The organism is Vibrio sp. Vb1729 (assembly GCF_033338655.1).
Classification (GTDB): domain Bacteria; phylum Pseudomonadota; class Gammaproteobacteria; order Enterobacterales; family Vibrionaceae; genus Vibrio; species Vibrio alginolyticus.
In genome coordinates, this window is record NZ_JAWOTB010000022.1 from 346,029 (window position 1) to 434,801 (window position 88,773).

Here is an 88,773-nt window from a genome sequence, read left to right on the forward strand (position 1 = left end):
GGTTTGTACCTCAATCAACAAGGAGAGAGTGAGTGGTGGAGTGAAGCTGATAACCAGTTGCTGATTCGTGAGCTGGCTTGGCTAGGGGAGTGGCAAGTCGGTGATACCACTCTTGATGTGAGCTTAGGTAAGTTGCGCGTGGATTGGGGCGTGGGTTATGGCTACCGACCTTTGGATCTGTTTAAGCCTTATCGACAAAACCCGGTTGGCTTAGTCGCAGAAGAGGGCGCGGGCGTGTTTTCACTTTCACACTACGATATGGCCGGCGAGTGGACGGTGATTGCAACGGATTCAAGCTGGGGGCAACAAGACCAAAGTGCACTTGATCAAGCCGCAGAGCAACAAGGTGTTGGTATTCGTCGTTATGCGCTAGTGGGTGACACCGAGTATCAACTTATTGGTTATTACGATGATGTGCGCCGAGGTTTACTTGGCGCCAGTGCCATTGCTGTGTGGGATGAATCCATCGCCATGCACGGTTCCATGCTGTGGCAAAGACAAAGTGTCGGCTATCAGTTTCAGCTAGGTGATCTTTACCAACCTGTTTCGGTTGAGGAGCAGGGCAGCGCATTCCAAGCCTTAATTGGATTGAACTGGGCAAACCAAACCGGACACAACGTGATTGTTGAATATTGGTACGACAGCCGAGCATGGTCGAAAAGCGAATGGCAACAAGCAATAGGGCGTGGCGAATTACTTTCTCAGATCCCTGATCCCAATGTATCTCTACTTGCGACAAGCTACGCCCAAGGGTTTCAGCATGCCAATATCGTTCAGCATAACGTAATGCTGCACTGGAGTTGGGATGTGGAAGCGTGGGCTGCATGGAACGGCAAAGCAGATATGGGCTGGCTAATTGATGTAACCCCCACGTTGGATGTGATGTTGTCGCCACAAGATGGCGGTGTGATTGTCACGCAGTGGCTTAACTACCAATGGATTGATACCGGCGATCAAAGTGTAGAAGTGGAAGTTGCCGCACGCTTTTTAACCGGAGACGACCAATCTGCTTACGCACAAATCAATGATAAGCATATGATTGTATTTAATATCAAAGGGAAACTCTAAATGTGTTCAGCAAAATCAGTGGTAAAAAGTGGATGGCCGCGTAGCTTATTAGTGACCACGGCATTTTGTCTCTTTATCGCAGCAATGACGCTCTCGGTTTGGGGCGGTCCATTTTACATTCATGTGGCGGTTAGCTTTGGATTTGGCTATTCGGCTATCTTCTTCTCATGGTTGATTGACCGTTTGTTTCCAACCATCCCACGTATGATAGAAGTGGTGTGTTCGCTTGTTGCCTGTTTATTGTTTGGGGTGATTAATGCGCAATTTTGGCTCGGAGAGTATTTTGGTATCTCCGATATGATCCCTGTTGGCTTAATGGGATTACTGTTTAGCGGTATGTGTTATTTCTATTTTTACTCGCGTGAGAAAGAGGCGGTTGCTCAAAGAGAGTTAGAGGCCATCAAACGCGAGAAAGCAGAGCAAGATCGTGCGCTCTTGCTGAGTCAGCTTAAGCAGATGCAAAGCCAGATTGAGCCGCATTTTCTATTCAATACCTTGGCGAATATCAGCGCGCTCATGTCGCAAGATGTTGATAAAGCTAAGCTGATGCTAGAACAGTTAACCGCGCTGCTGCGTGCAACGCTCAAAAGCTCACGTGAAGAGCACACTACTATAGACAATGAAACGGCGTTAATTGAAGCTTACTTGGGTATTCAACAAACTCGTTTGGGTGAACGACTCAGTTACAAGATTGAGGTTGAAGAGGGACTAGGCAGAACCGAGTTACCGCCGATGATGCTACAACCCTTAATCGAAAACGCCATCATCCATGGTATTGAGCCGAAGCGAGAGGGTGGTGAAGTCAGCTTGCTCATCAAGCGCGAACAACAGAACTTGAAGATTGAAGTCAGAGACACGGGTGTTGGCTTGAATCACGTGAGTGGTCACATGGGCTCTGGTGTGGGTCTAAGTAATCTCAAGCAGCGAGTTGAAGCTTTGTTCGCAGGGCAAGGAGAGGTCTCTATCAGTGAGTCTGTTCAGGGTGGCGTTTGTGTTCGCCTGAGTTGGCCAATGGAATCGTAATCAAGGAAGAAAGGAATGAATACAGGGTTTACTGCCATTATTGCTGATGATGAACCGCTATTGAGGCGTCATCTTGATAAAAGCCTAGCTGAAGTGTGGCCAGAGTTAGAGGTGATAGCCAAAGTCGCCGATGGTGAACAAGCGTTGCAAGCCATTGAGCAAAGTCAACCTGACATTGCGTTTCTAGATATTCGTATGCCAGTTTTGGATGGCATGACATTAGCACAAAAGCTCAATCAACTCGCCAATCCACCTTTGATTGTGTTTGTCACCGCGTACGATGATTACGCCATCAAAGCTTTTGAGCAAAATGCTGCCGATTATTTGCTTAAGCCTATCTCGGATGAGCGCCTCCTGACGACGTGTGAAAGAGTGAAAGCACGCCTTGCTAAGCGAACACAAGAGAGCAGCAATGTGCAGATGAGCAGCCTGTTAGAGCAGTTGCAGCAATTATCCGCGCCACAAACGCCGCAGTATTTACAGTGGATTAAAGCGACGCAAGGGGAAGATATTCATCTGATCGCCACGTCTGATGTGTTGTATTTCAAAGCGGAAGAAAAATACGTTTCTGTGTATGCCCAACAAGGACAAGGCAAAGTGCAGGAGTATTTGATTCGTACATCGTTGAAAGAGTTGATAGGGCAGCTTAACCCAGAACAGTTCTGGCAAGTGCACCGTTCAAGCGTGGTGCAAGTGTGCAAAATTAACAAAGTAAACAAAGACTTTGCTGGAAGAATGTTTGTGCATGTTGGAGAAACTAAGCTCCCTGTGAGTCGTGCATCTCAAAGTTTGTTCAAAGGGATGTAATCGCTAGAACTGCTCACTCTTTACACTGTAAACTCGCTGCTCATTTGTTTCGGCAACGAAAACAAAAAGCGCCTAAGTCATCAGACGTTAGGCGCTTTTGTCGTTTTATAGCGACGACTTCTCCGAAGAGATGAATGGGCTTATTCGCTGATCGTCACTTTCTCGATAATGATTGGATCGCATGGCACATCATCGTGACCAAGCTTAGAGGTCGTTTTCACTTTCGCGATGCGGTTTACGACATCCATACCCGCGGTTACTTTACCAAACACGGCGTAGCCCCAGCCTAGGTTGGTAGTTGCGGTGTGGTCTAGGAAATCATTGTCTTCCAAGTTAATGAAGAACTGTGCTGTTGCAGAGTGCGGAGCATCGGTACGCGCCATTGCGATAGTGCCAACAAGGTTCTTTAGACCACGGTTTGCTTCGTTCGCGATAGGGGCGCGTGTTGGCTTTTCTGCCATGTCTTCGGTATGACCGCCACCTTGGATCATAAAGCCGTCGATAACGCGGTGGAAAATGGTGCCGTCGTAGAAGCCATCTTCACAGTATTTTTTGAAGTTCTTTGAGCTAACTGGCGCTCGTTCTAGGTTCAATTCAATTTCGATGTCACCGAAATTGGTGGTCATAATAATCATCTTGTTTGCCCTTGTGGGTGCTAAGTTGGCGGCATTATAGCTAAGTCGCATTATGATAGCAGAAATAAAAACAGCGACGTTTTGGCGTCGCTGTTTGCATAGTGAATGGGTCAGGAAAGCGTTAAACCGTAAAGCGACCGACCAAGTCGTACAGCTCGTTAGCCTTGTGGTTAAGGTTGCCACTGCCTGCTCGGTTTTGGTTGGCAAGGTGTGCCGACTGGCTGCTTTGTTGAGAGATCACTTCAATACGTTGTGAAATCTCTTGCCCAACTTGGCTTTGCTCTTCAGTTGCCGTTGCGATAAGCGTGTTCATGTCCATGATGTTAGCAATTGCGGCTTGGATTTCTTGCAGTGCGGCAGAGGCTGCTCGTGCTTCTTCAACCGTTGCTTCACCACGCGCTTGGCTTGAACCCATGGCTTTCACTGCCGCATCCGAACCAGACTTCAATTGCTCAATCATTTGGTGAATTTCGCCTGTGCTGTCTTGAGTGCGACTTGCCAGTTTACGAACCTCATCGGCAACGACTGCGAAGCCGCGACCTTGTTCGCCTGCACGGGCTGCTTCAATGGCTGCGTTCAGTGCCAATAGGTTGGTTTGTTCGGCGATGTCTTGAATCACTTCTAGCGAAGAAGAAATGTTTTGTACATCGCTCTCTAAGCGAGAGATCACCGTGCTGGCTTCCGACACCTCTAGCGCGAGCGCTTCGACGGAGTTCGCTGCCGAATCAACAATGTGTTTCGCTTGCTGTGAATTTTCATCGGCGTCTTTGGCGGATTGCGCCGCTTGGTTAGCGTTACTGGAAATCTCGTGCGCTGTTGCTGTCATCTCGGTCATTGCCGCTGCGACTTGTTCGGTCTCTTCACGCTGACCAGAAGCCAACTCGTCCACTTGCGATGCTCGCTGTGACATGTCGTTGGTCTCTGAAACGACTTCTTGCCCGACATGGCTAACACTCTTGATTATGCCTTGCAGGCTTTCAACGAAGATATTGAAGTTACGGCTCAACTGAGTGAACTCCGGCACGCTTGATTCTTCCATACGCGCGGTTAAGTCTGCATCGCCTTGCGCGAAAGAGTGGATTGAGGCATCAAACTGCTCGATAGGCTTCATGATGCTGCGGTTAACAAACACCGCGAAGACCGCTACGATAGCTGCAATCGAGACACAGAACAGAGCAATTGCCGTCAGTGTGGTGTTGAGGGCCTGATGCGCGGCTTCTTCCATGTTTGCCACAATGGCGTCGATATCGTCAGTGTAGAAGCCCGTACCTAACATCAAATCCCATTCAGGAATGAAGACCGAGTAGCTGAGTTTCGGTAGTGCTTCGCTCTGACCGAGTTTCGGGAAGTAATAAGTCGTGAACTCACCAGTTTTGGAATTTTTGATCAAATCCTGAATCAGGTAATTGCCTTTCTTGTCCTGCAAGTTATAGAAGTTCTCTCCGATGCCTTTGGTGTTTTTACCCACCACGACACGCACGCCTTTTGAATCGTAACCGAAGATGTAGCCGGATTGGCCAAACTCCAACTGTTTCAAGATAGGCAGTGCTGCTTCAAGTGGGGCATTTTGAGCGAGTAGTGGCTCGACGGCGGAGCGCGCCATTTGGACGTAGTTTTTGAGCTCGGCTTTTTTCATCTCCATCATTTGACTTCGAGTCTGCTCAATCTCGTGTTCGTTGTAGGCTGTGGTTTGTAGATAGGTGAACCACATCATGCCTATTGCCATGGTTAGAATTGGAATTATTGAAAGGATATATAGTCGTTTTCTGATCGTCAGATTCATAGAGACGTCCTTCTCTCGGCGCAGCGTTACAAGTGACAAGCTGAATAAGCTTGCCTGATAAAAGTGTTAATACTTATTGTTGTAATGCTTAGAGATTAACCGAGTTAATCAATCAGAAGTACTGGAAATTTGTAAATCTAGACGAAGGTCGTAGCATTTTTAAGCGGGATCACAATTAACGTGAACACGACCCACTATTGCAACGAGAAGTCCCTGTTAACCAATATGAGACGCGATACCTATTCTTTGCGAATTTGAGGTAAAGCCAGTCAGCAACAGGTTTAACGAGGCGCCAACGCAGTGGAGCGTAGAGCCAACCGCGACCAACTAATTGCCACGCACGATGAGTCACGTCCAACCCAAGCAGAAGCTCCCCCTTTTCGTTGAGGGCGTGCAAAATGGTGTTGGCTTGTTCAGGATCGATCTGAGGATAATCTGCGAATGCATCACTATAGATATCGACGGTTTTGATTTGCTGCTTGGCATCGCGTTGTTTTAGCGCTTTCATCTCTTTGGCACAAAGCGGGCAGGTTCCGTCATAAAATATGGTGAGTTTTGTCATTGCGTTTTTCTTGTTTGAGATTTTCTAATCGCTTTTACGTGGCGAATTTTCTTTTGGTTCATTGTTTTGCAAGTAATGCAGCCAATTGTCGCGAATGTTGCCGTAATTGAATTGGCAGAACTCTTTGCGATCACGCAGGTAGTCTTTTTCTACTTCATCGAGTAAGGCTTTGTATTGCTCAGGATCACTACCGTACACCAGACATAACGTTGAAAAGTAACGCTGCAAATCAAAGCTGTGTTCGTCAATGTACTCGCCAAAATCGTAGTAGTCCGGTCTGTCGTCGGATTCGAATGCGAACATGTCGGCGGCGCTAATGGCCATATCTGCGCCATCTTCTAGGAAGTCAATCATTAAAATAGTGGCAAAATTATCGACCGCATCTTCTTCTTTTCCGAGAACAGGGATGCTTTGATCTTCGATGTAAGCATGTCCAGCTTCATGAAGTAAAGTGTGCAATAACGTATCTAGCGCCCCTGTTTTTGGGGATTTTCCGAAGCGTTCTTCATACTGATTATTGGAGAAGTAATTGAGCGACTCCAAATAAAAAGTGTAAGGAACGTATATTGTGTGTGTATCAGGGTCATACATTGGACCATCTTCTCCGCCGTAAACCAGCGTGAGAGCTTTATCAAATGGAAAGTAGGCCTGAGACAGCTCAGCAAAGATGGTGTTTACATCGCTGCTTTGAATCGATTGTTGGGCGATTTTTTCATGAGTTGTCTCTACGGGAGAATATTGAATACGAATGTTTTCAGCTGCTGTAGCTGATGAGACGACGCTGAGTAATAGCGCAGCGCAAAGCGAATGAATGTTCATGTGGGACTCTTGTTATTGAATAACTTGTATAAAAAATTATACATGTTTTTGCCTGATGCATAGTTGGGGTTGTACTCATTAGTCAAAGTCGGGACGTCGGTCTCGAAAAGCAATCATGATAACATCGCATATTTCGGCTGCTTGGTTCTCTAGGGCGTTTATCAAGACCTCTTGGATAAGAACGGCGGTGAAGTTATTAGCTATGCATCGTTTTCTAAGAAGCTTACTGAGTAACTGTGCTTCGATTTTTATCTGTGAAAATGATAATAGGCAGTTAATCATTGCAAGGTTTAACCATGGGGTTGGTGAATGTCACTGAATTGAAGAAAATTATCAGCGATATGTTATAATCCTGCTCCGTTGTGACGAAAACGTTTGTTGCAGCCTGAGAGTTTCCTTGGATTCGGCTCGTTTATACACCATGAGCCAGAGTTGAAAAGCTACGACAGGAACAGGCAAACCCAATTGTTTTGAACGCGCTCTCGGCGTTTAGCGGTTACAACGGGAAGGAACTTTGTTTGATAGTAATTGACACATTCTGTTTAAGTAAGGGAGCCCGAAGTGGTTCAGAAAGTGTCACCCAGAATTTACTCACAACACGACACCCCAAGCGATAACGCACAGGTATTGCGAGGGGCCATTTGAAGGAGCTGTATCAGCTCCTTTCACATTTAAGGGCTTGCTAACAGCGTAAAAACTGACACATCGCTTAAGGAGCGCCCCTTAAACTAGCCTAAGGCGCATCTACACCAACTTTTTGAGTATTTTCGAAACAATAAAGCGAGAAAATTTGCTATTGAACGAAGGTTAAACTAACACTCATTCATTACGGAGAATGAAGAGAACAATAATAAGAGGCGATATGAATCATTTAATATCTGTAGGTGCACTGGAGTCCTTCTTGGTCGCAATCAGTGTGCTTTTCCTGGGGCATTTTATTAATGCTAAGCTACCGATTTTAAAGAAATTCAACATACCTGAGCCGATTGTAGGTGGTCTTATTGTAGCCTGCATGATTACTGCTCTTCATTTCAACGGCATCGATTTAGAGTTCGACTTGCCATTACAAAATACGTTTATGTTAATGTTTTTTGCGACAGTTGGTTTGGCCGCAAATTACACTCAGTTGATGAAAGGAGGTGCGAAGGTTTTTATCTTCTTAGCTGTCGCATCGTTTTACATCATCATACAAAACGGCGTTGGCGTTTCACTTGCGGCGGCGCTCGGTTTAGATCCTTTGATGGGGTTAATTGCTGGCTCGATTACTCTGTCAGGTGGTCATGGTACAGGTGCTGCGTGGTCACAAACCTTTCAAGACGTGTATGGATTGGATAACGTCTTAGAAATTGCAATGGCATCAGCGACTTTTGGTTTGATCATCGGCGGTATCATTGGTAGCCCTGTAGCGCAGCGTCTGGTGGAAAAGAACAGCATAGAGTCTGAGTATGGTCGTGGTGGTCGAGATGCCAAAACTCACGAGAAATTCCCGGAGTTGGTGACTTACAATGAATACGAAGAAGATAAAGTAACGGCGAAAAAAGTGGTGGAGAAACTCTTCTTCCTACTGATCTGTGTTACTGGGGCCAAGTATGTCGAGCAATGGGTAAGCACGTATGAAATCTCATGGCTGATGATTCCAGACTTCGTATATGCGCTATTCATTGGTGTGATCATTACGAATTTCTTGGAAGTGACCAAGATTCGTAAGTTAGATGCCGAAACGGTCGATATGTTAGGTACGGTATCGCTATCTCTGTTCTTAGCGATGGCTCTGATGAGCTTGAAGTTATGGAATATCTTCGATCTAGCGATTCCATTCTTGGTTATTTTAGCTGTGCAGTCTGTCGTCTTAGCAATCTTTACGTACTATGTTACGTTCAAAGTGATGGGAAGCAACTACGATGCTGCTGTTATTGCAGGGGGGCACTGCGGTTTTGGCTTGGGTGCAACCCCAACAGCCGTAATGAACATGGGTTCGATCGTTAACCGATTTGGCCCGTCGCCACAAGCATTTATGGTGGTGCCAATTGTGGGCGCTTTCTTTATCGACATCGTCAACTTAATTATCTTGCAAGGCTACATTTCATTCCTTGGTTAAAGTTAAGCTGATGAGCTCCTAGAGGCGAAATAAAAACGGTCACAACACTGGTTGTGACCGTTTTTTTATGGCTTGGCTTGGTCGTTTATTGAACGAAGAATTATTGGATAGTTCGGCTGAACTTGAGGCTAGCTGTCCAACCAAGAATACCAATGAAGGCGTAAATGCCAACGTTTAACCAACCCGCTTGAGGAATGGTATTGAATGGGTTTGGTGTAATAATGGCGTGCAGCGGAAGGTAAAGCACTTCGGAGAAAAAGTGATCTAGCCCGTAGTAACCAAAAAGTGCGATAGGCATCCAACGTAGCGCATAAATGGCGATAAACAAAATGACCAGTGGTGAGTTCACTTTTTGTGAAATAGCCATCGCAGTTAATGCCAGCGGTAACAGCAGAATACCGGCGAACAACATTCTGATTAAAAACTCTCCCCAATGCAGCAGCACGTAACCTAACGAGGCTTGGCGGTACAATAAAGCCAATTGGTGATCAGTAGAGATGTTCAGCAACCACAACATTAAATTTGCAGCGAGTACGAGCACCGAGCAGACGAGCGGAATCACCAATAAGCCAAACCCTAGCTTCACTAAATGGGTTTTTATGTCACTGACAGGCATACTGCGCCAAAACATAATGCTGCCTTCCGCCCGTTCTTTGCGTAGCGTTCTTGGGAAGTACTGAACGGCTAACAAGATAGACAGCAGCCCTGCTCCTCCGGTAATCAACATATTGACGTCATCACCAAGCTCTTTGTGAATGTCACTGACATCGCCACCAAAGCTCATTTGGAAAAACATATTGTGTTGTAGAGTGTCGTTACTCATTAAACTCACAAAGAGAATAACTCCACACGCCAACACAAACAGTGGAATACGTAAAACAAGAGGGTTTTCTAACCACTCTTTTTGCAATATCGCGACAACTGAACGCATTACGCTGCCTCCTTCTGCAATGCTAAAAATAAATCCGCTAATTTCACCCCATGGATGGAACCCATTGTTTCTGCTTGTTGGGCATACTGGGCTTTGAGTAACCATTTCGTTGAACCGAGGCCTTTTTGTGACGAGAGTGGGTTCATCGCTTCAATTTGTGTGCGGTGCTCGTCGTTGGCTTCAAGAATGAAATAGTCTTCACTGATACTGTCCATCGAGGTTTGCAGAACGGGGCGACCATGCTTAAGAATCAGAACATCTGTCAGCAAGTGCTCAATCTCTGATACTTCATGACTGGCGATGATCAACACGCGCTCGCCGTCGTGAAACCATTCCAATAAGTGACGATAAAACGTCTCGCGATACACGAGATCTAACCCGAGTGTCGGTTCATCCAATATGAGGATTTGGGTGTTGGTCGCGATCACAATCGCGAGGTGTAATTGCACCTTCATCCCTTTGGATAAAGATTTGATGCGCGCACGAGGTTTGATGTCCGTTTGACGAAGTAGCGTATCTGCTTGGGCGCGATTGAACCCTGGATGCACGCCCTCGGTATAGTTAAGCAGTTGAGCAACGGTCATCCAATCTGGCAGAACGTTGACATCCGAGATGTAGGATAAGCTCTGCATTATCTTGTCGCGTTGCATAATAGGTTCAAATCCGTTGATACGAATAGTGCCCTGATATTCATGTGCACCGAGTAGGGCATTAATAAGCGTTGATTTACCTGCGCCATTATGGCCGAGTAAGCCAAGTACTTGTCCTGCATGTAGGTCGAAACTCACTTCATGCAGTGCTTCTCCTTGTTGCTGATATTGCTTGGAGACGTTGTTTACACTGACTAATGCGCTCATTGGTCACCTTTCAAGTGTGGTTTTAGTTGTTGAATGAATTCGTCGAGTGACATATCCAGACGCTGTATTGTGTCGGCTATCTGCGGAATTTGTTGCTGAAGAAAACGTGCCTTCTCGTCTGCGAGTAATTTGAGCTTTGCTCCTGAAGCGACAAACATACCTTGACCGCGTTTTTTCTCCACTAGCCCGTCATCAACAAGCAATTGATAGCCTTTCATAACGGTGAGGTGGTTAATTTTCATATCTGCAGAGATGCTACGGACGGAGGGCAGAGCATCGCCTTCTTGCCAGACACCTTGCAGTATTTGCTGCGTGATCTGGTCTGCCAACTGTCGAAATATCGGTTGGCGATCATGCCAATTAGTCATGAGTGAATCTCTTGGTTGAGATGGTGTTATATATATGTATAACACCTAGTGCGTTAGAGAGAAAGTAATAATTTAAAACCTAGTGTATCCGCCTGTCTTATTCGCTCTAAATATCCACCTATGTGGTCGTTGTTTTGAGGTTTTGTTTTATATGGAAATTAATTGCTTCTCATAAGTTGAGAAGTGTTGTTTTTCTCTTCCCATCAATACACTTATCGCCTGTTCTAAATGAATATTCTCACTGAATGATAATTAGCATAATTTTAGGTCTGCCTATTTCTTACTTGATGAGAATCAATGGTCAAAGAGGCCTAGAAAACAAAAGTTTCGAGAGGCAATCTGACTGGCTTAGGCACCTATCTCACGTTGAGCGCGTGCTCAATGAATGAGAAAGAGTAGAGTAAAGAGGTCTCATGAATCAGGTAATATCTATCGGCCCACAGGAGTCGTTCCTCGTCGCAATTTGCGTGTTGTTTTTAGGGCAGTTCATCAATACCAAGTTACCAACCTTAAAAAAATTTAATATTCCAGAGCCAATTGTTGGTGGTCTAGTGGTCGCTTGCGTCATCACGACGATGCACTTAAACGGTGTGGATGTTTCCTTTGATTTACCACTGCAAAACGTCTTTATGCTGATGTTTTTTGCAACCGTTGGCTTAGCGGCAAATTACACCCAACTGATTAAAGGCGGTGCGAAGGTTTTCATCTTCCTAGTTGTGGCATCGGTCTACATTCTTATCCAAAATGCGGTCGGCGTGTCCTTAGCAACAGCGTTGGGGTTAGATCCACTCATGGGGTTGATCGCCGGATCCATTACGCTTTCTGGCGGACATGGAACTGGAGCTGCGTGGTCGCAAACTTTTCAAGAAATGTATGGTTTGCATAATGTTCTAGAGGTGGCAATGGCTTCTGCTACATTTGGCTTGGTGATGGGCGGGATTATTGGCAGCCCTGTTGCACAAAAGCTACTAAACAAACACAACTTGGAATCGGAATACGGACGCACCAATCAAAGTCATCAGAGTTTCCCTGAACTGGTGACGTACAACGAACATGAGGAAGATCGTGTCACAGCGAAAAGAGTCGTTGAAAGCTTGTCCATCATTCTACTTTGCGTGACAGGCGCGAAGTATCTCGAGAGTTGGGTAAGCAGTTTTGACATCAAGTGGCTAATGATTCCCGATTTTGTGTATGCGCTGTTTATTGGTGTTGTTATCACTAACATCATGGAAGTGACGAAGGCGCGCAAGGTTGATTTAGAAACCGTTGATATTCTTGGCACGGTTGCACTATCTCTATTTCTTGCCATGGCCTTGATGAGTTTGAAATTGTGGAATATTTTCGATCTTGCGATCCCATTCCTTATTATTCTTGCTATTCAGTCGGCAGTGTTGGCGATGTTCACTTACTACGTAACATTCCGCATGATGGGAGGCAACTACGATGCGGCGGTGATCGCTAGCGGACACTGCGGTTTTGGGTTAGGTGCTACACCGACTGCGGTCATGAATATGGGCTCCATCGTGAGTCGATATGGTCCATCACCACAAGCATTTATGGTGGTTCCAATTGTCGGTGCATTCTTCATCGACATTGTGAATTTAGTGATTTTGCAAGGGTGCATCGCTTTTATTCGATAACATTCGCTTTTTTACCGAAATAACAAAGCCAGCACCTATACGCTGGCTTTGCTATTTGTAACACGAAATCTTGTTTGCCTGACTTCAAGCCGTGAAATCAATGCGTTACTATGACGACATAGTGTTCAATTTTGCAGCAGCATGAGGTACCCACATGTCTGAAAAAATATCGACGTCGGCATTAGCGAAAATGCGCAAGGTAGAAGCTAAGCTGCTGTTTGCCGATCTCAAACGTGCAGGCTACATCGTTCGCCAAGATGAAAAGTGGATTTTGACCGAAGAAGGGGCAAAGTTTGGCGGTGAGTATGTGGATCACCCTAAATTTGGCCAGTTCATCGTCTGGCCGACCAACTTACATATTGAGCTGACTCCCAGCTCAGGGAAAACATTGAGCGCGACACAACTGGGTGAAAAGCTGAAATTGAATGCGAAGCGCATGAACCAGCTTTTGAGTGAACTGGGTTGGTTGACCAAATCCGAAGAGGGATGGAGTGTCACAGAAGCTGGTGTGCGCGCTGGTGGGCAGCAAAGAACCGATAAAGAAACACAAAATACCTTTGTCGTATGGCACGATGTGGTGCTGCGTAACAAGCGTCTTAAGCAGTCTGTCATTGAGTTTTTAGGGCAAGACGCGGAGTCACATTCTACGGATAAATCGTACTCAAGCTTTCGCCAAAAATTTGAAGCCAAGCACCGAACATTAGATGGGCATTACGTACGCTCTAAGGGTGAGTTGCTCATTGACAACTGGCTGTACTTGGCTGGTGTAGTGCACGCTTATGAGCGTCAGTTGCCGATTGACCAAGATGTCACTAGCGATTTTTACTTGCCAGGTGGCAAAGTCTATTTGCAATTTTGGGGAAGTGACGATGGGGAGATGGCTCAGGCCGACCGTGAGACCATTCGTACTGTTTATGAGCAGCATCATTTCAATCTTATCGAAGTCGAACCGAGTGAACTAGACAAGTTGGATGAAGTGCTTCCTAAGCGTCTTCGTCAGTTTGGTATTAAAGCTTATTGACGACTTAAGCCCGCTGTTCAGATAAGAAAAAACCCGTGTTCAACACGGGTTTTGTATTTTTAGTGTATTTCTAGGCTGCCATCCTATGGGTTAAAAGCCTTTGATGTTTTCTGCTTCTAGCTCAGAGAAGTACTTCACTGTCTTCACTTTCAGTTCTTGTTGAGCTGGTTCGTCGCATACGATCACCGCTTTAGGGTGAAGCTGAAGTGCAGAAACTGTCCATAGATGGTTTACACAACCTTCCACGGCTGCTTCAAGTGCCTGAGCTTTGTTATGGCCAGTGACCAAGATCATCACTTCCTCTGAGTCTAGAAGCGTACCAACACCGATAGTCAGCGCGTATTTAGGCACTTGGTTGATGTCGCCGTCAAAGAAGCGAGAGTTCGCAATGCGAGTGTCTTCAGTGAGGGTCTTGATGCGAGTACGAGAAGAAAGAGATGACGCTGGCTCGTTGAACGCGATGTGACCGTCGTTACCCACGCCGCCCATGAACAGGTTGATCTTGCCGTAAGACTTAATTTTGTCTTCGTAACGCTTACATTCTGCGTCGTGATCGTCTGTGTTACCGTTCAGTAGGTTGATATTTTCTTCTTGAATATCAATGTGATTAAAGAAGTTGTTGTACATGAACGAGCGGTAAGATTCTGGGTGATCCGCAGGGATGCCAATGTACTCATCCATGTTAAAAGTCACGACGTTTTTGAAGCTGACTTCGCCGGCTTGGTAAAGCTCGATTAGGGCTTTGTAGGTTGCTAGAGGAGTGCCACCAGTTGGTAGACCCAGAACGAATGGACGCTCAGCAGTAGGTTTAAAGTCGTTGATACGCTTAGCGATATGCGCAGCTGCCCACTTACCTACTTGTGCTGCTCGAGTTAACGGGATAAGTCTCATTTTGTGCCCCTAGTTATTGGAATTGACGATGTACTGAAACATTAATTCGCATTATAAAATAAGTAATGGCGAACTGCTATTGTTTTAGGTCAAAATTTTGCTTTTTCTTTAACCAATGTTGGTTTTGTCGACGATTTTTATATCTAAATGCTTTTATAAGACGATTTTTTACAAAGAAATTGCATTATGAAACTGACGAATCAATAGATAAAATTTATGATCTAAATTAAGTTCTGCCTTCGCACTTAACCTTGTTTTTTAACAACCTACAGAGTGCGAAATCGCATACGAACTTCAAATATTATGGGTTAGATATGGCATGGCGCTCATTCTTTAACCATAATTGAAATGTGTAAACCAGTGAGGAATTCGGTATGAAAAATGAGTTAGATCCGAGCAAAGTACTACAGGCTTACGAATGTGTGATGAACAACGGTACGCCAACCGAATTTGGTAAAATGTATGAAGGTGTAGAAGCGTTTTCTGACTACGATGGGTACAACGTTTTCTTGAGAGGGAATGGTGTTGAGCTAAAAATTGGCTTCCACAACACCTATCACTTGGAATATGACCAAGAGCATTTGAAAGAGAGCTTTCTGAAAAAGATTGCGACGCTCGCCAAGTAAACGGTCATCACCCAAATATTAAAAAAGCCCTTGGGAGAATGCCCCCTTGGGCTTTAGGAGAAGAAATGAGCTTGTCTTGCTCGCTCAGTAAAGTCAAACGAGCTTTCGCCTACTGCTAGAAAAAGGCGAGAACTAGGTTATTGGTTATTAATCGTCTTCAACCAAACTCTCTTCAATGTATTCTTCTGTGGCGTCAGGCTTGTTACGACCATTTAGCGTATGGAAGCGCTTGCGACCACGAGCAAGTTGGGTGTACTTTAGCCACGTACGCTCAAGTTTTGTTTTTGCTTTGCCCGGGTTTTCTAACACCTTGATGAAGTGTTTCTCTTCGCTGTTTTCAGGTGTTAATTCGCCTGACTCTAAGCCAAGCATTGTATCCCCATAAATTGTTAGGATTTCCTCTTCTGAAAGAGTAAAATCGCCAGACTTTGCAAAGCCGCGTGGGAATTTTACGTTATCGTAAAAACGTTTTTTGCCATGACGGAATTCAGTGTCAGACATGTCAACAGCCTCTGTAACCGTTATTGATGAATGTAGTGAACTTACGGCGAAAATTAGGCTTAAATCTAACAAAAGAAAAACAAAACTTTTTTGTCGTCATGATTTTAATTAGTTGTTAATCTGGTTTTATATTAACCAGGAGATGGTTTATGGATGTAAAAGTCTTTCGAACATTTTTAGAGCTGGCAAGAGTTCGTCACTTTGGACGTGCTGCTGAGAACCTTTATATTACCCAAGCCGCTGTGAGCGCACGTATCAAACAATTGGAAAGTTACTTCGATACGCAATTGTTTATTCGTGATCGAAATAACATAAAGTTGACCTCTGCAGGTGAGCGCTTAATCAGCTATGCCGAGGTAATGGTCACTACATTGCAACAAGCGAAGCTAGAATTATCGCTTGAAGATGGCAAAGCGCTGCAACTAACGTTAGGTGGCACGCCAAACATTTGGGACGCTTATTTACAGAATTGTTTAAGTGTCGTCACAGATTCGTTTGGTGGTTATGGCTTCATGGCAGAAGTGATGGGACGTGAGATGCTCAGTCGTAGCTTGCTAGAGCGCACGTTAGATATGGCATTTGCGTTCGATCAGATCAAAGCTGATGAGCTTAACTGTAAAAAAGTGGCAGATGTTGTTCTCGTTCTGGTATCAACTGAGAAAGATTCTTTAGACACCGTTTTCGAAAACAAATATGTGTACGTTGACTGGGGGACGCGTTTCTCCTCAGAGCATTCTGAACGTCACCCTAAGATTCCGGCTCCATATTTACGCACTTCAACAGCGCGTATCGCATTGGACTTTATTTTAGAGAAGGGTGGAGCCGCGTACTTACCAATCTCTCTCGTGGAGCCATTTATCGCTAATGGGCAGCTTCACAAGGTGTCTGGAGTAGAAGATTGGTGTCGCCCTATCTATTTGAGCTATCGTAAAGCTAGCTCGTCTGTAGACGCGATTAAGCAAGTGGAAGAAATTGTCAAAGAGATCGATCCACTGACCGCTTACAGTTTTCAGCAAATTGGTTCTGGCACTTCCGACGAATAGCGTTGAATGAAAAGTCAGAAAAACGAAAAAGCCGCCTTGAGAAATCAAGGCGGCTTTGTTTTTATCTCGATGAATCGATAGTTATGGTAAGTCAAACAACAGGGCTGTTGTGCTTTCGTTTGATGTATTGCGCAAAACAACCTTACTTTGGTGTTCAATCTTCGCGCCGTCGCCAGCCGTCAAAGTGGTATTGTCGACACTAAGGCTGCCTGTCACTTGATGGATGAATAGATTTCGGCCCGACTCAATCTCAAAGTTTAGTTCGCTACTTGGCTCAAGAATTAACTGATGCAAAGTCGCATCTTGCTTGATAAGTAGCGTGCCGTTTTCTCCAGTTGGAGTTGCGATAGTCGTTAACCCAGGATTGCGCCCAAAATCTTTTTGCTGATAACCTGGTTTGGTTCCAAATGCGTTTGGTTGAATCCAAATCTGTAGAAACCGCAGCGTATCTTGGTTCGACGCATTGTACTCACTGTGGTAAATCCCTTTCCCTGCCGACATGAGTTGGAATTCACCTGCAGGTAGTGTTTTGACGTTACCTTCACTGTCTTTGTGTGCGATAACACCTTCCAACACATAGCTGATGATCTCCATATCACGGTGGCCATGTGTATCAAAACCCGCGCCAGGCTTGACTACATCGTCATTAATGACTCTCAGCTCAGAAAAGCCCATATGTTGAGGATCGTAGTAGCTACCAAAAGAAAACGTATGTTTGCTATCAAGCCAGCCAAAGTTTGCTCGACCTCGGTCTGCTGCATGTCTTACCGTAATCATAAGGCCTCCTTAAGAGAGCTTTTTGTTTAAAAAGTTATCTAACGCTGCTTTACCTGCGCCAGAGAACGCCAGAGAAACGCTTGCTGCCAGTAATGCTAAGCCAAACTCGTAACCGTTGTTTGCCATGAACAGGCCATTTTCAAAGTGGACAGAGAATATCGCTACCACCATCGTGAACGCCAAAGCAACCGCTGCTGGTCGAGTTAGCAGACCAAGTAAAATGAACAAGCCGCCAAAGAACTCTGCGCTGCCCGCAAGTAACGCCATGAGCACGCCAGGACCTAAACCGATAGATGCCATCCACTGACCTGTGCCTTCTAGCCCGTAGCCACCAAACCAGCCAAATAGTTTTTGTGCGCCGTGCGCCATAAAGATAATGCCGATTGGAACGCGAAGTGATAGTGCGCTGTAACCTGCGTTTGATGTGGTAATTTTCTGTAATAGTGCTTTCATGATTCTGTCCTCTGACTCTTTTCAATGAGTGGGAAGCGTGTGCTCCCGTGCTGTTGAGAACAGTTTAGGTAGAGGCGAACATAAAAATAACGGGAGGATTTTGATAAACTCGTTCTAAAAAATTGAATAGTTGGTTTTTATTTATTTAAATCAATGTCTTGATTTTTATATTCGAGTGTTTATTTGCCGATTACTGTCTGTTTTAAATCAAGGTCTGTCATTATTTTCGATAAACATTTTTGCTGTTAAACAAAAAAAGAGCACATGTACTGTGCTCTATTGCTTTCGCTTTTAACAAGGGAGAAAGGTGCCTTAAAGAAAACCGTCAGAGGTTCATTAAGCTCTCTAATGACTCCTCTACATTGTTGTAGTGATAAGTTCGAATATTACGTCCATCCGTCGCATTAATCTGAATTTCTGAGATCTCGTTATCTGAGTCTCGTTCGATAATTCCAATAGAATGATCTACGGATTTACTGGTAATAACCTTTTGGTTTCTTAATACAATTACGCAAGTATGTAAGTCCATGCCAATTCCCTTTAGCCGACGTTGTTGTGATGTTCTGGATCTAACTTTAGTGTACAAAAGCGCTAATGCCAATAAATCTCAATATTGAGTTCCGAAAATGGCTAATTGTGGGCGCTTAAGCAAGCTACAATAACACTATATTGAACGATGCCTATGAACAATAAATGACAAAAGGCATGAGCAAGGAAAGCACTATGTTTATTCACCCCCATACCTCACTGACCTTCGAGCAGTGTCACAAGGCGCGAGTCGCGCGAGACAGTCGTTTTGATGGGCGATTTTATGTGGCGGTAAAAACAACGGGAATCTTTTGTCGTCCGATTTGCCCGGCAAATTTGCCTAAAGAAGAAAATGTTGAGTATTTCGCTGATAAGACGCAAGCCCTTCAAGCAGGGTACCGTCCGTGTTTACGTTGTCGACCTGACAGCGCGCCTGGATCTTGGGCATGGAAAGGTGTCGAGACGACCTTTCAACGAGCGATTTCGTTAATTGATAGAGGGGAGTTGCATCACCATTCGGTGTCTGAGTTGGCTGAGCGTGTTGGGATTTCTGACCGTTACTTACGTATGTTGTTTGAGCAGTATCTAGGTATGTCACCCAAGCAGTATGCGCAATATCAGCAACTAATGTTCGCCAAACAGTTGCTTCACTCCAGCTCTATGTCGGTCACCGACGTGGGGTTTGCATCAGGTTTTAACAGTACGCGCCGCTTTAACGATGCTTTTCAAAAGTTTCTCAAACTAACGCCTTCTCAAGTACGCCGTAAAGAGTTTGATGGTGCGGGTTGCAATCGAATTGCCTTACCTTATCGAGGTGAGTTGAATTGGTCGCACATGTTGGACTTCTATCGTTTGCGAGCGGTTGAGGGGGTTGAGCTGGTGAGTGATGAGAGTTATCAGCGCAACGTTTTTTTGGATAACAGCAAAGCCTGGTTTAAAGCGACAAAAGGTGAAGGATACTTAGAACTGGCGTTTGAAATTGAAGACGTAACGAAGCTGCAAAACTTGGTGTCTGACATTCGTCGTATGTTCGATCTTGACGCTGATATTTGTACTGTTGAGCAGCATTTGGAGTATGTTGCGCCTGGGCTCGTGTCGAGTAAAGGTATTCGTATTCCTGGTGTATGGAATGCATGGGAAGCAGGGGTTAGAGCGATTTTAGGCCAGCAAGTGTCGGTTAAAGCTGCGATTGGTCAACTTAACTTATTGGTGGCCACACTTAGTGGAGAGTCAGAAAAACGTTTTTTCCCGACTCCCAGTGATATTGCGAACGCCGACGTGAGCTTTTTGCGCATGCCGCAAAGCCGTAAAGAGACGCTAGTGCGCTTCGCCCAGTTTATGCAGGACAACTCAGAAGCTGACCCCCAGCAGTGGCTAGCTTTGAAAGGCATTGGACCTTGGACCGTCAGTTATGCTCAACTGCGAGGGCAATCTCAACCCGATTGCTTTCTAGATAAAGACTTAGTGGTGAAAAAGGCGATGCAGCGTTACCCATCACTGAATACGCACACTGCGGCCCCTTGGGGAAGCTACGCGACGTTTCACTTATGGAATCAATCATGAAAACATTTTATACCGAAATGCCGAGTCCACTAGGAACGGTGACTATCCAATCGAACGCTGAGGGCTTACTTGGCATTTGGTTTGAAACATGCACCACTAAGCCGAGTGAGCTGGGGGTGCGAGACGAGCAGCATCCGGTCTTGCGCCAAGCTGTCACCCAACTGGATGAATACTTTGCTGGTCTGCGCAACGAATTCGACTTGCCCCTTGCAGCGACAGGCACTGATTTTCAAAATCAAGTTTGGCAGGCACTAACGACCATTCCATATGGGGAAACGTGGAGCTATCAAGATCTCGCGAATGCGATAGGTAACCCTAAAGCTGTGCGTGCTGTTGGGTTAGCAAATGGGAAGAATCCGATTTCTATCGTGGTGCCTTGTCATCGCGTTATTGGCAAAAGCGGAAAACTGACTGGGTATGCAGGTGGAGTGGAGCGCAAGCAACGTTTGCTCGCGTTGGAGCAAGGCACACCGCTTTAAGTGAGGCGATTCTCATATAGGGATTAAGCGTGCTACACAGGGGTAACGATAGTGTAGAGTTTCATATTCGTTATACGAACAGAAAAAGGACAATAAGGACATGCCTTTCAAAACGGATTTTGATGCCTTCATGAGTGAGTGTTGGCAGCATCACGAGGAAAATCCCGAACAAATTTATGCTCAGCTAGAAACGGCTCTGAGCGAGGTGGAAGACGTTACCCAAATCGAGCGAATATTCGCATTGATGCTGCATACCGCTATTGGGCATCTCCAGAGCCCAGAACAGTTTCTTACTTGTTTAGATCACTTTGATGAACGCAAGGTTGCCGAGAGTTTGGCATTTCAACGCAGTATTGCCGTTGCGCGCTACTTCGTAGATGGCACTGACAATATGGAATTATTGGAAGAGCAAGAACAACGCCGAGTTTACGCTTTGATTTCGAATGAACTTTCTGCACTTGTTCAGCTTGAACTGGCGAGTCAATGGTTGGTGAAGGCAGCGTTAGGAATGACGCCGAACGATGCAGAAGGGCCATTAGCGCGCGCTATCGCGATCACTGCGAACAACTTAGCATGTCAGTACGAAGCGCTGGCTGAGCGCTGTGAGGTTATTTGTCAGCAAAATGGTAGCGACGCGTTTGAGCTGTTCCACGCACATGACTTGTTGATGCAAGTACACTTCCATCTTAGCCAGAAATATAAAGCTAAATTGGATGAAGAGATGCAGCAGCACTGCAAAACGAGCTCGTTGACGTGATCTTAGCGTTGAATGAAAAAAGCCCCGAGCGACTGGCTGGGGGCTTTAGGGTTGTTGACTATGCAGCGATGATTATGCTGCTTGCGCTTTTGCTTGGTATCGTCCTGGTTTATGGTTCATCGCCAAAATCAAGTTCGTTGCGATGGCACCTAGAACAGATAGAGCGATAAGGTGCACATCTACAATGAACAGTGACATCACCACGATGGCACAATCTAACGCCATTTGAACTTTACCCGCTCGAACTCCAAAACGTTCCTGAAGGTACAACGCTAGAATGTTAAAGCCACCCAAACTCATTTTGTGACGGAAAATTACCAACATACCGATTCCAATCAGCCCACCACCCAAAAGTGCCGCATAGAAAGGTTCGATTCGTGAAATCTCAATCACATGATGCAGATGATCGACCGCAAAAGAGACAATCGAAACCGCAATAAAGGTATTGATAGTGAAGCGCCAACCCATGCGCATCACAGATAAAATATAAAAAGGGAGGTTAAGAGCGAAAAATATCTGACCAAAACTGAAGTCACTCACTTTGGTTAGGAAGATCGCCAAACCAGCCGTACCGCCAGTGAGCAATCCTACTTTGCTAAAAAATATCACCCCAAGTGACACCAACGCACTGCCGAGCGTCAGAGCCAAGAGGTTCTCTCTTAGGCTATGATCTTTGTCCATAAATTAATTTCCTTGGTTTAAAAACCGCGCCGGAGATAACACGTCTCACGGACGCGATAGACAGTCGCCAAAATAGCAACTAACAAATCGGCCAATAAAATGTCGCGAAAAGTGATGGATGTCGAGTTTTTGGACGAAATTATGATGATATTAACCTGTTTAACATAATGTACACAGATAGAAAAACAACAAGGAAAAGTTATGATTAAGAAAGTTGGCAACACCCAAATCAACACATTACATCGACTGAGTTGTCACTGTGGAAAAGTTGAGCTGGAACTGGCGTTACCCAATGGTATTGAGAAGCCGAGACGGTGTGACTGTTCTATGTGTCGACGTCGTGGCGCGATTGTAGCATCTGTACCTTTGAACGGTATTCGTATTGTGCAAGGCGAAGACGTCTTGAAGCAGTATCAATTTAATACACACACTGCGAAGCACTTTTTCTGTGGCGAGTGCGGTATTTATACGCACCATCAGCGTCGTTCTGACCCGAGTGAGTATGGCTATAATGTCGGCTGCTTAGAGGGCGTCAACCCATATGATTTGGGAGCGATTGAAGTGATGGATGGCGTTAACCATCCATCCGACCGTTAGGTTACATTGCAAGTTAAGTGACTAATTCTAGGTGTTTTTAAGTAAATAAACCGCTATTCATCCACAAGTGTACCGCAATACTGGCGGCATAACCCAAGGCGATGACGGGAGCCCACTTTAAGTGGCCAAAGAAGGTGTATTGTCCACGCGCGGCTCCCATTAAAGCGACGCCTGCCGCGGAGCCAATGGAAAGCAAACTGCCACCGACACCTGCGGTTAATGTGACCAGTAGCCAGTTGCCCATCGACATGCTTGGTTCCATGGTCAGTACAGCAAACATAACCGGAATGTTATCGACGATTGCAGATAGGACACCAACCATTACGTTTGCCCAGACTGGGTTCCATTGCGTGTACATGACGTTTGAAACCAGTTCGAGGTAGCCAAGTAAACTTAAACCGCCAACACACATTACAACACCGTAGAAGAACAACAAGGTGTCCCATTCAGCTCGAGACACACGATGAAACACATCAAACGGAACCACTGAGCCTAAGCGCTTCAATGCCTGATCATCGCCATTGGCAATTGCCATAGCTGCTTTTTTTGCGAGTGAGTGTTTGAGAGTTTGGCGCAAAAAATATCCGAAAAACTGTAAGTACGCCAAGCCCATCATCATGCCCATAACGGGTGGGAAGTGCAGCACAGCATGGAAAGAGACTGCGGTGGCAATCGTCAAAATGAACAACGCGACAATACGCCTTGCCCCGCGTTTTAGCTCAACGTGTTGGTGAATCGTATTCGGTTTTGTGTTTGGAACAAAAAGTGACATCAAAAATGCGGGAACCAAGTAGTTCACCAATGACGGTACAAACAACGGAATGAACTCAGCAAAGCTGACATGACCGGCCTGCCACACCATCAGGGTTGTAATATCACCAAATGGGCTGAATGCACCGCCAGCGTTGGCTGCGATAACAATGTTGATACAAGCAAGATTGACGAACTTAGGATTATCACCAGAGACTTTCATCACTACAGCGCACATCAAAAGGGCCGTAGTTAAGTTATCGGCAATCGGTGAAATGACAAAAGCGAGAAACCCCGTCAGCCAGAACAACTTTTTGAATCCAAAACCTTTACCAACCATCCACGCCTGTAAGGCATCGAAGAGTTTGCGTTCTTCCATTGCGTTGATGTAAGTCATCGCCACGAGCAAAAACAGCAGCAACTCGGCATATTCCAACAAGTTGTGTTCTAGTGCGGATTTGGCGATTTCAGGCTGGTTGTGCTGAGCAAAGGTGTAGCCAATCAGAATCCAAATTAACCCTGCAGCGAGCAGCACAGGCTTGGATTTTCTCATTTTCAGATACTCTTCCAACATAACCAGTATGTAAGCGAACGAAAAGATAATCAGAGCCGCGTAACCGACACCAGAATTAACAAGATTCAGTTCATTGGTTGATGCAGCAAAGGTGGCGCTAGAGAACAACAAACAGCAGAAAGCCACAATTGGATAGATCGGCATAGACATTTCTCCTTTGTCTGGTTGGAGAAATATTAGCCACAAATGAATGAGTTAGTTGTGAGAGAGCTCGAATTAACAGTAGGAGTTAGGAAATGATAGTGTGCGCCACTATTTTCTGAGTGACGCAATGCTTGCTGCGCCGAATAAAACCGCAGCGGCATATAAACCGTAAGTTAACCAGTGACTAATCTCTAAAAAAGGAACGAGTCCTTGACCTGCCCACATACAGCCTCCGTTTAATGAGCAATGTTGTAATAGTCGAGCCAATTTAAAGGAAATGAACAATGTTTTTTGTGAGTGAAAGCAAATTCTGAAGGATTAGAAAGTCAAAAATTGGTCAGTGAGAGAGAAACCTCATTTTTAACTGGCTAGCTCTAACCCTTTTGAGTTAAAGCTAGCTATATCTAGAGCTGAATGCATTTAGCGTAGGAGCCATTTTTTCAACGGTGAAGCATCAATTGCTTTCACAAGCAGTATGGTTGCAACAATCGTTGCAGGATAGATAAACACATCTTTCGCGAGGTGTTGCAGCCCGATAAATTCAGCGACATTCATCATGACAATTATGATAAGCAGATGGCTAACATATATTCCTAACACGCAAGGAGATAGTTTGAAGACCCAAGGCATGTCGCCAAAATGAGGGTGAGCCAAAAGCCACATAAAGACACCTACAGCCCAGATAACGGTACCGAATAGGAAGTCGTGCGAGTTGAAAGCGATGTCATGTTGCATCAGCCAGTAAGCTTCACCAAAATGCAGTGCCATGCCAAGAATAATGCATCGAACCGTATTGTTTCGCGACCACCGCCACTGCACTTCTCGTGCGAAATAACCTAGAGCAACTAGCAACGTGCTGAAAAAAGGCCCGTTACGAGTAAAGAAAGGCGCTGGCAGGTCGGTAATGGTCGCGTAACTGCCAGCAAAGACCCCGTATATGTATAGCAATACTGCAGTTGGCAGTATCAGTTGCACCATATTGATATGCACGAGAAAGGCAATTAACGCTACGGCAATGACCAGAGCCGGAATAAACCACAGATGAACGAGTCCGCCTTCGATGAGTGAATTGATCGGGGTTGACATTAAGTACCCCCAATAACCTTGCCTTTCGGCGAGATATCCTGCCTCAGCGACCTTCTGCCATTGGAATGGCATCAGTAAACAGATCATGCTCCAAATGAGCCAAACCTTCATTAACGGTTTGGCGTAGTTCTTAAGAGTATCGATAGGTGAGTGACTCAACTTCGGCTGGATTAGATAACCCGAGATGAGAAAGAACAGCGGAACAGCAAAACGAGCCAGTTGGTTGAGCATATAGCCAACCCATGGTATCCCATTCCACTGCCAGTACGTCAGTGCCATCTGGCAATGCAAACCCACAATCGCAAGCATCGCAATGATACGTGCAAACTCTAAGCTGGCTATTTTTTGTTTCTTTGCCATTACATTGTTTACCTAAATAAAAAACTTAGGTGAAAATAGCAGGTTGTTACTGAAGTAATACGTGAAAAAGTCAACAGACTTGCGCTTACATTGAAGCTGTTTCGAAAATTAAGACTTACTTCAAACTTCTTAATTATTAACCTATTAACGCAATCAATACCTGATTCGTGAGTCGAAAATAGCACTGAATAATGGTTAGACCAGTTAACTCGAGATTGCAAAAAAGAACGATCGTGCTAAAAATAAGATTATGCAAAAAGGAAAAGTGACAAAAGAGTTTATTCTGCAGCGGGCTTTTGAGATCGCCAGCGAAGACGGATTAGAAAGTCTTACGATTGGAGAGTTAGCCAAGCAATGCGGTATGTCGAAAAGTGGTCTGTTTGCCCACTTTAATTCGAAGTTGAATTTACAGCTATCGGTGCTTGATCACGCCAATAAAGTGTTCGCTGATCGGGTTATTGAGCCTGCTCGAGAACTCGGGGATGGCAATATCGAGCGTAAAATTCGAGGGTTGCTCGACTCTTGGATGACTTGGAATCACGCATTCCAAGGAAGTTGTATGTTTCTTGACGCTTGGAATGATACGGCAGATAAAGATTGCCCGCTTCAGGCCGGACTGCGTAAATCCATAGACACTTGGCTGAGTTATTTGGAGATCCAAATAGCGAAAGGCAAAGAGAAGCAAGAATTTGCAGCAGACTTAGATACACGCCAAGCAACGTTTGATTTGTACGGTCTCTATTTGAGTGCGCATGTTTTTTACTCAATTAAAGGTGAGCAAGAAAGCTTGCGTCTGTTTTGGCAAGGGATCGACAACTTATTTTCTCGCTGGAAAGGCTAATATCGGTTATTCGCTTCCCAGATTCGTAGACATAAAATCACAAAGAGCGGCTGAGTTCGCTCTTTCTTATCAGCGTAAAAAGCACGACCGTTCTATTTTGTGCAAAGCTGATAGTTAAGGACATGATTATGAGTGAAAAAATTTACTTTAATACATCGCAACGTTTCAGTATTAAGCGCAGTTTGGTGAACATTAGTACTCGGTTACACCATACACTGGCCCCGTCACATGCAAAGAAGACCGCGCGCAAGCTTCTTCTGACACCTGCTCGTACGCAACCTAAAAATATTGAACCTCAAGGGCTTATCAAAGGTGAAATTAAAGGGCATGCAGGCATCATCAAAACCTATACTTTGGGATCTGGACCTATTTGGGTGCTAACTCATGGTTGGTCTGGAACGGCAAGTCAGTTTTATCCACTGATGGAACATATTGCGTCGAAAGGGTTTACTGCTTTGGCGTACGATCATCCGGCACATGGTGGGAGTGAGGGGCAGTATGGGCACATTCCGGGGTTTGTCAGAGGATTAGAAGATGTGTTGGATACGGTCGAGGATATTGTTGGCCTAGTTGGGCACAGCATGGGCACCGCTTCTGCTCTTGAGTGTAGGCACAGTAAGTTAGAAAACAAGCCTTTGCTGCTTATTGCTCCGGTATTAAATTACGTAGAGAACTTATTCGGTAGCATTGCACGTTCCGGTTACTCGATGAAGCTTTTTAATGCTGTGGTTTCAGAAGTTGAAGACCAATTTGGTTATCCGTTACACTCCATTGATCCGATGAAGCGTTTGTCTGAGCGTCCGTCTCACACCATTATTATTCATGATGAGCAAGACAAGTTCACCAAATACAGTGTCTCGGCAAAAGCGGCTGAAGAGATTAAAAACGTTGAGTTAGTGACAACACAAGGTCAGGGGCATGGTCGAGTGATGAAGTGTGAGCAAGTCTTCAGTAGTTTTGACCGTTTGCTCGATAGTGCTTGGTAACCCTTACTTTTACTGATTGATTCGCTCCGTTTTGCGCTAATTCGGTTTGAAAGTAACACCTCAGACTTTTTCGTCTCTGGTGTTGCTCTCCTCGTTAAGAGGTTAAATCCAAAAAGGACAGCCGAAGCTGTCCTTTGTTTATTTAGCAGAACGTCTGCAAGGCTGAAATTAGTTACAGTTAGCTACGCCAACTTCTTTCCAAACGCCCCATTCGCCAGATTGGCTAGGATCGTCACCCTGAGTCCACCATTTCGCTTCCCACGTTTTACCTGCGTGAGTCACTTGGTTACCACCTGTGTACACTGCGCTCGCATCCCATGCGTTGTCACAAGTACCAGGGTTCGGATCGGTTGTGTACTGTGCAACAACCACAGTCGCGCTTGCCGATGAAGACGCTTTACCGTCGCTCACACTTACAGTGAAGCTTAAGCTTGTGTCTTGCGGGTATTCCGCAGCAGTGAACGTGACTTTAGAGCCTTCAACCGTTGCATTCAGACCTTGAGGTAGAGTCCAGTTGAATGTTAGGGTATCGTTGTCAGCATCGCTAGACGCAGCTGCATCTACAACCACAACGTCACCAGCGTTTGCTGTCGCTGGAGCAACAACTTGCGCTACTGGTGCGCTGTTCACTGGGTCAACAACACCTGCTGGTTTCACTGTTACTACAACGAGGTCAGATGCCGTTGCACCCTCGTTATCAGTCACCGTCAGCTTGAAAGTTAATTGCTCTTCAACAGTAACTTCTGCTGCATCAAAGCTTGCTTTCGCTGTGTTTGCACCTGTTAGTACCACTGCTGTGCCAGATACTTGTTCCCAAGCGTAGCTTGCGATGGTGCCGTCAGAGTCTTTTGACAGGCTGCCATCTAGAACCACATTTGCAGGACCTGTTACCGATTGATCTGCGCCAGCTGCGGCTGTTGGTTTACGGTTTGGTTGAGGAACCACACCGCCAGCCATACCTTCGTGCATTGCGTTGAGAATGTCGCCGTTATCCGCGTCGATTTCCCAAGAGAATAGACCCGCAAGACCCAGAGATTTCGCGTAGCTACCTTTTGCTAGCACTGAGCGATGGTCATCAAATGTGATCAACTCACCCGTTGTACGGTTCCATACCCATGGTGCTTCAGCTTGTGCATCGTAGCCGTACTCGAAGCCGTTAATGCCAGTGTTGTTTGCACCTAGCATGAATGACTTAATGCCTTTGTAGTCAATTACGCCATCTTCCCAAACACCTTGCGCTGTGCTGCCCTTCAGTTTACCTGTAGCAGTACCTGTCATTGGGTCGTTTGGATCGGTTAGCGTATCTGGAGTTACGCCTTCCCAGCCACGACCGTACATTGCTGTACCAAGTACTAGCTTGTTTGCAGGAACGCCTTGAGCAAGAAGAAGTTGGATGCCGTTATCTGCTGTGTAAGCAGGACCTTTGTACGGTTCGCCGTTCTCATCAACGCCACTACCGTCACACTGACCAGGACGCATGAATGAACCACAGTAAAGCGCAGTCTGGTGACCAGGAACGTTATTCCAACCGCCGTAGAAGTCGTAAGTCATTGCGAAGATGTAATCCATGTACTGAACTGCATCTGCGTAGTCTACGTCTTCAATCTTGTCGTAACCGACACCGATAGCGGACGTTAGCTCGTAAGTACGGCCTGTCTCAGTTTCTAATTCATCAAGCATTACGCGCAGTTCACGCATCAGTGCGATGTATGCTGGGCCATCGTTTACAGGGTCGCCCTTATCGGCTGCTGCACCGCCGCCGCCAGGGAATTCCCAGTCGATATCAACACCGTCGTAGAATTTCCAAGTTTTCAGGAACTTCTTAACTGATGCGACGAATGTGTCTCGGTTTTTCTTGTCCACGAAATCGAAGAATGGGTCAGACAGTGTCCAACCACCGATCGATGGGATGATTTTTAGATCAGGGTTACGTTGTTTCAATGCCATTAGCATTGCGTAGTTACCCTTGATAGGCGTGCTGTATTCATGACCAGCTTGTGGGAAGCTCTTCTGATAAGCAGCCCAAGGGTCATGGATAACGACTTCATAATCAGGCACACCTGTACAAGCAGTTTGTAGCGCGTTGAAACTGTTGCCGCCAACAGACTTCACAGACTCATTTGGGCCACAAATTGGGATAAAACCGTAAAGGATGTGAGTCAAGTTGTCGACCGGCATATTATCGACTGTGTAGTCACGGCCATAGATGCCCCATTCAACAAAATACGTACCCATCACGACGCTTGGATCGGTATTGTAGGTTTTGTTGTTTGGATCAACATTCATCGTTAGTGGCTTCAGGTGAGAACCATCGGTATCTGCAATCGTGATTTCAGCTGGTGCGCTTTTCGCACAACCTGTCGCATCACATGCTTCGATTTCCATTTGGTATAAGCCACCTTGGCCGTATTCAAACGAAGCTGTCGTTTGGCTACCAGTGATAGGGCCGCTTGCTACTTTTACACCATCAAAATAGACGTTGTAAGTGTCACCAGGTGTGCCACTCCACTGGTTAAATTTAACAGTGATCTTCGCTTGCTCATGGTATTTCACCATGTCGTAGTAGCCTGACGTGGTTTCCATCGCGAGTTCAATTTTAGAAAACTGAAGGTTGTTGGAACCGTACATATCGATACTTGGTGCGGTTGGAGCCGCAACTGCAGCACCTGATAGCGCTAAAGCAACTCCAGCTGCACATAGGTTAAATCGAATCATAACTTCTCTCTCAATCCTTGGATTCATGTTCTACCTAGAACATAGGCTGCTCTTGCACCAGATAAGATGATTGGATTTACTCCACGTGCAAAAGCATCACACTCAGCATTTCAGAGAGTTTTTTTTCGTCAAAAAAAATTAAGACGGTTTTCGAGGCACTTGAGAGAACTTAACTAAAACTCGCACTCTGTTACACAGAAAGTGTCAGACTGAGTCAATAATTTATAAAATCTCAGCAGAAACTAAAATTATTGTTTACTCAGTAACGAGTTGGTTAAATGCGATGAAGGCCTTATTTTGTTGTTTATTAAGGTTTTGTTTCATTGATATAGAAAGAGAATTGAAAGGAAAAATAGCCGTGAAGACATACTAGTCACGGCTGAAGTGTTCACTCAACGCGGCGCGACGTTTAGAGGCTGCACCGGTTTCTGAGCCCTGAACGGTATGCTCAAATCCTTTACGAATGAATCGCTGATCTGGAATAAGAGGCTCAATACGGCGTATTTGAGGTGAAAGATGAGAGCCCGAGATCTGATACGCGGTCTTTCCTAATCCGGTATTCAACGTGATGACCTTGCCATCGAATTCAAATTCCGTCGTAATAAGTCGATGGTTTCGGTATACCCCATCTTCAGTGAAAACGAGACGTTCTGTTTGGTAGGGTGGCGCGCCAATCTCAATCCATTCGCCGTACACCTTTTCCGGATCAATGTGCTCTTGATAGGAGAGGTGGATTTGATAGCCAAAAAACGTCAACAGACCCATCCCGAAGCAGACAAATGTACTCTTGAGGATTTTGGATTGGTGGCGAGCCAAAAATGAAAGTTTTGGTTCTTGTCGTGCTTTTCGCCTTCGGCGAGTCGAGTCCGTCATAGATCTAATTTTCTCCACTTTTTTAACATGGTGGAAACCTTCCTTTTTAAAAACAAACAATCCCGCCATTGAGACGACGAAACTATGATCTAATGTCCACTTTTACATTCAGATACACATCTTATTGATGGTTTTGTTGTTTGCTCACATTCATTACTTCGCAGTTTTTCTTGCTCGGTTTAGGTCGCCTGATTAATCCTCGCGAAAAGAGGTTCTCGCTCAGTAGCAAAGGATGTGCGTTATTACGTTGAGTTTAATGGCTTTCAAAGCTTGAGTAACGGAAAGAAACAAGGTAAAAAAGAGCGGACTTTTGATAAGGAAACCAATAATGAATATTAAGGAAAATAGCTATTTTGCTGGTAGTGTAAAATCACTAGGCTTTAACCAGAAAGATCAGGATGTTAGCGTTGGTGTGATGCTTCCTGGTGAGTACACGTTTGGTACTCAAGCACCAGAGCGTATGACGGTTGTAAAAGGTGCGCTTGTGGTCAAGCGTGTTGGCGAGAGCGATTGGACGACTTATCAAAGTGGTGAGTTTTTTGAAGTGGAAGGTAATTCTTCATTTGAGCTTCAAGTGAAAGAAGCGACTGCGTATTTATGTGAGTACTTCTAGCGTTCATTTGTTGCTCGTCATAAAACCACCTTCGGGTGGTTTTTTCGTCTATGTGCTTCACTTATAACGCATCTTTTTGGTTATTTGGGTATATACTTAATAAAAATGTACCCATCGACCAGGGAGGAAGTGATGGCAGTACAACGCAAGCATTCTGATCTCCCTCCTCGTTACGAGGATAAAGATCTCACCAATGAGCAAAGACAGCGCTTTACCGAAGTTGCCAACGCCGCTCATAAGAGACGTGAATTTTATCGACGTGCTCTAGGGAAGAGCTTAATGGGCAAAATGAAGGGCCGTGCGTTTAAAGATCACCCCACTCGTCAGCAAGACAAGCCGAACAGAACGTTGCAAGTAGTGTGGTTAATCGTATTCCTCGTTGTGGGGCTTTGGGTGATGCATGTGTTCGCTTAGTCATTAGCAAGCTTCTGGTACCGCTGGTGCATCAGATGTTGACTGTTCTTCAGTATTGCAGTGCTCATAAAAGGCGTACTGGTTTTTACCAGTATGTTTAGCTGCGTACATTGCTTTATCTGCACATCGAGTCAATTCAGACAAATCCTTTGCATCTTGCTTATAGATAGCAGCACCTACACTCATCGTTAACTCGTTAATCATATCGTAGCTTCGGTAACCTGTCGGAAACAGATTTACGATCCGTTTTAGGATGCTGTCGAGGTCATCTTTACTTTTTACATCGTAAAGCATGATTACAAACTCGTCGCCCGCAAATCGAGCGATGGAGTAGTCGTGTTTATCTGTTTTTCTGTCTTTGTTGCGAATGTTATTTTTTAATCGAGTGGCGAAGGCTTGAAGTACTTGGTCACCAATATCGTGCCCGTAGGTGTCGTTGATGTGCTTGAAGTTATCGATATCGAGAAAGACCAATGCGGTGATGCTGTCATCAGATGAGTGCTTGATTTCATCGAGCTTTGCGCGCGCCCAAGTTTCAAAGCTCCAGCGATTGGCAAGCCCAGTGAGCTGGTCAAAATATGCTAACTCCTCAATCCCCTCACGATACAGTGTTTGAATGTAATTGAGGACTTTCGTGTAGTAATACGAGAACGTGTGACACACAAACGCGGTCGCTATCAGGGTCAGCATCAATCTCCGCTCTATGATTTCTGTGGCTGCTGGCAGTCGATCTAAAAAAGCGACCCCAAAAAAGATCAGTAAAATGTAGGTGCCACTGAACAACAGACCGACCTTAAACTCATTAATTAATACTAGAGTGGCGACAATAGGATATAGCCATAACATTTTGCCTGACGGAGCGTCGTTATACAGAAGTAACAATAACCCTTCGAACATTAAGACAGCACTTAGCCATAAGTCGGCGTATTGATGGTGCCGCTGGACTTTTATTACATAACTGATTGCTAAGCATGCCAAGGCACACAAAGCATGGAAAAAGCTTAAACCCCAGTTATTCTCAAGTGATTGAGCAATGGAACCATAAGTTAAACAGGCAGCGGCGATACTGGAGCATAAAAAGACAATTTTCTTTTTTCTTGTTGAACGGATGTCCGCCATTTCTTCTAAGCGCGCCCCAGCCAATGTCGACATTACGTATCCTTGCTTAATTAACGTGTACGCTTATTCTAGGCGGTATTTTCGCGATAAATAGAACAACAAAGTTTCCAAATGTGATATCAGTCATTTTTAGTGCAAAGCCATCAGTGTGATTTGGTGCGAGTGTTCAAAGAGGAATGGTGGCGCATGCAGGTTTTCATGACGGTTCTTCATGGCTCTATATGGTTGGACTGATAACTCAAAGTAATGTATCTAGTTAGACACATTTCTATTGATTATCCTGATTCTGTTCGGTGCTCGTTGATTGAGAGTATTGTTCACCAATCTCTGCTCTACGTATCGTCAAGGCATATGTCGTTTCGAAAATGCATTAGAAATATTTTTCCGAAACAGGGCGAAATATTGTTGTTGTTATGACCAATATGCGACTAGAATCCGCGCTAAATCACAACCTCATATCGAGCTTCGTTCGAGTCACTATTTTTAAACTGCTTCACAAAATTGTGAGGCAGTTTTTAGTTGTAGGAAAGGTTACAAGCATGCCTAAAAGCCAAAACATCAACCAACGAATGTCCATCGTGGCATTAGCTTGGCCAATTCTTGTCGAAATTTTGCTACGGACGGCTTTAGGAACCAGTGACGTGTTCATGCTGAGTGGCTACTCAGACAAAGCCGTATCCGCTGTTGGTGTGATCACGCAGATTACCTTCTTTTTAATCATCGTTTCGACGTTTGTCAGTAGCGGTACGGGGATTTTGATTGCCCAATACAATGGTGCTGGACGCGAGCAAGAGTCAGTGAGCGTTGGTGTTGCGAGTATTGCGTTGTCTGTGCTCGTCGGTGTGCTATTGAGTGTGATTGCCGTGCTTGGTGCGATATATCTACTCCCGTATTACGGCTTGGAAGCGCAAGTCGAGCAGTACGCTCATGAATATCTGCTGATAAGCGGTGCGATGACGTTTAACGTTACGATTGGCGTTGTTTTTACAACTATTCTGCGTAGTCATGGTTATTCACGTTCCCCAATGGTGGTGAATTTGATCTCGGGTGTGTTCAACATCATTGGTAACTATATTGCGCTTTACCAGCCATTTGGTTTACCTGTGTATGGCGTGCAAGGCGTGGCAATAGCAACCGTCGTCAGCCAAGTCATCGGTACGTTAATGTTATGGTTTATTCTCGCGCGCAGCAGCATTGAGCTACCAATGTCGACCATGAAACAAGTGCCCGTAGAGATTTACAAAAAGATCTTAAAAATCGGCGGCATGAACGCGGGTGAGGTGCTGTCTTACAACGTGGCGCAAATCTGCATTGTGTATTTTGTGGTGCAAATGGGGACGGCATCGTTAGCGGCTTTCACTTATGCGCAAAACATTGCCCGTTTCTCGTTTGCTTTCGCGTTGGCAATTGGTCAGGCAGCGCAAATTCAGACTGGTTACTACATCGGTAAAGGTTGGGTGAGCAGCATTTTAAAACGCGTACAAATCTACTTCTTAGTAGGATTTGTGGCATCAACGGCGGCAACCACACTGATTTACCTGTTTAGAGAAGAGATTCTGCGCGTATTTACCGATCAACCAGAGATACTCGCATTGGCAGGTTCGTTAGTCATGGGCTCAATTTTGCTCGAGGCCGGACGTGTGTTTAACCTGATTTTTATCGCGGGGCTCAAAGGCGCGGGTGACATCAAGTTCCCAGTGCAAATGGGGATTTTGAGTATGTGGGGACTAGGCGTGCTTTTCTCTTACATCTTTGGCATCCACTTGGGTTATGGCGTTTTAGGGGCTTGGATGGCAATCGCTCTCGATGAATGGGTACGTGGTATCATCATGGCAAGACGTTGGCGCTCTCAGGTGTGGACCAAGTTTAAGGTGAGCTAACGGTTTTCGGTATCGCGCATCACGCTTATTCTGTTGTTAGAAAACAAAAAAAGGCACTGATAGTCAGTGCCTTTTTGTTATTTAAAATCGGGAAGACGTTAGAATTCGCACTCAGCTTGGAACACCATACGCTCTTTGCTGTATGGATGATCCAGCTCTAGCATCTCAGCATGCAGGTGTAAGCGATTCGATTTTTCGCCGTATAAACCATCACCAACCATCGGCATGTTTAACCCCATGTGATGAGCACTGTGTACACGTAGTTGGTGAGTTCGCCCGGTTTTCGGATACATGTATACCTTGCTGCGTCCATCTTTGACTTCAATCAGTTGCCAGTAGGTTTCTGCATGTTTCCCGTGTTCAAAACACACCAGTTGACGTGGGCGGTCGTCTGGGTCACCACGCATTGGCAGTGAAATTTCCCCTTCAGGCTCGTTTAATACGCCTTCGAGCAGTGCCATATAACGTTTTTGTACGCCGCGAGCCATAAACTGTTTTTGCAGACTTTTGTTCGCGCGCTTAGTTAAGGCAAACACCAAAATGCCAGAGGTCGCCATGTCGAGACGATGAATCACAAACGGCCCTTCCACATCAGGGTACATCGCTTGTAGGCGCGTATAAGTAGAGTCCTTGATAGTTTTACCAGGCACTGAAAGTAAGCCCGAGGGCTTGTTGACGACGACCATAGCGTCGTCTTGGTAGATTATCTCTAGCTCTTTGTCTTCTGCCCAATTCTCCGCCAATGGGTTAGGTTCGACATCCAGCCCTTGCATCATATGGCCCAAAATCGGCTGACATTTGCTGTTGCACGATGGGTAGAATTTTTTGTGTTGGCGAACCTCAGACTTTGGCGACACACCCCACCAAAATTCTGCCAGCGCCAGCGGTTTGAATCCGTATTTAAACGCGTACTGGAGCAGTTTTGGCGCAGCACATTCCCCTGCACCTGCTGGTGGTACTGGGTTTGTGGTGTCCGCAAAAATGTCCACCAAGTCGCGTGTTTTGCCATGGTTGTTTAGAAAGCGGTATTGTTTATGCAATTTGTGCTGCAAAGCGTTGGAGAGCGTTTTGCGCTGTTCTTTCAGATGAGCAAGTTGCTGCTCTAACTCGGCCAAGCGCGCCTCTTTGATTGCAAGCTTTTCATCCCACGCTTGCTTTAAGTATTTGAGAACGTTTTTCTCGGCGACACTTTGCTTACCCAACTCATCCAATAAGATTTTGAGGTCATCGGCATTGAGTGTTTGCTCGCCCTGTTGACGCTGTCGTTTGCGTGCGGCGCGGCCGTCAATCATCACTTGGCGCTGTGTTTGCTCTTCTTGTTGATAAGCGGCTCGGTCGGCTTGTATTTGCGCTTTAAGATCTGCCAATTCCGGATTCGCGGCACAGGTTTTGTACTCCGCATTGGCAGCGTTGATGGCATCCGTTTCTGCGCGGAAGAAACCTTCATCGGTCAGCATGTCATACACAGGAGGGACAAACCCTGGAATCAAGTTTTGGTCAGCAATTTTGCCAGAAAACGCACTTAAAAATCCGAGTTCGCCTTGAGGGTTTTCTACCAGCAATACGCCAAACATTTTGCCTCGCCCCGTTTCTTCATTAACCAAACCAAAATCGTGTTCGAAGTCGGTTTGCGCTAATAAGTGCTGTTGCAATTGCTTTGCGGCCATAACGCAAAGAGGATGTGGCGTGTAGTAGAACGGAAACGTAAACTGCGTTGGCAATTCATAGTCAGAAGTATCAGCAGTAAAACGAGTAAAACAATGTTCAGGCGAGTGCATGGTGGGTATCCGCGCGAGTAAAAAATCGAGCGAGGATTGTACCTGTTTGAGTCAGGATTGCCATGTCGGTGTTGGCACTCGCTCTTGGATTAAGAACAAGAGCGAGTGGGGAAGAGCTTATTGCAGTTTTTGTAATGCAAGCTTCCACTGTGCCGGTTTGTCGTAGTAGGTCGAGTGCGGCAAGGTCAAGTACTCGCCATTTACTTCTGCAATCAGGGTTGGATAACCACCAACGTGTAACTGTCGCATCAATTGTCGGCTAGAGCGAATTCTCTCATCTAGTTCGGCTTCGCTTAACGCCATGTTTTGCTCCCACGCATCACTTGTTAAACCTAGCGATTCTGCAATGGCTTTGAGCGTCGATGCTTCATTCACTTTTAACCCGAGCTGATAATGCGCAGATTGGATGGCCTTTAGCATGTGCCATGGATTCAGCCCCATTTTCTCCGCACTCAAGATCGCTTGTGTGGGTAGATAAGAATCAAGAACAAACGCATCTTCGCTTTTCACGCGTTGCAGATATGCTTCACCAAACGTTGCTCCGGTTTCGGTTGCGATACGAGCGTCACTGTTGATGATGTGCTGACGAAATTCAGATTCAATCGCGCGTTTCTCAATCATACCGCCGGGATGAAGCTCTACCTTAAATTGAGAGGTGTCCATCAAGGCTTCGATGAGTGGTGATGCCCCGTAGCACCAACCACACATGGGATCGAAGAAGTAATGCACGGTTACCATGACATTTCACCAGTATGCACTTTAGCACCGATTTCTAGCGCGATTGGCAATTGAGCTTCTGGGTATTTCGCTGACATGGTGTCAATGAGTTGAACGCTGTTATTGCTGTGTTTTTTCGCTTGCTGAAAATCCTGCAAGTATTGTTGCGAGTAGCGAATGGTGTCTGCGTTCAGCTTTGTGCCTGCTTTCATGTGACCAGGAATGACCACTTGAGGTTTAAGCGCAAGCATCTCGCTAAGTTGTTGCTCCCAAGCATTGATAGCGGTTTGGTCAGCGGCATCGGCCATCCACAAATGTACGTTTGAGTACACGGCTACGTTACCTAGAATCGCTTTGTTATCTGGAATCCATAGGTAAGGGCGGTGTGCTGATGTGCCATGGTTACCACGGATTTCAATCTTATGACCTTCTAGCTCTAATGATGCTTTATCGTACGCGACAGGGATCACTGGTTTTACCGGTGCGTTTGCGCCAAGCTTTGGCCCCCAGTACGCCAGCTTTCCAGCCAATTTCTCTTTAATAATTTTTTGAACCGCAGGCGTTGTGATGATCTGCGCATCAGGGAACTGTTGGTGTAAGGCCTCTGCGCCAAAGTAGTAATCTGGGTCCGCTTGACTGATAAAAATGGTTTTAAGTGTTTTGCCTGAGTCCAGAACTTTAGCGGCAATGCGCATCGCGTCAGCTTTGGTGAATCCAGTGTCGATAACCATGGCGTCAGTCTCACCGTATACCAAGGTTGAGTTTACGTGGAAGCTGTTACCGTCGGCGTTGTAAACCTCAAGAGTAAGGGGAGAGTGGTTTGCCGCTAGAACAGGGCTTGCCATTAAAATGGATGCAGCAATCAAAGTGAATTTTTTCATAATAAGCTCCTAAAGAATTTGGGGCCAAGCGACCATGGCTTGGGAACGGGAGCTATATTAGGAAATTGATACGCTCGGAAAAATACACAATAATGTGCATCACTATTTCTTATTTCGATCAAATGTATGGACAGAGTAACGGCAGCAAGAGTATTTGTAGATGTGGTGTATTCTGGCAGTTTTACCGCGACTGCCGAGCGGTTAGACATGTCTCGGCCAATGGTAACTCGTTATGTAGAGGCGATGGAGAACTGGCTGCAAACTCGTTTGTTACACCGCACCACGCGCAAGGTGTCCCTCACCACCGCAGGGGAGCGCAGCTTGCCTCAGATTGAGCGCTGGTTAAAACAGGCCGATACATTAACGTCGAACATTGCCGTTGATGGTGAGCTGTCCGGAAAAATCCGTCTTGCGTCTAGTACTTCATTTGGATTCTCACAGTTGATCCCCGTAGTAAACAGTTTTATGCAAAAGCACCCCAAAGTGTATATCGACATAGATCTGCAAGATTCAGTGAGTGATCTAACCGAACAACGCATCGATCTGGCGATCCGAATTGCGTCAGATCCCGATCCTTCTTTGATTGGTAAGCCGATTGCGGTGTGCGAATCGGTGTTGGTAGCATCACCGCAATATTTACAAACTCACCACGCGATCGCGCATCCGCGAGATTTATCTTCACACGACTGTTTGGGATACAAAAACTTTGAGCGTCACGTGTGGCATTTGTCTCAGGGCGACCAGTTCGAATCGGTGGGAATTGAGTGTCGCCTAACCAGCAATGAGGCCACGGCGTTATTGCATGGCGCTTTACAAGGCATGGGTATTTCGATGTTGCCAACTTACTTGAGCAATATCTATCTCAAATCGGGTCAGCTTGAGTCGGTGTTGCCGGATTGGAAGCCAAATGGTCTCAACATTTACGCGCTGTATTCATCACGTAAACACTTGTCTCCTGCGGTGAGAGCTTTCATCGATCACAGTGAAGATTACTTTAAACAGCATCCTTGGTAATAGCGAAAGGCGTCGTCATCCCGACTTGAGATTCATACAAGATCCTGTACCTTACATGGATATATTTTCGCAGCGTCATTTAGAGTTTTAGTTAATGTCACAAGTTCGCATCAAATTTATTGCTTCCGATATGGATGGCACATTGCTTGACCAATACGGTCGTTTGGATCCGGAGTTTTTCGATCTGTTTTTGCAACTGGAAGAGCAAGGCATTTTGTTCTCCGCTGCGTCTGGTCGTCAGTATTACAGCCTGCGAGACACGTTCGCGCCAATCAAAGACAGACTGTTGTATGTGGCTGAAAACGGCACCTTGGTGATGTACCAAGACAAAGAGCTCTACAGTTGTACCATTCCTAAAGCGGAAGTGTTGGAGATTGTGAAAGCGGCTCGTGAGATTGACGGGGCGAACATCGTATTGTGTGGCAAGCGCTCGGCGTACATCGAAACGCATGATCAGCAATCGCTGGAAGAATTTCAAAAGTACTACCACCGCTGTGAATATGTGCCGGATTTGCTTGAGGTCGAAGACGAGTTTATTAAGGTAGCAATTTGTCACTTTGACGGTTCGGAAGAGCTCCTGTTCCCGACCATGAACGCGAAGTTTGGCGCAACGCATAAAGTCGTAGTGAGCGCAAAAATTTGGCTGGATGTGATGAATGCCGAGGCGTCTAAAGGCGCGGCCATTCAGCACCTTCAAGAGACGATGAATTTTACTCCGGCAGAAACCATGACGTTTGGTGATTACCTCAATGACCTCGAAATGCTGCAAGTCAGTGAGCATTCGTACGCGGTTGCCAACGCGCACGAAGAGATTAAGAAAATTGCTCGTTATTCTGCGCCAAGCAACCAAGAGGCTGGGGTACTCAAAGTGATTAAAGAGAAAGTGTTAGCGAAGTAACGCTCATTTTTTCGATGTTATTTTCTTCTTCACGTAAAAAGCCCCGCATACACTGCGGGGCTTTGTTTTTTTGGGGGGAGTAAGGTTCCCGTTTTAGCGTACGTACTTGGCGGTTGCGCTGACTAAAAAGTGTTGCAATTTCCCGTCTGATTTTGGCACCCACAAGTCGTTATGATAATGGTAAATACGGCCATTGATGGTCACAGACAAGGTATTATCACCCGTTTGCTCCATGCGAATAAACTGATCCGAAGTGACCAAAAACGGCTCTTGCTCTTCAATGCTCTGGCCCGTTGCCAATACGAAGTAGCCGAATCGGTTGCCAGCATCCGGATCGGTTGAGTAGATTCGATGTCCAACGAGGCTGTAGTCGTCGTTGAGTGCCTGCTCAAGCGTTTTTTGCCCGATGGTTTCGTGCGATGGAATAAATACCCAAGCCAACACACCTGCCGCAATGACTGCCAGTAGAAGCAGTACTTGCATGAACTTTCTCATCATATATACCGTTTAACGTTGAAATTTCATTTTGTACATGCGCTTATCCGCTATGCTGATAAGAAAGTCAACATTGTCACTGTCTTTAGGGTATTGCGCTAAGCCCATGCTTGTTGAAAGTGTTGAGACTTTATCGGAGTTTAATATTTGTGCATCAAAGACGGTATTTATCTGCTCACGTACGTTCTCTTCATTGAGATGTTCACCTTCAAGGATAACCGCGAACTCATCTCCTCCCATGCGATAAACAGTAAAATCATTGAGTGCCATAGAATTAAGCCGCCTAGCGATTTCCCGCAGTACAGTGTCGCCAACTTGGTGTCCGTGTGTGTCGTTGACTTCTTTAAAACCATTTAAATCTAGAATCCAGAGAGAAAAGGGCCTTTTTTCTTGAGTAAATTTGTTTAGGGTTATGAATAGTGCATTGCGGTTCCCTAGGTTCGTCAAAGGGTCGCTGAGCGCCAATTTTCTATGAAAATGGGATTCACGATAAAAGAAATAAGTTAGAGAAATAATCGACAAAACGAACGTCGCAAACAACATATATTGTGCTTGCATTAAGCGCTGGGTTTGACCTTTTTGTGCTTCATAAGCTTTACTGCTTAGGCGGAAGTTTTGATTAACGAAGTCTATTAAGCCTAAATATAGTGTTTGAGTTGAACGATAAAATGCAGCAGCAGCTTGGCTGTCACCTGTTCTAGCTTCTACTAGTTGTTTTTCTAGCTCTTTGAACTCTTCAAAAAGATTAATGAAGTAAAGGTGCATGTTGTTCCGAGAAAAGAACTTATTGGCTTTCGTGCTACTGGTCAATAAGTCAAAGCGACTCCACGCTAACTCGTATTGAAGCTCTGCACCATCAATATTCAATACGTTTTCATCTAACCGTCTGGCCTCGCCGACAAGTTCTGATAGTTCTTTGGAGAGTTGGAATAAAAACCAAGTCGCTTGTTTTTGTTCGTTATTAAAATTTTGTGAGAGTGAACGTGTTTGCTGTAAAAGCACGACATTCGCGAGAAGCAAAGAAACGGCAAACACCACCAGCAGCATTTTGCTGGTGGTAGAATATTGCAATATTCTTTGTTTCTTAGAATAGGGTTCTGATAACTTCATTCTTATTATTTTTCTTTTATTTCATTTACTTGCCATACCATTTGCGCATGATATTTATTGTAGTTTAGCTCTGGATAGAGATTGAGTGGATATATCACCCAGAAAGGGCCTTTATTCCTGACTTTTATGTAATTCTGATCTTGTTGATAAGCCAGTATTGGTTGATATCGAAGAATATCTTGTCGGGACAATGTCGAGTGATAGTCGTTTAAGCTGCTGATATCAACCTGCTCTGGTACCTTTCCGTAGACGTGTGTAAGAAGCGTGCTGAGTTTAACGCCTAAAAACTCTGACGAGGCAGGAAGCCAAGGCAATGTCATCGTGTAGCTAGTGGTAGGTAAAGCTTGGATCTCTTCCAGTTCCAGTATGACACTAGGCTGCTGGCTACTACTAAATACGATCGTATTTGCAGACAAGAATGGCGCAACAAAAAACAGACCTAGCGCGACTATCTTTTTCATCATATGCCCTTTTGAGTTTTATTCTTTTTTTCTTAGCTAGGACAAAGGTGCTAGCGGTAATTTATTTATAATTATAGAGCCAACCGGATGAGATTTTATAATACGTTATGTTTCAAAAATAACTGTCGGTTTACGTCACGTCAAGGTTATTAAGTTGCTTCTTAATTAAAAGCTCAGATTATTGGGATGATGGTAGAGTTTCGTAATGATTTCGCGGTATTTAATTGGTTTTTAGTGCAACTTTGTGTCATTTTTAATAAAGATACTGTGTCGGAAATGAGAATTTAATAAGGCGAGAAATGGATGCCGAATTTGTTCTTAAGTTACATTATTTTACATATTTAAATCATCGATATTCAGATATGTATTTGTTAGTACGTAAAGAAAATAAAGTCACCTAGTTTGGTGACTTTATTTTTTATTTCATGAGCTTACTTAATTTAACTATGCAAACAAATATTTTGCATGGAAGTTGAGGTGCTCTTCAATAAAGCTTGAGATGAAGTAATAGCTATGGTCATAGCCTGGTTGCATTCTCAAGGTTAGGTTTGAATCGTGTATTTTTGCCGCAGCAATCAGCGCTTCCGGTCTAAGCTGCTCATTTAAGAAGCCATCAGCATCACCTTGATCAACCAAAATTGGTAATGGTGATTGTTGTTGTTTTAGAAGTTCACTTGCATCGTATTGCTTCCAGCTTTCAAGCTCCTTGCCTAAGTAAGCAGTAAAGGCTTTTTGTCCCCAAGGGCATTGCATTGGGTTACTGATTGGACTGAACGCTGAAATAGAACGGTACTGTTCTGAATTTTTCAGACCAATGGTGAGCGCTCCGTGGCCGCCCATGCTGTGACCCGAAATCGACTTCACGTCAGAGACAGGGAAGTTACTTTCGATGATCGCAGGTAACTCCTCGGTCACATAGTCGTACATGCAGTAATGCAGTGACCAAGGTGCTTGCGTCGCATTAAGGTAAAAGCCAGCTCCTTTTCCTAGGTCATAGCTTTCGTCGTCAGCGATACCTTCGCCTCTCGGACTTGTGTCTGGTGCAATGATCGCAATGCCAAGCTCGGCCGCCATACGAAATGCGCCCGCTTTCTGCATAAAGTTCTCATCGGTACACGTTAAACCAGAGAGCCAGTATAGCGCGGGTACGGGATTTGATTTCGTTGCGTTAGGTGGCAAGAATATTGCGAAGCGCATGGTGCAGTTTAGGGCATTGGATTCGTGTGTATATTGCTTGTGCCAACCGCCAAACACTTTGGCTTGGCTTACATTTTCAATGGTCATGAATAAACTCTCTAATTAGCAGAAGGAATTCAGGCTCCCCAAAAGGAGAGCCTGAGGCAGCATTATTGATCCATATGGATAACTGTTCGGATGCTCTTACCTTCATGCATCAGATCAAACGCTTTGTTGACGTCTGCTAATCCCATTGTGTGGGTAATGAACTCCTGTAAGCCGAATTCACCAGCCATGTAACGGTTTACGATTTCTGGAAGCTCAGAGCGACCTTTAACGCCACCGAAAGCGCTGCCACGCCATACACGACCAGTTACCAGTTGGAATGGACGAGTTGAGATCTCTTGACCTGCACCAGCAACACCAATGATGACTGACTCACCCCAACCTTTGTGACAGCACTCAAGTGCTTGGCGCATCACGTTTACGTTACCGATACATTCGAATGAGTAGTCAACACCACCGTCTGTCATTTCAACAATCACTTCTTGAATTGGCTTGTCGAATTTTTGTGGGTTGATGCAATCAGTTGCACCAAGTTGTTTCGCTAGGTCGAATTTGCTTTCGTTGATGTCTACACCGATGATGCGGCTGGCACCAGCCATGCGAGCACCGATGATTGCAGAAAGACCGATACCGCCTAGACCAAAGATTGCCACTGTGTCGCCTTTTTCAACTTTAGCTGTGTTTAATACCGCACCCATACCAGTGGTTACGCCACAACCTAGAAGACAAACTTCTTCAAGTGGTGCTTCTTTGTTTACTTTCGCTAGTGAGATTTCTGGAAGAACCGTGTACTCAGAGAAAGTAGAACAACCCATGTAGTGGAAGATAGTTTCGCCGTTGATAGAGAATCGGCTTGTGCCATCTGGCATTAGACCTTTACCTTGCGTTTCACGAACGGCCTGACATAGGTTCGTTTTGCCAGATTTACAGAACTTACACTCACCACATTCAGCAGTGTAAAGTGGGATAACGTGGTCGCCAACTTCAACGCTTGTTACGCCTTCGCCTACCATTTCAACGATGCCGCCACCTTCGTGACCAAGGATTGAAGGGAAGATACCTTCTGGATCGTCACCTGATAGTGTGAATGCGTCAGTGTGACAAACACCAGTTGCTACGATGCGTACTAGCACTTCACCAGCTTTTGGAAGTTGTACATCAACTTCTTCCATCTTAAGCGGCTCACCCGCAGCCCAAGCGACCATTGCTTTTGATTTTATGTGAGTTTGACCAAGTTTGATTTCAAGCGACATTGGATGTTTCCTTTATATTTTCAGTATATGGAGTGACGTAATAAGCGTAGTTAAGGTTTGCTTACCGCGCTGCGTCGTTTTGTTGGTGCTCATTTTAGGTGTTTCAGTAAAAATGATAATCCGTCCATTTTGAAAATAATTTTTACATATACGTAATAATGTTAAAGTTAGTGGACAACAAGAGTGTGATGCCTCCTCAAAACAGAAGGGAAAACGGAAAAGGCGATTGACCTGAGGTTAGGTAGAGGGACTAGAGTAGAAAACAATCAACCCATCAGATAAGTAAGAGTGATTATGAATAAGACGGATCTGAACGCCTATTTAACCAAGCTCGGTTTGCCCAGTGAGTTACCCGCCGATTTGGAGTCATTGCACAAGATTCACGTAGCGCAGCACCGTTGCCTGCCGTTTGAGAACTTTGATATTTCGTTGCAGCGAGGCGTCTCTGTTGAGATTGAAGATATTATTCAAAAAACCGTGTACCACTCTCGCGGTGGTTACTGCTTTGAATTAAATGGTTTAATGCTTGATGTGCTCAACACTCTTGGGTTTGAAGCGCGAAGTTTGCTAGGGCGTGTACATGTGTCTGGTACACCAACAGGTCGTAGTCATCAAATCACGTTAGTGACGTTAGAGGAACAAACATGGATTGTCGATGTGGGTTTTGGCTCCAATACCCCTCGAGCGCCATTGCCATTTATCCTTGACCAAGTGATTCAGACGGATTTACAAACCTTCCGTTTTGTCAAAGATGCTCAGTTTGGTTATTTCCTCCAAGTGCTTTCAACCGATGGAACGGACACGTGGAACAATCTATACAGCTTTGACCTAGAGTTTGTGTTTGCTGGTGACATTGCATGTAGCAACTTCTTTACCTCGACTTCGCCTAATTCGCGTTTTACTAGCGCAAGGGTCGCTGCTAGAGCGACAGAAAGTGGGTTGGTGACGCTGCTTAACTACACACTCAGATGCACAAATCATGAAGCGCTAACAGAAATAGAGCTAGAGCCAGGTCAAGCCTACCTGGATGCGTTGAAAGAATATTTTGGTATTGAGCTTGATGCGCAATACGACGATCTTCGTCCGTTACCTGACGCGTAAAGTTTTCCCGTTTTCAAAGCGTAGCTCGACGAGAACAATGTAATCACTATTTGTCTAGAAGAGGTCGACAGGAATACAGCATGGCGAATTGGGAAGGAGTCAGCGAGTTTGTTGCCGTAGCGGAAACTAACAGCTTTACAGCTGCCGCGGCTAAACTGAAAACGTCAGTGGCACAAATCAGTCGCCGCGTATCGGCACTTGAAGAGCGTCTTGCGGTTAAGTTACTGCATCGCACGACGCGAAAAGTTTCTCTGTCTGAAGCTGGACAGCTTTATTATCAGCAGTGCAAACACTTGGTCGAAGGGCTAGAACTGGCTGAGCTTGCTGTAACGCAAATGCAAACCGAACCGCGAGGTTTGCTGCGTGTGACAGCGCCTGTGACCTATGGGGAAATGAACCTCGCACCGCTCTTGCATCAGTTTTTGGAGAAGTACCCGCGTGTGGATCTCGATTTAGTTCTGACCAATCAAAAACTGGATTTGATAGAGCAAGGGGTAGACGTGGCGATTCGTCTTGGCCGCCTGCAAGATTCCAGCATGATCGCAAAGCGTCTTTCGTCGCGTCAAAATTACGTGTGTGCTAGCCCTATGTATTTGGAGCGATTTGGCGAGCCTCACACATTATCCGAACTGGCTCGACATCAGTGCTTGGTTGGTTCGGTCGATTATTGGCATTTTAAGGAAAATAAACGCGATAAGTCTTTGCGCGTGTCGGGGAGGATTAAATGCAATAGTGGTTTTGCGCTAATGGGCGCCGCCAAACGTGGTTTGGGTTTAGTGCAGTTGCCGGACTATTACGTTCAAGAAGCCCTAGATAACGGTGAGCTAGTCGAGGTGCTGACCGATTACCGAGACGACCGTGAAGGCATTTGGGCACTGTATCCACAAAGCCGAAATTTATCGCCCAAAGTGAGGTTGTTGATCGACTTTTTAGCGCAGGAACTAGCGGATTAGAGTTTTCATGAACTTTAATACAACTGAAGTTGCTAAAACGCCCGGTGATGCCGGGCGTTTTTATTAGGATGAGAGCTGGAATCGAAAAGACATGAATCACTATTGGTTGGATTCCGCGTCTTCACGTTTAATCACTTTGTGCCCATCTTCAGACACGCCTTGCTTCCAATAGCTGCTGATGTAGATATTCTCGCGATCGACTTCTTTTTCGTTGCGGAAATATTGGCGCAGCGTACGCATTGAATCGAACTCACACGCACACCATACCGAAGCGTTACCATCTAACCACTCGAGTTCGCGAACGCTATCAGCCAAGTTTTGCTGTTCAGTTAGCCAAATCAACTCCATACCGGCTGGCGTGTTTAGGGGTTGAATGTCGGCTGGAGACATCACGCTGATCACTGCATAGCCTTTGGCCTCTTCTGGCAGCGTACGAATTTTCGCAGAAAGTGCTGGAAGTGCCGTCATATCGGCAGCCATGAAGAACCAATCCGCCTCAGTATTTAAGTTGGAGATGCTACCTGGCCCAACAATGCTGATCGTGTCGCCTTTTTGCGCGGCCATTGCCCAACGCGCTGCAAATCCGCATTGCAGATCTTGCGTTACGTGTCGGACGAAATCCACTTCGATTGAACTGGTTTCTGGATGAAAGCGTCGAATTGTGTAAGTGCGCATGATTGGTCGGTCGTCTTCTGACAGGATGCTCAGATCCGAGCCACCCATATCGTTAAACAGTAATTTGATGTAACTGCCTTCGCAGTCACGAGGAAAGTGGCTCAGCGCCTCACCTTGCAAGGTAATGCGCTGCATGTTTGGAGTGATGGTTTCTGTGTCTGTGACAACAAGCGTTTTAGGTTGAGGCTTCTTTTTCATTGTTACTTTACTCGATAATTATTCTCTTTCTCATTTAAAGATTATCAAGTTCCCTAACAAGAGGGTAGCGTCTTTAAACAAATTTACACTGTGAATTAACGCCAAAGCCTCAAGAAAAATATTACCTCTATCCTTTCTCTAACCACGTAAAGTGAGTCATTTTTAACCATAAATGGACTTATATCATTGGAATCGTAGACAAAAGCAACAGCGCAGCCATGCTGTAGTTGAACCCCTTAACGCGTTTATCGGTGGTCAACCAACGCTGCAATTGCATACCTGCCGCCGTCCAAAATGTCACCGATGGCAAGTTGGCTAAACAGAAGATACCGGCGATAAAAGTCAGTTCGAGCCAAGAACCGCCACTGCTGTATACCGTAATGGCCGTCAACGCCATCGACCAACCTTTTGGGTTCACCCATTGGAATGCCACTGCCCCTAAAAAAGACATTGGGCGAAAATCGTATTTTGCTTCGGTTTTGTCGCTGGTGGCGATTTTGTACGTCAAGTACAGCAAATAACTCAAGCTCAACACTTTCAAAATGGAGTGTGTAATTGGATATGCGTGGAACAGGCTCATCAAGCCAATACCCACCAAAATTAGCATGGCACCAAAGCCGAAGGTAATGCCCAACATATGTGGGATAGTGCGTTTAAAGCCGACATTTGCCCCTGAGGTCATCAACATAATGTTATTGGGACCCGGCGTAAAAGTGGAGACAAAAGCGAACAACGCCAAAGCGCCCAGTTGATGATATTCCATAGATTGTTCCTTGAATCAGTTCTCGATAAGTAAAGAACAACTATAAGTAGAACTGAGGTCAATATTGTGCTTTTATTTGATGATTAGAAACTAAATAAGCAATGAAACATCATCATGGATAGATTTGACGAAAGAATATTGCAAGTGCTTAAACGCGACGGAAGAATCTCCAATGTAGAGCTGTCGGAACGTGTTGGTTTATCTCCATCTGCCACCTTACGCCGAGTGCAAGATTTAGAGCGTAAAGGCGTGATCAAAGGCTACCGAGCAGTACTGGATAATCAGCAACTTGGCGTGGGTTTTGTCGCTTATGTGTCGATTGGTTTGGCCTCGCACTCTAAGCAGGCACAGCTGGGTTTCGAAGAGCATGTGCGTTTTGTAAACGAGGTGGTGGAATGTCACAACATTACGGGATCTAACGAATATCTCATACGCGTAGAGACGCAAGATCTCGCCGCTTATAAAGCGTTCCATGCTGATGTGTTGGGTGAGTGCGAACACGTCAAGTCGATCACAACGATGGTGGTGATGGACACACCAAAAGACGAGCGATAGCCAAACGAGAGTGACAGTTTTTGTGGCACATGAATTTGAAGTGACTCGAAAGAGTCAGTCGAGTATGAGAATGGTTCACAACAAATGCTGGAAAGCAGATGGCACTCTGACAATTTCCATATTTATTCTCACCTTCTAAATAATCCCATCCTGCTAGTTTTGCTTAAACCGCTTGTGTTTCAGAGCGGCGAGTCAGCAAAATTAAGGATGCACGATGAAATCACATGTAACACTTCCTCTTTTGAGCTTAAGCGCTGTTGCCGCATTGAGCTCATTTAACGTCAACGCCCACGGCTGGGTAGAGTTTCCAAGTGCTCGTCAAAATACGTGTTATTTAGACGGTGGCTTTTGGACCAACGAGATCCCTAACCAAGCGTGTAAAGCGGCTTTTGAAGAATCTGGTGCGTACCCGTTTGTGCAACGCAGCGAAATTGCAGCAAACGTACCAAATTACCGAGATATGGAGCATGTGAAAGCCGTGGTTCGCGACGGTGAGCTATGTTCTGCTGGCGATGCAGCTAAGAAAGGCTTGAACATTCCTTCTCCAAACTGGCAGCGCACCAATGTTACGCCAGATGCAAATAACCAGATTGAATTGGTGTTTTACGGCAAAGCGCCGCACAACCCATCGTACTGGGAATTCTATCTCACCAAGCCAACTTATGATGATTCAAAACCTCTTACTTGGAGTGATTTAGAGCTGATCGACACCGCAGGTGATGTGTATGTTGATGCGGAAAAACGCTACCGTATTCAGGTGACTTTCCCTGCTGATCGTTCGGGCGATGCGGTGCTTTATACTCGTTGGCAGCGTATTGATGTTGCCGGTGAAGGTTTCTACAACTGTAGTGACATTACGTTAAACGGAACGGGCACGACGCCACCGACTGACCCTGTTGATCCAACCGAACCGGGCAATAATCTGACATCTCTGGGCTACTTTGTTCAGCAAGGTTTCGGACCAATAGAAGCGGGTGACACCATCCGTTTTCGTACGTTTAATGCGACAGGCAATGAAATTGTCGATATTTCACTACCAATCAGTGCAAACAATACGGCGACTTGGGCGGCAGAAATTGCGGATCAATTTAACGCGCAGCAAACGGGCGATTGGTATGTGGGCATTTGGCATCAAGAGATGAACCACTACATGTTCGATAATAAGAACGTGAATGCGAACCAAGTATTAGCGCCAAGCGCAGACTTCAGTTATGCGTTGTCACTGATCAAAGCGGATGTCACGCCACCAGTTGAACCAACCAACTTGTGGGACAAGACGGCCGTTTACAACCAAGGTGATGTGGTGACGCACAACGGTAAAGAATGGACTGCCCAGTGGTGGACGTCTGGTGAGGAACCAGGCACAACGGGTCAGTGGGGTGTATGGCGTTAAGCCATTTATTCGGGCCCTGAACAATAAAACCCTTCTCATGTGAGAAGGGTTTGTTTTTTCAGTCTAAAACGACCACTTTGGTCGAGTGGTTGTCTTGAAAATCAGAGCACATATCGTTATTCGCTTGCTCTCCACTCGTTCCAGTTGAGCATCGCGTAGTCTGCCAGTTTGAGCATCGGAATGTCTTCGTGCGTATCACCGTAGGCATAAACAGACGCAAATTCGTCGAGCGAAAACGTGGCCCTAACGCGCGAGACTTTTTTTTCTAAACTGCAATCACCTTGCTGGTAAAAGCCACTCAGTTTTGGCTGTTCTGAGATCAGTTCACTGCACAGCAAGTGGTAACCGTTCGCTTCACACCAAGGCTTGAGATACGCATTGAGTGATGCCGACACCACCACAATGGTATCGCCTCTGTGCTGATGCCACGCCAACCTTTCCATCGCTTCTGGCCGTAAGTACAGCGGGATCACTTCGTGGGCAAACTGAGCGCCAATCGCTTCAATTTTCTGCGTTTCTTTCCCTGAAAATGCAATAAAACTGCTGAGAGGACGCATAACACGAGCGGGTAACACTCCGAGTTTGTACAGCGCATAAAATGGCATGATAGCGACCTTTCCCACTCGTTTGCGCAGGCCATAAGCAGAATAGTGGAGGAAAAGGCTAAACATATCCTCTCGGGTGATGGTGCCATCAAAATCAAACAGTGCCAGTGACGGCTTAGTAGTATCGAGCAAACTCAGCGCCTATTTTTTGGTTTAAGATCGTTTTGTGTTTATTGATAAAACACCGCCAACCAGATGGTTTCTTGCGTTGGGTCAGTCCAGCTCACTTTGTGTTTGGTATGAGCTGGAATCGTAACGTGATCGCCTGCCTCAAGTCGTTGCACGACACCTGATTCAAAAGTCAGCTCACCTGCTCCTTTAAGAACCAAGACCCATTCATGTTCTTCTTGATCGTACCAGCCACTTTCGGGAGAGGTTTGCCCCGTTGAGAGAATGCGTTCTATACGCAGGTTTTTGTGGGTCAGCAGGTCTTCGAACACTTCCTCGTCGAGGTTATTCGGTAAGTCTTTAAACAGGTTCATGGCCTTTCCTTAGAGAATGATCAGTCCAAAAGGCGCAAGCAATTGCTCTTGTTGCCAATCACAAATTTTAACACCAAACAGAGAAACGCGGCGAACATCCAGCCCGTCTAGTTCGACATGAGTCAGATCACACTGCTCAACGTTAAAGGTTCCCCATTGTTCTGGCGAGAATTCGCAGCGAGATAAATCCGAGCCTTTGAGAGTTGCCCCTGCGAGGTTCGCACCGTTCCAACGGTTTTCAAAGAGGTCACATTTTTCTAGTAACACTCGCTCGAAGTTACAGTAGGTGAGGTTGCAGCCAGTAATAAAAGCAGAACAGAAAAACATGGTGTTACTGACGCGATTAGCAAAGTTCGCACCTTGGAAGTTTGCCCCTTTGAGATCGCACTTACGTAGCTCCAAGCCCATACAATTTGCGCCGTTAAACAGGCTCATCGCCAACATGCAGTTCGTAAAGCTAGCGTCTTTTAAGTTCGCGAAGCGAAAACTACACCCTTCTAGCGCTTTGGATTCGATAAAGCGACAGTCGATGAACTTAGCATCGCGCAGATCGGCATGGTCGAAACAGCACATATAAAAGTGGCAGTTTTTAAAGGTAGCATTCTGAAAATCGTGATGAGAAAAGTTTTCTCGTTCAAAAATGAGATCGGTTTTTAACATGTCTTCTCCTTAGTTGCGAGCAGACTAGCACTCCAAGTGACTGATTTTCCAGAAAAATAACTTCTTGTATTTCAGTGTTTTACAAACCCCTCAAATCGCGATTTTAAGGGGTCAAACGAGCTTTTTAAGTGGGTTGTTTTTTGAAAATAGAAGACGTAGAGGACGAAAAAAGTTTTTGCTGGCTACGAGCCTTAACGAGAGGATTCGCATTTATGGGTATGCATGGCAACTCACACGCACAGTTTGCATTACAGAATTGTATCCTATTTGCATAATTTGTTGATCAATATGGCGTTTCTCCATACAAAAAACCTATATTTTTCACAAATTGATTTCCATCAAAATAGTAGGGTTTCTATGTGCTAGATTGCGCACAGCTCAAAAAGATATAGATACCCGTGTGCTTCAAGGCGCTGAGTTTACTTGAAATCTCAGATCAGTTAGCAGGCACCCCTTTGGGTACGACATAACGAAGCCCTACGAAAGGAAATAAAAATGAAAAAAACAATCTGCAGTCTAGCAGTGGTTGCTGCACTCGTGTCACCAAGTGTTTTCGCTCATAAACAAGGTGACTTCGTTCTTCGTGTTGGTGCGGCGTCTGTCGTTCCAAATGACAGCAGTGATAAGATTCTTGGTTCTCAAGAAGAGTTAGAAGTTGACTCAAATACGCAGCTTGGTTTGACGTTTGGCTACATGTTTACAGACAACATCAGTTTAGAGCTTCTAGCAGCAACACCATTCAGCCACGATATTTCAACAGACTTGTTAGGTCTTGGTGATATCGCGGACACCAAACACCTTCCACCAACGCTTATGGTGCAGTACTACTTTGGCGAGCCACAAAGTAAGTTCCGTCCATACGTGGGTGCAGGTCTCAACTACACCATGTTCTTTGATGAGGGCTTCAATAGCACGGGTAAAGGCGCTGGTCTTTCAGATCTTAAGTTGGATGATTCATTCGGTCTAGCAGCGAATATTGGTGTGGACTACATGATCAACGATCAATGGTTCCTCAACGCTGCTGCGTGGTACGCAAACATTGAAACAGAAGCAACTTACAAAGCAGGTGGAGAGAAGCAAAAAACCGACGTCAAAATTAACCCTTGGGTATTCATGATCAGCGGCGGTTACAAGTTCTAAGAAAAACCAGTAGTTACACGCACATTACTATTATTGGCATGACTTTGGGGGCGGTTACGGGGACTGCCCCTCTTTTTTATCCTCGTTTTGATTGCACATCATTTACTCAACTTAGCAACATGCAAAATTGGATCTTTACCTTGCAGATCATTTTATTGTCCGAAGATCGAAAAGTCCTACACTGATCACATAATTGAACAAGTGGACAATATAAATGAGCGACGACATCGCGAAGCATTCTTCCGCCAGATCTAAGCTGGTAAAAACTCTTTTCTTCACTCTCTGTGTTATTGCATTTAGTGCGATGTATTGGTCTTGGCAGTATTCTGACAGTCATCCAAGCACGGAAGATGCCTACGTTAGGGCAAAAATTTTGTCGGTAGCGCCTCAGGTAAAAGGCCAAGTGGTTTCCGCGGATGTCAAAGACTTCCAATCTGTTAACAAAGGTGACCTACTGCTGAAGATAGATTCACGCCCATATTTGTTGGCAGTGAAGCAAGCAAAAGCGGCATACCAATTGGCGGTCCAGCAACATGACGTTGCCGATAAGCAGGTAACTGAAGCTGTTGCGGGCTTAGATGCGGCGCGCTCTAACCTGATAGAAGCGCAAGTGGAGTACAAACGTACGGATTCCTTGGTGAAACGCAAACTGGCGTCGAACCAAGATTTAGATACGGCAAAAAACAAACTAGCCAATGCCCAAGCGAGCCTGGAGCAAGCGCGCGCGACGGTAGAAAAAGCCATTGCGAACCGTGGTGAAGAAGGCGCAGAGGCTGCGGTTGTTCAACAAGCGGGAGCACAGTTAGCGCAAGCAGAGCTGAACTTGAGCTACACCGACATTACGTCACCAGTGGATGGCATTGCCGGTGAGATCAATACGCACGTAGGCTCGGTCGTTAGCGTGGGTCAAACGTTGTTCCCTGTGATTTTAAAAGACAGCTATTGGGTACGCGCGAACTTTAAAGAAACCGATCTTACTCATATTAAACCTGGCATGCATGCGGATGTGGTGATTGATATGTACCCAGACGTGGTGTGGAAAGCAACGGTAGAACAACTATCGCCTGCGAGTGGTACATCGTTCTCCTTGATGCCACCAGAAAACGCAACGGGTAACTGGGTTAAAATCAAACAGCGTTTCCCTGTACGTTTGGCATTAGAAGTACCGGCCGATGCGCCGCAACTTCGCGTGGGTGCGAGCTCAGAAGTCACCATTGATTTGCAAAGTAGCGTGCAATGAGCCATCAAATTACGGCAGACAAACGGGGGATTGCCACCGTCGCCGTGATGCTTTCTGCCATCATGGTGTTAATCGATATGACCGTTGCGAACGTGTCGCTATCGCACATGATGGGCGCGTTGGGCGCAACGGCAGACCAAATTACGTGGGTGTTGACGGGTTACAGCATGGCGGAAGCGATCTTCATTCCGATGACCAGTTTCTGGGTGTCGCGTTTTGGTGAACGCAAAGTCATGTTGGTTGCTGTGATCGGTTTTGTGATTGCCAGTGCGCTTTGTGGGCAAGCACAGTCTCTTGAAGAGATGGTGCTATTTCGCATTATCCAAGGCGCTTTCGGCGCGTCGGTGATTCCATTGACGCAGTCGACGTTAGTGCAGATTTATCCGTATGAGCAAAAAGGCAAAGCGATGGCGATTTTCTCCATCGGCATTTTGCTTGGTCCTATTTTGGGCCCAGTTGTGGGTGGTGTGATCACCGACAACATTAACTGGCGCTGGATTTTTTACATCAACTTGCCATTCGGTTTGATCTGTACCTCTTTGATTTATCGCTATATCCATATCGACAGCAAATCCAAACCTAACTTTGACTGGTGGATCATCGGTTACATGGCGTTAGGTGTGGGCGCGTTGCAGTTTGTGTTGGATAAAGGGAATGAAGACGACTGGCTCGACTCACGTATGATTCAGACGGCGATATTGCTCGCAGTCATGGGATTGGTGATGTGGATATATCGCAGTTGGAAAACCAAAAGTCCAATAGCGCCATTGTGGCTACTGAAAGACCGAAACCTTATGGTCTCGTCATTGATGATTGCCGTGGTGTCGATGGCGATGTTTGGTCTGACGACTCAACAACCAATGCTGTTGGAAAGCTTGCTGGATTATCCGGTCTCAACCACTGGCTTATTAATGGCACCTCGTGGGTTGGCGTCAGCGGCGATGTTGATTTTGGTGATTAAGCTCAATCCGCAATTCGATCCCAGAATCAAAATAGTCTTTGGCTTGAGCTGCATCGGGATTGGTAGCTATTTGATGACGCAGTACTCACTGCAGATCGATACATTTTGGATTGTGATGCCGAGTATGATTCAGGGGATGGGGCTTGGTTTAACTTTCTCGACGCTATCCACCTTGGCGTATTTAACGATTCCGAAAGAGCAATCTGTTGCGGCGGCGAGTATTTACAATCTGTTCCGTACCATTGGTAGTTCGTTTGGTATCTCTATCGCAACCACGTTCCAATATCGTGATAGTCAGCAGCAATGGCATGCGCTGGGAGAGGGTATTAATCCTTATAATCCTAACTTGCATGACTGGGCGGCCAATCAGGGGCTTTCTATTACCGACCCGGTTGCGTTAGACCAATACCAACAGATGTTGCAGCAGCAATCGCAAATGGTCGCGTTTGTGCACACCTTCCAGCTTGTGGGAGTGATGTTCGTGATCATGATGCCGATGCTGGTTTTCATTCGGTCGCGTGAATAACATGAAGTTCCGGTGAATAGTGTAAGAGAACGCCTCTCAAGTTGTGTCAGCTTGAGAGGCGTTTTTTATTGGACAGTGCCAGTGAAAGAAGGACGTTTACTCAAATGTCACTTCGTCAAAATGCGGATTGGTTTTGAGCGCGCGCATTGCGACTAATTGTTCAGTCGGGAAGGCGGTGTGCTCACCATCCATATCTAAAAACAAGCACTCTTGTCGCTGCATGTCGTAGCCTGTGTCGAACGCGTTGCCCTGATGAGTTTCACCATTTTTTAGTGTGATCTCGATAGGGAGCTTAAACATACAGGCGATTTCAATAAAATCGTATTGGCTGCAAGTCACCATAGCTTTCTCCTTTCAAACCGACGCAGTATTCAGAAGGTTTGAGAACCGCTTCCTTAATATAGAAAACGTTTGATTGAAACTGAATCTTCATCTTACACCTCATTTTGGTCACGAAATAGACATACACGCACGTTTTAATAAACCTACTGTTGAGCGTTCGCAAGCGAGACAAAACTACGATATGTCTGAAACGATACTTAAGCGCACATACCTAACGAGTGAACAAAAGACACAAAAGCCAAGTTCACTGATTTCCCCTCAAACCTACCATGCGCAGTTGGCGCACCGTGTTCACCACTCGCCTCAATTTGAAAACGGCCGCGTTAAAAACGAGATGCCAAATATCCCTAGCCCGCAATCATTCTGGCAGGTGTGTTGGAGCTATCTTGGTGGTAGAACGCCATTGAGTCCTAACGAACATCTGCCACATTTCCCAATTCAACCTACGCAGTTTGCGCAGAGAAGTGAATCGATGCGCGTTACTTGGCTGGGCCATTCCACCATGCTGGTGGAGGTCGATGGCATTCGAATTCTGACTGATCCGGTATTTGATTACGCTTCTCCGTTCATCGCAAAAGCGTGGTTTGAACGCAATATTCCCAATACCCATGCCAGAGATTGTTTGCCGATTCCTGAAATGATCGTGATTTCGCACGATCATTACGACCACTTAGAAGCATCGACCATACGTTTCTACGCTGATAAATCCGTGACGTTTTATGTGCCCTTAGGGGTTGGCAAGCATCTGATAAAGTGGGGCGTTTGCGCAGACAACATCGTGGAATTCGATTGGTGGGATAGCGTGCACTATGCCGGAATCGAACTGATTTGTACGCCCGCTAACCATAATTCTGGTCGTACTTATTTCGATAAAAACTCGACCTTGTGGGCTTCTTGGGTCATCAAAGGTAAAGAAGAGACGCTCTATTTTAGTGGCGATTCAGCTTACGATTCGCACTTTTCCGAGATCGCAAAGCGATGTGGGTCAATCGACATTGCTTGTTTGGAAGTGGCTGCCGATGTGAAAGGCCAAGGTTATCCGGTCGAAAACTGGGGGCACATGCAGGCTCACCATACCGTGCAAGCGTTTCACGATTTAAATGCGAAAAAACTGTTGCCCGTGCATTGGGCTACATACGAGCTATTTACTCACCGTTGGGACGAACCGATTTTAGATTTGCTTACCCATTGTCAAAAAGAACATATAACGCTGCTGACGCCAATGCCGGGGGAGAGTTTTTACGTTCATCAAGAACATATAAATAAACAATGGTGGCGAGAAAAAGAAATAGGTGAGCCAGCTAGAATTTTGACTTAATAATATGTTCTTACTTCAATAATTATTTTAGAAGTTAACCTTGTTATTTTCAGAATATAACAAGGTTTTTTACTCGCTTACTCATCAATCACTTGAGGTTTTAACTCGACGACATTTCCTTCCGGATCATGTATATAGAGTGATCTACCGAACCCTTGTGCGCCATACCGCTTCGCAAACTCTTCGGTTTCAATGCCGCGCGCACGCAGATATTCCAGTAATTCATCCTCGGAAAAAGGCGCCAATTGCAGGCAAAAATGGTCAATATTACGACCATTTTGAACTGGTGGCTTACCGCCAAGTTGCCCTAACTCGCTGTCCACCGTCACCACATCAATCAATGCGTTACCTGCCCTAAGTTGAGTTAAACCAAGTTCCGTTACTTCGCGTTCGACAGGGCAGCCCAAAATGTCTCGATAGAAATGCAACATAGCATCGAGGTTACAGGTCCTTAAAACAACATGATCAAGCGCTTTGATGGCGATTGGATTTTTGGTGGGCATGCTTCACTCCTTTTTGCATTGTGTTGAGGTAAGTATAAAGTGACCTTAAAAGTGGTGAGAGAAATGATCAAATTCCAGATGTTTTTTTGCTAGAGCGAGTGCAGAAACACTGCAACTCAAAGCAAACAAAAAAGGCTAGCGTATTGCTAGCCTTTTGGAATATGGATGGGGCTATTACTCGTAATCAGAAGCGTAAGTTTCTTCGTAAGTGTGTGAGTAAAGCTCGAATAGGTTGCCGAATGGGTCTTCTAGGTAAACCATTTTCGCAGGCTTATTATCGTCTTCTGGGTGGTAACGCATGATGTCCATGCGAACTTTGCCACCTAGTGCTTCGGTGCGTTTGATAGCACCTTCAAAATCGTCTGTCTGCAAACAGAAATGGAAGATACCGATGCGAGAAAAATCCACTTCATGGCGCTCTTGACGCTCTTTCATTTCGAATAACTCAAGGCCGATGCCATCACTTGTCACAAGGTGCGCAATGTTGAAGCCTTTAAAGCCTTCCCCAAAGACCGCAATACACATTCTGCCAATTGCCGTTTCGCGTTCTTCAATCACTTTCGTGTTGCCCATAACGACTTTTAGACCTAGCGCTTGCGTGTAAAACTCAACCGCTTTGTCCATATCTCCGACCATAATACCGACATGATTCATTTTCATTTGTTTGCTCCCAACATGTGTGTTTGAACGTTGTCTGGTTTCGATGTGGGAGAGTATATGGTGCGATGTTGATTACGTGAAATTATCATAAATTATAAAAATGATAATTTTATTTAATGCTATGCATGTTGGGATTGAGTTAGTGAGCTAAGGCCTCAACAGCTTGCCTCACCGAGGTGAAATGAATCTTGATAATGCACCGTTGCGCGAGGCTGAATTCATGCGATTGGATTAATGACGTAACCTCTTCTACGGACAGCGTTCGTTCTTTTGGGTGTAAAAGAGTGGTGTTCGAACCATTGTTTTTCAATTCGAACGTTTTGCCATTTGAGTCAATAACGTAATCATCTTGCCCAAAAATGAGGGCTTCGCATTCAGAGTCTAAGTCGGACTGGGAATGCGTGTAGATCAGCTCATCGTCGCCGTCTAGTTTTAGCAAGCATGGCCAGCATACTGCGTGGTCTCTCATGGTTAACTCATTATTCATTGTTATTTAGAAACTTGACCCAGGTTGTTGCAAAAACGCTAACTCTTCGGGAGTGCTCTCTCTTCCCAGTATCGCATTGCGATGAGGATAGCGCCCAAACTGGTCGATGATGGCTTTGTGTTTTAGCTCAAAATCGTAGTTATTTTCAAGCCCTGATGCGCGGAACAATTTTTCAGCTTCGACATGAATGAGGCGAGATTCGCTGTGCATAAACGGCATGTACAAAAAACTTAGCTGCTCAGGCGCTAATTCTTTGTCATGACCTAACCGAATTGCCTCTTGAGCCAATGCTAATGCGAGTGGGTCTTGTGCAAACGCTTTTGGGGTGTTGCGATACACATTACGTGAAAACTGGTCGAGGACGATGATTTCGGCTAATCGTCCTTGTGTGCTGTCACGCCAATTAAACAGTTCACAACGAGCCGCTTGTTCTAATACCGAGGCAAATCGCGATGTAATACGCTTGTCCAGTTCTGGGTTGTTTTCAAACCAATTTTGGGGCGATAGCTCCTCGAACCAAAATTTGATGACTTCTTGGTACATGGATCTTCCTTCCTATTGCATTAGCTAAAGAATAAAAAGCCAGAAGGCGAGCTCCTGGCTTTCTGCGTGTTATCGACCGTAAGTCTCTACGATGTAATGTTCAAAATCGTCACACATTTGTTCGTCAGAGATGGTGTTGCTTGCCAGCTCTTTACTGCCGTCGACGACTTTAATCGCGGCGTTCAGTGAAGCGACTGGTACTCGCTCTCGCGTCGCAAGTGAGTCGATTTTCTTCTGCTGCACTTCCCATGCCTGTTCTGGTGACAGGTTACACACGTCTGCAAGGTATTTGGCATTGAAGCCTTCGCCAGTCAGGCTGACAATGGTTTCGTTGTGCGACAAGTGATTGCCTGCGTGCCAGTAGTGTTTTGCCAGCAGTGGGCCAATTTCTGGGTTATCCGTTAGGTAACCAAACTTCTCAAGGAAGTATGCACGGGTCTGGTACACCGCCATGTGCGCGAGTAGGTAACCTTGATACGCACAAGCCGCTTCGTCGGATAGCAAATGTGGAATCGCCATCAGTGGGCGAGGGCTGCATTCCAAACCAAGGATCTGTTTTTCACAATCGCGAGCCAGCTTAGTGATGCGCTCTGGCGTTAACTCGTCATCGCTCAGTTGATACAACGCGCGCTCAAAATATGGCACAACCAAGATGCTACGTTCTTCATAAGCTTTGAATGGCTGACGGCTGTTGATCATTGCTTGAATAATCTCATCAGGAACAGAATTCCCTTCATCATCCAGTGCGTACTGTTTTAGCCAATCGGCATCGGTTAACAGGCTATCACAGAACATCGACTGAGTTTCTGCATAAGCCATTGACGTCGGCGCAAACTCCTGCGAGAAACAAGGCGCGTTCATTTTTACGTTCGCAAAGTGTGCTGCGTGGCCGCCTTCGTGGAACAGCGTGTTAATGCCATCGTAGCCGCTTCCCACTTGGTCTGGTTTGGCATTACTGGTGAAGTTCACCTGCGCTGCGACCCATTCGCCTTGATTATAGAAAGAAGGGATAGGGCCGTGGCAGAACCCATTCGGGTACTTACCTTTGCGATCTAGTAAATCCAGCGTTAGCGTCGCGCCAGAGTAATCAATATTTAGGCGACCAAATGATTCTACCCAGCGTCTCAGAGATTTTGAGAACGGCACGTATGGGTCAAGGTCACGCATAACGTCACCCGCGAATGAGTAAACAAAGTTGTAGCCTGCTAGTGCGCTTGCACCTTTCTCTTTCGCCAAGTTTTCTAAGCTGTTTAGGTGTGCATCTCGCGTGCGTTGTTCGAAATCTTCCAAAATCTCGAATAGCTGCTCAGTGCTCATGTTTTCCGTTTTTTGCACGGAGTAATCAAAGAAAGTCGCATAACCCAGTGAGCGAGCGAACTGGTTGCGCAGTTTGATCAGTTCAATAAAGCCGTTTCGCAGTAGCCATTGTTCAAGGTTCAGCAACGCTTGATGAGCCGATTGGCGAACTTCTTCATGATTGCTAGTGCGAATGGTTGAGCTTAATACTGGAAGTGAACCTTCTACTTGCTCGCCGTTCTCATCGGTAAATGTTTGTACGTGGTTCTGTTTTTTCTCGAAGAGCTCAGCTTCAAAGGCAATGAGCTGATTTTTCAACGCTTGTGCTTTTTCGCCCTCGATAGCGTGAGATTCAAACATCGCCAGCCAACCAGATAGACCCGTAATGGTTTGTTGTTTCTCTTGTGGGTCGGTAATTGAGTCCGCGGCTTCAAGCTGTTGTTTGATGGCAGTAATTTGCTCGGCGTTGCTTAAAAAGCTTGTCCATGCCGTTTGTGCTTGCGTCGAGCCATCATGGTCATCGCTGATCCCCATGTAAGTTTCCCAAAAGAAATCTTCTTTGGTGCGGTGAATCGCAAGGTAACGTTGATTGAGGTCGTTGAGGTAATCCGTTGCGGTCATTTTGATCCTTCAAATGGTTTCGTTATGTAGACAGTTGATTATTGCACGCTTGGTCGCGAGAAAGGAACGCTAATCTCATTTGTCGATTTTGCATCGCGTAAAGGTGATTTTACTATTTGTTTACATTTGGGTGAGTTAATAGGAGTTATGAGCTTGCAGTGTTAAGACTGGTATGGAGTTTACAGTTTATTAAGTAATTAATCTGCGGTGCGCTATCGATGATCCTTATCAGGTGTAATAAGATTTCCATATCGTGGCGATACAGTTGGAAACGATATGATAAATAAGACAAAAGTTACGTTATTGGCGGTAGGTACGATTTTAGTTGGATGTTCCACAGTCGCGCCGCCAAGAAATGATGCGGTTGAAAGCATTCAACAAAAGTGTTCTGTGATTTTAGGCAATGATGTTGCTGGCGATCAGCGCTGGCAGACGTACAACGGCTTGCTTGTAGAATATGCCGTGCATGGCGTTAAGAGTCAGGCGCAACTGGAACGCTTTGAAGCGTTTGTGCAGCGAGTACAAAATGATGAATCTGGACAGTTAGTTACCGAGCTGATTGAAGTCACCGATTGGGGATGCTCAAACGGCAATTATCTTGAAGAGATGGGCTTGTTTATTCAAGAAGTTCAAAAGTAGAAAACCGAGCGTTAAGTCGCTCGGCTTTTCTGTTTGTGGAGCGCTTTGTGCGCTGGTTAGTCAGGACGTTTACTCCTCTGGATACTCGCCCATACCTTGCGTTTTACCTTCCGCTTTCCAATGCTCTCCAGGGGCAAATGCTTCATCGCATAAATCTACGGTGTAGCCCATTTCTGTGATTTCCTTCAAAGTGAGGTTATCAGCAATATTTGCAACTTCCCCCGATTTATTCCGTAACTCCATGTTGATCTCTCCTCTGTAGGTAGACGAGTGGCATCAATGCACAGTGAAGAATGCATTGGTAACCTTTGTTCTAAGTATATAACCCTCTGCTAAAAATGAAGGTTTAATCCACTTTTTAAATATGGGTAATTGGATGATGCTTTGAGCTGCTTCCGTTATTTAGAACCGCAGCATCGCGATAGTTTGCCATTTGTGATTTATTGAGTGATTAAACGGTCAATTTGGAAACTCGAAATGGTGATTCTCGACCACGCTTTAGCACAACAAATTGTTGATCGAACCATGTCCATCATTGGTCACAATGTGAATGTGATGAACTCGGCAGGCATCATCATTGGCAGTGGCGACCCTAAACGTGTTGGGCAAGTGCATGATGGCGCGGTACTGGCTCTGAATCATGGCGATTCGCTAGAGCTTAATGAGCAGCAATGTTTGACGTTGCAGGGTGTCAAACCCGGTATCAATATGCTGTTGAAATTGCATGGTGACGTGGTCGGTATTGTTGGTGTCACAGGCGAGCCGGAGAAAATCCGAGATTTTGCCAAACTGGTTAAAATGACCGCTGAATTGACAATCGAGCAAGCCGCGCTGGTGGAAAAATTTCAGTGGGACAGACGTCATCGCGAAGAGTTTATTCTGGCTTGGATCAATGGGAAATTGACCGATGAAGAGCTGAAAGATTGGGCGATGCGTCTTTCTATCGATGTTACTCAACCACGGGTGGCAACGGTGATTGAAGTCTCGACGCCGTCGGCCTCAAAAAGCATGAAGAGTGTGCGCAATATTGTTGAACTGCTTGAATACCCAGAGCGTAACAACCTAGTTGCGATTGTCTCGGTGAATGAAATTGTGGTGTTGAAACCGTGTCATTCCGCCAAGCAGTGGGATAGCCAAGTTGAAAGTGAGCGCATTGATAAGTTGATGTCGCGTTTAAGCGATCACGATTCGCATACGTTTCACATTGCGCTAGGGCAGCTGTTTAATGAGCCTAAAGATGTCGCGTTGTCATACCAAAGTGCGAAGCAGGTATTAGCCATTGGCAAGCAGTTCTACCCAGAGAAACGTAAGTACCTGTTCGATGAACTTCGTTTGCCTGTTTTGTTAGCGCCGTTGGCGGATATTTGGCAAGGTGAACAAATTATTGATGGTGTGAAACGGTTGAAAGAGAAAGACAAATCTGGGCAATTATTGAAAACCCTAGATGCACTGTTTGAATGCAATGGCAATGTAACAGAATGCTCTAAAATGCTGTTTATTCACCGGAACACTCTGCGCTATCGGTTAGAGAAAATCACCGAGATAACAGGGCTACCAACAACCAATTTTGTGGGGTTAGCGGAGCTTTATATTGCGACTCGGCTCTCAAAAATGTCGTGATGTTGTGCATTTGCACAATACGCGTTATTTTTTGACCACATCATTTGTCACTCCGCCTAAAGGAATTCGAAAGCAAACGATTAATAATTCATGCGTCCCTACATGTTGAGTGAGCCAACACGGACTCGCTCAGCAAAATAAGAATAAATGGAGTTATCATGAACCTTATATTAATCCTGCTTGGGGTGATCGCATTTATTGTGCTCACGACCACCAAATTCAAATTACATCCCTTTTTAGCGCTGATCATCGCAGCGTTTCTTGCGGCATTTGCTTACGGATTACCGGCAGATAGCATTGCCAAAACCATTGCTTCTGGCTTTGGCGGTATCCTTGGTTACATTGGTTTGGTTATCGTTTTAGGTACCATCATTGGTGTTATTTTGGAAAAAAGTGGTGCGGCGATCACCATGGCCGATACGGTCATCAAAGTGTTGGGTGAGCGTTTCCCAACATTGACCATGAGCATCATCGGTTACATCGTTTCTGTTCCAGTATTTTGTGATTCAGGCTTTGTCATTCTGAACTCGCTCAAAGAATCACTCGCTAAGCGTTTAAAAACCTCAAGCGTTGCGATGAGTGTGGCGTTGGCAACTGGCCTATACGCAACGCACACGTTTGTGCCGCCAACTCCTGGCCCGATTGCCGCTGCGGGTAACTTAGGCCTGGAATCTAACCTTGGTTTAGTGATTGGTGTGGGTGTGTTTGTTGCAGCGGTTGCGGCGTTAGCGGGGATGTTGTGGGCGAACCGATTCCAACATGTTGAACCAGATGGCATTGAAGCCGCAGAAGAAATTCAGCAAGACTGGCAAGCACTCAAAGCGTCTTACGGCAAATTGCCAACGGCGAGCCAAGCATTCGCTCCTATTTTTGTTCCTATCTTATTGATCTGTTTTGGCTCTATCGCGAAATTCCCAAGCCTACCGCTGGGCGAAGGTTTTGTGTTTGATGTTCTGACTTTCTTAGGACAGCCACTAACGGCATTGGTGATTGGCCTGTTCCTTTCTGTTCGTCTACTCAAGTCAGATAACAAGATTGAAGAATTTGGCGAGCGAATCAGCCAAGGTATTACGGCTGCTGCGCCTATTCTTTTGATTACCGGTGCGGGTGGTGCTTTTGGCGCGGTATTAAAAGCAACGCCGCTAGGTGAATACTTAGGTACGACGCTATCGGCGCTGGGCGTGGGTATTTTCATGCCATTTATCGTTGCGGCTGCGCTAAAGTCGGCGCAAGGTTCATCAACGGTTGCATTGGTGACCACATCGGCTTTGGTTGCGCCTATGCTTACGCAATTGGGGCTCGATTCAGAAATGGGCCGCGTATTAACGGTGATGGCGATCGGTGCTGGTGCGATGACGGTTTCTCATGCAAACGACAGTTTCTTCTGGGTAGTTTCGCAGTTTAGCCGCATGTCGGTGGGCTTAGCGTACCGCGCGCAAACCATGGCTACGCTCGTTCAAGGTGTCACGGCAATGGCATTGGTGTACATTTTGAGCCTCGTTCTCTTATAAGTCTCTGGAAATACGTATGAAAGTGGTAATTGCACCTGATTCATTTAAAGAAAGCTTAACCGCCAAACAAGTGAGCGAGGCGATCAAAACGGGTCTTGCTCGCGTATGGCATGATGCCGAGTTTGTTACGGTTCCGGTCGCAGACGGTGGCGAAGGCACGGTTCAATCTTTGATAGATGCAACTCAAGGCGAACAAGTCTTCACAACGGTGACCGCGCCATTAGGGAATGATGTTGAAGCGTTTTATGGCATCCTCGGCGACGGCGAAACCGCGGTTATTGAAATGGCGGAGGCCAGTGGTCTGCACCTTGTGCCGAGTGATGCTCGCGACCCAAAACTGACCAGCAGCATTGGTACTGGACAGCTGATCAAACACGCGCTAGATAGAGGTATTCAACGCTTAATCATTGGTTTGGGCGGCAGCGCTACCAATGATGGTGGCGTGGGCATGTTGACCGCGTTGGGGGTGGCGTTTCTTGATGAATCTGGTCATGCAATTACCCCAAATGGAGGCGGGTTAGCGGCGCTTGCGTCCATCGATATTTCTGGTCTTGACCCTCGTTTAGCAACTTGCGAAATGTTGGTAGCGTGCGATGTTGATAACCCACTCTGTGGTGACAAAGGCGCGTCGGCTATCTTTGGCCCTCAAAAGGGAGCGACCGTATCAGACGTCACTCTGCTCGATAACGCATTGCGCAAGTTTGGCGAGTTGACGGAACAAGCGACGGGTAAGCATGTACTGACTCGTGAAGGGGCGGGTGCTGCTGGTGGTATGGGCGCGGCCTTGCTCGGGTACACGCCAGCACGTTTGCAACCGGGAATTGAGATTGTGCTTGAAACGGTCAAACTTGCTCAGCATGTTGCGGATGCGGATATCGTATTTACAGGCGAGGGTCGAATCGATCATCAAACCGCACATGGCAAAACGCCGATGGGCGTTGCTCAGGTCGCCAAGCAGTGTAATTTACCAGTCATTGCATTAGCAGGCTGTGTGGGCGACAACTATCAGGCGGTTTATGAGTGCGGCATTGATGCGGTGTTTGCTTGTGTACCAAGGGCGATGAGCTTACCTGAGGCCATGAAAGAGGCCGACGTCAACGTTGCCAATTTAGCCGAAAACGTCGCGAGAATGTGGCAAATTAAGTCGCACTGAAAGCGATGACGATATGAAAAACTCCACCTTTGCGTGGAGTTTTTTGTTGTTACCTGTTTGCGTGTGTCGGCATAAGTTCATTTAGTAAGAGCGAGTTAACAGGCATGCTTTGCTATCAATTTTGCCAGTGTTTGCATCGCGTGACCCCAATCGGTTTCATGACCAAAGTTTGCCACGCTGAGGCGTACGCAATGCCGATATTGCCCTTGAGTGCCAAATACGGTGCCGGGAAGTAGGCTGATTCTGTGCTTATTGCATGCTTGATACAACGCATAGCTGTCCGTGTCTTCGGGCAGTCGCAACCAAAGCAAGAACGAACCTTGCACGGCGTTGATCTGGTATCGATTTTTTAGAGGTTCGTATTCATCCAAGTATTGATGAAGCATCTGGATAAATCGGCGCATGTTGTTTTGATAAACCCGACCCATTCGCGCAGTATGCGTTCGATACTTGCCTGACGTTAGAAACGTTGCCACGGCGGATTGCATCAGGTTCAAACTGCCCATGTTCTCACACAGTAGATATTGCTCAATCTGATCTCGATATCGCCCCGCCAACATCCAACCAATTCTCAAACGCGAATCGAGCGTTTTGGATAACGAATTCACGTAAATTACGCGTTGCTTGTCATCGAGCAATCTCAAGCTTGGTAACGGCTTGTCATAGCTTAACCCGCCAAACACATCGTCTTCGATAATAGGAATATTGCCAGATGCCAAGAGCAATCGCTGGCGCTTTTCTAGCGGCATCATGGCACCAGTAGGGTTGGTGAAGTTTGGCGTTACGATGATCGCTTTTATGTCCCATGTCGCCATTGCTTTTGCTAAGGCTTCGGGGCACATACCGTCGCGTGGGCAACTCGGAATTTCCACCACTTTGAGGCCGAGTGATTCTAGCATCAATAAGTTGCCAAAATAGCAAGGGGACTCCACCGCGACGATATCGCCTTTTTGTGTCGTTGCGCGCAGCGCTAGGCTAATGGCTTGTTGCGCGCCGTGCGTCACCATGATCTCATCCAACTTGGCTGGCGTGCCCAAATCTTGTGTGATTTTCGCTAGTTGTTTGATTAAGAGGTGATCACCGGGTGGTAATTGGTAATGGCTCGGTACATGCGTTTGCTGGCGGCTGTGGCGGCCGATCTCGGCGTACAAGCTTTTGATCGCGGGGGAGTCAATGTTTGGGTGGGCAGAACCGGTAGGCAAACGCTCTTGGTATTCAGGGTACGTGAGGATTTCTTTGCAGATCGAGAGCAAATCCACGCGAGTCGGATCCGGAATTGAGCGAGAGGTCGGCAAGGCGACTTTAACTCGATAACCCGATTTGGGAACCGAGTACACCAAGTTTTGTGCTTCCAACTCTTGATACGCACGAATCACGGTATTTTTACTGACGTTTAATTCTTGGCTCAACGAGCGAATGGAGGGCAGTCGATCATCCGCCTGATAAACGCCACCACTGATGGCTTGTTTGAGGTGTTTTTCCACCACGAGGTACTTATTCCCTTCACCGCTTCCCAATAAATCTGTACCCATAAAAACACTTCCATCTGTCACTTTTTGAAAATACTGTACCTAATTACATTAGCAGTATCTCAAAACATAAAACAAGCGTGAGTGAGGCGATCATGTTAATCCGAGCCATCCCTTTTGTATTTGTCGTCCTTTGGGCTTCTGGATTCGTTGGTGCGCGTTTTGGTTTGCAATATGCCGAGCCAGCGACACTACTTTCTATCCGTATGGCATTCAATGTCTTATTGTTTTTGGTTCTTGTGGCGGTATTGCGTAGAAGGTTGCCGACAGGAAAAGATTTTTGGCACAGCTGTGTGGTTGGTGCGTTGATCCACGGTTTCTATCTGGGCGGTACTTATTTCGCTATCGCCTTGGGTATGCCTGCTGGGTTGAGTTCGTTGCTGGTGGGTATTCAACCGATTTTAACCGCGGCTTTGCTGGTGGCGTTTGTTCGTGAGGAATTTAAACCCTCGCAATGGTTGGGTTTGGCTCTTGGTTTTGTCGGTATCGCTATGGTGTTGATGGGCAAAATGGAGTGGCAATCCGAGCAGCATAAAGTGTTGGCCATTGGTTTGTGTTTGTTGGCTTTGGTTGGTATCACGCTAGGGACGCTTTATCAGAAAAAACATTGCCAACAAGTGGATATGGTGGGTGGTGCGACGGTGCAATATTTGGCCGCGCTCGTCATGTTTCTGCCCGTTGCGATGCAGTTTGAAACCATGCAAGTGCAGTGGGAACTGGAGTTTATTTTGACTGTGTTGTGGTTGGTCGTCGTGCTCTCTTGTGTAGCTATTCTACTGCTGCTGTACATGGTTAAGAACGGTGCTGCATCGAGCGTAGCTTCTGTATTCTACCTGGTGCCGCCAACGACGGCGATTCAGGCTTGGCTCGCGTTTGGAGAGTCATTTGATTGGATGGGGATTTCTGGTTTCGTACTGGCAGCTACGGCGGTGTATTTGGTGGTTAAAAAGCCGGATCTGACGATAAAGAAATCGATTCAAACAGAATATACCTAAATTGGGTAGGGACATTTGCGTGCCAGTGGGTACAATCTGCTTCATCTTAATCCGTGGAGCAGAATGATGAAGGTAAAGCCAGATCGAATGACCGCCATGCGTAGCATCATAGAGCAAGTAAAAGCGGAACTACCAATTTATGAACCAGAAACGTTTGTATGTGGACCAGAAGGGCAGTGCATTGGCTGTCCGAAGAAATTGTTGGAAATGGTCGATTCAGAAGTCACTTATTGGGAGTCAGCCATGGAGCGCGGCGTTGTTCCGCAGTTCGATGAGATTCGTCGTTTTGGCAAAATGTGCACGAATGTTCGTCGTGGTCTGGTGCGAAATAATGTGCCTTTACTCAGTAACTAGAGAGTAAAACCGTCTAATATCTGACACATAGCGTCGTTTTGTTACACTGCTCTTTGGCTGCTGTTCTCAAGTTTGAGTGGTGTTTGTCTCTTCTTACCCCTTAAGCCTTTAATCGTAAGAAATTGGCGATATATTGGCTCGGTCTCACATGGATGTGGGGCTAGTGTCTTGGGCTAGTTGAGATAAGAAACGTGAAATCAAAGGGATTTACGCTGATGGAAATCACCATAGTGCTTACCACTTTGGCTTTCATCGCATTAGCTGCTTTACCAGTACTACTCGATATTCATCGCCAAGCATACGCTGCGATGCTGCACAGTTCTCAGTCTTCTTTGGGTACGGCTCTCAAATTCTTTCATGCTCAATCAGTGATTGATAACGCTTACGGCCAAGAGCACGTTCACTACATTGACCGACATGTCAAAACACGCAAAGGCATGCCAGAAGCGAGTGCCGATAGTATTCGAGCTTTGTTAGAAATCGATCTACCAGCCAGAGGTTATTCGAAAATTGACGTGCCGTGCAAAGGCAGTGATTTTTGCATCATCGGTCTGCAGCACCCAAACAGTGCTCATTTTGTCGCTATTCCTGATTATCAGTTCTTAGATAAATCGGGTGTTGATCGCGTTGTGTACATTTGGCCGCAAGGTTACACACTGGCAGAAGAAGCATGCTATTTCTATTACGTGAATCAAGCCTCTAACGATTCAATTGTTCGAGGGCATGTGACGCAAGGGTGTTAACCCCGAATAAGTGTTGCGAACAACGGTTATCGTGACTCTACAAATCGGGGTTTTTCGAACGGCTTTGCGCTTTATACAATACCATTTTTTGACTCATCAAGACTTTACCATTTGGCAAGGTCACTTCCCCAAGTTCCCCCTGATGTTCAAATCCAAACCGTTCATACAAAGCAATCGCTGGTGTGTTGGTTGTGTATACGTAGAGTGCGATTTGGTCGTAACCAAATTCCCAACCACGTGCGATCGCGACTGCCAATAGTTTCCGCCCCAATCCTTTGCCTCGGTAGTTTTTGTCGATGTGAATACCAAGAATACCGACGCGAAGGCGTTGCCCTCTTTCGTAACCGCACATCTCAGCTGGGTAGATTTCAACACTACCGATAAGTTTTTGGCGGTCAAACGCGACAAACTGAGGGATGGACTCGTTTTCCACACGTTGCAGGATTCTGCGAAGCGTTGCGTTATCGGGTGCCGGAGAAATCAAAAATTCCCCTTCGGAGTACACTCGATTCCACAGCGCGGTGAAGCGCGCGATATCGCTCACCTTGATGGATCTGATTTGCATTCATCTTCCTTGATTAGTGCAGGTTAGTAACGGTTAGGGGATAAGCTCAGATAAACAACGAATTTGGTTAGGAATGGCTTCGGCTGGTGCATCAGCGCCCGTTGGGTTAAACCAAATTGTGTTTACGCCCGCTTTCATCGCAGGATAAATATCTTTGTGAGGTAAATCGCCAACCATGGTTATTCCACTCACGTTAACCCCTAACTGTTTTGCGATGGCGAGATAAAACTCAGGTTGGTTTTTAGCGATGCCGAGGTTGGCAAAACAAAAATAGCCATTTAAGTATTGGTCTAAGTCGACGCGAACAAATGCACGCTGAACCTCTTCCATGTTGGAATCAGATGCACTGGTCGCAATGTAGATGGGATGATTTTGGGAAAGTATTGCCAGTGTTTCTCTGGCTTGAGGAACTGCTTCTACGTGTTCCCAATCGCACATTTTTCCTTGTGCGTGAGGGAAATCTACCATCAAGGTGTTCCCCCAATCGAAAAGATAAATCATGTTCGAATCTCCTTATCCGCACATCATATCGTCTTTTTCTAAAATCAGGGGGGTAAATTGCATCGATAAATGCGATTTAGGTGGGTTTAGTCGTGAAAAGCGCTTAATTGTCTTTATCGTTACAAATGTTTCAGCATAATGCGTGAGTTAGTTTTAAAACCTTGATTATCGTAAAAGCGCTGTGCTGGCTGATTGAATTCCATCACTTCCAATCGAACTTGTGTGGCATTGGCATCGCGCGCCCATTGCTCACAGGCTTGGAGCAGTTGGCGGCCGATTCCTTGCTGCTTTTGCGCTTCATCGACAACAATTGTTCCCACGCGACAAATTGGGTCTTTGATCAGAAAACTGACGGTGTCGTTTTGGGTGATCATCGCGGTTAAGAAGCCGAGAATTTGCTGTTCGCGTTCGGCAATCAAAAAGAGTCGCTCTTTGTTCTCTAGTGCTTGTGCAAGAAATTCACGGTCAGCTTCTGAAGGCGCAACAAAGGCTTCTGGCGCATTCGCAAAATGCAGTGAATTAATTTGAAAATTAAGCTGAAAAATTCCGTCTAAATCATCGGGAATCGCTTGTCGGATATGGACTTGCATTCTATCTGCCCCCTGCAATATCGATAAATGATCCTGTGACATAAGAGGCTTCGTCACTTAATAGCCAAGCGATCGCATTTGCCACTTCTTCTACCGTGCCACCGCGTTTAAGAGGAATTTGAGGGCTGAGTCTATCTACTCGGTTTGGTTCTCCGCCGTCGGCATGCATATCAGTGTAAATGAAACCAGGTCGAACGCCATTGACGCGAATATTGCGCTCTGCCAACTCTAGCGAGAGCCCTTTAGTTAAGGTATCCATCGCGCCTTTTGATGTGGCGTAATCGACATACTCAAATGGCGCGCCTGAGCGCGACGCTCCAGAGGAGACATTCACAATTGCACCGCCTGCACTGAATCGCTTCGCCGCTTCTCGACAGCAGAGAAAACAGCTATTCACATTGGTGTTCATTACTTTCTGAAAGCGTTCCAAGCTGATTTCTGACAAAGGCGATTGAGTAAATAGGATGCCAACGTTGTTGACCAAGTGCGTCACTGCACCAAATTCACGTTCTGTTTCATCAAACAAGGAGAGCACTTGCTTCTCATCGGCTACGTCTGCGGCGATGGCAATCGCTTTGCCACCGTTTGCTTGTATTTCTGCCACAACTTGGTCGGCGGCCTCTTGCTGAGTGCGGTAATTAACGCAAGCGCGATAGCCTTGCTCGGCCAGCTTTTTCGCCGCTGCGGCTCCAATGCCTCGGCTTGCGCCGGTAATGATGACTACTTTATTCAAAATACGTCCTTATTTTTGTAGTGAGTAGATTTTATCGGCGTAGGGTTTGCCACCAATTTGGTATGCGTCTGGAATGACCTCAATGAGTTCGAAACCACATTTTATCAGGACACGTTCTGACGCAATATTGCCTTCAGTGACCGTCGCGGAAAAGTGGTTGATGTTATGTGTCGAGGTTGCCCAGTATAGAAGCGCTTGAAGAGTTTCTGTTCCAAACTGTTGGCCATGAAATTCCGGCAAAAGTAAGTAACCTACCTCTGCCTTACCGTTTTCAATAGCAAAGCCAGTGATGCCGATGGGTTGTTCAGATTGCTTATCGAGTATTACAAGGCAAAGCCAATGCTGGCAATTTGGGGTCCATGGTAATAATCGCGAAGCAAATTTTTCTCTTATTTCTGTTTCGCTGGGACGATCGAAACAGAGCGCAATAACCTCTTGTTCGGAGAGTAATCGTTGAAAGAGTTCCCAGTCACTGGCTTTGGTGGGTCTTAATTGGCTTCTGTGCGTCTCGATATAAACTGACATGCGTGTCCTTACTGCATCAATGTGGAGATTCAGTCTCTCATCCTCTTATCTGTTTAATCAAATAGTTGCATTCATAAAAGTGATTTATGTGGTGAATAGTTGGCTGGGTAATGGATTATTGCCATATATTCATCTTTGAGATGCAAATAACAAAATTTCATACTTGAGGCATACAGAGCAACACGGAAATGATGTGGATCAAGAGAGGACTACCCATAAAGTAGTAATTTGCGACCTATAATTACATTTTATTTGGAAGTGTTGCTAATTATGTCAATAAAAAAACGATATGTTGCACTGCTGGTTGCTGCCGGCATTGGTGTGGGCTGGTTAACTTTGGGGGGGAGTGCGGTAGTAATGCATTACACCTCAGATACTGAATTTTGTCTCTCGTGCCACTCTATGGAAACCCCTTACAAAGAGTACCAAGGCTCAGTGCACTTCAGTAATGCGAAAGGCATTCGCGCGGAATGTTCTGACTGTCATATTCCTCAAGAACCAATGGATTACCTGATCACCAAAATTCGCGCGTCGAAAGATATCTACCATGAATTTGTGACAGGTAAGATCGACACGCCAGAGAAATATGAAGCACATCGTAAAGATATGGCTGAAACGGTATGGGCTCAGTTCCGTGAAAATGATTCAGCGACGTGTCGTTCGTGTCATGATTTCGATGCAATGGAAGAGTTTGAGCAATCACGTGATGCGGCGAAGATGCACGCTTACGCGAAAGCAAACGATCAAACGTGTATCGATTGTCATAAAGGTGTGGCGCACTTTGCACCAGAAGCAGAGCTAGACAGCAAGGCATTTGAAACGTTGATGAGCTTCACCACAAAAACATCACCTGGTGCCAAAGTCGTTTACCCTGTGACTGAAATCGCAATGGGTGAGATGGGTAAAATTAACCCAACGACGAAGTTGGAAGTAATCAGCTCTGAAGGCGACAACCGCACTGTTAAGTTGAACGCATTCCAAATGAAAGGCGCAGAGCAAGTGCTTTACATGGGAGAAGGTCAACGTGCCATCGTAGCAACGCTAACAGAGCAAGGCCAACAAGCGCTTGAAACTGGTGAATTTGAGGCAGATGTTTACGGCAACGAATGGCGCGCGGTTTCTCTAACTGGCGCTATTGATTCTCCAGTTGTTGACACGCTTGAACCAGTATGGTCATACGCAGAAGAGTTGGACAACGTTTACTGTGCAACTTGTCACGCGAAAATTCCTTCAAATCACTTCACAGTGAATGCATGGGGACCGGTAGCGAAAAGTATGGGTGATCGAACTGATATTTCAGCCGAGAACCTAGAAATTCTAACCAAGTTCTTCCAGCACCACGCGAAAGATGTGGTTGGTCACTAACGATAAATAGAAGGATAAGATTATGACTAATATGACCCGTCGCGGATTTCTAAAAGGCACTGGTATGGCGGCTGGTGCAATGGCATTCACTTCATTTGCACCTATGTCTGTTGCGTCTTCAAACCAGCGTGGCAAGGGCATTTTGACAGCGGGCCGCATGGGCCCAATGCTGTGTGAAGTGCAAGACGGTAAGCTGGTTTCAACCACGAACGCATTGCCACAAACGGTACCAAACAGCCTACAAAGCACCGGTCCTGACCAAGTGCACACTAAAGCGCGTGTTAAGTACCCAATGGTTCGCAAAGGTTACTTGGCAAACCCATCAGCTCCCGAAGGAGTTCGTGGCAGCGATGAATTTGTACGGGTGTCTTGGGATGAAGCTTACAAGCTGATACACGAGCAGCACATGCGCATTCGTAAAGAATATGGCCCGGCTTCTGTGTTTGCTGGTTCTTACGGCTGGCGTTCAAGTGGCGTGCTGCACAAAGCACAAACCTTGCTGCAACGTTACATGAGCATGGCGGGTGGCTATTCAGGCCACTTGGGTGACTACTCAACGGGTGCTGCGCAGGTCATCATGCCGCACGTTGTGGGCTCTATCGAAGTATACGAGCAGCAAACCACGTACCCAGTGGTACTAGAGTACAGCGATGTGGTTGTGCTTTGGGGCTTAAACCCGATCAACACTCTAAAAATCGCGTGGAGCTCAACAGACTGTGCTGGTCTTGAGTTCTTCCATCAGTTGAAAAAGTCAGGCAAGACGGTTATCGCTATTGACCCTATTCGTTCTGAAACCATCGAGTTCTTTGGTGAGAATGCGGAGTGGATTGCTCCTCACCCAATGACCGACGTGGCAATGATGATGGGTATCGCACACACCTTGGTGAAACAAGGTAAGCACGATAAAGCCTTCCTCGATAAATACACCGCAGGTTACGACAAGTTTGAAGCGTACCTGATGGGCGAAGAAGACGGCGTAGAAAAATCAGCAGAATGGGCATCACAAATCTGTGGCGTACCTGCGAAGCAACTTGAGCTACTGGCTGACATCTTCAGTAAAAACCGCACCATGCTGATGGCGGGTTGGGGCATGCAGCGCCAACAATACGGTGAGCAGCGTCACTGGATGCTGGTTACACTGGCAACAATGTTGGGTCAAATCGGTTTACCGGGCGGTGGTTTTGGTTTCTCTTACCACTACTCAAACGGTGGTAACCCTGCTCGTGATGCTGGCGTACTTCCTGCGATTTCGGCATCGCTGGGTGGCGGCTCTTCTGCGGGGAACGACTGGGCGGTGTCTGGCGCGGTGCAAAGCTTCCCTGTGGCGCGTATTGTCGAGGCGTTGGAAAACCCAGGTCAATCCTACCATCATAACGGTCATGAACTGACGTTCCCGGACATCAAGATGATTTGGTGGGCAGGTGGTGCGAACTTTACTCACCACCAAGACACCAACCGTCTGATCAAAGCGTGGCAAAAGCCTGAGCTGATCGTGATTTCAGAGCCTTACTGGACGGCGGCTGCGAAGCACGCGGACATTGTTCTGCCAATCACCACATCGTTCGAGCGTAACGACTTAACGATGACGGGTGACTACAGTAACCAACACTTGGTGCCAATGAAGCAAGTGGTTGAGCCGCAAGGTGAAGCGCGTAATGACTTCGATGTATTCGCGGACATGGCCGAGATGCTAGCTCCGGGTGGCCGTGACGTATACACCGAAGGCAAAACTGAAATGGAATGGCTGTACGGCTTCTACAAGGCGGCGCAACAAGGTGGCCGTGGCTCTCGCGTAGCAATGCCGAACTTCAGCAAGTTCTGGGAAGATAACCAACTGATCGAGATGAAGTGGAACGAGAAGAACGCACAGTTTGTTCGTTACGCAGATTTCCGTGAAGACCCGATCATGAATCCACTCGGTACACCAAGTGGTAAGATCGAAATCTTCTCGAAAACCATTGAAGGTTATCAGTTGGAAGACTGTCCTCCACACCCAACGTGGATGGCACCAACCGAGTACACTGGCAATGCAAAAGACGGCGAGTTGCAGCTAATGACCGCGCACGCAGCGCATCGTCTACACAGCCAGTTTAACTACGCGAAGATTCGCGAAGAGTACGCAATTGCAAACCGTGAACCTATTTGGATTCACCCTGAAGATGCGAAAGCGCGTGGTATTAAAACGGGCGATTTAGTTCGTGCGTTTAACAACCGTGGCCAAGTATTGGTTGGTGCAGAAGTGACTGACCGAATCAAGCAAGGTTCAGTGTGTATTCATGAAGGCGGCTGGCCGGATCTGGATCCGAAAACCGGCATTTGTAAGAACGGCGGTTGTAACGTGTTAACGTTGGATATTCCGACCTCTCGACTTGCAAACGGCTGTGCGGCGAACTCGGCACTGGTTCGTATTGAAAAATACACTGGCCCAGAATTAGAACTAACAGCGTTTGAACCACCAAGAAATGGCTAGAAAAAAGTAGCGATTGAAAGCAAGAAGCCAGCGAATCGCTGGCTTCTTTTTATCTAGTCATCGTTCACATTAGCGCGAAGCGAGAGAAACAAACGGCATCTGTTTCTTAATCTGAAATGTCGGGAGTAAAGTAAATACAATCGCGACAAACAAGACCGAGCCTATTAAATCTTCAGGGCGATGCATGCCCAGCCATAAGCGGCTATATGCGACGCTCATTCCCCACATCCACAATGACAGTGCAGAGATATAGCACTTGTTCTGTAAGAACAAACCACCAAAGAAAGCCAAACAAATCGAAACGAAAATCGTATGGCCGGATGGGAAAGAATAGTCTTTCTCGCCTTGCCAATGGCGCGTTCGCCAATCACTGACGTGTTCAGAAATCTGGTTAATTACGTTGGCTTGCTGCTTTGTATCCAACTGATAAAACGCTTCTGGGTGCTCAATCAATTGCTCTGCAGCAAGCAGTTCGGCGTAGGGACGCGGGCTTTCTGTCATCAGTTTTAGCCCCGTTTTGCTGGCAAAACCAATCACCAGTAACAACCCTAACATTGAGAGTTTTTGTATCCACTCAATGCGACTTGGTTTAAAGCGAAATAAAGAAAGCAGTAGCAGTGTTAACGTAATTAAAAAACCTTTGCTACCAGCAGAATCTGTGAGCAAAGTAAAAGTAATACCCAGACTTTCAGGCACCTGTGAAGTGAGATTGTGATAAGAGCCAAACAGCGACATTGGGATGATGCCAAGAACAAACAAGGCGAGCATCATCAATCCATATTTTTTGGTTTTCATTGAGAGCGTTTTGTTTTTATTGAGGGTTATTCAACCACGTGAAAATAAGGGGCTTATCTTACGTTATCTGGCGTGAAAAACTTATCAACGCTCTGTCAATTCGAGCGTGAAAGTGATATTGCAGCTCTTCGTTGTGAAAGGAGAGGTTGTTGAAAGTACTGAAAGGCAAACGCGCTCATCCATAAGCGCTTTGTTCAGGCGTGAGCAAGGTTAGCTCATCAACCCTAATAAATATTCCGATGCGGCTTTTGGATCTTCTGCGTGGCAAATCGCTGAAACCAAAGCTAAGCCGTGAACACCAGTGGCGCTAAGCTGTGGAATGTTACTTTCGTTAATGCCGCCAATGGCAACAATCGGCAGTGAAGTCGTCTCTAACGCCATTTTCAAACCATCAATACCCCAATGTTTTTTGGTGTTGGTTTTGGTCGGCGTCGCGAAGATAGCGCTCAAACCGATGTAATCAATCGGCAGAGAGTTTACTTCTGCCAGCTGCTCTTCAGTCTCAATCGATAAGCCGAGAATCTTGTTTGGGCCAATCAATTGACGAGCGATCTCTGCTGGCATGTCTGACTGCCCGAGGTGAACACCATCGGCATCGACGGCAAGGGCAACATCAACACGATCATTGATGACTAACGGGACTCCAGTGCCTTCAAGAATCGTCTTGACGGCTTGAGCACGTTCGATAAACGCACGCACATCACCGTGTTTTTCGCGGACTTGTACCATAGTCACGCCACCTTCCACGGCTTTTCTCACAACACGCTTTAGTGTGGCTAAATCTTGTTGGTCATCGGTGACCAAATATAAACGATAGGCGTTCATTGGGTTTCCTTTAAGCCTCTCATTGAAAGAGGATTGAGAGGCTAGTGTTAAAAGAGAGAAAAGCTTAGCTCACTTGCAGTTTTAGGCGCTTTGCCAGTGTCTCTTCATCTAGCTGGTAAAGCTCATCCAACAGGTTCATTTGCAGGCTACCTGGGCCGCGAGCTTGTTCCGCTGCAATCTCGCCAACAACGCCTAGTACCGCCGCAGCAGCAAGTCCGGTGTTATCACCAACTGCAGCAAAAGCACCCGTCAGTGCCGTTAGTGTACAGCCCATTCCGGTTACGTATGGCATCATCTCGTGACCATTGTTCAGCTGCACATTCTGCTCTTTCGTGACGATGTAATCAGTCTCGCCAGAAATCACCACACTTGCACCATACTCTGCGACTAAGAAGTTCGCTGCGCCAAGTGCTGCATCGCTGCTGTCTAATGCATCGACGCCTTTGCTTTGTGCTTGCTCGCCAGCGAGTGCAATGATTTCTGAAGCGTTACCTCGGATGATGAGTTTGTCTGCAAGGCGTGCGATTTCGCGCGAGGTTTCGGTGCGCAGTGAACTTGCGCCGCAACCGACAGGGTCGAGCACAACGATTTTACCGTTCGAGTTGGCTTTCTCGACGGCGTAGATCATGCGCGGCGTCCAAACGCTGTCTAGGGTGCCGATGTTGATCACCAAAGCGCCAGCAAACGACATCATTTCTGCCATTTCTTGCTTTGAATGCGCCATGATAGGCGAAGCACCGATAGCTAGCAAAGCGTTCGCCGTGTTGTTCATCACCACGTAGTTAGTGATGTTGACGACTAACGGCTTTTGCTGGCGTACTGCGGTTAATGCTTGGGTGATTTGTTCAATTAACATGAGACTCTCCGATTAATCTTGCTGAGCGTTCAGACCTTGTTGCCAGAATGCCACTTCCATACGCGTTGCGGTTTTGAATACCTGAATCAGGTTTTGACCACGCTGGCTATTGATATCGATTTCCGCCAATAACTGATTAAAGTGTTCTGCACCTTTTGCGACACCAGATTGGAATTCCTCACCACCGTAGAGGTTGATCCAACTTGCGTATGGGTTACCTTCGAGCACAGTGCTTTCGTCTTCAATCAGCATCTTACCGATTACGGCATAACCGATAGAGCATGGCGCAAGTGCCGCGTATAGATCAACAAGATCGCCGGTCATGCCAGCATCTAATACGTAACGGGTATAAGCTACCGTGCCGAAGTCTTCTGGCTCGTTTTCTAGGTCAGACTCCGTCAGCCCCCATTGCTCACAGTAAGTCACGTGGTGGGCGATTTCAGAATCTAGCAATGCATGTACGCTTGGTAGGGCACGGCGCATGTCATCCAAAGTACGTGCTTTGTAGATCGCTAATGCGTAAGCTCGTGCGTACTGTTTTAGGAAAAGAAAATCCTGCTTTAGGTAATGCAGAAAACAAGGCTGAGCCAGAGTGCCTTGCGCCAATTGCTGCACGAAAGCATGCTCAGTGTATTCTTGCCAATCTTGGTGGCAAGCGTCGATCAAATCTTGGTATTTCATAATGGGTATCTCGTTATCAAAAGACCCTAGGCTTAGATCCTAAGGTCAGTAGAATTAGTCAAAGCTCGGTACGTAATCTTTCGCTTTTGGCAGTGTTTCGATGATTTTTTGTGAATACATGAATTCGGCGTAATCATCGTAGCGTTTCAGATCTACTGCGGATGGACGAAGAGCGAAACGAGTTAGTGTGTCATTCCAAGCGCGCTGGTTAAGCTCGTTGTTGAGGGTGTCTGGTGAATAAGCCACAAACTCTTTCCAAGATTCTTTTGGATGGTTAACGATGTAAGTGGTCGCTTGCTCCAGTGCTTTGTTGAATGCCTTGATGGCTTCTTTGTCGTAGGTTTTTGCATTGGCTACGAAGACTAACTCGTCATACGCTGGCACGCCGTGTTCTTCAGGGAAGAAGGCTTTAGCTTTATAACCTTCTAGTGCAAGTTGGTTGGTTTCGAAGTTACGTAGACCACCCCAAATCGCATCCACCTTGCCAGACGCAAGAGACGAAGATAGCGCCCAACCTACGTTGATGATTTGTACGTCAGAAAACTTCACATTCTCTTGAGCTAACATGGTGCCGATTGTTGCTTCTTCGTTGCCTGCGATCGCAATACCGATCTTCTTGCCTTTCAAGTCGCCAAGGTTTTCATTCTTACCGTTGTCCAACACCATCAACGTGTTGAGTGGCGTAGCAATCAAAGTCGCAGAGCGGATTAGTGGCAAACCAGCCGCGACATCGATGGTCAGGCTTGGTTGGTAAGAAATCGCCATGTCGACCTTGCCCGCCGCGACCAACTTAGGTGGCGTGCTTGGATCTGCCGGCTCCTGAATGTTGACCTTCAAGCCTTGCTCTTTGAAGTAACCACGCTCTTTGGCAATAACGATAGGACCATGGTTTGGATTGACGAACCAATCCAACATCAGTGTCATCTCTTTTTCAGCTGCAAGCACGTTGGTTGATACCACTGAAGCGAGTAGAGCAGCAGCGCTCATAAGTTTGTTTTTATTCACGGGGTTCTTCCTTTTCTTTCCCAATTTTCTTTGGTTATTTTCTGTAATTACTTGCTTTCCCAAGGGATGGCTTTTTTCAATAATTTATCGGTGATGAAGTAGAGTGCGATAGACAGCACGGCGAGGATAAACAGCGCCGCAAACATCTCATCAATGATCATGCGAGCGTTGGCTTGGAGCATCAGATAACCCAAGCCTTCACTTGAACCTACCCACTCACCGACCACTGCTCCAATCGGCGCAATAACGACGGCAACACGAATACCTGAAGCTAAAGTTGGTAGTGCGGCTGGCAATTGAATATGACGAAGTAACTGCCATTTAGAGGCGCCCATGGTCTTGGCAAGGTCGAGGTAACCTGTTGGTGTATTGCGCAAACCGTCGTAGCAACATGTCGTGACGGGGAAAAAGATGATGATCGCCGCCATGACTACTTTCGATGCAATGCCGTAACCCAGCCAAAGCATCAGTACTGGCGCGATAGCGAACACAGGGATCGCTTGGCTAGCAATCAGAATTGGCAGTAACCAACGCTTCAGCGGTTCGAACATCAACATTTGCAATGCGAACAGCAAACCCATTGATAATCCAAGCGCCAAACCAAGTAAAATCTCTTGCGCGGTAACCCAAGTATGTTTGAGCAAGACATCGTAACGAGTGACCAATCTATCCAGCACTTCAATTGGTGAAGGTAAGATGAAGCTTGGCATGTCGAATACCACAACAACCAACTGCCACAATCCCAAGATCACCGCTGTGCTAATGACCAAGCGCAGAGCCGGATGGGTCACGCGTTCTTTTTTACTAATGCGTGCCGAAACGGAGTTGTACTGAGTCATATCACTCATAGTCTTTCTCCAGTTGATCCAAAATCGCTTGTTGTAACGCCGCGCACTCTCCATCGAGAACTCGGGGCGGCTTGGAGTCTGGAACGACCAAGTGCTGAGCTTGCGCAGGTGTGCCTTGCAACACATAGAGTTGGTGAGCTAATCGCACCGCTTCTTGTGGGTCGTGGGTAATTAGAACAACCGTCTTATCTTTCAGTAAATCGGCAGACAAGGTTTGCAACTTATGGCGCGTAACCGCATCCAACGCAGAGAAAGGCTCATCCATCAGAACTAGAGGCTTGTCTTGCATCAGAGTGCGAGCAAGGGCAACACGTTGTCTCATGCCGCCAGAGAGCTGAGCTGGCTTAGCATCCGCGTAATCGGCGAGTCCCACTTGGCTTAGTAAAGTCAGTGCACGTTGTCTATTTTGCTCTGGTGCTTGCACTTGAGAAAATCGAGAACTGAGGCAGACGTTGTCTAACACATTCAACCACGGTAGCAATAAATCCTGCTGAGCCATGTAAGCGATACGGTCATGCAGTGCAGCGCCATCCGTTGTGATGAGTTCGCCATGCCAGTCAACTTGGTCATCCAGTAGGCCAGCTAAGTAACGCAATATTGTGGTTTTCCCGCAGCCACTGCGACCAAGTAACACTGTCCATTGATTAGCAGGAATAGTCATACTCAACCCTGCTAGCGTTGGTGTTTGGCTGTCTTTGTATCGCAGACTAGCATCGGAAAGCTGAATGCCAATCGCGTTAGCGAACATAAGTATGACCCGCAAAAAAGTGGTTCACAGGGCCATGGCCTTTACCTACATCCAATTCATCAGCGTGTGCGATAGCTTGGCTGATGTACTGCTTACCCAGGTGCACCGCTTTGTGTAGGTTGTTGCCTTGGCCAAGATAAGACGCAATGGCGGAAGAAAGTGTACAGCCTGTGCCATGAGTGTTTTTGGTTGGAAATCGCTTGGCGCTAATTAACTCGGCACTGTCTTGCATGATAAGCAGATCGTTGCTGTTTTCATTTTCTTCAAGGTGACCGCCTTTGAGCAGAATAGCTTTGGCGCCAAGCGCACGAAGGTCGGTAATCATATCGTTCATTTCAGATTCTGATTGAGGCATTGGCTTACCCGTCAATGCTGCGCCTTCGGGTAGGTTAGGGGTAATGATGTCTGCGAGCGGAATCAATTCTTCTTTTAAAGTGCTGATTGCCGACTGTTCCAGTAATAGATCGCCGCTGGTGGCCACCATCACAGGGTCAATCACGAGGTGTTTTGGCTGGTATTGTTTAATTTTGTCTGCAACGACTTTGATGATGTTGGAATCTGCCAGCATGCCCACTTTGACTGCAACGATGTTGAGGTCGGTAAATACTGCATCAAGTTGGCTCTCTACATGGTCGAGAGGAATGGGGAAAATCGCAGAAACGCCTTGGGTATTTTGCGAAGTAATCGCCGTGATTACCGAGCAAGCAAAACTGCCGGTTGCGGACATCGCTTTGATGTCGGCTTGAATACCTGCACCGCCACCACTGTCTGAGCCCGCGATGGTCAATACGATAGGGGTAGGCAAGGCTGGCGTGTGATGTGAATGAGGTTGTGATTGCTGCGTCATGGTCGCTCCTACTACAAGACGTATAGGAACTGACTTTGACCGTTGCAGATAGATCGATTTTTCGATCGCTATCGCTTACCTAAGAGGGGCGACGAAAGGCAAAGTGTGCATAGTTCCCTACGTCAGTGCTAACTGAATCAGGTTCAACGGGTCTCGAATTTCGATCTCAGCCAACACTTGTCGTGTGGCCCCCCGACTATTTCGTTCGGATGATAGCAGGACCATTGCGGAAGGGATACGTTTTTTGAGCGTAATTATAATGAGTATTCAATTATGCGAGGTGAGTGATAAAGTAAGCACCTAAATGGTTTGCTGGGTGGAATTTACTAGTGCAACGCTCTGGTGAATGAGCAGAACCTGGAATATTTAATAAATAATCGTGGTCTCGTTAAGCAAGGATTAGCACAAAACAAGGTTAAAAAACTGTTAAAATTTAACGTGTTGCCAATTTAACTTTGTTGAACTTTTTCACAGTTAATTAGGAAGGCTAAGACGATCATCGAGCAAGGAGACTTCATGCTTAATTCTGTAACAGCGAAGTCAGTGATCGATCATGCGCTCTTTTTGGGGGCTGATTTCGCTGAACTATTCGTTGAACATCACCAAACCAACACTGTCCAGATCGCATCTGGTGAAGTGGATAAGGTTAACTCGGGTATCGATTTTGGTATCGGTATTCGTCTTTTTTTCGGTCATAAGGTGCTTTACGGTTACACCAACAGCACAGATGAAGCCGAACTAAAGCGCGTAACCTCGCTGCTTGCTGCAAAAGACAAGCGTGAGCAAATCGCGTCAGCGGGTTCTTTGAATTTGAACCGCTACCCAATCCAACATGGTTGCCGCATGCCGCTAGGTAAGGATGCTAACCTAGATTCAAAAATCGCGTTTCTATTGAAAGTTGACCAAGCCGCACGTGCTGAGAGTGAACATATCAGCCAGTTTATTGGCAGCGTTCTTCAGCGCGAGCAACAAGTGTCTATCTTCAACTCAGAAGGTCTACACGTTGACGATACTCGCCACTACATTCGTGTTGCTGGTAACACTGTCGCGCAAAAAGGTAATGAGCAGTCTTCTGGTATGGAAGGTCCTGGCGCTCTTGCTGGTTGGGAATTCAGTGAACAGCTTGATGCCAAAGAGCTAGGTCAAACTATCGCGCAGCAAGCGTTAGTAAAACTTGGCGCGGATGCTTGTCCATCGGGTGAAATGCCGGTGGTGATTGGTAACGGTTTTGGCGGCGTTATCTTCCATGAAGCATGTGGTCACTTGCTAGAAACCACTTCAGTTGCGAAGAAAGCATCAGTCTTCCACGACAAGATGGGCGAAATGGTTGCTCACACCGCAGTGAATGCAGTCGATGATGGCACCATGACCAACGAATGGGGCTCGATTCACATTGATGATGAAGGTATGAAGACTCAGCGCACTCAACTGATCAAAGACGGTAAGCTAACCAGCTTCATGGTCGATAAAATGGGTGGCATGAAGACAGGTTATGAGCCTACGGGTTCTGGTCGTCGTCAAAACTACAAGTTCGCACCAACCTCGCGCATGCGTAACACCTTTATCGAAGAGGGCGAGCATTCACTTAATGACATGCTGGCAGGCATCGAACGTGGTATCTATGCGAAGAAGATGGGCGGTGGCTCTGTTCAACCGGGTACGGGGGAGTTTAACTTTGCTGTTCGTGAAGCCTACCTCATTGAAAATGGCAAAATCACCAAGCCTCTGAAAACAGCAACGCTGATCAGCACGGGTCCAAAAGTGTTGAAAGAAATCAGCATGGTCGGCAAAGACATGGCGCTTGCGCCGGGCATGTGTGGTTCCGTGAGTGGTTCAGTACCAACAACTGTCGGTCAGCCAACGCTGAAAGTAGATAACATTCTGGTAGGAGGCGGTAACTAATGAGCCAAGAACAACAACTTCTTAATGCGGTTGATTACGTCCTATCAGAAGCAAAACGCCAAGGTGCAGAAGCGGACGTCATTGTAAACCGTAACAGTAGCTTTTCTTTGAAAGCGAACCAAGGAAAGCTGGATGAGTACAAAGTAAGCTCAAGCCAAGTTCTGGGTGTTCGTGTTGTGAAAGATGCGCGTGTTGCAACAAGCTATTCTGAGTCGTTAGAGCAACCAAGCTTGGATTTGATGCTGACCAATGCACTGCAAAGCGCTCGCTTTTCCAAGCAAGATGAACATCAGACAATTAGTTGCGTGAACAGCCAAATCGCGACTGATGTTGCTGAGATTGCGCAAGAAGATACAACTTCTGTTGACGAAAAAATCGAACTGTCTCTCGCTCTTGAGCAAGGCGTAGTGGCTCTGCCTCACGCCTCTAGCGCACCTTACAATGGTTACAGCGATGGCGAAACACAACTGATCATTGCCAATACTCAAGGCACATTGTGTCAACACTTCGAGCGCTCGTTCACTTGTTACGCGTATACCTTGTTTGAAAAAGACGGCAAACAGTCAATGGCGGGTAGAATGTCACTGGGTCGCCGTTTTGATGAGTTGAATCCAGCTTACTGTATCGAGGGTGGCTACAACCTTGCTCGCGATCTTCTTGAAGGCGCACCGGTTGCGACGGGTAACTACCCTGCTATCTTCCACATCAATGCGCTAGCAAGTTTATTCGGTGCTTTCGGCAGTGCTTTCTCTGGCGTAAGCGCGATGAAAGGCATTACGCCACTGGGTGACAAGCTTGGTCAACGTGTTGCGAGTGATTTAATTACCTTTACTGATACGGCTTACATGCCAAATGGTATGGCAATCGCGAGTTTTGATAGTGAAGGCTTCGCTACTCAAGATAATGTCATGATTGCTAATGGTGAGTTGAAAACCTTGCTACACAACAGCCAGACCGCAAGTTACTTGGGCGCAGTCTCGACAGCAAGTGCCGCTCGCGGTGCAAAATCGAGCCTAGACGTATCAGCGAATCACAAAGTGATTGCGACAGGCAACAGCAGTGCGTCAGAAGTAAAAGCGGGTGAGTACCTAGAGTTAGTCGAGCTTCAAGGTGTCCATTCTGGTGCGGATGCAGTGAGTGGTGATTTCTCATTTGGTGCGAGTGGCTTCTTGTGCCGTGATGGAGAGCGCGTTCAACCAGTTCGTGGGATCACGGTAGCGGGTAACTTCTACAAGATGCTGCAAGAAGTTGAGGCAGTGGGTGATACTCAGTTAATTAACGATAGCCGAACTTTCTTCTCGCCAGACGTTCGTTTTGCTCGTTTGAGCATTGGTGGTAAGTAAACTTAGCATCCCTATAGAAACAAAAAAGAGGACTCAATGGAGTCCTCTTTCATTACCTAGCAACGTGTGCGCGAATAACTAGAATTCGCGTATGTCCAACTCATTGTGGATCAATACCACACACTGAGAAGCGAAAAGCATCTTAGGACCTAAGCTGATCTTCTCTGTGCCAAGGCGCTTTAAGCTGTTAAAAGACTTTTTCGGCATCGGTATATGGTCAGTTAGCAAGAAACATGGATTTTCACCAATTTCTGCATCACGAACAAATTCGCCTTTCTTATCCAACATATATAGTTGGTGATCTTCTGCCAGCTCTTGTACTAGGCGTTCAAAGCTCACTGTACGAACGGTAATACCAGGTTCGACTTCACGAAGTTGCTCTTTACCCATACCAACCGAAGCATCCAAAGCGCGAGCCACTGCTGCAATCAAGGTTGACTCATGGAAGCCGCCAATGTTGGTGATGTCGTTGGAGCGAATAGTAATGGTGCGTGAGAAGTCTTTTGTGCTTTCCAAAACCAAGTGAACAACCACATCTTCACGGTGTGATTGAGCAACGAACATAGTGTTCATCATGGTATGAGCAAGAATCTCTGTATGCGCTTCATTACCAACACCTTCTAACAGTGCTTTGCTGGTGGTTGGCGCCGCGCGAGCTCGTAAAACAAAAGAGCGCATGAATTTAGCCTCTATATAGGAAGAGTGAATGCGCGGAAGTATATACCCAAGCAGGGAAGGGATGCGAGTTTAATAGCAAATGTGAACTTACTTACAAAGCTTCGATTGTCGTGCGGAGTGCGCTGGTTAAAATAGAGGTAACCTGTTAGGAGCGGTATATGGAAATCAAACAGATAAATAAAGACATTTATAAAAAGAAAGTAAACCTTGTGATTGGCGGTTTTGTTGCGTTGCTCGCCATCTCCTCTCTTGCCTTTAGTACCTTGTTGATTGTTTTGTTCGGTAATACAGATGTAGTACCTGAACAGTCGACGGGGAACTTTCATTGGAACTTAATTGGTGTTGTGCTTGCCTTAGCTACTTCACTGTCTTTGCTGAACCAATTCAAAACACGCCCTTATATGGAAGAAGTGTTGTATGTCTGGAAACTCAAGCAGTTGCAGAACAAGATCTTTCGCAAACTGAAAAGCATTAAAGCCGCTTCTGCTGAGCACGATGTAAAAGCGCTGACGATACTTAAGTTCTACTATACGACTCAAAGTCAGGTGTTTGAGTTAGACAACAACACATTAACGATGAGCAGTGTAAATAAAGAATTAGAGGCAATTGAGCAAATCGAAGCGGCGAAGTCACTGGATCTTGATATCACAAGCTTTGAAGAGTCTTGGATTGACACATATTGATTGCCTATTTGCTACGTTAAGTTAACAACTAAGTGTTAAAAATAAGCGTTTGAGTGAGATTTCATCACTCGACGTTTTTTTTAAAGTTTTTTTCTAAAAAAGGGTTGCCAAGAAAAATCATCTCCCTATAATGCGCCTCCGTTGTCAGGGCAAAGCGGAAACGCAAAAGCAGTTGGCAATGAGGCGAAAGAAAAGCTTCTAAAAATTAATTTGAAAAAGTGTTTGACACTGAAAATTAATTCCTTAGAATACGCCTCCGCTTCGGTAGCAAAGCTTACGAAGCAAGCTCTTTAACAATATAGACCTATCAATCTGTGTGGGCACTCGTTGATGATGATCCAATTAGATACCTCGGTATCAAATTAGGTTTCAATGATACGAAGTGACCATTGAATCTTAGGATTCAGCACAGTCAATTCAAACATTACTTTATGTAATGTTCAGTATTCATTGAGCCGACAAAATCTTAAATTGAAGAGTTTGATCATGGCTCAGATTGAACGCTGGCGGCAGGCCTAACACATGCAAGTCGAGC

92 protein-coding genes, 1 rRNA gene and 1 riboswitch (1 of these 94 cut by a window edge) are annotated in these 88,773 nt (G+C 46.0%); of the genes, 40 read left to right on the top strand and 53 right to left on the bottom strand.

The annotated features are described in order from the left end of the window. The 3 genes in view from R7E29_RS12780 to R7E29_RS12790 are tightly spaced (at most 15 nt apart) and all read left to right on the top strand, a layout consistent with a single transcriptional unit that may run on beyond the window. A protein-coding gene (locus R7E29_RS12780) for a hypothetical protein (RefSeq protein ID WP_213906621.1) crosses the window boundary here: on the top strand, nucleotides 1-1,068 show its 3' portion. The gene continues 261 nt to the left of window position 1, outside the view; only the last 1,068 of its 1,329 coding nucleotides appear in the window; its start codon lies off the left edge, out of view; its stop codon occupies nucleotides 1,066-1,068. After that, a complete protein-coding gene (locus R7E29_RS12785) occupies nucleotides 1,069-2,091 on the top strand; it encodes a sensor histidine kinase (protein WP_151515217.1) in 1,023 nt (340 codons plus the stop codon). Between the two features lie 15 nt (nucleotides 2,092-2,106). Beyond that, entirely contained in the window at nucleotides 2,107-2,898 is a 792-nt protein-coding gene (locus tag R7E29_RS12790) for a LytR/AlgR family response regulator transcription factor (RefSeq protein ID WP_042522318.1), read from the top strand. 140 nt (nucleotides 2,899-3,038) lie between these two features. Here R7E29_RS12790 and R7E29_RS12795 read toward each other — a convergent pair whose 3' ends face one another. The 4 genes from R7E29_RS12795 to R7E29_RS12810 form a co-directional block, all read right to left on the bottom strand. After that, nucleotides 3,039-3,533 carry a peptidylprolyl isomerase gene (locus tag R7E29_RS12795; protein WP_005374458.1) on the bottom strand — a complete coding sequence of 165 codons (495 nt, stop codon included), beginning with the start codon at nucleotides 3,531-3,533 and terminating at the stop codon, nucleotides 3,039-3,041. Nucleotides 3,534-3,654: 121 nt separating this feature from the next. Further along, nucleotides 3,655-5,316 carry a methyl-accepting chemotaxis protein gene (locus R7E29_RS12800; protein WP_042522321.1) on the bottom strand — a complete coding sequence of 554 codons (1,662 nt, stop codon included), beginning with the start codon at nucleotides 5,314-5,316 and terminating at the stop codon, nucleotides 3,655-3,657. A gap of 175 nt (nucleotides 5,317-5,491) precedes the next feature. Beyond that, nucleotides 5,492-5,878, bottom strand: coding sequence for a thiol-disulfide oxidoreductase DCC family protein (locus R7E29_RS12805; protein WP_031780806.1), 387 nt, complete (start codon nucleotides 5,876-5,878; stop codon nucleotides 5,492-5,494). A 24-nt stretch (nucleotides 5,879-5,902) separates the two neighbouring features. After that, on the bottom strand, nucleotides 5,903-6,697 hold the full coding sequence (locus R7E29_RS12810) for a DUF4344 domain-containing metallopeptidase (RefSeq protein WP_005383215.1): 795 nt from the start codon (nucleotides 6,695-6,697) through the stop codon (nucleotides 5,903-5,905). A gap of 862 nt (nucleotides 6,698-7,559) precedes the next feature. Here R7E29_RS12810 and gltS (R7E29_RS12815) point away from each other — a divergent pair. After that, nucleotides 7,560-8,795 (top strand): sodium/glutamate symporter, encoded by a 1,236-nt coding sequence (gene gltS / locus R7E29_RS12815; RefSeq protein WP_005374448.1) that lies wholly within the window; start codon nucleotides 7,560-7,562, stop codon nucleotides 8,793-8,795. 100 nt (nucleotides 8,796-8,895) lie between these two features. On the opposite strand, the gene R7E29_RS12820 is transcribed toward gltS (R7E29_RS12815), so the two are convergent. Genes R7E29_RS12820 through R7E29_RS12830 form a run of 3 tightly spaced genes read right to left on the bottom strand, consistent with a single transcriptional unit; the run spans nucleotide 8,896 to nucleotide 10,951 of the window. Further along, nucleotides 8,896-9,726: a membrane protein gene (locus R7E29_RS12820; RefSeq protein ID WP_042522323.1), complete on the bottom strand. Its 831-nt coding sequence runs from the start codon at nucleotides 9,724-9,726 to the stop codon at nucleotides 8,896-8,898. Then, complete coding sequence (locus R7E29_RS12825) at nucleotides 9,726-10,583, bottom strand: ABC transporter ATP-binding protein (RefSeq protein WP_005383221.1); 858 nt, start codon at nucleotides 10,581-10,583, stop codon at nucleotides 9,726-9,728. Before R7E29_RS12825 ends, R7E29_RS12820 begins: the two co-directional genes overlap by 1 nt. After that, nucleotides 10,580-10,951 (bottom strand): GntR family transcriptional regulator, encoded by a 372-nt coding sequence (locus tag R7E29_RS12830; RefSeq protein WP_005374444.1) that lies wholly within the window; start codon nucleotides 10,949-10,951, stop codon nucleotides 10,580-10,582. Before R7E29_RS12830 ends, R7E29_RS12825 begins: the two co-directional genes overlap by 4 nt. Nucleotides 10,952-11,364: 413 nt before the next feature. On the opposite strand from R7E29_RS12830, the gene gltS (R7E29_RS12835) reads away from it, so the two are divergent. Further along, entirely contained in the window at nucleotides 11,365-12,591 is a 1,227-nt protein-coding gene (gene gltS / locus R7E29_RS12835) for a sodium/glutamate symporter (protein WP_005374443.1), read from the top strand. A 154-nt stretch (nucleotides 12,592-12,745) separates the two neighbouring features. Then, nucleotides 12,746-13,612, top strand: a complete 867-nt coding sequence (locus tag R7E29_RS12840; protein WP_005374442.1) for a hypothetical protein — start codon at nucleotides 12,746-12,748, stop codon at nucleotides 13,610-13,612. A 90-nt stretch (nucleotides 13,613-13,702) separates the two neighbouring features. On the opposite strand, the gene nagB is transcribed toward R7E29_RS12840, so the two are convergent. Continuing rightward, nucleotides 13,703-14,503: a glucosamine-6-phosphate deaminase gene (gene nagB, locus R7E29_RS12845; protein ID WP_005374441.1), complete on the bottom strand. Its 801-nt coding sequence runs from the start codon at nucleotides 14,501-14,503 to the stop codon at nucleotides 13,703-13,705. 374 nt (nucleotides 14,504-14,877) lie between these two features. Here nagB and R7E29_RS12850 point away from each other — a divergent pair, with 374 nt between their 5' ends. After that, nucleotides 14,878-15,129, top strand: a complete 252-nt coding sequence (locus R7E29_RS12850) for a DUF3081 domain-containing protein (RefSeq protein WP_005374440.1) — start codon at nucleotides 14,878-14,880, stop codon at nucleotides 15,127-15,129. Between the two features lie 147 nt (nucleotides 15,130-15,276). Here R7E29_RS12850 and R7E29_RS12855 read toward each other — a convergent pair whose 3' ends face one another. Then, on the bottom strand, nucleotides 15,277-15,630 hold the full coding sequence (locus R7E29_RS12855; RefSeq protein WP_005374439.1) for a DUF413 domain-containing protein: 354 nt from the start codon (nucleotides 15,628-15,630) through the stop codon (nucleotides 15,277-15,279). 149 nt (nucleotides 15,631-15,779) lie between these two features. On the opposite strand from R7E29_RS12855, the gene R7E29_RS12860 reads away from it, so the two are divergent. Next, the gene (locus tag R7E29_RS12860; protein WP_005374436.1) at nucleotides 15,780-16,673 is read left to right on the top strand and encodes a LysR family transcriptional regulator; all 894 of its coding nucleotides are present in this window, start codon (nucleotides 15,780-15,782) and stop codon (nucleotides 16,671-16,673) included. Between the two features lie 81 nt (nucleotides 16,674-16,754). Here R7E29_RS12860 and R7E29_RS12865 read toward each other — a convergent pair whose 3' ends face one another. The 3 genes from R7E29_RS12865 to R7E29_RS12875 all read right to left on the bottom strand — a co-directional run bounded on the left by R7E29_RS12865 (nucleotide 16,755) and on the right by R7E29_RS12875 (nucleotide 18,432). Then, a complete protein-coding gene (locus R7E29_RS12865) occupies nucleotides 16,755-17,450 on the bottom strand; it encodes a pirin family protein (RefSeq protein ID WP_047102489.1) in 696 nt (231 codons plus the stop codon). Between the two features lie 9 nt (nucleotides 17,451-17,459). Next, the gene (locus R7E29_RS12870) at nucleotides 17,460-17,903 is read right to left on the bottom strand and encodes a DoxX family protein (protein WP_005374434.1); all 444 of its coding nucleotides are present in this window, start codon (nucleotides 17,901-17,903) and stop codon (nucleotides 17,460-17,462) included. A 325-nt stretch (nucleotides 17,904-18,228) separates the two neighbouring features. After that, on the bottom strand, nucleotides 18,229-18,432 hold the full coding sequence (locus R7E29_RS12875) for a hypothetical protein (protein ID WP_017633816.1): 204 nt from the start codon (nucleotides 18,430-18,432) through the stop codon (nucleotides 18,229-18,231). A gap of 194 nt (nucleotides 18,433-18,626) precedes the next feature. On the opposite strand from R7E29_RS12875, the gene R7E29_RS12880 reads away from it, so the two are divergent. The 3 genes from R7E29_RS12880 to R7E29_RS12890 all read left to right on the top strand — a co-directional run bounded on the left by R7E29_RS12880 (nucleotide 18,627) and on the right by R7E29_RS12890 (nucleotide 21,230). Next, the gene (locus R7E29_RS12880; RefSeq protein ID WP_054576511.1) at nucleotides 18,627-19,994 is read left to right on the top strand and encodes an AlkA N-terminal domain-containing protein; all 1,368 of its coding nucleotides are present in this window, start codon (nucleotides 18,627-18,629) and stop codon (nucleotides 19,992-19,994) included. Next, nucleotides 19,991-20,473: a methylated-DNA--[protein]-cysteine S-methyltransferase gene (locus R7E29_RS12885; protein WP_005374431.1), complete on the top strand. Its 483-nt coding sequence runs from the start codon at nucleotides 19,991-19,993 to the stop codon at nucleotides 20,471-20,473. Before R7E29_RS12880 ends, R7E29_RS12885 begins: the two co-directional genes overlap by 4 nt. A gap of 100 nt (nucleotides 20,474-20,573) precedes the next feature. Further along, nucleotides 20,574-21,230, top strand: a complete 657-nt coding sequence (locus R7E29_RS12890) for a hypothetical protein (protein ID WP_054576510.1) — start codon at nucleotides 20,574-20,576, stop codon at nucleotides 21,228-21,230. 72 nt (nucleotides 21,231-21,302) lie between these two features. On the opposite strand, the gene R7E29_RS12895 is transcribed toward R7E29_RS12890, so the two are convergent. Beyond that, nucleotides 21,303-21,911, bottom strand: a complete 609-nt coding sequence (locus tag R7E29_RS12895; protein ID WP_005374427.1) for a YitT family protein — start codon at nucleotides 21,909-21,911, stop codon at nucleotides 21,303-21,305. 201 nt (nucleotides 21,912-22,112) lie between these two features. Between R7E29_RS12895 and R7E29_RS12900 the strand changes: the two genes are divergently transcribed. Further along, the gene (locus tag R7E29_RS12900; protein ID WP_054576509.1) at nucleotides 22,113-22,508 is read left to right on the top strand and encodes a GFA family protein; all 396 of its coding nucleotides are present in this window, start codon (nucleotides 22,113-22,115) and stop codon (nucleotides 22,506-22,508) included. Nucleotides 22,509-22,545: 37 nt separating this feature from the next. On the opposite strand, the gene nhaD is transcribed toward R7E29_RS12900, so the two are convergent. Continuing rightward, entirely contained in the window at nucleotides 22,546-23,976 is a 1,431-nt protein-coding gene (nhaD, locus tag R7E29_RS12905) for a sodium:proton antiporter NhaD (protein WP_054576508.1), read from the bottom strand. Nucleotides 23,977-24,396: 420 nt separating this feature from the next. Continuing rightward, nucleotides 24,397-25,422: an acyltransferase gene (locus tag R7E29_RS12910; protein ID WP_213906620.1), complete on the bottom strand. Its 1,026-nt coding sequence runs from the start codon at nucleotides 25,420-25,422 to the stop codon at nucleotides 24,397-24,399. Between the two features lie 250 nt (nucleotides 25,423-25,672). Here R7E29_RS12910 and R7E29_RS12915 point away from each other — a divergent pair, with 250 nt between their 5' ends. Together R7E29_RS12915 and R7E29_RS12920 are read left to right on the top strand one after the other, a co-directional pair. Next, nucleotides 25,673-26,263, top strand: a complete 591-nt coding sequence (locus tag R7E29_RS12915) for a TetR/AcrR family transcriptional regulator (protein ID WP_005374416.1) — start codon at nucleotides 25,673-25,675, stop codon at nucleotides 26,261-26,263. Nucleotides 26,264-26,391: 128 nt separating this feature from the next. After that, nucleotides 26,392-27,249: an alpha/beta fold hydrolase gene (locus R7E29_RS12920; RefSeq protein ID WP_213906619.1), complete on the top strand. Its 858-nt coding sequence runs from the start codon at nucleotides 26,392-26,394 to the stop codon at nucleotides 27,247-27,249. A gap of 168 nt (nucleotides 27,250-27,417) precedes the next feature. Here the strand turns inward: R7E29_RS12920 and R7E29_RS12925 are convergent, their stop codons facing one another. After that, complete coding sequence (locus R7E29_RS12925; RefSeq protein ID WP_213906618.1) at nucleotides 27,418-29,964, bottom strand: glycosyl hydrolase family 18 protein; 2,547 nt, start codon at nucleotides 29,962-29,964, stop codon at nucleotides 27,418-27,420. A gap of 369 nt (nucleotides 29,965-30,333) precedes the next feature. Next, a complete protein-coding gene (locus R7E29_RS12930) occupies nucleotides 30,334-30,837 on the bottom strand; it encodes a DUF2850 domain-containing protein (RefSeq protein ID WP_213886365.1) in 504 nt (167 codons plus the stop codon). Nucleotides 30,838-31,165: 328 nt separating this feature from the next. Here R7E29_RS12930 and R7E29_RS12935 point away from each other — a divergent pair, with 328 nt between their 5' ends. Continuing rightward, entirely contained in the window at nucleotides 31,166-31,450 is a 285-nt protein-coding gene (locus R7E29_RS12935) for a pyrimidine/purine nucleoside phosphorylase (protein ID WP_005383244.1), read from the top strand. A gap of 132 nt (nucleotides 31,451-31,582) precedes the next feature. After that, nucleotides 31,583-31,864 (top strand): hypothetical protein, encoded by a 282-nt coding sequence (locus R7E29_RS12940; RefSeq protein ID WP_005374405.1) that lies wholly within the window; start codon nucleotides 31,583-31,585, stop codon nucleotides 31,862-31,864. 3 nt (nucleotides 31,865-31,867) lie between these two features. On the opposite strand, the gene R7E29_RS12945 is transcribed toward R7E29_RS12940, so the two are convergent. Then, on the bottom strand, nucleotides 31,868-33,016 hold the full coding sequence (locus R7E29_RS12945) for a GGDEF domain-containing protein (RefSeq protein ID WP_053308037.1): 1,149 nt from the start codon (nucleotides 33,014-33,016) through the stop codon (nucleotides 31,868-31,870). A gap of 506 nt (nucleotides 33,017-33,522) precedes the next feature. Here R7E29_RS12945 and R7E29_RS12950 point away from each other — a divergent pair. Next, nucleotides 33,523-34,863 (top strand): MATE family efflux transporter, encoded by a 1,341-nt coding sequence (locus tag R7E29_RS12950; RefSeq protein ID WP_136976766.1) that lies wholly within the window; start codon nucleotides 33,523-33,525, stop codon nucleotides 34,861-34,863. Nucleotides 34,864-34,961: 98 nt separating this feature from the next. Here the strand turns inward: R7E29_RS12950 and R7E29_RS12955 are convergent, their stop codons facing one another. The 3 genes from R7E29_RS12955 to R7E29_RS12965 form a co-directional block, all read right to left on the bottom strand. Then, nucleotides 34,962-36,641 (bottom strand): RluA family pseudouridine synthase, encoded by a 1,680-nt coding sequence (locus tag R7E29_RS12955; RefSeq protein ID WP_154204119.1) that lies wholly within the window; start codon nucleotides 36,639-36,641, stop codon nucleotides 34,962-34,964. A 117-nt stretch (nucleotides 36,642-36,758) separates the two neighbouring features. Continuing rightward, on the bottom strand, nucleotides 36,759-37,379 hold the full coding sequence (locus R7E29_RS12960; RefSeq protein WP_104980307.1) for a DsbA family protein: 621 nt from the start codon (nucleotides 37,377-37,379) through the stop codon (nucleotides 36,759-36,761). Continuing rightward, complete coding sequence (locus R7E29_RS12965) at nucleotides 37,373-38,239, bottom strand: MBL fold metallo-hydrolase (protein ID WP_017633829.1); 867 nt, start codon at nucleotides 38,237-38,239, stop codon at nucleotides 37,373-37,375. The genes R7E29_RS12960 and R7E29_RS12965 overlap by 7 nt, the downstream gene beginning before the upstream one ends. A gap of 126 nt (nucleotides 38,240-38,365) precedes the next feature. Between R7E29_RS12965 and R7E29_RS12970 the strand changes: the two genes are divergently transcribed. Further along, nucleotides 38,366-39,253, top strand: coding sequence for a LysR family transcriptional regulator (locus R7E29_RS12970; protein WP_053303992.1), 888 nt, complete (start codon nucleotides 38,366-38,368; stop codon nucleotides 39,251-39,253). 94 nt (nucleotides 39,254-39,347) lie between these two features. After that, nucleotides 39,348-40,151, top strand: coding sequence for a Cof-type HAD-IIB family hydrolase (locus R7E29_RS12975; RefSeq protein WP_053303993.1), 804 nt, complete (start codon nucleotides 39,348-39,350; stop codon nucleotides 40,149-40,151). Nucleotides 40,152-40,244: 93 nt separating this feature from the next. On the opposite strand, the gene R7E29_RS12980 is transcribed toward R7E29_RS12975, so the two are convergent. The 5 genes from R7E29_RS12980 to R7E29_RS13000 form a co-directional block, all read right to left on the bottom strand. Continuing rightward, nucleotides 40,245-40,634: a hypothetical protein gene (locus R7E29_RS12980; RefSeq protein WP_017633832.1), complete on the bottom strand. Its 390-nt coding sequence runs from the start codon at nucleotides 40,632-40,634 to the stop codon at nucleotides 40,245-40,247. 24 nt (nucleotides 40,635-40,658) lie between these two features. Continuing rightward, the gene (locus R7E29_RS12985; protein ID WP_005383270.1) at nucleotides 40,659-41,756 is read right to left on the bottom strand and encodes a GGDEF domain-containing protein; all 1,098 of its coding nucleotides are present in this window, start codon (nucleotides 41,754-41,756) and stop codon (nucleotides 40,659-40,661) included. A 5-nt stretch (nucleotides 41,757-41,761) separates the two neighbouring features. Beyond that, nucleotides 41,762-42,217: a hypothetical protein gene (locus tag R7E29_RS12990; RefSeq protein WP_005374384.1), complete on the bottom strand. Its 456-nt coding sequence runs from the start codon at nucleotides 42,215-42,217 to the stop codon at nucleotides 41,762-41,764. A gap of 444 nt (nucleotides 42,218-42,661) precedes the next feature. After that, complete coding sequence (fghA, locus tag R7E29_RS12995; RefSeq protein WP_005374382.1) at nucleotides 42,662-43,501, bottom strand: S-formylglutathione hydrolase; 840 nt, start codon at nucleotides 43,499-43,501, stop codon at nucleotides 42,662-42,664. A 62-nt stretch (nucleotides 43,502-43,563) separates the two neighbouring features. Further along, nucleotides 43,564-44,712, bottom strand: a complete 1,149-nt coding sequence (locus tag R7E29_RS13000) for an S-(hydroxymethyl)glutathione dehydrogenase/class III alcohol dehydrogenase (protein ID WP_213906617.1) — start codon at nucleotides 44,710-44,712, stop codon at nucleotides 43,564-43,566. Between the two features lie 294 nt (nucleotides 44,713-45,006). Here R7E29_RS13000 and R7E29_RS13005 point away from each other — a divergent pair, with 294 nt between their 5' ends. Both R7E29_RS13005 and R7E29_RS13010 read left to right on the top strand, forming a co-directional pair. Then, the gene (locus R7E29_RS13005; protein WP_213906616.1) at nucleotides 45,007-45,813 is read left to right on the top strand and encodes an arylamine N-acetyltransferase family protein; all 807 of its coding nucleotides are present in this window, start codon (nucleotides 45,007-45,009) and stop codon (nucleotides 45,811-45,813) included. Between the two features lie 80 nt (nucleotides 45,814-45,893). After that, on the top strand, nucleotides 45,894-46,766 hold the full coding sequence (locus R7E29_RS13010) for a LysR family transcriptional regulator (protein WP_017633836.1): 873 nt from the start codon (nucleotides 45,894-45,896) through the stop codon (nucleotides 46,764-46,766). 99 nt (nucleotides 46,767-46,865) lie between these two features. Here the strand turns inward: R7E29_RS13010 and R7E29_RS13015 are convergent, their stop codons facing one another. Together R7E29_RS13015 and R7E29_RS13020 are read right to left on the bottom strand one after the other, a co-directional pair. Then, the gene (locus R7E29_RS13015) at nucleotides 46,866-47,639 is read right to left on the bottom strand and encodes a siderophore-interacting protein (protein ID WP_005374378.1); all 774 of its coding nucleotides are present in this window, start codon (nucleotides 47,637-47,639) and stop codon (nucleotides 46,866-46,868) included. 178 nt (nucleotides 47,640-47,817) lie between these two features. Further along, nucleotides 47,818-48,402 carry a LysE family translocator gene (locus R7E29_RS13020; protein ID WP_005374377.1) on the bottom strand — a complete coding sequence of 195 codons (585 nt, stop codon included), beginning with the start codon at nucleotides 48,400-48,402 and terminating at the stop codon, nucleotides 47,818-47,820. Between the two features lie 114 nt (nucleotides 48,403-48,516). Between R7E29_RS13020 and R7E29_RS13025 the strand changes: the two genes are divergently transcribed. Both R7E29_RS13025 and R7E29_RS13030 read left to right on the top strand, forming a co-directional pair. Beyond that, complete coding sequence (locus R7E29_RS13025; protein ID WP_005374369.1) at nucleotides 48,517-48,957, top strand: Lrp/AsnC family transcriptional regulator; 441 nt, start codon at nucleotides 48,517-48,519, stop codon at nucleotides 48,955-48,957. A 214-nt stretch (nucleotides 48,958-49,171) separates the two neighbouring features. Further along, entirely contained in the window at nucleotides 49,172-50,350 is a 1,179-nt protein-coding gene (locus tag R7E29_RS13030) for a lytic polysaccharide monooxygenase (protein WP_005374361.1), read from the top strand. A 116-nt stretch (nucleotides 50,351-50,466) separates the two neighbouring features. On the opposite strand, the gene R7E29_RS13035 is transcribed toward R7E29_RS13030, so the two are convergent. From R7E29_RS13035 to R7E29_RS13045, 3 genes are read right to left on the bottom strand one after another with little or no spacing between them, the layout of a single operon-like run. Continuing rightward, complete coding sequence (locus R7E29_RS13035; protein ID WP_031778857.1) at nucleotides 50,467-51,087, bottom strand: HAD-IB family hydrolase; 621 nt, start codon at nucleotides 51,085-51,087, stop codon at nucleotides 50,467-50,469. Nucleotides 51,088-51,125: 38 nt separating this feature from the next. Next, nucleotides 51,126-51,437 carry a cupin domain-containing protein gene (locus R7E29_RS13040; RefSeq protein ID WP_005374359.1) on the bottom strand — a complete coding sequence of 104 codons (312 nt, stop codon included), beginning with the start codon at nucleotides 51,435-51,437 and terminating at the stop codon, nucleotides 51,126-51,128. 9 nt (nucleotides 51,438-51,446) lie between these two features. Beyond that, nucleotides 51,447-52,097, bottom strand: coding sequence for a Qnr family pentapeptide repeat protein (locus R7E29_RS13045; RefSeq protein ID WP_005374358.1), 651 nt, complete (start codon nucleotides 52,095-52,097; stop codon nucleotides 51,447-51,449). 495 nt (nucleotides 52,098-52,592) lie between these two features. Between R7E29_RS13045 and ompW the strand changes: the two genes are divergently transcribed. From ompW to R7E29_RS13060, 3 genes are all read left to right on the top strand, one after another. Next, nucleotides 52,593-53,237, top strand: coding sequence for an outer membrane protein OmpW (gene ompW / locus R7E29_RS13050; RefSeq protein ID WP_005374357.1), 645 nt, complete (start codon nucleotides 52,593-52,595; stop codon nucleotides 53,235-53,237). A gap of 214 nt (nucleotides 53,238-53,451) precedes the next feature. Next, nucleotides 53,452-54,477, top strand: coding sequence for an HlyD family secretion protein (locus R7E29_RS13055; RefSeq protein ID WP_005374355.1), 1,026 nt, complete (start codon nucleotides 53,452-53,454; stop codon nucleotides 54,475-54,477). After that, a complete protein-coding gene (locus R7E29_RS13060) occupies nucleotides 54,474-55,964 on the top strand; it encodes an MDR family MFS transporter (protein ID WP_318082688.1) in 1,491 nt (496 codons plus the stop codon). The genes R7E29_RS13055 and R7E29_RS13060 overlap by 4 nt, the downstream gene beginning before the upstream one ends. Nucleotides 55,965-56,060: 96 nt before the next feature. Here R7E29_RS13060 and R7E29_RS13065 read toward each other — a convergent pair whose 3' ends face one another. Then, a complete protein-coding gene (locus R7E29_RS13065; RefSeq protein ID WP_005374351.1) occupies nucleotides 56,061-56,306 on the bottom strand; it encodes a Rho-binding antiterminator in 246 nt (81 codons plus the stop codon). A 181-nt stretch (nucleotides 56,307-56,487) separates the two neighbouring features. On the opposite strand from R7E29_RS13065, the gene R7E29_RS13070 reads away from it, so the two are divergent. Next, entirely contained in the window at nucleotides 56,488-57,624 is a 1,137-nt protein-coding gene (locus R7E29_RS13070; protein ID WP_213906639.1) for an MBL fold metallo-hydrolase, read from the top strand. 77 nt (nucleotides 57,625-57,701) lie between these two features. On the opposite strand, the gene R7E29_RS13075 is transcribed toward R7E29_RS13070, so the two are convergent. The 5 genes from R7E29_RS13075 to R7E29_RS13095 all read right to left on the bottom strand — a co-directional run bounded on the left by R7E29_RS13075 (nucleotide 57,702) and on the right by R7E29_RS13095 (nucleotide 61,734). Then, nucleotides 57,702-58,127, bottom strand: a complete 426-nt coding sequence (locus tag R7E29_RS13075; RefSeq protein ID WP_017634369.1) for a VOC family protein — start codon at nucleotides 58,125-58,127, stop codon at nucleotides 57,702-57,704. A gap of 174 nt (nucleotides 58,128-58,301) precedes the next feature. Further along, the gene (locus tag R7E29_RS13080; RefSeq protein WP_005374344.1) at nucleotides 58,302-58,787 is read right to left on the bottom strand and encodes a VOC family protein; all 486 of its coding nucleotides are present in this window, start codon (nucleotides 58,785-58,787) and stop codon (nucleotides 58,302-58,304) included. A gap of 139 nt (nucleotides 58,788-58,926) precedes the next feature. Beyond that, on the bottom strand, nucleotides 58,927-59,256 hold the full coding sequence (locus R7E29_RS13085; protein WP_213906615.1) for a DUF4144 domain-containing protein: 330 nt from the start codon (nucleotides 59,254-59,256) through the stop codon (nucleotides 58,927-58,929). A 24-nt stretch (nucleotides 59,257-59,280) separates the two neighbouring features. Beyond that, nucleotides 59,281-59,817 carry a DUF924 family protein gene (locus R7E29_RS13090; protein WP_053304001.1) on the bottom strand — a complete coding sequence of 179 codons (537 nt, stop codon included), beginning with the start codon at nucleotides 59,815-59,817 and terminating at the stop codon, nucleotides 59,281-59,283. A 69-nt stretch (nucleotides 59,818-59,886) separates the two neighbouring features. Then, on the bottom strand, nucleotides 59,887-61,734 hold the full coding sequence (locus R7E29_RS13095; protein ID WP_213906614.1) for a M3 family metallopeptidase: 1,848 nt from the start codon (nucleotides 61,732-61,734) through the stop codon (nucleotides 59,887-59,889). A 276-nt stretch (nucleotides 61,735-62,010) separates the two neighbouring features. On the opposite strand from R7E29_RS13095, the gene R7E29_RS13100 reads away from it, so the two are divergent. Then, complete coding sequence (locus R7E29_RS13100; protein ID WP_042522348.1) at nucleotides 62,011-62,373, top strand: hypothetical protein; 363 nt, start codon at nucleotides 62,011-62,013, stop codon at nucleotides 62,371-62,373. A 69-nt stretch (nucleotides 62,374-62,442) separates the two neighbouring features. On the opposite strand, the gene R7E29_RS13105 is transcribed toward R7E29_RS13100, so the two are convergent. Further along, the gene (locus R7E29_RS13105) at nucleotides 62,443-62,616 is read right to left on the bottom strand and encodes a hypothetical protein (RefSeq protein ID WP_005374332.1); all 174 of its coding nucleotides are present in this window, start codon (nucleotides 62,614-62,616) and stop codon (nucleotides 62,443-62,445) included. A 234-nt stretch (nucleotides 62,617-62,850) separates the two neighbouring features. Between R7E29_RS13105 and R7E29_RS13110 the strand changes: the two genes are divergently transcribed. From R7E29_RS13110 to R7E29_RS13120, 3 genes are all read left to right on the top strand, one after another. Then, on the top strand, nucleotides 62,851-63,993 hold the full coding sequence (locus R7E29_RS13110; RefSeq protein WP_005374330.1) for a sugar diacid recognition domain-containing protein: 1,143 nt from the start codon (nucleotides 62,851-62,853) through the stop codon (nucleotides 63,991-63,993). Between the two features lie 158 nt (nucleotides 63,994-64,151). Then, nucleotides 64,152-65,504: a GntP family permease gene (locus tag R7E29_RS13115; RefSeq protein WP_017634362.1), complete on the top strand. Its 1,353-nt coding sequence runs from the start codon at nucleotides 64,152-64,154 to the stop codon at nucleotides 65,502-65,504. 16 nt (nucleotides 65,505-65,520) lie between these two features. Continuing rightward, nucleotides 65,521-66,657, top strand: a complete 1,137-nt coding sequence (locus tag R7E29_RS13120; RefSeq protein WP_054576490.1) for a glycerate kinase — start codon at nucleotides 65,521-65,523, stop codon at nucleotides 66,655-66,657. A gap of 95 nt (nucleotides 66,658-66,752) precedes the next feature. Here R7E29_RS13120 and R7E29_RS13125 read toward each other — a convergent pair whose 3' ends face one another. Then, complete coding sequence (locus R7E29_RS13125) at nucleotides 66,753-68,189, bottom strand: PLP-dependent aminotransferase family protein (protein WP_054576489.1); 1,437 nt, start codon at nucleotides 68,187-68,189, stop codon at nucleotides 66,753-66,755. 92 nt (nucleotides 68,190-68,281) lie between these two features. On the opposite strand from R7E29_RS13125, the gene R7E29_RS13130 reads away from it, so the two are divergent. The 3 genes from R7E29_RS13130 (at nucleotide 68,282) to R7E29_RS13140 (ending at nucleotide 70,278) form a co-directional block, all read left to right on the top strand. Continuing rightward, nucleotides 68,282-69,181, top strand: a complete 900-nt coding sequence (locus tag R7E29_RS13130; RefSeq protein WP_054576488.1) for a DMT family transporter — start codon at nucleotides 68,282-68,284, stop codon at nucleotides 69,179-69,181. Between the two features lie 66 nt (nucleotides 69,182-69,247). Next, nucleotides 69,248-69,535, top strand: a complete 288-nt coding sequence (locus tag R7E29_RS13135) for a hypothetical protein (protein ID WP_054576487.1) — start codon at nucleotides 69,248-69,250, stop codon at nucleotides 69,533-69,535. A gap of 191 nt (nucleotides 69,536-69,726) precedes the next feature. Beyond that, on the top strand, nucleotides 69,727-70,278 hold the full coding sequence (locus R7E29_RS13140; RefSeq protein WP_258484217.1) for a type II secretion system protein: 552 nt from the start codon (nucleotides 69,727-69,729) through the stop codon (nucleotides 70,276-70,278). Nucleotides 70,279-70,315: 37 nt separating this feature from the next. Here the strand turns inward: R7E29_RS13140 and R7E29_RS13145 are convergent, their stop codons facing one another. The 5 genes from R7E29_RS13145 to R7E29_RS13165 all read right to left on the bottom strand — a co-directional run bounded on the left by R7E29_RS13145 (nucleotide 70,316) and on the right by R7E29_RS13165 (nucleotide 73,192). Then, on the bottom strand, nucleotides 70,316-70,843 hold the full coding sequence (locus R7E29_RS13145) for a GNAT family N-acetyltransferase (protein ID WP_025768768.1): 528 nt from the start codon (nucleotides 70,841-70,843) through the stop codon (nucleotides 70,316-70,318). Between the two features lie 33 nt (nucleotides 70,844-70,876). Beyond that, entirely contained in the window at nucleotides 70,877-71,344 is a 468-nt protein-coding gene (locus tag R7E29_RS13150; protein WP_005374312.1) for an HAD family hydrolase, read from the bottom strand. 119 nt (nucleotides 71,345-71,463) lie between these two features. Continuing rightward, complete coding sequence (locus R7E29_RS13155; protein WP_005374310.1) at nucleotides 71,464-71,934, bottom strand: GNAT family N-acetyltransferase; 471 nt, start codon at nucleotides 71,932-71,934, stop codon at nucleotides 71,464-71,466. Between the two features lies 1 nt (nucleotide 71,935). Next, entirely contained in the window at nucleotides 71,936-72,667 is a 732-nt protein-coding gene (locus tag R7E29_RS13160) for a glucose 1-dehydrogenase (RefSeq protein WP_054576485.1), read from the bottom strand. A 9-nt stretch (nucleotides 72,668-72,676) separates the two neighbouring features. After that, nucleotides 72,677-73,192: a GNAT family N-acetyltransferase gene (locus R7E29_RS13165; protein ID WP_213906613.1), complete on the bottom strand. Its 516-nt coding sequence runs from the start codon at nucleotides 73,190-73,192 to the stop codon at nucleotides 72,677-72,679. Between the two features lie 270 nt (nucleotides 73,193-73,462). Between R7E29_RS13165 and R7E29_RS13170 the strand changes: the two genes are divergently transcribed. Continuing rightward, entirely contained in the window at nucleotides 73,463-74,557 is a 1,095-nt protein-coding gene (locus R7E29_RS13170; protein WP_053304006.1) for a NapC/NirT family cytochrome c, read from the top strand. Nucleotides 74,558-74,579: 22 nt separating this feature from the next. Then, complete coding sequence (locus tag R7E29_RS13175) at nucleotides 74,580-77,027, top strand: trimethylamine-N-oxide reductase 2 (protein ID WP_054576484.1); 2,448 nt, start codon at nucleotides 74,580-74,582, stop codon at nucleotides 77,025-77,027. 69 nt (nucleotides 77,028-77,096) lie between these two features. Here the strand turns inward: R7E29_RS13175 and R7E29_RS13180 are convergent, their stop codons facing one another. The 8 genes from R7E29_RS13180 to thiD form a co-directional block, all read right to left on the bottom strand. Continuing rightward, nucleotides 77,097-77,822 (bottom strand): phosphatase PAP2 family protein, encoded by a 726-nt coding sequence (locus tag R7E29_RS13180; protein WP_025768774.1) that lies wholly within the window; start codon nucleotides 77,820-77,822, stop codon nucleotides 77,097-77,099. A gap of 210 nt (nucleotides 77,823-78,032) precedes the next feature. After that, nucleotides 78,033-78,647: a thiamine phosphate synthase gene (thiE, locus tag R7E29_RS13185; protein ID WP_053304009.1), complete on the bottom strand. Its 615-nt coding sequence runs from the start codon at nucleotides 78,645-78,647 to the stop codon at nucleotides 78,033-78,035. A gap of 64 nt (nucleotides 78,648-78,711) precedes the next feature. Continuing rightward, nucleotides 78,712-79,503 (bottom strand): hydroxyethylthiazole kinase, encoded by a 792-nt coding sequence (gene thiM / locus R7E29_RS13190; protein ID WP_054576482.1) that lies wholly within the window; start codon nucleotides 79,501-79,503, stop codon nucleotides 78,712-78,714. Nucleotides 79,504-79,515: 12 nt separating this feature from the next. Then, nucleotides 79,516-80,184, bottom strand: a complete 669-nt coding sequence (gene tenA / locus R7E29_RS13195; protein WP_054576481.1) for a thiaminase II — start codon at nucleotides 80,182-80,184, stop codon at nucleotides 79,516-79,518. Between the two features lie 54 nt (nucleotides 80,185-80,238). Beyond that, a complete protein-coding gene (locus R7E29_RS13200; protein ID WP_020195161.1) occupies nucleotides 80,239-81,189 on the bottom strand; it encodes an ABC transporter substrate-binding protein in 951 nt (316 codons plus the stop codon). A gap of 47 nt (nucleotides 81,190-81,236) precedes the next feature. Next, nucleotides 81,237-82,037, bottom strand: a complete 801-nt coding sequence (locus tag R7E29_RS13205; protein WP_050918773.1) for an ABC transporter permease — start codon at nucleotides 82,035-82,037, stop codon at nucleotides 81,237-81,239. Next, nucleotides 82,030-82,785 (bottom strand): ABC transporter ATP-binding protein, encoded by a 756-nt coding sequence (locus R7E29_RS13210; RefSeq protein ID WP_054576480.1) that lies wholly within the window; start codon nucleotides 82,783-82,785, stop codon nucleotides 82,030-82,032. Before R7E29_RS13210 ends, R7E29_RS13205 begins: the two co-directional genes overlap by 8 nt. Next, nucleotides 82,775-83,632 (bottom strand): bifunctional hydroxymethylpyrimidine kinase/phosphomethylpyrimidine kinase, encoded by an 858-nt coding sequence (gene thiD, locus R7E29_RS13215; RefSeq protein ID WP_005383329.1) that lies wholly within the window; start codon nucleotides 83,630-83,632, stop codon nucleotides 82,775-82,777. Before thiD ends, R7E29_RS13210 begins: the two co-directional genes overlap by 11 nt. 97 nt (nucleotides 83,633-83,729) lie before the next feature. Beyond that, a riboswitch (TPP riboswitch) is annotated at nucleotides 83,730-83,837 on the bottom strand. Between the two features lie 311 nt (nucleotides 83,838-84,148). Between thiD and R7E29_RS13220 the strand changes: the two genes are divergently transcribed. Beyond that, nucleotides 84,149-85,534: a TldD/PmbA family protein gene (locus R7E29_RS13220; protein ID WP_017820998.1), complete on the top strand. Its 1,386-nt coding sequence runs from the start codon at nucleotides 84,149-84,151 to the stop codon at nucleotides 85,532-85,534. Beyond that, the gene (locus R7E29_RS13225; RefSeq protein ID WP_053304013.1) at nucleotides 85,534-86,877 is read left to right on the top strand and encodes a TldD/PmbA family protein; all 1,344 of its coding nucleotides are present in this window, start codon (nucleotides 85,534-85,536) and stop codon (nucleotides 86,875-86,877) included. The genes R7E29_RS13220 and R7E29_RS13225 overlap by 1 nt, the downstream gene beginning before the upstream one ends. A 78-nt stretch (nucleotides 86,878-86,955) precedes the next feature. On the opposite strand, the gene trmY is transcribed toward R7E29_RS13225, so the two are convergent. Continuing rightward, the gene (gene trmY / locus R7E29_RS13230; RefSeq protein WP_017634347.1) at nucleotides 86,956-87,555 is read right to left on the bottom strand and encodes a tRNA (pseudouridine(54)-N(1))-methyltransferase TrmY; all 600 of its coding nucleotides are present in this window, start codon (nucleotides 87,553-87,555) and stop codon (nucleotides 86,956-86,958) included. A gap of 158 nt (nucleotides 87,556-87,713) precedes the next feature. On the opposite strand from trmY, the gene R7E29_RS13235 reads away from it, so the two are divergent. Further along, the gene (locus tag R7E29_RS13235) at nucleotides 87,714-88,238 is read left to right on the top strand and encodes a DUF3087 domain-containing protein (RefSeq protein WP_053304014.1); all 525 of its coding nucleotides are present in this window, start codon (nucleotides 87,714-87,716) and stop codon (nucleotides 88,236-88,238) included. Nucleotides 88,239-88,706: 468 nt separating this feature from the next. After that, nucleotides 88,707-88,773, top strand: a 16S ribosomal RNA gene (locus R7E29_RS13240); the annotation flags it as partial.

Bases quoted from the DNA above. Each gene is read 5' to 3' on its own strand.
- R7E29_RS13065 (WP_005374351.1), bottom strand. From the start codon at position 56,306: ATGGTGACTTGCAGCCAATACGATTTTATTGAAATCGCCTGTATGTTT.
- R7E29_RS12915 (WP_005374416.1), top strand. From the start codon at position 25,673: ATGCAAAAAGGAAAAGTGACAAAAGAGTTTATTCTGCAGCGGGCTTTT.
- R7E29_RS13100 (WP_042522348.1), top strand. From the start codon at position 62,011: ATGATAAATAAGACAAAAGTTACGTTATTGGCGGTAGGTACGATTTTA.
- R7E29_RS12900 (WP_054576509.1), top strand. From the start codon at position 22,113: ATGATTAAGAAAGTTGGCAACACCCAAATCAACACATTACATCGACTG.
- R7E29_RS13150 (WP_005374312.1), bottom strand. From the start codon at position 71,344: ATGATTTATCTTTTCGATTGGGGGAACACCTTGATGGTAGATTTCCCT.
- R7E29_RS13085 (WP_213906615.1), bottom strand. From the start codon at position 59,256: ATGAGAGACCACGCAGTATGCTGGCCATGCTTGCTAAAACTAGACGGC.
- R7E29_RS12975 (WP_053303993.1), top strand. From the start codon at position 39,348: ATGTCACAAGTTCGCATCAAATTTATTGCTTCCGATATGGATGGCACA.
- thiD (WP_005383329.1), bottom strand. From the start codon at position 83,632: ATGACGCAGCAATCACAACCTCATTCACATCACACGCCAGCCTTGCCT.
- R7E29_RS12875 (WP_017633816.1), bottom strand. From the start codon at position 18,432: ATGGACTTACATACTTGCGTAATTGTATTAAGAAACCAAAAGGTTATT.
- R7E29_RS12820 (WP_042522323.1), bottom strand. From the start codon at position 9,726: ATGCGTTCAGTTGTCGCGATATTGCAAAAAGAGTGGTTAGAAAACCCT.
- gltS (WP_005374448.1), top strand. From the start codon at position 7,560: ATGAATCATTTAATATCTGTAGGTGCACTGGAGTCCTTCTTGGTCGCA.
- R7E29_RS12955 (WP_154204119.1), bottom strand. From the start codon at position 36,641: ATGCACTCGCCTGAACATTGTTTTACTCGTTTTACTGCTGATACTTCT.
- R7E29_RS13125 (WP_054576489.1), bottom strand. From the start codon at position 68,189: ATGGGTACAGATTTATTGGGAAGCGGTGAAGGGAATAAGTACCTCGTG.
- R7E29_RS12810 (WP_005383215.1), bottom strand. From the start codon at position 6,697: ATGAACATTCATTCGCTTTGCGCTGCGCTATTACTCAGCGTCGTCTCA.
- R7E29_RS12940 (WP_005374405.1), top strand. From the start codon at position 31,583: ATGGCAGTACAACGCAAGCATTCTGATCTCCCTCCTCGTTACGAGGAT.
- R7E29_RS12910 (WP_213906620.1), bottom strand. From the start codon at position 25,422: ATGGCAAAGAAACAAAAAATAGCCAGCTTAGAGTTTGCACGTATCATT.
- nhaD (WP_054576508.1), bottom strand. From the start codon at position 23,976: ATGCCGATCTATCCAATTGTGGCTTTCTGCTGTTTGTTGTTCTCTAGC.
- thiE (WP_053304009.1), bottom strand. From the start codon at position 78,647: ATGAACGCCTATCGTTTATATTTGGTCACCGATGACCAACAAGATTTA.
- R7E29_RS13010 (WP_017633836.1), top strand. From the start codon at position 45,894: ATGGCGAATTGGGAAGGAGTCAGCGAGTTTGTTGCCGTAGCGGAAACT.
- R7E29_RS13000 (WP_213906617.1), bottom strand. From the start codon at position 44,712: ATGTCGCTTGAAATCAAACTTGGTCAAACTCACATAAAATCAAAAGCA.
- R7E29_RS13110 (WP_005374330.1), top strand. From the start codon at position 62,851: ATGGTGATTCTCGACCACGCTTTAGCACAACAAATTGTTGATCGAACC.
- R7E29_RS12920 (WP_213906619.1), top strand. From the start codon at position 26,392: ATGAGTGAAAAAATTTACTTTAATACATCGCAACGTTTCAGTATTAAG.
- R7E29_RS13175 (WP_054576484.1), top strand. From the start codon at position 74,580: ATGACTAATATGACCCGTCGCGGATTTCTAAAAGGCACTGGTATGGCG.
- R7E29_RS13045 (WP_005374358.1), bottom strand. From the start codon at position 52,097: ATGTTAAAAACCGATCTCATTTTTGAACGAGAAAACTTTTCTCATCAC.
- R7E29_RS13105 (WP_005374332.1), bottom strand. From the start codon at position 62,616: ATGGAGTTACGGAATAAATCGGGGGAAGTTGCAAATATTGCTGATAAC.
- R7E29_RS13170 (WP_053304006.1), top strand. From the start codon at position 73,463: ATGTCAATAAAAAAACGATATGTTGCACTGCTGGTTGCTGCCGGCATT.
- R7E29_RS13220 (WP_017820998.1), top strand. From the start codon at position 84,149: ATGCTTAATTCTGTAACAGCGAAGTCAGTGATCGATCATGCGCTCTTT.
- R7E29_RS12795 (WP_005374458.1), bottom strand. From the start codon at position 3,533: ATGATTATTATGACCACCAATTTCGGTGACATCGAAATTGAATTGAAC.
- R7E29_RS13235 (WP_053304014.1), top strand. From the start codon at position 87,714: ATGGAAATCAAACAGATAAATAAAGACATTTATAAAAAGAAAGTAAAC.
- R7E29_RS13090 (WP_053304001.1), bottom strand. From the start codon at position 59,817: ATGTACCAAGAAGTCATCAAATTTTGGTTCGAGGAGCTATCGCCCCAA.
- R7E29_RS12930 (WP_213886365.1), bottom strand. From the start codon at position 30,837: ATGACGGACTCGACTCGCCGAAGGCGAAAAGCACGACAAGAACCAAAA.
- R7E29_RS12840 (WP_005374442.1), top strand. From the start codon at position 12,746: ATGTCTGAAAAAATATCGACGTCGGCATTAGCGAAAATGCGCAAGGTA.
- R7E29_RS12865 (WP_047102489.1), bottom strand. From the start codon at position 17,450: ATGATTACGGTAAGACATGCAGCAGACCGAGGTCGAGCAAACTTTGGC.
- fghA (WP_005374382.1), bottom strand. From the start codon at position 43,501: ATGACCATTGAAAATGTAAGCCAAGCCAAAGTGTTTGGCGGTTGGCAC.
- R7E29_RS13165 (WP_213906613.1), bottom strand. From the start codon at position 73,192: ATGTCAGTTTATATCGAGACGCACAGAAGCCAATTAAGACCCACCAAA.
- R7E29_RS13095 (WP_213906614.1), bottom strand. From the start codon at position 61,734: ATGACCGCAACGGATTACCTCAACGACCTCAATCAACGTTACCTTGCG.
- R7E29_RS12855 (WP_005374439.1), bottom strand. From the start codon at position 15,630: ATGTCTGACACTGAATTCCGTCATGGCAAAAAACGTTTTTACGATAAC.
- R7E29_RS13115 (WP_017634362.1), top strand. From the start codon at position 64,152: ATGAACCTTATATTAATCCTGCTTGGGGTGATCGCATTTATTGTGCTC.
- R7E29_RS12925 (WP_213906618.1), bottom strand. From the start codon at position 29,964: ATGATTCGATTTAACCTATGTGCAGCTGGAGTTGCTTTAGCGCTATCA.
- R7E29_RS13120 (WP_054576490.1), top strand. From the start codon at position 65,521: ATGAAAGTGGTAATTGCACCTGATTCATTTAAAGAAAGCTTAACCGCC.
- R7E29_RS12965 (WP_017633829.1), bottom strand. From the start codon at position 38,239: ATGAAAAAATTCACTTTGATTGCTGCATCCATTTTAATGGCAAGCCCT.
- thiM (WP_054576482.1), bottom strand. From the start codon at position 79,503: ATGTTAATTGAACAAATCACCCAAGCATTAACCGCAGTACGCCAGCAA.
- R7E29_RS13205 (WP_050918773.1), bottom strand. From the start codon at position 82,037: ATGAGTGATATGACTCAGTACAACTCCGTTTCGGCACGCATTAGTAAA.
- R7E29_RS12980 (WP_017633832.1), bottom strand. From the start codon at position 40,634: ATGCAAGTACTGCTTCTACTGGCAGTCATTGCGGCAGGTGTGTTGGCT.
- R7E29_RS12885 (WP_005374431.1), top strand. From the start codon at position 19,991: ATGAAAACATTTTATACCGAAATGCCGAGTCCACTAGGAACGGTGACT.
- R7E29_RS13060 (WP_318082688.1), top strand. From the start codon at position 54,474: ATGAGCCATCAAATTACGGCAGACAAACGGGGGATTGCCACCGTCGCC.
- R7E29_RS13025 (WP_005374369.1), top strand. From the start codon at position 48,517: ATGGATAGATTTGACGAAAGAATATTGCAAGTGCTTAAACGCGACGGA.
- R7E29_RS12800 (WP_042522321.1), bottom strand. From the start codon at position 5,316: ATGAATCTGACGATCAGAAAACGACTATATATCCTTTCAATAATTCCA.
- R7E29_RS13015 (WP_005374378.1), bottom strand. From the start codon at position 47,639: ATGAAAAAGAAGCCTCAACCTAAAACGCTTGTTGTCACAGACACAGAA.
- R7E29_RS12870 (WP_005374434.1), bottom strand. From the start codon at position 17,903: ATGAAAGCACTATTACAGAAAATTACCACATCAAACGCAGGTTACAGC.
- R7E29_RS13020 (WP_005374377.1), bottom strand. From the start codon at position 48,402: ATGGAATATCATCAACTGGGCGCTTTGGCGTTGTTCGCTTTTGTCTCC.
- R7E29_RS13080 (WP_005374344.1), bottom strand. From the start codon at position 58,787: ATGAAAATGAATCATGTCGGTATTATGGTCGGAGATATGGACAAAGCG.
- R7E29_RS12970 (WP_053303992.1), top strand. From the start codon at position 38,366: ATGGACAGAGTAACGGCAGCAAGAGTATTTGTAGATGTGGTGTATTCT.
- ompW (WP_005374357.1), top strand. From the start codon at position 52,593: ATGAAAAAAACAATCTGCAGTCTAGCAGTGGTTGCTGCACTCGTGTCA.
- R7E29_RS12935 (WP_005383244.1), top strand. From the start codon at position 31,166: ATGAATATTAAGGAAAATAGCTATTTTGCTGGTAGTGTAAAATCACTA.
- R7E29_RS12805 (WP_031780806.1), bottom strand. From the start codon at position 5,878: ATGACAAAACTCACCATATTTTATGACGGAACCTGCCCGCTTTGTGCC.
- R7E29_RS13070 (WP_213906639.1), top strand. From the start codon at position 56,488: ATGTCTGAAACGATACTTAAGCGCACATACCTAACGAGTGAACAAAAG.
- R7E29_RS12830 (WP_005374444.1), bottom strand. From the start codon at position 10,951: ATGACTAATTGGCATGATCGCCAACCGATATTTCGACAGTTGGCAGAC.
- R7E29_RS13155 (WP_005374310.1), bottom strand. From the start codon at position 71,934: ATGCAAGTCCATATCCGACAAGCGATTCCCGATGATTTAGACGGAATT.
- R7E29_RS13145 (WP_025768768.1), bottom strand. From the start codon at position 70,843: ATGCAAATCAGATCCATCAAGGTGAGCGATATCGCGCGCTTCACCGCG.
- R7E29_RS12880 (WP_054576511.1), top strand. From the start codon at position 18,627: ATGTTTATTCACCCCCATACCTCACTGACCTTCGAGCAGTGTCACAAG.
- R7E29_RS12860 (WP_005374436.1), top strand. From the start codon at position 15,780: ATGGATGTAAAAGTCTTTCGAACATTTTTAGAGCTGGCAAGAGTTCGT.
- tenA (WP_054576481.1), bottom strand. From the start codon at position 80,184: ATGAAATACCAAGATTTGATCGACGCTTGCCACCAAGATTGGCAAGAA.
- R7E29_RS13130 (WP_054576488.1), top strand. From the start codon at position 68,282: ATGTTAATCCGAGCCATCCCTTTTGTATTTGTCGTCCTTTGGGCTTCT.
- R7E29_RS13225 (WP_053304013.1), top strand. From the start codon at position 85,534: ATGAGCCAAGAACAACAACTTCTTAATGCGGTTGATTACGTCCTATCA.
- R7E29_RS12785 (WP_151515217.1), top strand. From the start codon at position 1,069: ATGTGTTCAGCAAAATCAGTGGTAAAAAGTGGATGGCCGCGTAGCTTA.
- nagB (WP_005374441.1), bottom strand. From the start codon at position 14,503: ATGAGACTTATCCCGTTAACTCGAGCAGCACAAGTAGGTAAGTGGGCA.
- R7E29_RS12960 (WP_104980307.1), bottom strand. From the start codon at position 37,379: ATGGTAACCGTGCATTACTTCTTCGATCCCATGTGTGGTTGGTGCTAC.
- R7E29_RS13075 (WP_017634369.1), bottom strand. From the start codon at position 58,127: ATGCCCACCAAAAATCCAATCGCCATCAAAGCGCTTGATCATGTTGTT.
- R7E29_RS13005 (WP_213906616.1), top strand. From the start codon at position 45,007: ATGAATAAGACGGATCTGAACGCCTATTTAACCAAGCTCGGTTTGCCC.
- R7E29_RS12950 (WP_136976766.1), top strand. From the start codon at position 33,523: ATGCCTAAAAGCCAAAACATCAACCAACGAATGTCCATCGTGGCATTA.
- R7E29_RS13040 (WP_005374359.1), bottom strand. From the start codon at position 51,437: ATGAACCTGTTTAAAGACTTACCGAATAACCTCGACGAGGAAGTGTTC.
- R7E29_RS12945 (WP_053308037.1), bottom strand. From the start codon at position 33,016: ATGTCGACATTGGCTGGGGCGCGCTTAGAAGAAATGGCGGACATCCGT.
- R7E29_RS13180 (WP_025768774.1), bottom strand. From the start codon at position 77,822: ATGAAAACCAAAAAATATGGATTGATGATGCTCGCCTTGTTTGTTCTT.
- gltS (WP_005374443.1), top strand. From the start codon at position 11,365: ATGAATCAGGTAATATCTATCGGCCCACAGGAGTCGTTCCTCGTCGCA.
- R7E29_RS13210 (WP_054576480.1), bottom strand. From the start codon at position 82,785: ATGTTCGCTAACGCGATTGGCATTCAGCTTTCCGATGCTAGTCTGCGA.
- R7E29_RS12825 (WP_005383221.1), bottom strand. From the start codon at position 10,583: ATGAGCGCATTAGTCAGTGTAAACAACGTCTCCAAGCAATATCAGCAA.
- R7E29_RS13030 (WP_005374361.1), top strand. From the start codon at position 49,172: ATGAAATCACATGTAACACTTCCTCTTTTGAGCTTAAGCGCTGTTGCC.
- R7E29_RS12890 (WP_054576510.1), top strand. From the start codon at position 20,574: ATGCCTTTCAAAACGGATTTTGATGCCTTCATGAGTGAGTGTTGGCAG.
- R7E29_RS13055 (WP_005374355.1), top strand. From the start codon at position 53,452: ATGAGCGACGACATCGCGAAGCATTCTTCCGCCAGATCTAAGCTGGTA.
- R7E29_RS13135 (WP_054576487.1), top strand. From the start codon at position 69,248: ATGAAGGTAAAGCCAGATCGAATGACCGCCATGCGTAGCATCATAGAG.
- R7E29_RS12895 (WP_005374427.1), bottom strand. From the start codon at position 21,911: ATGGACAAAGATCATAGCCTAAGAGAGAACCTCTTGGCTCTGACGCTC.
- R7E29_RS12850 (WP_005374440.1), top strand. From the start codon at position 14,878: ATGAAAAATGAGTTAGATCCGAGCAAAGTACTACAGGCTTACGAATGT.
- R7E29_RS12790 (WP_042522318.1), top strand. From the start codon at position 2,107: ATGAATACAGGGTTTACTGCCATTATTGCTGATGATGAACCGCTATTG.
- trmY (WP_017634347.1), bottom strand. From the start codon at position 87,555: ATGCGCTCTTTTGTTTTACGAGCTCGCGCGGCGCCAACCACCAGCAAA.
- R7E29_RS12990 (WP_005374384.1), bottom strand. From the start codon at position 42,217: ATGAAAAAGATAGTCGCGCTAGGTCTGTTTTTTGTTGCGCCATTCTTG.
- R7E29_RS12985 (WP_005383270.1), bottom strand. From the start codon at position 41,756: ATGAAGTTATCAGAACCCTATTCTAAGAAACAAAGAATATTGCAATAT.